Origin of the sequence: Streptomyces sp. Ag109_O5-1, assembly GCF_003814875.1 — a bacterium.
Lineage (GTDB): Bacteria > Actinomycetota > Actinomycetes > Streptomycetales > Streptomycetaceae > Streptomyces > Streptomyces sasae.
The window spans coordinates 8,037,997-8,150,873 of record NZ_RKQF01000001.1; the positions used below are offsets into that span (position 1 = coordinate 8,037,997).

A 112,877-nucleotide genomic window follows, 5' to 3' on the forward strand; every position below is an offset into this window, starting at 1 on the left:
AACTCAATATGTAATGCAAGCTTGAGAAACACAAGGGGGTGCGCATGACCGGACGTCCGGGGAGCACCGGCAGGACCGGCAGGGGCGGCGGCCAGGCGAGCGCCGGGGAACTGCTCGAACTGGTGCGCAGCGGACGGGCCGTGACGCGCGGTGCGCTCCAGCGGACCACCGGGCTCTCCCGCGCGACCGTCGGCCACCGCCTGGACCGCCTGTTCCGCGCGGGCTGGCTGCGCGAGGGCGCCGGCGGCCCGGTCGACTCCCCGCTCGGCGGACGCCCTTCCATCACCCTTGAGTTCGACGACTCCCACGCGGTGGTGCTGGCCGCCGACCTGGAGACCCGCCATGCGCGGGCCGCCGTACTCTCCCTGACCGGCGAGATCCTCGCCGAGCACTCCGGCACGCTGGTCATCCAGGACGGCCCGGACGCCGTACTGGGCGAACTCGGCCGCTGGTTCGCCGAGTTGCTGGAGAAGGCTGGGCACCGGGCGGCGGAGGTGTGCGGGGTGGGCCTCGCGGTACCGGGCCCCGTCGACACCGAGACCGGCCGGGTCTTCCAGCCCCCGATCATGCCGGGCTGGGACGGCTACGACATAAGAGGCCGGATGGCCAGGGCGTTCACGGAACACACGGGCGCACCGCCGGTCCCGGTCCTGGTCGACAACGACGCGAACCTGATGGCGTACGGGGAGCAGCGCGCCGGCCACCCCGACTGCTCGGCGTTCGTCCTGGTCAAGGTCTCGACCGGTATAGGGGCCGGGGTCGTGGTTGACGGCTCGATCTACCGGGGCATCGACGGCGGCGCCGGGGACATCGGCCATATCCGGGTGGGCGCGGAGGCGCAGTGCCGCTGCGGTTCGTACGGCTGCCTCGCCGCCGTCGCGAGCGGTGGCGCCGTGGCCCGGAAGCTGGCGGAGTCCGGGGTTCCGGCGGCGTCCGGGTCGGATGTGCGGGACCTGCTCGCCTCGGGCCACCCGGAGGCGGCGGCGGTGGCGCGGGAGGCCGGCCGCATGGTCGGAGACGTCCTCGCGACGGTCGTGACTCTCCTCAACCCTGGCGTGCTGATGATCGCGGGCGATCTGGCGGGCACCCCGTTCCTCACCGGCGTACGGGAACTGCTCTACCAGCGGGCACTGCCCCGCTCCACCGCTCATCTGGACGTGGTCACCTCGCGGCTGGGGGAGCGGGCGGGGCTGATCGGGGCCGGGGCGCTGGTCGTGGAGCACCTGTACGCGCCGGAGCGGGTGGAGGAACGGCTGCTGGCGCTGGGCGTGTGACCGGCGCGTGGGCGTGTGACCGGCACGTTGCGGTTCCGTTTTCCGGTCCGCGGCCCTGTCCGCATGGTGAACTCGGGCGGTCTGTGGCAGCGTGATTCTCGCCACCCTTGATAAGGGTTGCGCTCAGATGAGCGGATCATGGGCGACTGCACTTCTCCAAGGGGTGGCACTGGGTGCCACCCCTTGATCGTTCATCGATCGAAATCAGACGTGCAGTCATGGCGCTCATCTGAGCGAAATAGTGTGGCGCTGAGCGAACTTGCGTTCAAGAAGTGAAAACACAATCGGGTATCCGCTTGCCAAGCTTTGACTTTCGATCCACTGGCGGACGACTGGTTACGGGCGCATGACACACAAGTAGACGTACCCAGGCGCCTTCGATCTGGGTATGTTCCTCGCCGTCAGGGCAGCCACCGCGTCCTCGAGGGAGTCGAGACCCGTGTCGGAAAACAAAGAACCCCACGTAGCGAAGCTCGTCTACGACTTCACCGAGGGAAACAAGGACCTCAAGGACCTCCTGGGTGGCAAGGGTGCGAACCTCGCCGAGATGACCAACCTGGGGCTCCCCGTTCCCCCGGGCTTCACCATCACGACCGAAGCCTGCAAGGTCTACCTCGACAGCGGCGAGGAGCCGACGGCACTGCGTGACGAGGTGAGTGCGCACCTCGACGCTCTCGAAGCGCGGATGGGCAAGAAGCTCGGCCAGGCCGACAACCCGCTGCTGGTCTCGGTCCGCTCCGGTGCCAAGTTCTCCATGCCCGGCATGATGGACACGGTCCTGAACATCGGCCTGTCCGACAAGTCCGTGCAGGGCCTGGCCAAGCAGGCAGGCGACGACCGCTTCGCGTGGGACTCCTACCGCCGCCTCATCCAGATGTTCGGCAAGACGGTCCTGGGCGTCGACGGCGAGCTCTTCGAGGAGGCCCTGGACGCGGCGAAGGACGCCAAGAAGGTCACCGTCGACACGGACCTGGAGGCGGCCGACCTCAAGAAGCTGGTCACCAAGTTCAAGAAGATCGTCAAGACCGAGGCCGGCCGGGACTTCCCGCAGGACCCGCGCGAGCAGATGGACCTCGCGATCCGCGCGGTCTTCGAGTCCTGGAACACCGACCGCGCCAAGCTCTACCGCCGCCAGGAGCGCATCCCCGGCGACCTCGGTACGGCCGTCAACATCTGTTCGATGGTCTTCGGCAACCTGGGCCCGGACTCCGGCACGGGCGTCGCCTTCACCCGCGACCCCGCCTCCGGCCACCAGGGCGTCTACGGCGACTACCTCCAGAACGCCCAGGGCGAGGACGTGGTCGCGGGCATCCGCAACACGGTCCCGCTCGCCGAGCTGGAGCAGATCGACAAGAAGTCGTACGACCAGCTGATGCAGATCATGGAGACGCTGGAGAACCACTACAAGGACCTCTGCGACATCGAGTTCACGATCGAGCGCGGTCAGCTGTGGATGCTCCAGACGCGCGTCGGCAAGCGCACGGCGGGCGCGGCCTTCCGGATCGCCACCCAGCTCGTGGACCAGGGCCTGATCGACGAGACCGAGGCGCTACAGCGCGTCACGGGCGCCCAGCTCGCCCAGCTGATGTTCCCCCGCTTCGACGAGCAGGCGAAGACCCAGCAGGTCGGCCGCGGCATCGCGGCGTCGCCCGGCGCGGCGGTCGGCAAGGCGGTCTTCGACTCGTACACCGCCGTGAAGTGGTCCCGTTCGGGCGAGAAGGTCATCCTGGTCCGCCGCGAGACCAACCCCGACGACCTGGACGGCATGATCGCCGCCGAAGGCATCCTGACCTCCCGCGGCGGCAAGACCTCCCACGCGGCCGTGGTCGCCCGCGGCATGGGCAAGACGTGCGTGTGCGGCGCGGAGGAGCTGGAGGTCGACACCAAGCGCCGCCGGATGACGGTCCCGGGCGGCCATGTGGTCGAGGAGGGCGACGTCATCTCCATCGACGGCTCCTCGGGCAAGGTCTACCTGGGCGAGGTCCCGGTGGTCCCGTCCCCCGTCGTCGAGTACTTCGAGGGCCGGATGCACGCGGGCGCCCAGGACGCCGACGAACTCGTCGAGGCGGTCCACCGCATCATGGCGTTCGCGGACCGCAAGCGCCGGCTGCGCGTGCGCGCCAACGCCGACAACGCCGAGGACGCGCTGCGGGCCCGCCGCTTCGGCGCCCAGGGCATCGGCCTGTGCCGTACCGAGCACATGTTCCTCGGCGACCGCCGCGAGCTGGTGGAACGCCTGATCCTGGCGGACACGGAGGAGGAGCGCGAGGAGAGCCTGAGCGCCCTGCTCCCGCTCCAGAAGAAGGACTTCGTCGAGCTCTTCTCGGCGATGGACGGCCTCCCGGTGACGGTCCGTCTCCTGGACCCGCCGCTGCACGAGTTCCTCCCCGACATCACGGAACTCTCCGTCCGCGTGGCCCTGGCCGAGTCCCGCCAGGAGTCCCACGAGAACGACCTCCGCCTCCTCCAGGCGGTGCACCGCCTGCACGAGCAGAACCCGATGCTGGGCCTGCGCGGCGTACGCCTCGGCCTGGTCATCCCCGGCCTGTTCACGATGCAGGTCCGTGCGATCGCCGAGGCGGCGGCGGAACGCAAGAACGCCAAGGGCGACCCGCGCGCCGAGATCATGATCCCCCTGGTCGGCACGGTCCAGGAGCTGGAGATCGTCCGCGAGGAAGCCGACCAGGTCATCGCGGAGGTGGAGGCGGCCACGGGTGTGAACCTGAAGCTGTCGATCGGCACGATGATCGAACTCCCGCGGGCCGCCCTGACGGCGGGCCAGATCGCGGAGGCGGCGGAGTTCTTCTCCTTCGGCACGAACGACCTCACTCAGACGGTCTGGGGCTTCAGCCGGGACGACGTGGAGGCCTCCTTCTTCACCGCGTACCTGGAGAAGGGCATCTTCGGCGTGTCGCCCTTCGAGACGATCGACAAGGACGGCGTCGGCTCCCTGGTCGAGCTGGCGGCGAAGGCGGGCCGGGCTACCCGCCCGGACCTGAAGCTCGGCGTCTGCGGCGAGCACGGCGGCGACCCGGAGTCCGTCCACTTCTTCCACGAGGTGGGCCTGGACTACGTCTCCTGCTCCCCGTTCCGCATCCCGGTGGCCCGCCTGGAGGCGGGCCGCGCGGCGACGCAGTCGGCGGGCAGCGACCACCGCTGACGTCTACCGACGGGAGGCCGGCGACGAGCTCGGCCTCCCGCCGCGAACCCCGGGTCCGCCGTCCGTCCCCGACCCTCAAGACCGATGGACGGCGGCCCCGGCACGCAAGAGAGGGGCGGCACCCTGTGCGGGGGTGCCGCCCCTTCGTGCGTCAGCTGGAGGGGCTGGCACGTGGTGTCGTCGGGGGACGGGGGGTGGTCAGCGCCGGGGTTCGGTTTCCGCTCCCCCTCTGCGCCAGGCACCGAGCAGTTCCTCGGGGCCGTACGCCGCCTGGAGTCCGGAGCAGGCGATCCCGCTGCGGGAGACCGCCACGAGCGGTACCGGGTCGTCGGTGATCGCCGCCCGGTGCTTCTGCAGTGCGGCCAGGTCGTGGCTGTCGAAGGTGGAGTTCTCCAGCCACTTGACCGAGCCGAGGAAGAGCAACTTCTTGGCCATCGGCTGCCGGTCGGCGCCCACCAGGTCGATTTCCACGTCGTTGCTGCGGGTCCAGTAGCCGCCGATCGCCGGGACGGCGGGCAGGGCCCCGTCGGGCAGGAGGCGGGCGAGGGATTCCCGGACCAGGGGCTCGATCGCGCGGCCACGCCAGCTCGTCCACCGCTCCTTGATCCGGCTCAGTGTGAGATCTCCCCGCATCCGCTCGATCTCCGCCATGTGCGGATCCAGGAACGCGAGCCAGAAGCGCAGGTAGGGGTCGGCCACCCGGTAGCGGCGCTCCTTCGACGGCCTCAGCGAGAGCGGCAGCTCGGCTGCCACGACCCGTTTCCCGGTCAGGACGTCGGTGGCCCGGGTGAGCGAGGTGTGGGCGATGCCGCCGGCCGCGCGAGCGATGTTGGTGAACGTCCGCTCCCCGGATCCGATGGCTCGCAAGACCTCCCTGCTCATCGCCTGCGGTGGAAACTCCGCGGCCAGTGAGCGCTCGGCGGAGACCAGCAGTGCGGAGATCGGGTTGTCCAGAGAGTCGCGGAGGAACTCCCAGACATCCGCTCCGGCCCGCCACTCGGCGCAGATCAGGGGGAGCCCCCCGGTGATCAGCGCGGCGTCGAACGCGGCCGACGGGGACAGGCCGAGCATCTCACCGATGTCGGCCGGGTTCAGCGGCCCCACGACCATTTCCCGCCCCCGCTGGTGGAAGGGGCGGTCGTAGCTGTTCAGCGCCTCCATCATCGACAGGTCGGACCCGACCAGGAGGAGAAGCACCGGCTTCCGGCTGAGCAGCCGGTCCCATGCCCGCTGCAACATGCCCTCGAAGGCGTCGATGCGGTCCATGAGATACGGGACCTCGTCGATGACGACCACACTCGGGCTGTCGTCCGGCAGGATCTCCGCGAGCAGCCTGAATGCCGCATTCCACTGTTCCGGGGTCTCCTCGGCGAACAGTCCCCGCTCCGGCAGGGTGGATCTGGCAACGGCGTCGAGCAACTCCGTCAGCTCGTCCTGTGCCGTACCGCCCGCCGCGGTGAAGAAGAGGTACGGCGTCTCGGTCCGCCGGAGAAACTCCTCGACGAGGCTGGACTTGCCGACCCGCCGCCTTCCTCGCATGAGGATGCACTGCCCCGGTTCCGCGGACCCGACGGTCTCGGCAACCGCCTGGAAGGCGTTGCCGAGAACGCTCAGCTCGCGGTCCCGCCCGATGAAACGACGCACAGCAAGCCTCCCGGGAGTAATAGTATCGACAGGGATACTATCGCCACCGATACCATCTTTCTCCGGATGCGGAAGGCGGCCGAGGGGGCGCGCCGTGCCCTGAGAGTGCCCTGCGAGGTCAGCTGCCGGTCTGCGGCCCCCAGCGCTCGGGTCCCACTCCGCGCCAGTCGATCCACGGCGCGTCGGCCACCTCCGCCGGATCGATCTCCAGTCCGGCCCGGCGGAGGAACTCGGCGACGTCGGCCACGTTGTGGGCCAGGCCGAGGATCTCGCCGTCCACGCGTACCCGCCGGCCGCCGGTGGGCGACGGCGGATGGATGGTCACGCGTATCGGTCCGGACATGCCTTCAGGATCATCCGGGACATGCGGCCCCGCACTCCAGCCCGTCATCGGAGCAGCCGCCCGCTCGTGTCCCCGCCCGGTCGTCCGAGAGCACGGAGTTCCCACCACACCGCCGGGCTCGGGCGCCGTCGTTGCCAGTAGGGATGGAAGAAGAGCTGAGCCGACAGCCGGTACAGGCGTCGGCGCAGCTCGGTCCGGCCGGGCTGCTCGGCGAGCTGCCGGTAGGTGGCACTCCACTCCTGTTGCGCCTGGGTCAGGTCCGCGGGAAACGGTCGCATGACCGGATTCAAGCATGTGTTCGATTTTTGAGGCCACTGCGGAAGCCGTAGAGAGTCGGTGGCTGTCAGAGCAGGCCGAGGTCGTCGAGTTCCTTGTACAGGTCGGCGCGGGGGGAGCCGGCGGGCGTCCGCGGGGTGGTGCCCGCCGTCGTCCGGGCGGTGCCGGCCGTCGTCGGGACGGTGGCGTCGCCGGTGGCGGTCCGGGTGTGGCGGTCGCGGAAGAGCCAGGCTCCGGCCAGGCCGCCGAGCAGACCGCCGAGGTGGCCGAGCCAGCTCACGCCCGGTGTGCCGGGGACGGCCACCGTGAGGAGGTATGCGAAGGAGGCGCCCATGACGATCCCGACCAGCGTGTCGATCAGATGCCGGTCGAAGAGGCCCCGTACGACGACGTAACCGAAGTACCCGAAGATCAGGCCGCTGGCGCCGACCGTCGCCACATCGTCCCGCTCGAAGAACCACACCACGACACCGCTGCTCAGTGCGATCAGCAGGGTCAGCCCGAGGAACCGCACCACCCCTCGGTAGGCGGCGAGGAAACCGAAGACGAACAGGGGGCCGGAGTTGCTCTCGATGTGCGCCCAGCTCCAGTGCAGCAGCGGGGCGACCAGGATGTCGGGCAGTGTGCCGACGTCGCCGGAGACCACCGCGTAGTCCCGTGAGAGGGCGTAGTGGTCGGCGTAGTTGGCGAGCTGTACGAGCCAGACGACCGCGAGCAGTGCGAACATCACGAAGAACGCCTTCCGCGCCTCCGCGATCAGCTGCTCGGGACCGGCCGTCGTCCCGCCGGTCCGGTCCCTGTTCCGCACCCCGGTCCGGTCCCTGTTCCGCACCCCGGTCCGGTCCCTGTGCTGCGGCCCCATGGCAGGCTCCCCCTCAGACGGATTCCACGTCCCCACCACGGCGCACTTTACGACAGCCCGGCGGATCCGGCCGGGGGCCGTTCGCCGGCTCCGCCCACAGGTCCGCCGGTACGACCCCGACGGACCGGCCGTGGGCGTCCAGGAGGCGGCCGAGGAGTTTGTCCTGGCGCAGGGTGACGACCCGGTCGGCGATGTCCAGAGCCGGGTGGGCCGTGGCCAGTTGGGTCTCCAGCCGGAGGATGTCGCCGAGCGAGTGCAGGGTGGCCTGGACGACGAGGTTCTGCGGGCCGCTGACGGCGGCGCAGTTGCGGGTCTCGGGGAGGTGGATGAGGGACTGGCCGATGTCGGGGAGGTCGGCGGGCGGGACCTTGGCCCAGAAGGTGACGGCGACCGGCCAGCCGCTCAGCGGGCGGGCGAAGTCGCAGCGGAAGCGGAGCAGACCGCGGCGGGTGAGCGCTTCGATGCGGCGTTTGGCGGTGGAGAGGCTGACGCCGAGGTCCCGTGCCAGAGTCTGGTGCGGCGCCCGGCCGTCCCGGGCGAGGCGGGTGACCAGGGCCCGGTCGACGGGGTTGATCTCGCCCAGGGCGCCGCGCGGGGTGTGCGCCGGGGACGGGGCCGTGAGCCGGGCGCGCTGGGCCGGAGTCAGGGCCGCGATACGCCAGTGGCCTCCCTCGGTGAACATGTGGGTGACGATCCGGGACTGGACGTCGGTGATGCCGGGCAGGCGCGGGAGCAGGTCGAGGGTGTAGCGGGACAGGGCCGGCAGGTCGCGGGTGGCGACCGTGGCGAGGATGTCGTGGCCCGTGGCCGTGCGCTCGATCGTGACCATGTGGGGGTGGGTGCTCAGGGCCCGGGCGACCTGGGCCGTGGTGCCCGGGGCGCAGTCGATCACGACGTACGCGACACAGATCTGTTCGAGCAGGCGTGGGCCGGGGGAGAAGCCCACCCAGGCCGTGCCCTGCTCGGAGAGGCGGTGGAAGCGGCGGGCCACGGTGACCGGGTCGACGTCCAGGGCCCGCCCGAGCTCGGTCCAGGAGGCCCGCGGGCGCAGCTGCAGCGCGTTGATCAGCGCCAGCTCGTCCTCGCTGAGCGGGAGCGGGACCGGCGGTACGGCAGCATCCTGCGCCGCCTCGCCAGGTGAGCCAGAATCCTGCGTTTCGAAGCCGTCGCGCGCCACTCTCCCCTTGTGGACTTGCGGGGCCCGCACCCGGCGGGCCGGGGCTGAAGGAGGTCGGGATCATGGCTTTCGCCGACTACCAGAACGAGATCTACCTCGACGGGCTGCGCGGGGTGGTGCCGCGGTTCCCGATGTCGTACGACGATCTGGAGCCGTTGGCCCAGGCCGCGATGCCCGCCTCGGTGCGTTCGTATGTCGCGGGCGGCGCGGGCGACGAGCGGACCCAGCGGGCCAATGTGAGCGCGTTCGAGCGGTGGGGGCTCGTGCCGCGCATGCTGGTGGGCGCCACGGACCGGGATCTGTCCGTCGACCTGTTCGGGATGCGGCTGGCCTCGCCGCTGTTCATGGCGCCGGTCGGGGTGATCGGGCTGTGCGCGCAGGACGGGCACGGCGATCTCGCCGTCGCCCGCGCCGCCGCGCGCACCGGCGTACCGATGGTCGCCTCCACACTGACCGTCGACCCGCTGGAGCAGGTCGCCGCCGAGTTCGGTGACACCCCGGGCTTCTTCCAGCTCTACACCCCCACCGACCGGGAGCTGGCCGAGAGCCTGGTCCACCGTGCCGAGAAGGCCGGGTTCAAGGGGATCGTCGTCACCCTGGACACCTGGATCACCGGCTGGCGGCCCCGGGACCTGAGCACCAGCAACTTCCCGCAGCTGCGCGGGAACTGCCTGGCCAACTACACCAGCGACCCCGTCTTCCGCGCCCTCCTCGGCGGCCGGAGCCCCAAGGACGACCCGCAGGCCGCGGTCGTCCTGTGGGCGCGGATCTTCGGCAACCCGCTCACCTGGGACGACCTGCCCTGGCTGCGCTCGATCACCGATCTGCCGCTGATCCTCAAGGGCATCTGCCACCCCGAGGACGTCCGCCGCGCCAAGGACGCCGGCGTGGACGGCGTCTACTGCTCCAACCACGGCGGCCGCCAGGCCAACGGCGGCCTGCCCGCCCTCGACGCGCTTCCCGGCGTGGTCGAGGCCGCCGACGGGATGCCGGTCCTCTTCGACTCCGGGGTCCGGACCGGCGCCGACATCGTCAAGGCCGTCGCGCTGGGCGCCACCGCCGTCGGCGTCGGCCGTCCCTACGCGTACGGTCTCGCGTACGGCGGTGAGGCCGGCCTCGTCCACATCCTGCGGGCGCTGCTCGCCGAGGCCGACCTGATCATGGCCGTCGACGGCTATCCGCGCCTCGCCGATCTCACGCCGGAGACGCTTCGGCGCGTTGCCTGACCGCGACCGCAGGTCCGACGGGGGCGCCGCGACCGGTGCCACGACGCGCTCCGGACCGTCGGTCGGTGCCGGCCTCGACCGGTGCTACTACCCGTTCCGCGCCGTCAGTCGGTGGCGGCCGTGACCTTCTCCCAGCGGGCGTACTCGTCCATCAGCTCGGCGAAGCGGCCGCGCACCATCTCCAGGCCGGCGGTGGCCACCGCCAGGTGCAGCGGGGGTTCGTCGGTGCCGGTGGCGTCGGCGACGGCCGCCATCGACCTGACGAGGTCGCCGCGCACCGCCCGCTCGATGCCGGCGGTGTCGGTGATGTCGAGGCGCGTGACCAGCACGTTGTCGAGGCCGGCGAAGGCCGGGTTGGCCTTGGCGGTGTGTCACGCATGGTGGCCGCGACGTTCCAGCCGCGCGCGGCGTACTCGAAGGTGAGCGCCTCGCCCATGCCGGTGGAAGCGCCTGTGATCAGAACGGTCTTGCTCATGATGCTCTCTCTCGATGCTCTCTCGCGTGGGGCGGCCCTCGCTCGCACCCTCACTGCCAAACAGAATCTACAAAACATGTATAGCGTGCCCAGTTGGTATGGTGTGTGTATGACCGTGACCCGAGGGGACGCCCAGCGCCGCGAACAGGTGCTCGCGGCGGCGCTGACCGTTTTCGCCACGTTCGGCTATCGCAAGACGTCGATGGACGCGGTGGCCAGGGCAGCGGACATCTCCCGCCCCGGCCTGTACTTCCTCTTCGCGGGCAAGGAGGAGCTGTTCCGCGAGACCATGCGGCAGGAACTGGACCGGGCCCTGGACGACGTCCGTACGGCCCTGGCCGCACCGGACGCGGACCTCGACGCCCGCCTGGTGGCCGCGCTCGACGCGAACCTGGGCCGGTACGTCGGCACGCACCTCAACGAGGGCGTCGACGAACTGCTGGAACACGGGACTGCCCAGCTGCACGACATGTACGACGGCCACCGGGGCGCTTTCCTCGACACGCTCGCGGAGGCGATCACCGATTCCGGCCGCTCGGCCACCGCGGGCGTCACGGCCCGGCAGATCGCGGAGGTCCTGCAGGCGGCCGGCGAGGGCTGGAAGCACCGGGTCGCGGACCGCGAGGAGTTCGTCGGCAAGCTCACGACGGCGGTCGGGGTGGCGCTGCGCCCGTAGCGAGTGCCGCCTTCCGGCACATCCTGACACGGCGTCAAGTGCTGTCCGAGGCACGGAAATTCGCACAGCATTGCAAAGCCCGCGTTGTTAGCATTTCCCGGCTCGGCGCCATGACAGGTTCAAGGGGGCGGCCTGCACACGCAGTACGGCTACCCCAACGGCGGTGGCCTGCCCGTCCCCGGCGGACCGCTGCTCATCACGGTGACGGACGACTGACAGCAAGGCCGAGTGCGGCGAGGGACGGACGTAAGGGGCCGTGGCCATGGAGTTCTTCTGCTATCACCGTGATCGGGCCGGATCCGTCACGTTGCGGAGGGAGCTGGCGGAGGAGCACTGGTCCTACATGGACCGGTACGCGGACGAGCTGATCGCTCGCGGGCCCACCTTCGCCGCCGACGGTGAGACGCCCACCGGGAGTGTGCACGTCGTTGATCTGCCCGATCCGTTCGCCGCCCGCGCGTTCGCCTTCGACGAGCCCAACCACCAGGCCGGTGTGTACCGGGACGTGCTGCTGCGCCGGTGGCGCAACATGCTGGGGCGCACCATGTGGGAGTTCCCCGGGGGACGGGTCGGTCGTGACCGGTATCTCGTGCTCGGCCACGGTCCGGTGAGGGGCGCCGGCGTCGAACTCGGCCTGCCGCCCGGCACCGGCCACGACGAGCTGATCGCTTTCGGGCCGCTGCTGTCCGATGACGCCACCGTCTGGCTGGGTACGGCCGCCCTGGTCCGGGCCGCGGATCCCGAAGCGGCCCGGGCCGTTCTCGCCCCGGTCCGGTACGCGGAGACAGAGGTCCACGACTGGGAGTTCGGCGGAAGACGGTAGTAAGCCGAAGACGTACGCCTATGACGTGATCGGGAACAGGCAGAACTCGTTGCCCTCGGGGTCCGTGAACACCGTGTGGTCGTCGTGGCGGGCGATCACCGACGCCCCGAGTCCCGCCAGCCGTACGGTCTCCGTCTCCAGGTCGGCTGTCCGGATGTCCAGGTGTACGCGGTTCTTCACCCGTTTCTCTTCCGGGACCAGTTGGAACCACAGGCGTGGGCCCCGGCCCGACACCGGTTCGACCAGGACCGTCGGGTCGTCCTCGGGGCCGGTGAAGCCCAGGGAGCGAAGGCGGAGCAGTTCGGCCTCGTCGTACGGGGCCACGGAGTACTCGTCCAGCGTCGCCGCCCAGAAGCGCGCCGCTGACGCCGGGTGGGCGGAGTCGAAGACGATGTCGTGGAGGTGGGCCATGCGCGAATTGTGCCCAGTGCGGCTTCACACGACCAGCAACTCCGCCAGCTCGTCGGCGAATTCCGTGATGCGGTCCAGCTCGGGGCCGCCGCGTGCGACGCGGAAAGCGTGCCGGCGGCCCCAGAACGACGCCCGTGCGACGTGGAACTGGGCCCAGCGCCGGACGCGCTCGCGGTCCAGTTGCGCCGTCTCCGCGAAGATGTCCAGCAGGCGGTGGGTCGTCCGCGCCAGGTCCCCGGCCCCCATGAGCGTCAGGGCGCGGGACTTCAGCAACGTACCGCCGTCGTACGCCGGGTCTCCCACGTACCCCTTCGGGTCGACCGCCAGCCACGGCTCCCGGTCCGCCCGCAGGATGTTCCGTGCGTGCAGGTCGCCGTGGACGAGGGTGTCCGGCTGGGACCGGCCCAGTTCGCGGGCCGTGGCGACGGCGGCGTCCACCGCGCGGGGCGGCAGCGGGTGGGGCAGCTCCACCGCGTCCTTCCGTAACTCCGCGGCCCAGGCATCGGCCTGGTCCCGGAGCCGCGGCAGCCCCGGCGGCGCCGGGACGGCCAGGCGGTGGTTCAGGCGGCCCGCGATCGCCACCACCGTCTCTTCGTCCGGTTCGAGCGACGCCAGCGTCGCCATGTGGGCCCGTTCCAGGAGCAGGGCGTAACGGGCGTCGTCCCGCCGGTGGAGGAGGACCGCCCCCCGGCCCGCCCACGCCTCGAACGCGTCCGGTTCGTGGACGTTGCCGGGGTGCGGGAAGGACACCTTCAGGACACAGGGGCGGCGGGACGACCGCTGCCGCACCGGGACGATCACTCCCACGCCCCCGTGCGTCACCTCGCCGTCGGGTGCGCAGTCCCACTCGTCCAGCAAATCCTGGACGATCGAAGGGAGTTCGGCGATCCAGGCCGCCCCACGGTCCCCCTCGCGGCCGATCGTGCCGCGCGCCAGCTCTTCCGGAATGCCGATCACCCCGGCACCCTACGCGCCGACGGGCCGGTACGGCGTACGGCCGCGTCCGGGGCGCCTCCCGGGCCCGCCCCTCGTAGGCTGGCCGCACACGGAACCCACCTGTGGAGGGCGCCCCCATGAGCAGCGGCTGGAACAGCGACGGCATCCCCGACCTCACCGGGCGCGTCGCCGTCGTCACCGGAGCCAACAGCGGGCTCGGGTACGTCACCGCGCGGGAGCTGGCCCGGAAGGGGGCCCGGGTGGTGCTCGCCTGCCGGAGCGCCGAGCGGGGGCAGACGGCGAGGGACCGGATGGCCGCCGAAGTGCCCGGTGCACGCGTCGAGTTCGGACGGCTCGATCTCGGGGACCTCGCCTCCGTACGGGACTTCGCGGACTCGTACGCGTACGAGCGGCTCGATCTCCTCGTCGACAACGCCGGCGTGATGGCGCCTCCCTACGGCACCACCGTGGACGGGTTCGAGACGCAGTTCGGGGTCAACCACCTCGGGCACTTCGCCCTCACCGGGCTGCTCATGCCCGCCCTGGTGCGTACCGCCGGTGCCCGTGTCATCAGCGTCTCCAGCATGATGCACGCCCTCGCCAACATCGACATGGGCGATCTCAACAGCGCCCGGCGGTACCGTCGTTGGGTTGCCTACGCGCGGTCCAAGACCGCCAACCTGCTCTTCGTCCACGAGCTCGCCCGGCGCGTCGACGCCCACGGGTACGGACTCGTCGTCGCCGCCGCTCATCCGGGGTACGCCGCCACCAACCTGCAGACCGCCGGGCCGCGCGCCGAGGGGCGGCGCGCGGCCGAGCGGATGATGGCGGCCGGGAACCTGGTGTTCGCGCAGTCCGCCGACGCCGGGGCCCTGCCCACCCTCTACGCGGCCACCGCTCCCGGCGTACGGCCCGACTCCTTCACCGGGCCCTCGATCGCCATGTGGCGGGGCTCCCCGGCCCCCTCCTGGCGGGCGCCCTGGACCCGGAACGACGCGATGGCGCGACGGCTCTGGGACGAGTCGGAGCGGCTCAGCGGGGTGTCCTACGACGCCGTACTGAAAGACGCCTGAAGGAGCCTGAAGGAGATCTCCGGGAGGCCTGAAGAGCGCCCGGGCTAGGCCGCCCGCACCTCGTACGCCGCCACCCGTACCGTCTCGTCGTCCAGGCACTCGCCGGTCACCAGGTCGAAGCGCTGCTTCAGCAGTGGCGAGGCGACGAACGGGCGGCCTTGGTGGGTGCCGGTCAGGCCGCGGGAGAGCACCGCCGCGCCGCCGAAGGGGTCGCGGTTGTCGATCGCGTAGAGGCGGTCCGTGCGGTCGCGGAAGAGGGCGACCTGACGGCCGTCCGGCAGGAGCGCGGCCACGCCCCGGCCGGGGGTCAGCCGGCTCAGGTCGCAGACCGTGAACCAGCTCTCCTCCAGCCGCAGTTGGACCTTCAGGTCGGTGGTCTCGGGTGCCAGGGTCATCGCTGGGCGCTTCCTTCCAGAACGTCTGCCGAGTTTTCGGTGGGACGCATGCCGATGGACAGCAGCGGCAGGTCGGGCTTCATCTGGTCGCGCTCGGGCACGAAGCCGACGACCGGGTCGGGGGTGTCGGGGGCGTTGACGAAGGACACGAACCGGGCGAGCTTCTCCGGGTCGTTGACGGTCGACGCCCACTCGTCGGCGTAGTTCGCCACATGCGCCGCCATCAGGGACTCCAGCTCCTCGCAGATGCCGAGGGAGTCCTCGACGACGACGTCACGGACGTGGTCGAGGCCGCCGGGGATCCGCTCCAGCCAGGTCGAGGTGCGCTCCAGGCGGTCCGCGGTGCGGATGTAGAACATCAGGAAGCGGTCGATCAGGCGGATCAGTTCCGCGTCGGTGAGGTCCTGGGCGAGCAGGTCCGCGTGGCGGGGGGTGGCGCCGCCGTTGCCGCCGACGTACAGGTTCCAGCCGTTGGAGGTGGCGATCACGCCGAAGTCCTTCGACTGGGCCTCGGCGCACTCGCGGGCGCAGCCGGAGACCGCCGACTTGAGCTTGTGCGGCGACCTGAGCCCCCGGTAGCGCAGCTCCAGGTCGATCGCCATCCGGACCGAGTCCTGGACGCCGTACCGGCACCAGGTGGAGCCCACACAGGACTTGACGGTCCGCAGGGACTTTCCGTACGCGTGCCCGGACTCGAAGCCCGCGTCCACCAACCGCATCCAGATCAGCGGGAGCTGCTCGACGCGGGCGCCGAACATGTCGATGCGCTGACCGCCGGTGATCTTCGTGTAGAGGCCGAAGTCGCGGGCGATCTCGCCGATCACGATCAGGCCCTCGGGGGTGATCTCACCGCCGGGGATGCGCGGGACGACCGAGTACGAGCCGTTCTTCTGGAGGTTGGCGAGGAAGTGGTCGTTGCTGTCCTGGAGGGCCGCCTGCTCGCCGTCCAGGACGTAACCGCTCACACCGATCGTCGGCGCGAGGGAGGCGATGATCGAGGCCACCGCCGGCTTGCAGACCTCGCAGCCGTCGCCGCCCCTGGCGCCGTCGCGGCCGTACCGGTCGAGCAGGTCCTGGTAGGTGTTGATGCGCAGCGCGAGGACGATCTCGTACAGCTCCTCGCGGGTCTGCGAGAAGCAGCCGCACAGGCCCTTGTCGACCTCTACGCCGGACGCCTCCAGCTCGGCCGTGACCAGCTGCCCGAGGACCTTGACGCAACTACCGCAGCCGGTACCGGCCTTGGTGCACTTCTTGACCTCCGGCACGGTGGTGCAGGAGTGCTCCGTCACCGCGCCGCGGATCGCGCCCTTGCTCACGTTGTGGCAGGAGCAGATGACCGCCTCGTCCGGGAGGGCGGACGGGCCGAGCTGGGCGCCGCCGCTCGCGCCGGCCGGCAGGACCAGCGACTCGGGGGAGATCGGCGGGACCGAGCCGGTCAGGGCGCGCAGCGTGCCGTAGGCGTCCGCGTCGCCGACCAGGATGCCGCCGAGGAGGGTGCCGTCGCGGCCGATGACCAGCTTCTTGTACAGGCCCGAGCGGGAGTCGGAGTAGACGACGTCCAGGCAGTCCTCGGTGGTGCCATGCGCGTCGCCGAAGGACGCCACGTCCACACCGAGCAGCTTCAGCTTGGTGGACAGGTCGGCGCCGGTGAAGGCGGCCTCGTCGGCGGCGATGGTGGCCGCGGCCGTCTCGGCCTGCTCGTAACCGGGGGCCACCAGGCCGTACACCCGGCCGTCCGCCGCCAGCGCGCACTCGCCGATCGCGAACACCTGGGGATCGGTCACCGTACGGCACTGCTCGTCGACGGTGATGCCGCCGCGCTCGCCGACGGACAGGCCGCAGTCGCGGGCGAGTTGGTCGCGGGGCCGGACACCGGCGCTGAACACCACCAGGTCCGTGGCGAGTTCGGAGCCGTCGGACAGCTTCATGCCGGTGACGGCACCCTCGCCGTCGACGACGATCTCCTGGGTGCCGACGCCCGTGTGGACGGTCAGGCCCATCTCCTCGATGGTGCGCAGGAGCGCGGCGCCGCCGCCCTCGTCGACCTGCACCGGCATCAGCCGCGGCGCGAACTCCACGATGTGGGAGGTGAGTCCGAGGCCCTTCAGCGCACCGGCGGCCTCCAGGCCGAGCAGCCCGCCGCCGACCACGGCACCCGTCGTCGCCTTCGACTTCGCGTACTCCTCGATCGCGAGCAGGTCCTCGATGGTGCGGTAGACGAAACAGCCGGTTGCGTCCTTGTTGGGGACCGGCGGCACGAACGGGAACGAGCCGGTGGCCAGCACGAGCGTGTCGTACGCGAACACCGCGCCCGACCTGGCCGTCACCTTCCTCGCCTCGCGGTCGACCGTCACCGCCGGGTCGCCGACGTACAGCTCGATACCGTGGTCGTTGATGAACTCCATGTCGGTCATGGAGAGTTCATCGGCGGTCCTGCCCGAGAAGTACGAGGTGAGGGCGACACGGTCGTACGCGGGACGCGGCTCCTCGCACAGCACGACCACGCGGTGCGTGGCGGTCAGGCCGCGCTCGGCGAGCGCTTCGAGGAAGCGCTGGCCGACCATGCCGTGGCCGACGAGCACGATCGTGGGGGTGGCCCCCGGGGCGGTGGTCATCAGGAGCCTCCATCGTTGGTGAGCAGGTGGAGCAGCGGCCCGCCGTCGGAGGGCAGCGGCTCTGCTCCCTCCCAGGCGCGGGCGAGCGCGCCGACGGTGCCGAGTTCGCCGACCAGGACCCCGCCGACCAGCCGGTCGTCACGGACGACGACCTTGCGGTAGGTGCCCCGGGTGGCGTCGGCGAGCTGCACGACGTCGTCACCGGGGCGGGCTTCGGTCTCGCCGAACGCGGCGAGGTCGAATGCCTCGGAAGAGGAGCCGGATCCGGCGAGGGTGAGCCGGGTGAGGGAACGGGTGCCGGTGTAGCGGGAGTCGCCGTCTCCTGCGAGCAACCCGGCCAGCGCCTCGGCCTGTTCGAGGGCGGGTGCGGCCAGGCCGTACACCGTCCCCTCGTGCTGGACGCAGTCGCCGATCGCGTGGATGTGCGGGTCGGAGGTGCGCAGTTCGTCGTCCACGAGGACGCCCGTGTGGACGGCGAGACCGGCGTCCAGCGCCAGACCGACGCGGGGGCGGACCCCGCAGGCGACGACGACGAGATCGGCGTCGAGGACGTACCCGTCGGCGAGTTCGACCGAGCGGACCGCGCCGCCGACGCAGCGCACGTCCCGTACCCGGCACTCGGTGTGGACCTCGACGCCCAGGTCCTTCAGATGGCGCAGCACGAGCTTGGAGGCGGCCGGGTCGAGCTGGCGCTCCATGAGCCGTTCCGCCTGCTGGGCGAGGACGACCTTCGCGCCGCGCACGGCAAGCGCGCGGGCTGCGGACACGCCGAGCAGCCCGCCGCCGACGACCACCGCCCGCACCCCGGGCCGTACCGCCTTGGACAGGCCCAGGCAGTCGTCCATCGTGCGGAACGCGTGCACGCCCTCGGGGAGGACGTGGTCCGGGGTGAACAGCCCGCGCAGCGGCGGGAGTACCGGGTTGGAGCCGGTGGCCAGGACCAGCGTGTCGTATGCGATGCGCGTGCCGTCCGCGCAGCCGACGGTCCGTGCGGCCCGGTCGATCCCGGTGACCCGGGCGCGGACGATGCCGGCGGGTGCGGGAAGGGCGATCACCTCGGGGGCGTAGCGGCCGGCCAGCACCTCGGCGAGCAGCACCCTGTTGTACGGGCGGTGCTCCTCGTCGCCGACGAGCGTCACGGGCGTGCCGAGCTCACCGAGCCGCCGGGCGAGACGGACGCCCGCGAGGCCGGCGCCGATCACCACCACACGCGTATTCGAGGTCATACCCAGGAGCCTGCGGGGCCGACGTTACCCGACCGCATCACGACTGTTTCCCGCGAGGAACGCTGCCCTCTTCGGGGAAGGGGGTTGGGTGTGAGGGGTCCGGAGGCGGGGTGACAGGGGCTGTGAGGTGGGCGAAACGCGGGGGAGGGGGTGGGCAGGGCTCCGGTCCGCGGTCGGTCAGCGGCTTCCGGTCAGGTGGGCGAAGACGACCACGTTGCCCTGGTAGCCGGTGGTCCGGGAGTAGCCGCCGCCGCAGGTGATGACCCTTAGCTCGGGGCGTTTCGCGGCTCCGTACACCTTCTCGTCGGGGAAGTCGCGGGCCTGGTAGACCTCCACGGCGTCCACGGTGAACACGGCGACGGTCCGGTTCCGCAGGTCCACCTCGATGGCCGCGCCGCGCTTGAGGGCGCCGAGGTCGTAGAAGACGGCGGGGCCCTCGGTGTTGTCGACGTGGCCCGCGACGATCGCGGTGCCGGTCTCGCCGGGGGTGGTGCCCGCCTCGTACCAGCCGGCGAGGTTCTTGTCGCCGGCGGGCGGGACGTCGAGGCTGCCCGAGGGGGTGAGGGCGAGGCCCATCAGAGGGGCGTTCACGTGGATGGCGGGGATCCGGATCCGGGTGGGCGGGGAGGGGGGCAGCGCGGGGGCCGCGAGGCGTTCCTCGCCGGGGTCGGGGCGGCCCTCGGCGGCGGACGGCTGGGGCGGCGCGGTGTGCGGTCCGGAACCGGGACCGAGGAGCCATACGCCTGAGCCGAGGGCCACGACGGTCACGGCGGCTATCGCGGTGTCCCCGATCTTGCGCATGCGAACGCCTCTTTCGGAAGTTAGAGCTTCTGACGATGAGAGCCTCTAACGAGGGGGACAGGTGCTGGAGCGAGTGAGACCCACTAACGAACCTGACCCCCTACCCCCTCCGGGCCGCGAGGGGCGTCGGACCCGGAGAGGGCGGGGTGTGCGGTACCGGCGGACGGACAGCGGAGGGTGTCCGTCAGATCCCGTCGCCTCTCGCCCGGCGATGCAGGAGCCAGGTACCGCCCGCGGCGGCGACGGCCAGAGCCGCTACGCCCGCCGTGGTCTGCACGGAGTCGGTGCCAAGGGCAGCACCGACCCCCGTCTTCACACTGCCGTGGGGCTGCAGCTGCTGCGCCTGCGACCCGGCGGCCGGCGTCATCGCCACCGTCAGGTCACCGGTCACCCGCAGATTCCCCGCGGCGCACGTCGCGACGATCTCGTACGTCCCCGGCTGCGCGCCGGCCGGCACCCGGAACTGCCCGATCGCCTCGCCCTCGTGGGCACTGGGCGCCAGCGTGAACGTGCCGGCGCCGACCGAGCCCGCGTCGCCGACCGCCGACCCCTTCTCGCCGCACGCCGCCGTGTTCACCGAGACCTGTCCGCCCGGCGACGCGGTCGACGGGTAGACATCCAGGCCGCTGGCGCCGCCGCCGTACGCCGGCGCGGCGGCGAGACCGGCCGCGGCCGCGGCGAGCGCGGTCCCGGTCAGCAGACGGACGGTGCGTCGCATGGTGCTCCCTCGTCGAGCTCGTCCCACTTCCTTGCTCTACCGAGGTAAAAGCCAACCGGCCGGGCCCGCTTCCTGAGATTCCGTCAGTTGTGGGATGAACGGGTGTCACGGAGGGGGTTCGCCGGGGGTGTTGCGCGGGCGTTCTGGCAGGTCAAGGGGGCCGAGCAAGGGAAAGTATGAAGAACACACGAATGGGTGCCCCCTCATGGACACGGCGGCCGGTAGGCGATGTCCCCGACGTACTGCCGCCACTCCTTCTGCGCGAGGGTGTGCTTCGTGGCGGCGCAGACACGCCGGTCGGCCCGGTAGGGGGCCGGAGCGCGGTCGGGTCCGCAGGCCGCGCGGCGGAACTGCGGCCGGGACGACCGGTCTGCCGGTGCCCCGGCGGGGGTGGGCACCGGCAGACCTCCACGGGGCGATGCACGCGAAAGGCGGCCGGCAAGATGCGGGCCGTGCCCGGTCGAGTACCTGCCCGACACGGGCGGTCGGGGACTCCACGGGCGGTTCGCCGACCGCGCCTGGCTGACGGACGGCATGCGGGTCCTCTCGGAGAAGCAGCGCAGCGTCGTCGCGTTGCGGCACTGGGCGCAGCCGGCCACCGAGGAGACGGCCGCCGCCCTCGGCATGTCGGCGGGGACGGTCAGGAGCACCCTGCGCCGGGCGCTCGCCCGGCTCCGCGAGGAACTGGAGCGCAGCGGCCTGTGACCCGGTCAACTCCCGTTCGGTGTCGCACGGATCGCCGCGATGTCGAACTGCAGACGGACCGTCTCGCTGACCATCGCGCCGCCCTCCGCCAGCCGGGAGTTGTACGACAGACCCCAGTCCATGCGGTTGATGGTGGTGGTGCCGTCGAAGCCGACCCGTTCGTAGCCGAAGGGGTCCGTGACATTTCCTATGTAGGTGAGTTCCAGGTCGACCGGACGGGTCGTGTTCTTGATGGTGAGGTCGCCTGTCATGACGTAGACGTCGGGGGATTTCAGGCGTACCGCCGAGCTCTGGAAGCGCATCCGCGGGTAGGTCGAGGCGTCCAGGAAGTCGCGGCCGACCAGGTGGGCGTCCCGCTGCTCCACGCCCGTGTCGACGCTGCCCGTGGACAGGACGATCTCCGCCCGGGAGCGGGACGGGTCGCGGCCGTCGAAGTAGAGGCGGCTCTGGTACTCGGCGAAGGCGCCGCGGACCGTCGTCACCATCGCGTGCCGGACCGAGAAACCGATTCTGCTGTGGGCCGGGTCGATGATCCACTCACCGGTGAGGGCGGCGAGGGCGGGGTCCAGGAGAACGGGGGCGGAGGTGGGGGTGGCAGCCGGGGCGACCGTGGGGCGCGGCGGGGCCGTGGGGGTGCGGCGGGACGCGTGGGGGCGGCTGAACAAGTTCATGGATTATCTAGTTAGTGCACACGAGTAAATGCCGCAAGTGGCGGGTGGGGCACGGGAGTTCAGGAATTCCGTGCGCCGTCACGGAAGCTGCACAACTCCGCCATGGTTTCCGCTCAGGAATCCACTCGGATTCCACTCGGACTCATTCCGGTATTCCCGAATTCCGGGTGTTTCCCGAATCGGGCGACGGCCGCCCCGGTCCGTTCGCCCGGGGCGGCCGCCCTCATGTACCCGAGCCGCCGCTCAGTTCACGTTCACCGCGCTCCACGCCGCGGCCACCGCGTTGTACTCGGTGCTCCCCGCGCCGTACAGGTCCTTCGCCGCGTTGAGGGTCGCCGTCCGCGCGCCCGCGTAGTTCGTCGAGGACGTCATGTAGACCGTCAGCGCGCGGTACCAGATCGCGCCGAGCTTGTCGCGGCCGATGCCCGTGACCGTCGAGCCGTTGTACGTCGGCGAGTTGTAGCTCACGCCGTTGATGCTCTTCGCGCCGCTGCCCTCGGCGAGGAGGTACGCGAAGTGGTTCGCCACGCCGGAGGAGTAGTGCACGTCCAGGTTCCCGACCGACGAACTCCAGTAGTCCGCCGAATTCCCGTCCTTCGACGGCTGGTCCATGTAGCGGAGCGCCGTCTTGCCGAAGCCCGAGCGGACGATCTTCTCGCCGATCAGGTAGTCGCCCGGGTCGGAGGGGTTGTTCGCGTACCACTCCACCAGCGTGCCGAGGATGTCGGACGTGGCCTCGTTCAGGCCGCCGGACTCGCCCGTGTAGGTCAGCGCCGCCGTCTTGGAGGTGACCCCGTGCGTCATCTCGTGGCCCGCCACGTCCAGCGCCACCAGCGGGCCGAAGGTCGTCCCGTCACCGTCGCCGTACGTCATGCAGAAGCAACTGTCATCCCAGAAGGCGTTGTTGTAGCTGTTGCCGTAGTGAACGCGGTTGTACGAGCCCTTGCCGTCGCCGGCGATGCCGTTGCGGCCGTGGACGTTCTTGTAGTAGTCCCAGGTCTCGTTGGTGCCGTACTGCGCGTCGACCGCCGCCGAGGAACGGTCCGAAGCGGCCCCGGTGCCCCAGTGGTTGTCGGCGTCCGTGAACACCGTGTTCGGCGCCCGGCTGATGCAGATGCCGAAGATGCACAGGTCGGTCTTGTTGGCCGCGTCCCCGGTGAAGGTGTTGCCGCGCGTCGGGTCGGTGAGGTTGAACGTCGATCCGGACTGCGTCGTCTCCAGCGGAACCGTGCCGCTGTACAGGGACTTGCCGTCGCCGGTCGCCGTCTCGATGCTGTCCCAGGCGTCGATCTGGGCGCCGCTGCGGGCGTCCGTCAGCACCGTGCGGGCGACCGGGTTGCCGAGCGAGTCCTTGCCGACGGCGTTGGTGCGCCAGGCCAGCTTCGGGGTGCCGTGCAGCGCGTCGACGACCAGCTGCGGCTTGGCCTGCACCTGCTTCAGCGCGTCGCCGAGGTTCACCGCGCGCAGCGCGTTCACCGCGAGGTCGGCGGCCTTCGGGGCGGATATCCGCGGCACGATCGAGGCGAGGGATATCGTGCTCCGGGTCGCCCGGTCGGCGCTGCGGTACGCGCCGTCCGCCTTCAGGTGGACCACGAAGTCACCGCCCAGCACCGGGAGCTGACGGTACGTACGGTCGTAGCGGACGTGCTGGGTGCCGCTCTTGTCGACGATCACGTCACGGACCGAGGTGCCCTCGGCGGACGTGAGTCCCAGGCCGGCGGCGTGCTGGAGAAGCGCCTGTGCCGCGTTGGCGATCGCGGTGGCCCGGGTCGGTCTGGCGTCGGCGTGGGCGGCGGGGGAGAGTGCGGCGGTCAGCAGGGTCGCGGTGGTGGCGGCGACACCGGCCGTGGCGAGACGGGAAACGCGGGTGTTCCGGGTCCGGCTCATCAGTCTCCTCGGAGAGATGCCTCGAAGGCGTGGGGGTGGCGCTGATGACTTCCAGAGATTTAAGGGCCCCTGACATGTCATGTCCATAGCGCATCCATGGAGATGTGTGTGGGGGTGGAGTGGGTGGAGAATCCTTTCTGTGACCACCCGGAACCCCCACCACCTCCCGTTCTTCGTCTACGGCACGCTCCGCCCCGGTGAGATCAACCACGACGCCTGTCTGCGGGGCCGGACGGAGGCGGAGGAACCCGGACTGCTCGACGGCGCGGTGCTCTACGACGGACCCGGCTATCCCTACGCCGTCGAGGCGCCCGGGGGAGAGGTGCACGGCGAACTGGTCACCGCACGACCGGAGTCGTACGACCGGCTGCTCCTGGAACTCGACGAGCTGGAGGAGTGCGTGCCGGGCGACCCGGCGAGCCTGTACGTGCGCGTCGAGCGGGACGTCGTACGGCTGCGGGACGGCGCCGCCGTCCGGGCCTGGGTGTACGTCGCCGGGCCCGTGGTCGCCGGGAAACTGCGCGCGGACGGCCGGCGCATCACCGGCGGCGACTGGCTGGCCCGCTGAGCCGGGACAGGCCCTACGGCCGTACCGCCTCCACCCGCACCGCGCACGCCTTGAACTCCGGCATGCGTGAAGTCGGGTCCAGGGCGGGGTTGGTGAGGGTGTTGGCGCGGCCCTCGCCCGGCCAGTGGAACGGCATGAAGACGGTGTCCGGGCGGATCGAGGCGGTGACCCGGGCCGGGGCGACGGCACGGCCGCGGCGGGAGACGACGGCGACCGGGTCGCCGTCGGCCGCACCGAGGCGCGCCGCGAGCCGAGGGTGCAGTTCGACGAACGGGCCGGGCGCGGCCGCGTTCAGTTCGGCGACCCGGCGGGTCTGGGCGCCCGACTGGTACTGGGCGACCACCCGGCCGGTGGTCAGGAGGAGGGGGTACTCGTCGTCCGGTTCCTCGGCGAGCGCGCGGTGCGTGACGGGGGCGAAGCGGGCCCGGCCGTCCTCGGTGGCGAAGCGGTCGAGGAACAGCCGGGGCGTGCCGGGGCGTACGGCGCCGGTCTGCGGCTCGTCCGCCGGGCAGGGCCAGAACACCCCCTGTTCCTCCATCAGGCGCCGGTAGCTGATGCCGGAGTAGTCGGCCGGCCCGCCCGCGCTGGCCCGGCGGAGCTCCTCGAAGACCTCCTCGGGGTCGGTCGGGAAGCCCTTCTCCACGCCGAGGCGGGCGGCGAGGCCGTGCAGCACCTCCAGGTCGCTGCGGATCCCGGCGGGCGGGGCGACCGCCCGGCGGCGCAGCAGGACGCGGCCCTCCAGGCTGGTGGTGGTGCCGGTCTCCTCGGCCCACTGGGTGACCGGGAGGACGACGTCGGCGAGGGCGGCGGTCTCGGACAGTACAACGTCACACACCACCAGGAAGTCGAGCGACCTGACCCGCTCCTCCACATGCCCGGCCCGAGGCGCCGACACCACCGGGTTCGACCCCATCAGCAACAGCGACCTGATGTCCGTCCCCAGCGCGTCCAGCAACTCGTAGGCGCTCCGCCCCGGCCCCGGCAGGCTGTCCGGGTCCACCCCCCACACCCCGGCCACATGCCGGCGCGCCTCGGGGTCGGTGAGCTTGCGGTAGCCGGGCAACTGGTCCGCCTTCTGGCCGTGTTCGCGGCCGCCCTGTCCGTTGCCCTGCCCGGTGAGACAGCCGTAGCCGGACAGCGGACGGCCCGCCCGCCCGGTCGCCAGGCACAGGTTGATCCACGCGCCGACCGTGTCGGTCCCCTTGGACTGCTGCTCGGGCCCGCGCGCGGTGAGCACCATCGCCGCCTCCGGCTCGCAGAACAGCCGTACCGCCTCACGGAGTTCGGGAACGGATACCCCCGTGATCCGTTCCACGTACTCCGGCCAGTGCGCCATCGCCGCCGCCCGCGCCTCCTCCCAGCCGGCCGTGCGCTCGGCGATGTACGCCTCGTCGGTGCGGCCTTCGGCCACCACCAGGTGCAACAGGCCGAGCGCGAGGGCGAGATCGGTGCCCGGACGCGGCGCGAGATGCAGGTCGGCCTGTTCGGCGGTCTTCGTCCGGCGCGGATCGACGACGATCAACGTGCCGCCGTTCTCCCGCAGTTCGGCGAAGTAGCGGAGTGCCGGTGGCATGGTCTCGGCGAGGTTGGAGCCGACCAGGATCACACACCCGGTCCTCGGGATGTCCTCCAGCGGGAAGGGCAGCCCCCGGTCCAGTCCGAAGGCCTTCGTGCCGGCGGCCGCGGCCGACGACATGCAGAAGCGGCCGTTGTAGTCGATCTGCGAGGTGCCCAGCACCACCCGCGCGAACTTGCCGAGCGCGTACGCCTTCTCGTTCGTGAGCCCGCCGCCGCCGAACACGCCGAGCGCGTCGGGGCCGTACGCCGTGCGCACCGACGCCATCCCGGCGGCGACCCGGTCCAGCGCCTCCTCCCAGGAGGCCGGTACCAGCGTGCCGCCCTCGCGTACCAACGGCGAGGTCAGCCGCACCGCCGCCGACAGCACTTCGGGTGCCGTACGCCCCTTGCCGCACAGGGCTCCCCGGTTCACCGGGAAGTCCGCACGCTCGGAGACCTCGACGCCCCACGCTGGCAGGGGCGACAGGGCCATCCCGCACTGCAGGGCGCAGTACGGGCAATGGGTGGGCGTCGAGGCGGTCTCCATGCGGCCAGCGTGCTTCCGGCGTGTTACGGCACGTGACGAACCCGTGTTACACGGCCGGGACGGCGACCTCCCTGCCGTATCCCCGCCATCGTGAGGGCCGATACGGCGGGGTCTGCAGAGGGCTCTGTGACGGAAGACACCACGCGTGGCTCATTCCGTACCGCTGTTGGCCGGTCACGCACCGTTGAGACTTCAACGGGCCGGACTACAGTCGTGCACCTGCTCGCGCCGCACGGGCACGGACCGCACCCTTTCGGGCGGCCCCTGCCCGTGCTGCTCCTGCTCGTGCTGCCCCGCGCAAGACCCCGCACGGCGTTCGACATACCGGCCGGCCCGGGCCCCCGCCGCACCCGAACTCGGCCCCCCCACTCGAAACAGCCAGCCAGGAGGTCTCCGAGCCATGCCTCTGCACCACCTCACCCCCCGCGACCAGCACCTCTTCTGGCAGTACGGCCGCGGCGCCGACCTACCCGTCCATGAACCGCTCGTCCACCGCGCGATCGAACGGCACGCGATCGCCCACCCTCATGCAGTCGCCGCCGAACACCACGGCGCGACCCTCACCTACGGCGAGCTCGACCGCTACGCCACCACCCTCGCCGCCCGCCTGGTCCGCGAGGGCGTCCGCCCCGGCGACCACGTCGGCCTGTTCGTCCGCCGCTCCATCCCGATGCTCATCGGCCTGCTCGCCACCCTCAAGGCGGGCGCCGCCTACGTCCCCCAGGACATCGGCCTCACACCCCCCGCCCAGCTCGCCCATGTCATCCGCACCGCCCGCACCCGCGTGGTCCTCGCCCAGAAGGATCACGCCCCGCGCGTCCCCCTCCCCGGCGGCCACCGCCTGATCGCCCTCGACGACCCGATGCCGTACGAGTCCGCGCCCTCTCTCCTGCCTCCGCACCCCGACGACGGCTGCTACGTCCTGTTCACCTCCGGCACCACCGGCCGCCCCAACGGAGTGAAGGTCACCCACCGCAACGTCGCCAACCTGCTGCTCACCGAACCCGGCGGACTCGGCATCCGCCCCGGCGACCGGGTCGCCCAACTCCTCAACATCGCCTTCGACATGGCCACCTGGGAGATCCTCGGCTGCCTCACCCACGGCGCCACCCTGGTCATCCGCGGCAAGGACATCCCCGCCGCGGCCCGCACCGCGACCGTCCTGATCGCCACCCCGACCGTGCTGTCCGGCATCGACCCCGCGGCCTGCCCGCGGGTCCGCACAGTCGCCGTCGCCGGGGAACCCTGCCCGCGCCCGCTCGCCGACCGCTGGGCGCGCCGCACCGCCTTCTACAACTGCTGCGGCCCGACCGAGGTGACCATCGTCAACACCATGGGCCGCCACGACCCGGCCGCCGGGCGCCTGACCATCGGCCGCCCCACCCCCAACAACACGGTGTACGTCCTCGACGCCGACCGCCGTCCGCTGCCCATCGGCGAGGTCGGCGAGATGTGGGCGGGCGGCGACTGCGTCTCGGCCGGCTACCTCGGCAACGACGCGCTGAACGCCGAGCGTTACGCCCCCGACCCCTTCCTCGGCGAGGGCCGCGCCATGTTCCGCACCCGCGACCTCGGCCGCTGGACCCCCGGCGGCGACCTCGAACACCTCGGCCGCACCGACGACCAGGTCAAGGTGCGCGGCTTCCGCGTCGAACTCGACTCCGTCTCCTCGGTGCTGGAGTCCCTGCCCGGCTGCCGCCGCGCGGTCACCCTCAGACGGGACGCCCGCAGCCTGGTCTCCTTCGTCTCCCCGGCCGACGTGGACCCCCTCGCCGCGCGCCGCGCGGTCGCCGACGCCCTGCCGTACTACTGCGTGCCCGCCGAGGTCGTCCCCCTGGCCGTGCTGCCCGAGACCGACCGCGGCAAGATCGACAAGCACACGCTGCTGCGGCTGGCCGAGGAGCGGACGACGTCGGCCCAAGCCGAAGCCGGAGCCAAGGCCGAAACCAATGCCAAAGCCGAGGCAGGGGCCGAGGCCGTGGTGGTGGCGCGGTGACGACGTCGATCCCGCGTACGCGGCAGCGGGAACTGCCTCCGCCGATCTCCGGACCCCGGCGGCTGCTCAAGCACCCGCGGCTGATGCACTACAACCGGCTGGCGGCGCTGGTGCTGCTGGCCAACGCGGCCGTGGTGTACACGGGTTGGCCACTGACGGCGGCCAAGGCGAGCCATGCCGCCCTCGCCGACCTCGCGCTCGCCGTGCTGGTCCGCCAGCAGTACGTCATCAACTTCTTCTTCCGGCTGGCGACCTGGCCGCCGACCGGTTGGCCGCTGCGGGTCCGCTGGACGCTGGGCAAGGTGTACCACTTCGGCGGACTGCACGTGGGCGGGGCACTGGCGGGGACGGCGTGGTTCGTGACGGCGATGGTGCTGCGGCCCGACGGCCCCGGCGCGCCGGCGGGCTGGGTGCTCATCGCCCTGCTCGGCGTGATCGTCGCCACCGCGCTCCCGCCGTTCCGCTCCCGCCACCACGACCTCTTCGAGAAGATCCACCGCTTCGGCGGCTGGAGCGCGCTCGCCCTCTTCTGGACCCATGCGCTGCTGTCCGGTGCCGGTCCGCTCTCCCTGACCGTCCTCGCCGTCGTCACCTTCAGCGTGGCGCTGCCCTGGCTGCGGCTGCGCAAGGTCGCCGTACACCTCGAACGTCCCTCCTCGCACGTCGTACTGGCCCGCTTCGACCACGGCGAGACCCCCTTCGCGGGCTCCTCGACCGCGATCAGCCGCAGCCCGCTCACCCAGTGGCACTCCTTCGCCAACGTGCCCGCACCCGGCGAGTCCGGCTTCCGCCTCACGATCTCCCGCGCGGGCGACTGGACCGGCTCCTTCATCGACGACCTGCCGGCGAAGGTGTGGGTGAAGGGCATCACCACGGCCGGGGTCGCCAACATCGAGGTCCTGTTCAGGAAGGTGGTGTACGTCGCGACGGGCAGCGGCATCGGGCCGTGCCTGCCGCATCTGCTGGCCGCCGAGGTGCCCTCGCGCCTGGTGTGGGCGACCCGGAACCCGCGCGCGACGTACGGCGACGCGCTCGTCGACGAGATACTCGCGGTGCAGCCGCACGCGGTCGTCTGGGACACCGGCCGTGACGGCAAACCCGACATGGTGCGGCTCGCGTACGAGGTGTACCGGGACTTCGGGGCCGAGGCGGTCATCTGCATCTCCAACAAGAAGCTCACCTGGCAGGTCGTGCACGGCCTGGAACGGCGTGGGATTCCGGCGTACGGCGCGATCTGGGACTCCTGAGGAGAGGTGGATCCGATGAACAGCCTGAAGGTGGAGAAGGACGGGCGCGTGGTGATCGTGCGGCTGCACCGGCCGCGGGTGCTCAACGCGCTGAGCAGCGAACTGCTCGACGAACTGCTGGCGGTATTACGGCCGTTGGACAACGACCCGGAGGCGGGGTGCGTCGTGATCACCGGGTCGGAACGGGCGTTCGCGGCCGGCGCCGACATCCGTGAGATGGCCGGGAAGACGGCCGCCGAGATGGTGGCGGAGGACTACTTCGGCCGGTGGGAGGAGTTCGCGGACCTGCGCGTGCCGAAGGTGGCCGCCGTCAACGGGCCCGCGCTGGGAGGGGGTTGCGAGCTCGCCATGATGTGCGACCTGGTGATCGCCGGGGAGTCGGCCGTGTTCGGGCAGCCGGAGATCAAGCTGGGGGTGATACCCGGGATCGGCGGCACCCAGCGGCTGACCCGGCTGGTCGGGCGCGCCAAGGCGATGGACCTGGTGCTGACCGGCCGGGTCATGGACGCACACGAGGCGGAGAGAGCGGGGCTGGTGTCCCGGGTGGTGGCGGATGAACGGGTTGTGGGAGAGGCGGTGGCGGCGGGGGCGGCCATCGCCGGGTACGGCCGACTTGCGGTCAGAGCGGCGAAGGAGTGCGTCGACCGGGCGCTGGAGGGTGGGCTGCGGGACGGGGTTCGGTACGAACGGCGCGTATTCCATGGGCTGTTCGCGACTGAGGACCAGAGGGAGGGGATGGCGGCGTTCTTGGAGAAGCGGGAGGCGCGGTTCATAGGTCGGTAGTCGTCCGGCTGCGGGTGCGCGGGGGCTGGTCGCGCCCACGCACCCGCAGCCGCAGATCGACACCGCCCCGCGCCCCTAACGGGGCGCTGCAGCCAGGGCGTCGGCAACCCCTGGTTCCTTCTTTCCCAGGAACTGGGGGTTCGGCTCGAAGACCACGTCCAGGGCCGCCTTCCCCGCCGCGAAGACCTCCCGCGTCCCGCCGTAGTACCACGTCACGTCGTGCTTGTCGTCGACCCCGACCCCGTACGACGTCACCCCCGCCGCCTCGCACAACGCCACCGCCCGCCGGATGTGGAACCCCTGGCTGATCAGTACGGCCCTGTCCACGCCGAAGATCTTCTTCGCCCGGACGCAGGAGTCCCAGGTGTCGAAGCCGGCGTAGTCGCTGACGATGCGCCCGGCCGGCACGCCGTGCTTCGTGAGGTACGTGCGCATGGCGTCCGGCTCGTCGTAGTCCTTCGTGCTGTTGTCGCCGGTGACCAGGACGACCTTGATCCGGCCCGCCCGGTACAGCTTCGCCGCCGCGTCCAGGCGGTGCGCGAGGTACGGCGACGGCTCGCCGTCCCACAGGCCCGCGCCGAAGACCACCGCGACGTCGGTGCGTGGCACGTCCGTCACCGTGTGCAGCCGGCCGGCCGTCGACACATACAGCCAGGTGGCCGGCAGCAGCGCCAGTACGCATCCGGCCATCACGCCCTGCACCAGGCGCCGCCGGCCCGTGAGGGTGCGCGGCAGACGCGGTCGGCGGATCTTCATACGGTGGTCCCCCCCTGTGGGCTTCGACCTTGGAGGACGCAGCGCGGGATGTTCCGGTTCGCTCACACCGTGCGGGTTCGTGACGTGAAGCGACGGAAAACAGTCGTGACGGTCAGGCAATGGGCGTGCAATCTCGTCCGGCGAGGATCCTCGCATGACGGTGACCGACCTTTCCCCGCGCCCCGGCCCGCCCGCCCTGGTCCTGGTGGCCCACGGCAGCCGCGACCCGCGCGCGCTCAGCACCGTGCGGGCGCTCATGGACCGGGTGCGCGAGCTGCGCCCCGGTCTGCCCGTGCACCTCGGTCACATCGAGCTGAACGAGCCGCTGCTCCCGGACACCCTCGCCGCCCTCGGGGACGCCGAGGCCGTCCTCGTCCCGCTTCTGCTCAGCCGCGGCTACCACGTCAAGCAGGACATCCCGGAGATGGCGGCGGCCTCCCCGGCCCGGACACGCGTCGCCGCCCCGCTGGGCCCGCACCCCCTCCTGGCCGACACCCTGCACGCCCGCCTGCTGGAGGCGGGCTGGCGCCCCCGGCCCGCCGGTGCGGTGGTCCTGGCGGCGGCGGGCTCCCGCGACCCCGAGTCCAGGCTCGACACCCACCGCACGGCCCAGCTCCTCGCGGAGCGCCTGGGCGTGCCGGTCGTCCCGGCCTACGCGTCGGCGGCGACCCCGACGGTCGAGGAGGCGCTCACCGCCCTGAGGGCACGGGGCCGCCACCGCATCGCCATCGCCTCCTGCTTCACGGCCCCCGGCCGCTTCGCGACGGAGTGCGCGGCCCACGCCCCATGGATAGCGGCGGCCCCCCTGGGAGCCCACCAGGCGATGGCGGCTCTGATCCTCCACCGTTACGAACAGGCACTGAAAACGCCGGCGACCATAGCTGCCTAGGGGCGCTGGGGGTACCCCCGGCCGAAGGCTGGGGGAGGAACTGCGCGATCAACCACGACGCACCCGAAGTCGCAAGCCGGACGAAACCCGGCAGACGAGTAGGCACCCCACAACCCCCGTTTTGTCACTACCAACCCGTACTGTCGAACCATGGCAGTCCCCGCACCCGCACCTTCGGCCTACGACCCGGCGTCAGCCGACCGCTGGGCCCCCGAACCCGACAAACGCCCGGGCCGCACCGCGTTCCAACGCGACCGCGCCCGCATCCTGCACAGCGCGGCGCTCCGCAGACTCGCCGGCAAGACCCAGGTCGTCACCCCCGGCACCGCCACCCAGCTCTGGGACGCCAGCCCCCGCACCCGTCTCACCCACTCCCTCGAATGCGCCCAGGTCGGCCGTGAGCTGGGCGCGGCCCTCGGCTGCGACCCGGACCTGGTGGAGGCCGCCTGCCTCTCGCACGACCTCGGTCACCCGCCCTTCGGCCACAACGGCGAACAGGCGCTCAACGAGTTCGCCGACGACTGCGGCGGTTTCGAGGGCAATGCCCAGTCACTGAGGCTCCTCACCCGAATCGAGCCCAAGCGGTTCACCCCGGAGGGCTCCGTCGGCCTCAACCTCACCCGCGCCGCCCTCGACGCCGCCACCAAGTACCCGTGGCAGCGCGGCGCGCACCCCACCGACCCGGCGTCCCCCAAGTTCGGTGTGTACGAGGACGACCGGCCGGTCTTCGACTGGGTCCGCAAGGAGGCCCCCGGCACCCGCACCTGCTTCGAGGCCCAGGTCATGGACTGGTCCGACGACGTCGCCTACTCCGTGCACGACGTCGAGGACGGCCTGCACGCCGGCCATGTCGACCCCAACTGCCTGTACGCGGAGGCCGAACGGCAGGAGGTGTTCGCCGTGGCCATCGGCCGGTACGTGCCCGCCGGTACCGACCCCGCCGAACTCGCCGCCGCCCTCGACCGGCTCCAGGGCGAGGAGTGGTGGCCGGACTCCTACGACGGCACCGCGGTCGCCCAGGCCCGCCTCAAGGACGCCACCAGCCAGCTCATCGGCCGCTTCTGCCTGGCCGCGGAGGGCGCGACCCGCGAGGCGTACGGCGGCGGCCGGCTCACCCGTTACGGCGCCGAACTCGTCGTACCGCGCGAGGCCCGGATGGAGTGTGCGGTGCTGAAGGCGATCGCCCACCGGTATGTCATGCAGCGCGCCGAGCAGGAGAGACTCCGGGCCGATCAGCGCGTAGTCGTGGCCGAACTCGCGCACGCGCTCACCGCCCGGGCGCCGGACGGGCTCGACCCGCAGTTCCGGGCCCTGTTCGACGCGGCGGGCGACGACCGGGCCCGTAAACGCGTGATCGTCGATCAGATCGCCTCGCTCACCGACGCCTCCGCGCGGTCACTGCATGCGAGGCTGACGGGGCGTATGTGAACAAATGGTGACCCTCCGTGGCCTGATCGGGTCATGATCGTGCCAGTGGAGGCCACTCCCTCTTCCCGCATCACGCTGCGTGCGGGAGGCTCACAGTGCGGCGCATGTGGGCGGCATATGTGGCAGCACCCTTACGAGGAGGCTTCAAGTGGTCGACGCGGACCAGACATTCGTCATCGTCGGTGGCGGACTCGCCGGCGCGAAGGCGGCCGAGACGCTCCGGGCCGAGGGTTTCAGCGGCCGGGTGATACTGATCTGCGACGAACGCGACCACCCCTACGAGCGGCCGCCGCTCTCCAAGGGCTACCTGCTCGGCAAGGAGGAACGCGACACCGTCTTCGTGCACGAGCCCGCCTGGTACGCGCAGAACGACGTCGAACTGCACCTCGGGCAGACCGTCGACCGGATCGACCGGGCCGCGAAGACCGTCCGGTTCGGCGACGACGGCACGCTCGTCCACTACGACAAGCTGCTGCTCGCCACCGGTGCCGAGCCCCGCCGCCTCGACATCCCCGGCACCGACCTGGCCGGCGTCCACCACCTGCGCCGCCTCGCCCACGCCGAGCGCCTCAAGGGGGTCCTCGCCGCCCTCGGCCGGGACAACGGACACCTCGTCATCGCGGGCGCCGGCTGGATCGGCCTGGAGGTCGCGGCCGCGGCGCGGACGTACGGCGCCGAGGTCACCGTCATCGACCACGGGCCGACCCCGCTGCACGGCGTGCTCGGGCCCGAGCTGGGCAACGTCTTCGCCCAGCTGCACCAGGAGCACGGGGTCCGCTTCCACTTCGGGGTGCAGCTCACCGAGATCGTCGGCCAGGACGGCATGGTCCTCGCCGCCCGCACCGACGACGGCGAGGAGCACCCGGCGCACGACGTCCTCGCGGCGATCGGCGCGGCGCCGCGCATCGGCCTCGCGGAGGCGGCCGGGCTGGAGATCGCCGACCGGGCCTACGGCGGGGGCATCGTCGCCGACGAACGGCTGCGGACGTCCGACCCGGACATCTTCGTCGCCGGTGACGTGGCCTCCTTCCCGCACGCCCTGTTCGACACCCGGCTCCGGGTGGAGCACTGGGCCAACGCGCTGAACGGCGGTCCGGCGGCGGCCCGCTCGATGCTCGGCCAGGACGTGACGTACGACCGCATGCCCTACTTCTTCACCGACCAGTACGACCTGGGCATGGAGTACAGCGGCTGGGCGCCGCCCGGGTCGTACGACGAGGTGGTCATCCGGGGCGACGCGGGCAAGCGCGAGTTCATCGCCTTCTGGCTGAAGGAGGGCAGGGTGCTGGCCGGGATGAACGTGAACGTGTGGGATGTCACAGAGGACATCCAGAAGCTCGTCCGCAGCGCGGAACCGGTGAACACCGAGGCCCTCGCAGACCCGAAGACCCCCCTCGACAGCCTGCTGCCCTGATGGCCCAGGGCTCTCTCCGGACGACGGGACTGTCGGTCCGCCCCCGTAGAATTCACCCGTGGCTGGACGGATCAATGACGAGGATGTGAAGGCGGTACGGGACGCGGTCCCGATCGACGCCGTCGTGTCCGAGTACCTCCAGCTGCGCAACGCGGGCGGCGGGAACCTCAAGGGACTGTGCCCTTTCCACGACGAGAAGTCGCCGTCCTTCCAGGTCAGCCCGAGCAAGGGACTCTTCCACTGCTTCGGCTGCCAGGAGGGCGGCGACACCCTCACCTTCGTGATGAAGGTGGACCACCTCTCCTTCTCGGAGGCGGTGGAGCGGCTGGCCGGCCTGGCCGGCATCACCCTGCGCTACGAGGAGGGCGGGTACAACCCGGCCCACCAGCGCGGCGAGCGGATCCGGCTGGTCGAGGCGCACAAGATCGCCGCGGTCTGGTACGCGGAGCAGCTCGCCACCAGCCCCGAGGCCGAGACCGGCCGCCTCTTCCTCGCCGAGCGCGGCTTCGACCAGGCCGCCGCCGTCCACTTCGGTGTCGGCTACAGCCCCCAGGGCTGGGACCACCTCACCCGCTATCTGCGCGGCCAGGGCTTCACCGACAAGGAACTGCTGCTGTCGGGGCTGTCGCAGGAGGGCCGGCGCGGCCCCATCGACCGGTTCCGGGGCCGCCTCATGTGGCCGATCCGGGACATCGGCGGCGAGGTCGTCGGCTTCGGCGCCCGCAAGCTCTACGAGGCCGACAACGGGCCCAAGTACCTCAACACGCCCGAGACCGCGATCTACAAGAAGTCCCAGGTCCTGTACGGCATCGACCTCGCCAAGCAGCACATCGCGAAGTCCAGCCGCGCGGTCGTGGTCGAGGGCTACACCGATGTCATGGCCTGTCACCTGGCCGGCGTCACGACGGCCATCGCCACCTGCGGCACGGCCTTCGGCGGCGACCACATCAAGATCCTCCGCCGGCTCCTCATGGACAACGGCTCGGCTCGCGTGATCTTCACCTTCGACGGCGACGCGGCCGGCCAGAAGGCGGCCCTGCGCGCCTTCGAGGACGATCAGAAGTTCGCCGCCGAGACCTACATCGCCATCGCCCCCGACGGCATGGACCCCTGCGAGCTGCGCCTCGCCAAGGGCGACGAGGCGGTCGCCGACCTGACCGAACCCCGCACCCCGCTCTTCGAGTTCGCGCTCCGCCAGATCGTCGCCCGCTACGACCTGGACACCCCGGCGGGCCGCGCGGCCGCCCTCGACGAGGCCGCGCCGATCGTCGCCCGGATCAAGAACAGCGGCGCCCAGCACGAGGTCGCCGTCCAACTCGCCGGCATGCTCGGCATCCTCGACACCCAATTCGTGGTCAAGCGGGTGGCCCAGCTGGCCCGTTGGGCCCGCGAGAAGGGCGGCGCCGGCGGCGGCAGGAACTCCGCCCCGGGACGCGGCCCGCAGCAGCCGTCGTACGACAACGGCGCCTCGCGCCCGGCCGTCTCCGGCCCCGCCCTGAACCTCCGCAACGCCGTCTTCGCCACCGAGCGCGAGCTGTTGAAACTCGCCCTGCAGCGCCCGGAGCTGGTCTCCCCGGCCTTCGACGCCTACGGCATCGACGAGTTCACCGCCGAGCCCTACGCGGCCGTACGCCTGGCCATCATGGAGGCGGGCGGCGCCGAGTACGGCGTCCAGGACTCGCAGGAGTACCTGGTCCGCGTCCGCGAGACGGCACCCGACGACACCGTCCGCGCCATGGTCACGGAACTCGCCGTCGAGGCGATCATGCGGCGCACCGTCGATGAGAACTACGCGGGCGAGCAACTCGTGACCGTCCGCCGCCGGGCCGTGGAACGCCGTATCCACGAGATCCAGATCACCCTCACCCGCCTGGGCAGCAACGGTGACCCGGCACAACTCGCGGCCGTACAGAACGAGTTGTGGGTGCTCCAGCAGTACGACCAGGCCCTGCGGGCACACGGCGCCGCCGCTCTCTGAGCAGGCGGTCACGAGCCGGACGCAAAAAGTCACCGCACGCCCCTCGTGGCGGCGATGTGTCTTACCCCACACTGGGGTGCGGTGCCTGAGTCCTCGGAGCGCGGCCGGCCCGTCCCGGACGGGTCCCACACCCCCGCCGTTCCACTCATCGCGTACGGGACGGACAGCGGCGAGGCCGTCGTCTCCGCCCCCGAAGTACCGCTGCCGCACCCCCTGGCAGCGATCATCCTGGAGGTCGCCCCCGTGCAGACCCAGACCCTGACCCAGACAGACAGCAGCACGCTCACGGACGAGCCGGAAGCCGAGACCGACGTCTACGCCGGCGTGCCACCGCAGAGCCGGGTGGCGCTGCACCCCGAGACGGAGACGGAGCGGGAGCCTTCGGCCGAGCCGGAGGGCCCGCCGCCGGAGGAGCTCACGGCCGACGCGTCGGAGCCGGAGCCGGAGCCCGCCGAACCGCGCGCCGCCGCCCGCGCCGACACCGGCGGCCCCTCCTCGGACCTGTTCCGGCAGTACCTGCGCGAGATCGGGCGGATCCCGCTGCTCACCGCCGCCGAGGAGGTCGAACTCGCCCGCCGGGTCGAGGCCGGCCTGTTCGCCGAGGAGAAGCTGATCGCCGGCCCCGACCTGGACGGCGAACTCGCCCTCGACCTCGACCGGCTGGTCGTGATGGGCCGCATGGCCAAACGCCGCCTCATCGAGGCGAACCTGCGGCTGGTGGTGTCGGTGGCGAAGCGGTACGTCGGCCGGGGCCTGACCATGCTCGACCTGGTCCAGGAAGGCAACCTGGGCCTGATCCGCGCCGTCGAGAAGTTCGACTACGCCCGCGGCTACAAGTTCTCGACGTACGCGACCTGGTGGATCCGCCAGGCGATGTCGCGTGCGCTGGCCGACCAGGCCCGCACGATCCGCGTCCCGGTGCACGTGGTGGAGCTCATCAACCGGGTGGTGCGGGTGCAGCGCCGGATGCTCCAGGAGCGGGGCTACGAGCCGACACCGGACGAGGTGGCCGCGCACCTGGACCTGGCGCCGGAGAGGGTGGGTGAGGTACTCCGCCTCGCCCAGGAACCGGTGTCCCTGCACGCGCCGGTCGGCGAGGAGGACGATGTCGCCCTCGGTGACCTGATCGAGGACGGGGATGCGGCGAGCCCCGTGGAGTCGGCCGCGTTCCTGCTCCTGCGGGAGCACCTGGAGGCGGTGCTGTCGACGCTGGGGGAGCGGGAGCGGAAGGTCGTACAGCTGCGGTACGGGCTGGCCGACGGTCGTCCGCGGACGCTGGAGGAGATCGGGCGGATCTTCGGCGTCACGCGCGAGCGGATCCGCCAGATCGAGTCGAAGACGCTCAACAAGCTCCGGGACCATGCTTTTGCGGATCAGCTGAGGGGCTATCTGGACTGACGCCGGGTGCGGGTGCGTGGGGGCTGCTCGCGCCCACGCGGCGGAGCCGCACATCGATACAGCCCCGCGCCCCTGAGGGGCGCTTCAGTGCGGGTGGGTGAGAAGCTCACCCACCCGCACCCAAGCCATATCAGTCCACCTCAGCGACCGCCTGCGCGAACTGTGCCTTGTACAGCCGGGCGTACGCCCCGTCCGCGGCCAACAGGTCCGCGTGCGCGCCCTGCTCCACAATGGACCCGTTCTCCATCACCAGGATGGTGTCCGCGTCCCGGATCGTCGACAGGCGGTGGGCGATGACGAACGACGTGCGGCCGTCCGCCAGTTTGGCCATCGCCTTCTGGATCAGGACCTCGGTGCGGGTGTCGACCGAGGACGTCGCCTCGTCGAGGACCAGGATCGTCGGGTCGGACAGGAACGCCCGCGCGATGGTGATGAGCTGCTTCTCACCGGCGCTGACGCCCGTGCCCTCGTCGTCGATCACGGTGTCGTAGCCCTCGGGCAGGGTGCGGACGAACCGGTCCGCGTGGGCCGCCCGCGCCGCCTCCTCGATCTCGCCCCGCGTGACCTCGCGGGAGGCGCCGTACGCGATGTTCTCCGCGATGGTGCCGCCGAACAGCCAGGTGTCCTGGAGCACCATGCCGATCCCGGCGCGGAGTTCGTCCCGGGACATATGGGTGACGTCGACGCCGTCGAGGGTGATCCGGCCGCCGGAGACGTCGTAGAACCGCATCAGCAGGTTCACGAGGGTCGTCTTGCCGGCTCCCGTCGGGCCGACGATCGCGACCGTGTGCCCGGGTTCGACCGTCAGGGACAGGTCCTCGATAAGGGGCTTCTCGGGGTCGTAGCGGAAGGAGACGTGCTCCAGCGCCACCCGGCCGCGCAGCTGCGCGGGGCGCTCGCCCGGCACCGGGTCGGCCTCCTGCTCCTCCGCGTCGAGGAGTTCGAAGATCCGCTCGGCCGACGCGACACCCGACTGCACCAGGTTGGCCATGGAGGCGACCTGGGTCAGCGGCATCGAGAACTGCCGGGAGTACTGGATGAAGGCCTGGACGTCACCGATGGACAGCGCGCCCGACGCGACCCGGAGGCCGCCGACGACCGCCACCAGCACGTAGTTCAGGTTCGACACGAACATCATCAGCGGCTGCATCACACCGCTGTTGAACTGTGCCTTGAACCCGGCCTCGTACAGCGCGTCGTTCTGCTCGGCGAACTGCTGCGCCGACTCCTCCTGGCGGCCGAACACCTTCACCAGGGTGTGCCCGGTGTACATCTCCTCGACGTGGGCGTTGAGCTTGCCGGTGGAGCGCCACTGCTGCACGAAGTGCGGCTGGGAGCGCTTGCCGATGCGGGTGGCGACCAGGAAGGACAGCGGCACCGTCGCCAGGGCGACCAGGGCCAGCAGCCAGGAGACCCAGAACATCACCGCGAGCACACCGATGATGGTCAGCACCGAGTTGATGAGCTGGCCCATCGACTGCTGGAGCGTCTGGCCGATGTTGTCGATGTCGTTGGTGGCGCGGGACAGGACCTCGCCGCGCTGGCGCTTGTCGAAGTAGGACAGGGGGAGCCGGGACAGCTTCGCCTGGACCTCCTCGCGCATCCGGTACATCGTGCGGTTGACGGACCGGTTGACGAGCCGGGTCGCCACCGCCATCAGCAGGCCGGCGACCAGGTACGTACAGAGCGCGATGAGCAGGACGTTGCCGACCTGACCGAAGTCGATGCCCTTGCCGGGCGTGAAGTCGGTGCTCTTGAGCATGTCGGCGACGGTGCCCTGGCCCCGCTCGCGCATGCCCGCCAGCACCTGGTCCTTGGTGGCGCCGGCCGGCATCTGCTTGCCGATGACACCGGCGAAGACCAGGTCGGTGGCCTTGCCGAGGATCTTGGGGCCGATCACGTTGAGGGTGACGCTCGCGACCACGCAGACCAGCAGCACGTAGATCGTGACGCGTTCGGGTTTGAACCGGGCGACCAGCCGTTTGCCCGAGTTCTTGAAGTCCATCGAGCGCTGGTCGGGGCCGCCCCCGGCCATCATGCGTCCCATGGGCCCGGCCATCAGGCAGCCTCCGCTTCCGTCAGCTGGGAGAGCACGATCTCCCGGTAGGTCTCGTTGTCGGCCATGAGTTCACGGTGGCGGCCGGTGCCGACGACCCGTCCCTCGTCGAGGACGACGATCCGGTCGGCGTCCCTGATGGTCGCCACCCGCTGGGCGACGATGACGACGGTCGCCTCGGCCGTCTCCCGGCCGAGCGCGGCGCGCAGGGCCGCGTCGGTCGCGTAGTCGAGGGCGGAGAAGGAGTCGTCGAAGAGGTAGATCTCCGGGCGCTGCACGAGCGTACGGGCGATGGCGAGGCGCTGCCGCTGACCGCCCGAGACGTTCGTACCGCCCTGGGCGATGGGCGCGTTGAGTCCGCCCTCCAGCTTCTCGACGAAGCCCTTGGCCTGCGCCACCTCCAGCGCGTGCCAGAGCTCCCCGTCGGTGGCGTCCGGGTTGCCGTAGCGCAGGTTGGTGGCCACGGTGCCCGCGAACAGGTACGGCTTCTGCGGGACCAGGCCGACCGTCTTCGCGAGCAGCTTCGGGTCGAGCTCCGAGACGCTCTCCCCGTCCACGAGGACCTGACCGTCCGTGGCGTCGAAGAGCCGGGAGACCAGGCCGAGCAGGGTGGACTTGCCGCTGCCGGTCGAGCCGATCACGGCGGTCACCTCGCCGGGCCGGGCGACCAGGTCGACGGCCTTGAGGACCGGCTCCTCGGCACCCGGATAGCAGAAGCCCACGCCGCGGATCTCCAGATGGCCGTGCCGGCGCAGCTCGGTGACCGGGGCGAGCGGCGGGACGACGCTGGACTCGGTGTCCAGGACCTCCTCGATGCGCTCGGCGCAGACCTCCGCGCGCGGCACCATCATGAACATGAAGGTGGCCATCATCACGGACATCACGATCTGCATCAGGTAGGCGAGGAACGCGGTCAGGTCACCGATCGCCATCTGGCCGCTGTCGATGCGATGGGCGCCGAACCAGACCACGGCGATCGACGACACGTTCACCGTCGTCATGACGATCGGGAACATCAGCGCGAGCATGTTGCCGGTGGCCAGCTGCATCTCGGTCAGATCGCCGTTGGCCTTCCCGAACCGGCCCTGCTCGTACTCGTCGCGGACGAAGGCACGGATCACCCGGTTGCCGGTGATCTGCTCGCGCAGCACCCGGTTCACCGTGTCGAGCCGCACCTGCATGGCCCGGAACAGCGGCCGCAGCCGGCGCACGATGAGGGTCACCGAGATACCCAGCACGGGTACGACGGCGACCAGCACCCCGGACAGCGGAACGTCCAGGCCGAGGGCGAGCACGATGCCGCCGACACACATGATGGGCGCCGACGCCATCAGGGTGAACGCCATCAGGACCAGCATCTGGACCTGCTGTACGTCGTTCGTCGTACGGGTGATGAGCGAGGGCGCCCCGAAGTGACCGACCTCACGTGAGGAGAAGGACTGCACCCGGTCGAAGACGGCGGCACGCACATCGCGGCCGAGCGCCGACGCGGTCCTGGCGCCGTAGTACACGGCACCGATGTTGCACACCACCTGAGCGAGCGAGATGCCGATCATCAGGGCGCCGAAGGACAGGATGTAATCCGTGTCACCCTTCACGACGCCGTTGTCGATGATGTGTGCGTTGAGCGTGGGCAGGTAGAGGGTGGCGCAGGTCTGCAGGAACTGCAGCAGCACCAGGATGGAGATGGGTTTCCTGTAGGGCCTGAGATAGGTCCGCAGAAGTCGTATGAGCACGCTACGTCTCTCGGAGTCGGCGGTGGGGGCGGGTTCGCTTGCCCGAACGGGCGGGGTGCTTGCCCTAGGCCCCTATCGTCGAACACTCCACCCGCGTTACCTCAACCGATTTATCCGTCAGCGGATGCATCAAGGCGCCGGGGGCGCACGGTTACGCCCGAAAAGCCCCCGGATGGGTCTGTTCGCGCACCGAGACGTACTGCTGTCGCACCGCCTGCCCTACGGCCAGTTCGTCCCCCGGCTCCAGTACCTGGGCCGCCGGACCCTGCCACATCGGCGGGTTGCGCGGGTCCAGCGTGCCCTGCGACACGCCCAGCGCCCAGGCGGCCTGCCGGGCCGCCCCGATCGCCGCGTAGTCCGCCGGCTGCGGTACGACGACCTGCGCGCCGAACAGCATCGGCGCCGCCGCCTGTACGGCCGGCAGCTCGGCGGCCCCGCCGAGGAGGAAGACCCGCCGTACCTCCACCCCGCGCCCGCGCAGCACGTCCAGCGCGTCGGCGAGCCCGCACAGCATCCCCTCGAAGGAAGCCCGCGCGAGATGCTCGGCCTTCATCGACTCCCGCCGCAGCCCGGCCAGCGTCCCGGCGGTGTGCGGCAGGTTCGGCGTCCGCTCGCCCTCCAGGTAGGGCAGCATGACCAGCCCGTGCGAGCCGGGCGTCGACTTCATCGCCAGGTCGGACAGGCTCTCCAGATCGGGCAGCCCGAGCAGCTCGGAGGTGCCGCGCAGGGTCCGTACGGCGTTGAGCGTGGTGACGACCGGCAGATGCATACCGGTCGCGTCGGCCAGCGAGGTGATCATGCCGGAGCTGTCGGAGAGCGCCTCCGGGTGCACGGCCATGACCGACCCCGAGGCGCCCAGCGACACCACGGCGTCCCCGAACCCGAGCCCCAGCCCGAAGGCGGCGGCCATCGTCTCGCCGGTCCCCGCGGAGATCAGCAGCCCCTCCGGGGTCGTACCGGCCGCGTCGGACGGCCCGATCACCTCGGGCAGCATCACCTGATGCCCCAGGGCGAGTTCGACCAGGTCCGGCCGGTAGCCGCCGGTGGCCGCCGACCAGTACCCGGTCCCGGAGGCACCCCCGCGATCGGTGGTCCTCCTGACCGGCCGCCCCAGCAACTGCCACACCAGCCAGTCATGGGCCTGCAGCAGTACGGCGGTCCGCCGGGCGTTCTCCGGCTCGGTCTTCGCCAGCCAGCGCAGCTTGGTGACCGGATGCCCGGCCTGCGGAACGGTCCCCACCGCCTGCGCCCAGGCCTCGCGCCCCCCGAGCGCGTCGATGAGATCGGCCGCCGCGACCTGGGCACGCTTGTCGCCGCCGACCATCGCCGGGCGGACGGTGTTGCCCTGGGCGTCCAGCGGGACCACCGCGTTCTGCTGCGCGGACACGCCGATGGCCTGCACACCCTCCAGGAGCCCGCCGCCGGCCGCCTCGCCGAGGGAGAGCAGCCAGGCCTGCGGGTCGACGTCACTGGGCCGCGCCGCGCCGTCCGGCGTTTCGACCGGGTGCGGTGCGTATCCCTGGCGGAGCACCGCACCGGTGTCCGCGTCGCAGACCACGATGCGAGTGAAATCGGGTGAGCTGTCCAACCCGGCGACTATCCCCATGCCCGAATTCTGCCGCACACTCCGCTGTGGTTTGGCCGACGGGAGCCGTTCGGGGCAGGGCCGCGTTTCGGGTGCGGGTGCGTCGGGGCTGGTCGCGCCCACACGGCGGAGCCGTAAATCGGTACAGCCCCGCGCCCCTGGGGGGTTGGGGCCGGCCGTGTCGAGAAGTGGACGCTACGTGTTGCTGGTGCCCCAGTCGTCGGCTCCGTCGGCCTGGCTGCGCTCCCGGAGGGAGCGGACCCGGGACGCCACCGAGTCGGGCATACGGTCGCCGACCTTTGCGCTGACCGAGTGGAAGGCCTTGCCGGCGATCTCGCGGCTCTGCTGGGCGGCGGTCTCCGCGGTGTTGCGGACCGCGGGGTTCTGGGCGACCTGGCGGGCGGACTTCTTCAGCTGCTCGTAGCGCTCGCGTCCGGCCCTGGTCCCGAGCACGTAACCCAGAGCGAGCCCGACGACGAACGTGAGCTTGTAGCGCATGACGGCCACCCTTCCCTCGTGGGGAGTCTCGTGGAGGAGTACCGATTGGCGGAGCACCCCCCTGCTTGCGCTAATGTATGTGTCGCAGCGAGCGAGCGCCCCCTGGCGAATACCCAGGTAGGTACGTTCGATGCAACGAGGCATTCCTCCGTAGCTCAATTGGCAGAGCAGCCGGCTGTTAACCGGCAGGTTACTGGTTCGAGTCCAGTCGGGGGAGCTCGGTCCTCCGTAGCTCAATTGGCAGAGCAGCCGGCTGTTAACCGGCAGGTTACTGGTTCGAGTCCAGTCGGGGGAGCATGCTGAACGAGGGCCCCTTGTGGGGTCCTTTTTCATGTCCGCGGGAACCGCTGGGCCTGCGACGATGTCCTCAAGGTCGTGAACGACCGCAGAAGCCGACCATCCGAAGCAGGAGATCGTATGAGCGGCTATGCTGCGGCAGACGGCGCGCACACTTGTACGCGACACGCCGCCATGGGGCGGTAGCTCAGCCGGTTAGAGCAGCGGACTCATAATCCGTCGGCCGTGGGTTCGAGTCCCACCCGCCCCACCTGGACACCCGTTCGAAGAACCGTTGTTACCAGCAGTCGGAGCGCTCCAGCAGGTTTAGACCTGTTGGGGCGCTCCGGCGTTTCGGGGGTCCTGCGTGAGCGATGCGTGAGCGGCCGTGTCGGAAGGCAGTGGACGGCGGGCGCGCGGAACTATGCTCTCGGCGTTCCTGGCCACCTCCTGGTCGACCTGGGGGAGCAGGCTGGTGTACGTGTCGCCCGCCAACTGGATCGACCCGTGCCGCAGCGTCTCCTTGATCGCGTGAAGGTCACCGCCGCCCGCATGGATGAGAGTTGCTGCCACGTGGCGAAGATCACGAAGGTTGATCGGGGGCAGACCGGCCTCCCGGCACAGCCGGCGGAAGACGTCCGACACCTTCTCCGGGTGCAGCCAGCCGCCGTCCTCGTCGACGAACACCTTGCCCGTCTCCTGCCACGGGAGGCCCTTCTCCAGGTACGCCTGACGCTCGGTCTGCTGACGCACGCGGTGATCCGCGAGGACTTGGAGCGTGGCCGGCCCCAGAGCGATCGTCGCCGCGCTGCCCTCCGTCTTCGGATCGCTCTCCACCGGCGTCCACCCGTCCTGAATGATCGTCTTGGCGACCGTCAACTGCGCCTTCGCGAAGTTGATGCCGGACCAGGCCTGGCCTACCGCCTCGCCGCGGCGCAGCCCCCGGAACGCGATCAGGTGGAACAGGGCGTACAAGCGGTCGCCCTCGGCATGGTCGAGGAACTCGCCCACCTGAGGCGGCGTCCACACCATGACTCCTGACGGCTTCTCACCCGTCTCCCGCCACCGCTCGACGTGCTCGGGCGTCCACAGCACCGCCTTCGGCCGCTTGCCCGAGGCGAGCTCGACATGCGCGGCCGGATTGAACGTCAGCAGCTGCTGGGAGATGGCCGAGTTGAGCGCGGACCGCAGGGTCGCCCGGATCCGCTGCTGGGTCGCCGGGCCGGTCACCCGCCGGTACGGGGGGAGCGCGTCCAGCTTCGCCCGCTCCGCCGCCAGCCGGGCCGTCTCCGCGGCCGGCGGCCGTGAGTTCTTCCCCCACTTCGCGCGGGCCTGTTGCTCGCGCCGCCGCTGGTTCTCCGCCTCGATCGTCTCGTTGGCCGTGTCGATGGCGTCGAAGAACTCCACCAGGTGCCCGACGTTCAGGCGGTCGAGGAGGATGTGGCCGATGCCCGGCTTGAGGTACACGCGGATGTGGGAGCTGTAGCCGTTGAGCGTGGACTTCTTCCGCTTCTTCGACTCCCACCACTCATCCAGCCAGTCCCCGACTGTCAGCTTCGACGTGAGCGGCTGGCCGGCGCGGAACCGGCGGCGGGTCTCGGAGAGGTCGGGCAGCGGGGCGTTCTTGTTCTTGCTGACCTGCTCCAGCAGATCGCCGATCTTCGTCTGTGCTTCCTGGTCGTCGCCGGGGGAGAGGTCGAGGAGGGCGCGCACCTTGTCGAGGTCGCCCTGGGCGTCCTTGGCGGTGTCGTAGCCGCTGCGGGAGAACGAGCGTCGGCTCCCGTCCTCGCGCGGCGGCAACTCCTGCCGTACCGCCCACACCCCGTGCCGGCGGCTGGACAGCAGCGGGCACGCTTTGCCCAGCACCTTGCCGCTCTCGTCTCGGCAATAGCAGCGGCGGTACGTCGAACCTTTCACGGAAGCTCCCCTTCTGCACCGCTGGTGTTATTCCACATGCCTGGATCTTCGGCCTTCGTTTCTTCGATCCACCTCTTTAGCTCCTCCGGATTCCGCCAGATCAGATCAAGCCCTCGCCCTGCCTCGCCAACGGCGTCCCACTTATTCTCCATCTCCTGCTGCACTTCCAGGGCCATTTCCGTCAATGCCGCATGCCGGGTGAATTTGATACTGCGGTGCGGGTTCTCCTGCATCATCCGAGCGACGCGGTCATCGAGCTCCTCCGCTGCTCCGTGCCCCCAGAGGCCGTGCGCGAAGACAGCAGCTAGAGCCCAGTTCGTCCCAGTGTCGTCCGGGGGCTCCAGCATGGCCGCGAGCCTGGTGTTGACGTCTAGCTTGTCGGCACGGATGGCCTGGGCGAGTTCGGCCCTTGAAATGCCTGGGTAGAGCCGGTAAAGCACGCGCATCCAGTGGGCCGCATGTGCAGACAGTTGCAATCCGCGTAGGCCTTCCACGGATGAATCGGGAGCGTCCAGACCCGAAGCCTGCATTACTTTGAGCCGAAGGTCGCGGATGAATTCCTGCCCCATCTGAACCCTTGTCAGGTGTTCTCCCTCCAGGGCATTGAGGGAACTCGCGATCTGCTGTCGGGCTTGGCGGATGGCGGGGGTGAGTTCGTCTTCCGGTACTGCGAGCGAGCTGGCAAGTGACTCCAGGCGCTCCATTGCCTCCCTGGTTGTCGAGCGCAGAGCGTCCGCCTCCTTCCCCAGCTGGGCAAACTCCCTGGCAAGCGCCTGGATCTCTTCGTCGGCGGTCGACGTCATCTCGTCCAGAGTCAGCCCGAACATGTCGGCGATGGCTCGTGCCTCGCTCAGCCGAATCACGCGAGGCTTGTCCGCGCTCCGCTGCTCCATCTTGGCGATGGCCGTCGGATGCAGCTTCAGGTCGTGCTCCTCCTGGAGCACGCGGGCGACGTCGACCTGCGTCATACCCCGGTCCTCCCGCTCCTTGCGCAGGCGCCGGCCGAACCGATCCTCAGCGAACATCCACGGACGTTGTTGATTACCCATGGCGGCAAGGTACTACCTCCAGGAGGTTGCGGCCAGAGCGCATTGGGGCGTATACCTTTACGAGCAAGCCCGAACCTCCAGGAGGTAATTATGGGGCGAGAACACGCGTCCCCCCAGGTGAGCGTCACAGAGCCCGCGCACCTCTTTCTGACCACGGAAGAGGTGGCCGCTCGCTACAGGACTTCACCAGCAACCGTTCGGTGGTGGAGGCAGGTCGGGAACTACGGCCCCAAGGGCGTCAAGATCGGCCGTCGAGTCCTCTACTCCCTTGCCAACTGCGAGGAGTTCGAGCGGCAGGCCGCCGAGATCCAGGCGTCGGCGTGACCGCGCCAGCCCTCACGATCGCCGAGATCCTCGACCTGCCCGCCGTCGTCCCCCTGTGGCCGACCGTCGGCCGGGCCCTGGCCCTCTCGGAAAGCACCACGTATCAGCTGGCAGCCGAGAACAGGCTGCCCATCGAGGTCATCCGCCTCGGGCGACGCCGCGTATGCAGGCTCGTCGACCTTCATCGCTTCCTCGGGCTCGTCCCGAAGGAGACCGGCGCCGGTCCCGCGTGCGAGGCGGGATCGACGACCGGAAACGACGAAGGAGCCGCGTGCGAGGCGGCTCCTCCAGTCGAGCAATCCAGTCCCACGGCTAAGTAGGAAACGAGACGCTCATGGCTACAACCGTACAGCCTGCAAGAACGGCCGCAACGTCCGGTGGGGTTCAGGTCCCCACCGTCCGCCCGGCCGAGCAGTCCATCCGCACCAACTTCCTCGTCCTGGTCATGAACGACCTGGACACCGGCCAGCCCACACTGTGCTCGGCCACCGACCCGCACGAGTCCGTCGACGAGGTCGACGCCGCGCGAGTGATGGAGCAGGCCGCCGAGGCACACAAGAAGATCGACGAGGGCGTGCAGCTCGCCCTCGCCTTCGAGGGTCAGCAGCGGCGGGCCCGCTCGATCAAGAACGAGGATGGCGCCCTCAACGAGGTGGGCAGGCAGCTGCTCGCCGAGATCGCCGACCGCCTCACCGATCTGTTCGCGGGCGCCGAGGACCCGCTCGCCGCACTCCGCGAGTGGCACGCGGGCATGCAGAAGTACGCCAACGCTCCGCAGGACGAGCACTACCCCTGGTGCCAGGCGGGGGCGTGTCTCACGCTCTGCGGTGACGACGGCGTCTACATCGAGCACCAGGGGCCTCGGGTTGCCCTGCCCGCGCCCGACGGCGTCGACTCGGTCCGGGGCAACCTCGTCGATGCTCGCCTCGCGGCCAGCACCGAGGACGGCACCCCTGCCACGGTCGTCTCCCTAACGGGGGCGGACGGCAACGGCACGATCGTCCAGGGCAAGGATCTCGACAAGCTCATCTCCGACACCGCGCTCTTCCTCCACCAGCTGCGCCTGATGCGCACGCAGGTCACGGAGGTGCAGTCGTGACCGTTCTGACGCAGGCGACGGCGGCCGGTATCCCCGGCCGCCTGGCCCCCTACCGCTTCACCCACCGCGTCGACACGGTGTCCCTCTACCTGCTGGAGACCGCCGGCTACGCGGCCCGCTTCGACGGGCTCACCGGCGACAGCCTCCGCCAGTTGGAGACTGCCCAGGACCCGGAAGCAGTACAGAACCACGCCGAGTCTCTGTACGGCACGCTGGAGTCCTGGAAGAAGGCAATCGACCGGTTCGACACCACGGTCACCAGCGCCGACTTCGACCGCATCCGCCACCTGCCGGACACCGACCCGCGCCGCGTCGGCTATCTCACGGCGAACACCGCCATCGACCGGTGGCTCGCCTGCCGCGAGCAGCTGCACGCCGCGTTCCTCGACTGGGCCCTCGACCTCACCGGCACCGTCGAGGTGCCCGAGCCGCCCGGACCCGAGCCGGTCATCCCCGACGAGGGGCACCGCGTCCCGGACTGCACCGGCTACTGCGTCGAGGACGACGTCTGCGCGGTCGAGGTGGGCGACCTCGGAACAGACGACGGCGGGCACCTGGTCGTCGAGGTCTACGCCGAACCCGGCGAACCGGTGAAGGCGGTGCTCTTCACCTACGACCTCAGCTCCGACGCGACCCTGCTGCGCACCTCCGACCCGGCCGAGGTCCGCCGGAAGGCCGACGAGCTGTACCGGTTCGCCGGACAGGTGGACCGCGCCGCCCACGTCCTCGACCAGCTGCAGAAGCGGGAGGCGAAGTGATCCTCTCCATCCACACCCCGTTCGCTGAAAGGGTCGTTGCCAAACACGACGCCCTCCTGCTCAACGAGGGGCCTGAAGAACAGACCGCCCGGGTCGTCGCTGCCCTGGAACGCATCGGCGCCGTCACCACGTTCGGGCCGACACGGGCCGGGCGAGTTGTCGACCTCGCGGGATTCGGCGAGGCGCCCATCGTGTACATCACGAAGGACGACGACTACCTGCTTCTCTCCGACGTCGCCGAAGCCTTGGGCTGGCCGCTCCACAAGGCTCACGCCTGGGCGCAGCAGCAGCACAGCTGGGCAATCGAGGACCAGCGCAACCATGACGAGGAGCGCGGCGACGGCCGGCTCGGCTGGGAATGCCTCCTCGGCTACATCGACCTGCGTCTCGACCTCAGCGAGGACGACCCCGAGGCCAAGCCCGACGCGAACGGCCAGAAGTGGTCGCACTCCGGCGACTGGCTGGTCAGCCAGGACCGGCTCCCCGCCCTCCTGTGCAGCTCCCCGTGGGGCAAGGAGTTCCTCGACAACGTCGGCGACCACATGGGCCTGATGTTCCAGAAGGTCTTCGGCGACAAGCTCAAGAACAGCCCCACCGTGCACGCGGACGGCACCCCGACCGGTCACAGCGCCTGGGACATGTTCTCCAGCGACCTCACCGAAGAAGAGGCGCTCCGCAAAGCCCGCCGTGGCCCCGCCCTCGACGAAGCGGACGGCACCGGCTGACAGGCCGCCGGGGGCGGGTCAATCCCCCCGACCCGCCCCCGGCTTCACGGACCACCACCAGATCCAGCACAAGGGATACGTTCGTGAACAACCCTGTCGAGCAGCTGGCCGCGGACTCGGGCATCGTCCGCGCCTGGCTCTCCCCCCGCTTTGACGCCGCCGGCCTCGTGTCCGTCTGCTGCAAGGGCAACTGGACCGGTATCCAGACCGACGACCTGAACCACGCCGTCGCCTGGATCCTCGACCAGGACCGCGCCGGAGTCGAAGGAATCTACTGCCGCGTCACCACGGTCAACAGCCGGTTCCCGCTGGGCACTCGCGGCAGCGCACGGGACTCCGTGGCCATGTTCGGCCTGTGGTCGGACATCGACTTCGGTAACTCCCTGCACAAGGCCGAAAACCTCCCGGCCTCAGCCGACGAGGCCCGGGACATCCCCCGCTTCGGCGGCCTCCCGGAAGCAACCCGAGAGGAACACTCAGGTGGCGGCCTCTACCACTGGCACGAGTTCGACCGACCGGTGGTCATCGGTAAGGACATCACCTTCGACGAGGCGGTCGAGGTCTCGTCGGCCTGGCAGTCCATCTACCTCAGCGGCGCGAAGAGGATGGGCGTCGGCTACGGCACTGGCGTGAAGGACCTCGCCCGCGTACTTCGGGTACCAGGAACGATCAACCGGAAGCCCGGCCGTCCGCAGGCGATGTGCCGTGTCGTCCGCGACGGGGGACCGCGCTACAGCCTTGAGCAGATCCTCGAACTCGCCGCGCGCCTCGCGCCCAAGCCCACGAAGCGCACGCCGCCTCCCGTAACGGCGCGGCCAGAGCGGCCGAAGGGCACCCAGACGTGGGGCGGGCGCGGCCCGATGGAGATCCTCGGCGATCACGCTTGCTGCGGGGAGATCCTGGAATACGTCGGCGCCACCTACGCCGAGCAGTACCCCGGAAGCTGCTCGTACTGCGGGAGCGCTTGCCAGCGCTGGTACCGACCCGGCTGGGCGGACGGCTGCTCACGGGACGGTGTCGCCGTCCACAAGGGCGGGGCCGCGGTCACCATCCGCACCGACAACTTCCCGGGCGTCACACCCTCCGCAGTCGGCCACGTCCTCTCCCCGGGCCAGCTGTTCGCCGCGCTGCACCACGGCGGCAACGAGTCCGAAGCCTCCCGCGACATCATCCGCGCCGCGCACGGCCGCGCCGAGGCCAGCAGTGCCGCGCAGGCCCTCCCGGTCGCCGTACTCGACGACGTCCGGCAAGCCACCGCAGGCGATGCCAGCAAAGGCCAGCAACACCCAGGGCGGGCAGGTCAGACCCGCACCTACGTGCACCCGGCGAGGCGGCTGAGAGCGCTGGTTACGAAAGTTGCCGGGGCGGACGGGGCGGACACTGCCGGGCTCCTCCAATGGGCCGCACGGAACGGGTTCGAGGCCGGCCGAGAGGCCAACGTCGCACCGAAGGCCGTCGCTGACGCCTTCCGTAAGGCGGCCGTCCGCGCCGGGCTCGACAACGAGCTGGCCATGACCATCATCCGCGCCTCGTACCGGGAGGCCGGTAAGTGACCATCAACGACTCGACAGCCGCCGAAGACCTGCCGGACGACGAGGAAAACGAGCCGCCGGACGACTACAGGGACCTCGCCGCCACCATCGCCCTGTTCAGCGGCATGGACAACGAAGAGGACCGGCAGAACCTCATCTACAGCATCGTCCGGTGGGCGATCCCGCACGGCGACATCAAGATCCGCGCCTACAAGAACGCGCTCATCGCCGCGAAAGTCGTGAAGCCGGGCGACTTCAACGACGCGCTCAGAGAGGCTCGCACGGCTCTCTCCGCACAGGCGCGGGCAGCAGCCGACGACCTGCTGGGCGGGCTTCCCGAGGCGCCCCCTGCGCCCTACTACACCGACGACGGCGGCCTGTACGTCAACAGCCACTTCGGCCCTCTCCATCTGGCGAACTTCGTTCCCACGATCACCGAGGAAGTCACTCGGCACACCGGAGCCGAGACCCAGAAGCTGTTCACCTTGAACGTCACCAGCAGCATCAACGGCGCCCAAGGGACCGTGCAGGTCACCAAGGCCGGCTTGAAGAGTGCACGTGACTGGGCTTACGACGCGATCGGGGGCCGGGGCATCATCTACCCCTGCTCCCGGGACGAGGCGCACGTCGTCGCTGCCGCGCAGTTCCTCAGCCTCGGGATGGTGGAGGAACGCACCACCTACGCGTTCACCGGCTGGACCGAGATCGACGGACGGCGCGTGTTCCTCACCCACACCGGGGCCCTCGGCGCGGACGGCATGGATGAGGCCACCGCCGTCGACCTGGGCACCGAGAAGCTCAACCGGTACGCGCTCCCGGCCCCGGACAAGCGCCAGAGCGTCGACGCGGTCAGGGCGTCGCTGGCTCTGCTCGATCTGGGCCCTGACAAGGTGATGGCGCCTCAGCTGTGCGCCACCTACCGGGCTCCGCTGCCGCTCCAGCCCGAAACCACGCTGTGGACGTTCGGCGGAACGGGCGCGTTCAAGAGTCACATCGCCGCCCTGTTCGCTCAGCACTTCGGCCCCGAGCTGACCGTCCGCGGTTTCCCCACCGGCTGGCAGTCGACCGCGAACGCCATGGAGGGCATCGCCTTCCAGCTCGCGAACGTCGTGATGGTCGTCGACGACTACGTCCCGCAGGCTGCCGCGACCAAGACCGATCTGGCCAAGCTGAACGAGAAGGTCGAGAGGCTCGTGCGCGGCGCAGCAAACAGCGCCGGCCGTTCCAGGATGCGCGTCGACGGCACTGTGCGCCCGGAGTTGTACCCGCGCGCCCAAGTGGTGTGCACCGGGGAGGACGTCCCTCCCGGCCAGTCCCTCCAGGCCCGCACGAACCTCGTCGAGATCGTCAAGGACGACGTGACCAGCGACCGCCTCACGCCCGCACAGAGGACCGCCGACGAAGGCGTATACGCGCAGGCCATGTCCGGGTACGTGCAGTGGCTCGCCGAGCAGTACGAGACCGCCGAAGACTGGCCGTCCCAGCTGAAAGCCGAGTTGGCCGAGGGGCGCGACGCGGTCGCCAAGGACGTGACTGGACACTCCCGGGCCCCGGAGGCCGTCGCCGGCCTGCTGCTCGGGTTGCGCTGGTTCCTGCGGTACGCCCGGCAGATCGGCGCCATCACCCAGGAGGAGTGGGCGGCGGTCTACCAGCGGTGCCGTACCGCGCTGCTCGACGGCTCGGCGGTCCAGTCCGCAGAGACGAAGTCGCTGTCTGCAGAGGCGATCTACCTGAAGGCCATCCGCACGGCGCTCACGTCCGGCCGCGCCTACCTCGCCGATCTGAACTCCGACGGCGTCCCTCCGCAGACGGAGGCGACGCACTGGGGCTGGGCGCGGGACGACATGGACCGCCTGTCCGCGCGCGGCGAAAAGATCGGCTGGGTGTCCGGGACGGATCTCTACCTGGACCCGGGCGCGGCATACACCGCGGCCGTCGCCCAGGCCGACCGGATGCGCACTCCGCTGCAGACGAGCCCGACGCGAGTCCACAAGGCGCTCCTGGCCGCCGAGTTGCTGCCCTCGGCAGACCCGGGCCACCTGACGACGAGGGTGAGCGCAGGGGGCGCGCGGCAGCGCGTGCTGCACCTGAAGGTGGAGGCGCTGACCCGATGGATCTGAACACGTGGACCGATTCCGGGTTGGCTGGACCGCTTTTTCCGGTCCACTGGACCGGTTCTGAAAACGGATCGGTCCAGGGCAAAACACGGGCTGAGCTGGGACTTCTTTCTATCTCTCTATCTACTGGACCGATTGGACCGATTTCTCTACCTAGACACACGCGATTGGGGCGACACCCTTGCGCGACAGTCCAGGGAGAGCGCGTGAAGGTCTCTCACCGAGATCTCCGCCCTATGTCTCCGAAAAACCGGGCCAATCGGTCCACCCCGCGCCCTGGCGAACGAAACGCGCAGCTCAGGGCCCATTCGTGCCTGGACCGATCCGCTTTTCAAGGCGGTCCAGTGGCCCGAAAAAGCGGTCCCAAGACCGGTCCAGGCCCCTGCGAACCCCACGACTTTGCGAACCGAGGTGACCGTGATGTCCGAACTGCCTGAGACGTTCAAGCCCCGCCCGTACCAGACCGAGGCGATCAACGCCCTCACCACCGGCTGGGCAACGAGCGCCAACAACCGGCTCGCCGTGGTCCTTCCGACCGGAGCTGGGAAGACCGTCGTCTTCTCCAACCTCATCCTCGATCAGCTTGTTGTCCTCACGGCCCGCGGCGAGCGCGCCCTGGTCATTTCCCATCGCGAGGAACTCCTCACCCAGGCCGCCGACAAGATCAAGGCCGTCGCCCCCGCGCTCCGTGTCGGCATCGTCAAGGCCGAACGCGACGAGCACCAGGACGTCGACGTCGTTGTGGCCAGCATCCAGACCCTCGCGGTCGAACGCCGCCGACGGGCCATCACCGGCATCGGCCTGGTCATCGTCGACGAGTGCCACCATGCCGCCGCCCGCTCGTACATGACGGTGCTGGAGCACTTCGGTGCCTGGCGCGGAATCCCGGTGGCCGGGTTCACCGCGACCATGACCCGACAGGACGGCGGACTCGCCGACGTCTGGGAAGAGGTCGTGTTCACCCTCGACATCCTGGAGATGATCGAGGACGGTTACCTGTGCGACGTCCGCGGCAAGCGCGTCACCGTACCCGGCCTCGACCTGGACTCGGTACGAACCCGGAACGGCGACCTGCAGGAAGGCCAGCTCGGTCACGCCCTGGACGACTCCGGCGCCGCCGAGGTCGTCGCCGAGGCCTACCGGCTGCATGCGACCGACCGGCCCGGCGTCGTCTTCACGCCGACGGTGGAGACCGCGAAGTCCATGGCCGACGCCTTCACCGCCGCCGGCATCACGGCCGCGGCCGTCTGGGGCGACATGTCCCGCGACGACCGCGCCGCCGCGCTACAGAAGTACCGCGCGGGTGACGTACAGGTCCTGACGAACTGCATGGTCCTTACGGAAGGCTTCGACGCGCCGTGGACGTCGTGCGCGGTCATCGCCCGCCCGACCAAGTCCCCGGGCCTGTACTGCCAGATGGTCGGCCGCGCCCTGCGACTGTCCCCGGAGACCGGCAAGAAGGACGCCCTGGTCCTGGACGTCATGGGCGCCTCCACCCAGCACAAGCTCGCGTCGATAGTCGACCTCACCGGCCGCGACGTGGTCATGCAGGACGAGGAACAGACACTTCGCGAGGCCGTGCGGGAGGCGGAGGAGAAGAAGAAGCGGCACCTGGATCTCTCCCGGATTCAGGTGGAGGAGATCGACCTGTTCCACGGGTCCTCGACGCGCTGGCTGAAGACGGCATCCGGAGTGTGGTTCATCCCAGTCGCGGACGCCACCTTCGTCTTCCTGGTCCGTAACCCGGTCGACCGGACCTACTGGCTGCGCCGGTTCGACCTGACCAACGGCATCGTCGGCCCGAAGAACGACGTGCCCTTGCCGCTGGCACCCGCGAAGGCCTGGCTGGAGCAGCAGGCCCGCGCCATGGGCAGCCGGTGGCTTGCCACCCGCGCCGCCACCTGGCGGGACCGGCCGGCCAGCGTGAAGCAGCTCAACTACTGCCGGGTCAAAGGCATCCGCGTACCGCCCGGTAGCAGTGCCGGCGAGGTGTCGGACCTTGCCGCCATCCACGAGTTCACGACGATCCTCGACCGGCTCGGCGCCAAGGCCGCGGCGTGAAGGGAAGCACTATGCAGAACGAATCCGACGACGTCATCACCGAGGTGACCGAGGCCGAGTTCCACGCCGCGGTCCGCACCTCCCTCGCCCGGCTCGGCCTCACCTACGCCGAGCTCGAAGACCAAGCCCGCCGCCGCGACTTCGCCAGCGCCCAAGCCCACAGCCTGTGGGTGTCCATCGGCGGCGCCGTCCGCCCCGAACTGCTCCCTGAGCAGGCGGCAGCCGTTGCTCAGAAAGCAACGGTTCCCAAGGTGATCGGCCTCGACGTCAGCCTCACCTGCACCGGAGTCGCAGGCGAAGGCTGGACGGACACCATCCGCCCCCGCACCGGCGTGCGAGGCCACCCTCGGCTCGCCTGGATCATCGAGCGGGTCACCGAGCACATCACCGGCGCCGACCTGGTGGTGATCGAAGGCCCGTCGTTCGGCGGTGGCGTAGCCCACCGGCACGAAGACCTCGCCGGGCTCCGCGTCATGGTCCGGCACGCCTGCTGGCGGCGCAGCATCCCCTACGCGGTCGTACCGCCGTCCTGCCGAGCCCTGTACGCCACCGGGAAGGGCTCCGGCCCCAAGGGCGCCGTCCGCGACGCGGTACGCACCCGTTACGGCGTCGACTGTGACGGGCCCGGCCGCTACGACCAGGCCGACGCCTACACCCTCCTCGCGATGGGCCTGCACCACCTCGGCTGGCCCCTCGCTGTCATCCCCGACACCAACCGCCGCGGCCTCGACGGCTGCCAGTGGCCCACCACGGAAGGACTCGCCGCATGAGCGACCACGACATCCAACTGCTCGCCATCGGCATCGCCGCGGGCATGGATCTGATGCTGCTCATCCAGATCGGCTTCGGTCTCCTCGACGACCGCCGCGACCGGAGGGCCATCCGTGCCGCCGAGGCTGAGCTCGAAGCCGGACGCGAGAGGGCCGAGGCATGACCGCGTCCTGCGGCCTGTGTGAACGGGAGATCCCGGACGGCTACCTGTGCCCGGCCGATGCCCGCGCCTTGGGTGAACGCCTCGAGCGCCTCCCGGTCGCGTACAAGGCCTTGGGCGCGTTCCTTGCCCCTGCAGGCCACGGCGGCGGAGAACGCGTCTCCAGCGGGCCCGCGGGCTCCGTGCTGCCCGTAAACGAGGCGGTCCTGGACCTGCGGTACGGGGGCATAGCCCTGGTGGTCGAGGGGTGGCTGTCCGCCGTCCAGGAGGCCAGGGGTTGGGGCGAGCCCGCGATCAGGGGCAGCATCGAGGACCGCGTCAAGCGCGCGGCCCGCTCTCTGTACGCCAACTTGGAGTGGGTGGCCGCCTCGTATCCGGCGGCCGGCGACCTCGCGGCCGAGATCCGGGAGATGGAGCGGGCCGCTCTGTCGATCGTCGGCGCGCTCCCGGAGCGCGGCCGGCGCATCGGGCAGTGCGTGTCCATCGACACCTCGGGGGTGGTGTGTGGCGCGGTGATCCGCCAGCTGCCGCACCAGACCCGGCTGGTGTGCGACTGGTGCCGCTGCGTCTACAGCACCCCGCAGGATTGGGCGCTGCTCGCCCACTACCAGCCTGGAGCGACGCCATGTCAGCAACCCCGTTGACAAGCGTAAGCAGCCCCGCTTACAGTTGTCTGGCAGTCACCGCTTCCGGTAAAGGGAGGGACGTGACCACGTGGAAAGAGCGCCATGACGCAGCTGTCCGGGAGCAGGACATCGCCTGGAAGGCGTACCTGGAAGCAACCGCCGCCCGGGCCCAAGCCCTACTCGACGGCACCGCCGTTCTCGGCACCCAAGCCGCCGTAGCGCGAGAGCTCGGCGTCAGCCGAGCCGTCGTCAACCGAGCCATCAAGGCGCTGGAGAAGAGCCAGCAAAGGCCGTAGCGCCGCACCTCACAACTGAAGACGGCCCAAGGCCGGGATTGCCGTCCCAGCCAAGGGCCTGACCGCACCGCCTACCTGCCAACACAGGAGGAGATCCGGCTATGGCCGATCTTGCCATGCCCGCGTCCTCGCGCGGCACCACCCAGCCCCGCCGGCTCATCGCCGCGGGCATCATCCGCCGCAGCCCCGGCCGCACCCTCACCGTGCGCGTCACCGAGGCCGGCGTCACCGGCAGCATCCGCAAGGCGGGTGCCCGATGAGCCTCCGAGACCTGCCCGTGTTCGGGCCGACCGAGGTGCTCGACGACGAGGGCATCACGCCCGAGGTCATCGTCCGCACCGACGTCGCCCTGTCCCGCGAGCAGCTGGCCGCCGCCCTCGGGATCGCCTTCAGCGACATCGCAGCCGACCAGGACCCCGAGCAGCTGACCGTCCTGCAGACGCGCACCGAGATCGAAGGCATGCTCACCGCCGGCGGCATCGTCAGCATCGACAACCTGCTCGCCCGCGACCAGGACACGGAGTTCACCGCCGAGCGGCGGGCCGTCATGGACGCGCTCCGGCGGGCTGTCGACCGCGCCTACCCGGCCGACACGTCCGAGCGTCCCCCCGTCCACAAGCAAGACCCGCGCTACCGCGAGGGCACCGTCACCCTCGACACCGTCGACCACGGCGAGGTCACCGTCGACGAGCCCGCCTGGTGCATCGGCCACGACGACGACACCGTCGGGTACCTCGCAGACGTCACCCACAACGGTGCGCCCGTCACCGCCCCCATCGTGACCGGCCGCTACGGGCCGTCGAAGATCATGACCGCGCGCATCAGCCACGCACCCCACGCCGTCGAGCTGCCCGAACCGTTCCCCCTGCTGTCCGTCGAACTCGACGCGCATGGCGACCTCGACCCCGCCGACGGCCACAACCTCGCCCGCGCCCTGCGCCTCGCCGCCGTCCGCGTCGAGCGCCTGGTCGCCGAGCTCGAAGCCGTGCGGAGGGCCGAGCAGTGAGCATCCGCGACCGCATCCGCGACGCCGTGTACAACGCGGCCACCACCGACGACGGCGAACCGGCAGGCGCCCGCCGCGCCACGACAGCGGCCTCTGTCCTCGCGCAAGCGGCGTCCAACCACGGACACGCCACTACGGCCGCCGCCGTCTCCGTACTCGGCGCCGCCGCCGTGGCCGCCGAGGGCGCCCTCACCGGCTTCGTCTATCCGCCCGGCGAATACGCCACGTTCCGCGAGGAAGACCAGTGACCACCAGAAAACTCACCTGGGGCCAAGGCCTCGTCCTCGGCGTGGCCTCCGTCGCCATCGTCGTCGTCGGCGGGGTCGGCGCCTGGGGCACGTACACCAACGCGGTCTCGGCGTTCCACCGCCAGGCGACCGCGGCCGGTGTCGTCGCCGCCGGCGAAGGCCTCACCCTGATCCTCGCCCTGATCATGCTGGGGCGGACCATGCTGAACATGCCGTCCCCGGCCGTGGTCCGCGGCGGCATGTGGCTCGCCCCGCTCTCCGCCAGCTGCATCGGCCTCGCCATCGCCACCGGCACCCGCGAGGCCGCCGTGTATGCGGTCACCCCGCTGGCCATGTCCGGTGCCGCCGAAGGGCTGGGGCTGATTGCCCGCTCGATCGTCGTCTACCGCACCGGCGTGGACGCCGAGGTGATCCGCCGCAACGCGGACGTCGCCCGGCAGCTCGCCTACCAGCGGGCCGTGGCCGACGGGCATCCCGGCGAGTGGCGGCAGAAGCTCGCCAAGCGCCGGTACTGGCGGCTCGCGAAGTACGTGGGCGTCGGTGACGCCGAGCTCGGCGCCGGCCTCGTCGACGTCCAGCGCGTCCGGGTCCGTGACGGAGCTGATGCGGCCCTCGCGTCCATGTACGGCGTTGCGACTCCGCCCGACGGAGCCGCAACGCCCGCCCCACCCGTACCCAAGTCGGTGTTCGCGACGGACATCCTGCGGGCCCGGTTCGCTGGGATGGACCCGGCCGACGCGATCCGCGTTGCGGCCGACGCGCGCCCCGATGCGGACGCTGTCGAACTCGCCACGATCCTCGGCACCTACGGCGTGAACGTCGACCCCGTCGCGGTCGCCCTGGTCCTCGCCGAGCAGCCTGCCCAGTACACCGTCGACCGACCCGATGCGGGCGTTGCGCACCAGGTCAGAGAGCTGGACGCGCTCAGCCCCCAGGCCGCCGTCGAGGAAGCCGCAACCGTCCTCGGCCCGGACGCAACAGCCCGCGAGATCGCTGAGCACCTGAAGCAGACCAGACGCCTGGTCCTGCCCGAGAACCACATCCGCACAGCCCTCTCGCGGGCCGCGAAGAAGACCGAGCCCGAGACCACTGCAACGCCCCGCAACACCGACATGGAAGGCGGCTACGCCTGATGCGCGCACTCCTCGCGGGCGCCCTCCTCGGGCTCCTCCTGCTCTTCTTCCCGTCCGTCGTCACCCTCATCGGCGCCGTGCTCGTGGCGGCCGCGGTCAAGGCCGTACCGCACGCGCTCCTCCTCGCTCTGCTGGCCCGCACGGTCGCGCCCCGGATGCGGAGGTGGGCGCGATGACCGAGCCGTCCAACGTCCCGGAGCAGTACCGGACCTACGTGGTCCCGGCCCCGGAGCAGGCCCCGGCGCACCACCGGCCGCCGAACGTCCTCTACGACGACCGCGGCCGGCCGGTCCACTTCACCATCGGGCAGCCCCCGCCGCCGATCGTCGTCCAGGCCCCGCTCCAGCAGGGCATGGACCCCGCCGTACAGCGGCTGATCATCATCACGTTCCTGATCCTCGCCGTGGTCGTCGTCTGCACCGCGTGCGTGTGCGCGGTCGTCGTCCTGGTCGGCGGCACCCTCATGGGCATCATCGGGACCGTCTCCGCGAACCTCCCGCTCGTCGGCGTCTCCCTGGCCGGGGTGATCCTCGCCGCCGGATGGGCCGCCTCCAAGGTCCGGCCCGTCGTGAAGCGGAAGGCCGACTGACCTGCCCTTCCGTCCCCCGCCAACTGTTGCCCGCCCAGCAACGGTTGCGGGGGCGCGGTGGGGCCGGACCGACCGGCCCGCAACCAGGAGGAACCCATGGACCTGTTCAGGAAGAACGAGACCGGCCAGCCCTGCCAGGCCTGCGGCCACGCGACGACACCCGAGGATCCCGCCGTCCGCACCAAGGACAGCAACGCCCGCATCCACAAGAGCCACACCACCACCCCCGGCAACGGCTTCTACGGCGAGAAGACCAAGCGCTGACCGAGGGGAACTCCCGTGAAGAAGACCACCGCACAGCAGATCGCCGACTACCAGCGGGGGGCCGCCCGGTCCCGCGCCCTCCAGCTGCGCATGCAGGCCGACGGCCAGACCGTCGCCGCGGAGATCGCCGCCGAATCGGTCGACGCGAACCTCGACGCCATCAACACCCTCACCGCCATTGAGCAGGGAGACCAGCAGTGAACCGCGAACAGCACCTCACCGCCGCCACCGAGGCCCTCGCCAAGGCCGGCCGGATCGCCGACACCGCCGAGCACCTCACCCGCGGCAGCGCCCGGCACGCCGAGGGCTTCCACCTCGCCGCCGTCGGCACCCTCTACAACGACGTAGCCCGCACCCACCTTGAGCTGGCCCGTGAGCTGGCCGAGGACGCCCCGGAGCAGGCCGATGCCTGAGCCGAAACTCACCCTCACCGACCGGCTGGCCATCGCCCGGATCGAGGCCCGCGGGATCCGCCGCGCGGCCGCCGGCATCCTCCACCAGCCGGACATCGACCGCGATATCGAGCGGGTGAAGGAACGCGCCCGCAACCGCAAGCCCAAGTAGCTCTGCCCCGGGGACGGCGTCCTGCCTGCAAGCCGTCGCCGTCCCCGGGCCCCGGACCGCCCATCAGAACGACCGGAGAGAACAGAATGTCCGAGACCACCGTCGATCTCCACAAGGACACTCCCGAGGACGCCCAGGACGCGCCTGCCCCGCAGCCGTCCGGCGACCGTCCCGAGGCGTCCCGGCCACGCCGCCGGATCCGTATCGACTCGCTGCGCCGCGTCTTCGTCGACACCCGCCAGCACGACACCTACCGGTTCACCGTCCGCCACGGCGCCTACCTGTGGGGCGGCACCCGCATCCTCGCCCGCCGCGCCTGGGAAGCCCGCACCACTGCCATCCACCACCGCATGATGCGGATCGCCGAGGCCTCCGGGAACGAGGAGCTGCTCCGCACCTGGGAGCAGCGCGCCTACGCCTACCGGTTCGCCCGGCACAAGCGGCGCATGGACCTGCTGCAGATGGCCGTCAACCTGCCCAAGGCCATCGCATCCGCCCTCGTCGGCGCCGCCGGGCTCCTGCTGGTCATCGGCATCATGATGGCCGCCCACAGCCACGACATCACCGACGTCCTCACCCCGATCAACGCCGCCGTCCAGTTCGTCTCCTGGGTCGCGTTCCTCGCCAGCATCATCTGGCAGCCGCTGCTGTACTCGCTGCCAGCCCTCGCCCTGGCCGGCGCCTGGGCCGTCGGCCGTAGCCAGAAAGCAGCACCCACCTGGGCACTCCCCGCCGACCAGAGCGAGCAGGGCGTCATCCCCGACGAGAACGCCATCATGCGCGCCCTGGGCAAGCTGTCCATCCCGCAGATGAACGCGGCCATCAAGGAGGGCTGGCAGCCCCGTTGGGTGCAGCCGACGACCCGTCTCGGCAACGGCTACCACACGCAGCTCCAGCTGCCGATGGGCGTCACCGTCGAGATGGTCAACGCCAAGAAGAACGTCCTCGCCCACAACCTCATGCGCAAGCCCGTCGAGACATGGCCGACCGAGCCGCCCAACCAGCCTGGCGTCCTCGACCTGTGGGTGGCCGACCAGGGATCCCTGAACGGCGCGGTCCCGGACTGGCCCCTGCTGCACGAAGGCACCACCGACTACTTCAAGGGCGTCCCCGTCGCCGTGTCCCAGCGCGGTGAACCGATCATCGGCAAGCTCATGGCCGCGAACTGGATCGTCGGCGGAATCATGGGCTCGGGCAAAACGTCCATCGTCGTCTCCCTGCTGCTCGGGGCGATCCTGGATCCGCTGGTCATCGCCGAGGTGTACGTGATGGCCGCGAACGTGGACTACGACCCGCTCCGGCCCCGACTGCGGAACCTGGTCAAGGGCGACGACCCCGAGGAACTCCGAGCCGCCCTCGACGCGCTGCGCGGCCTGGCCAACGAGGTGACCGAGCGGGGCAAGCTCCTCGAGGAACTCGGCGGCGACTCGACCAAGCTGACCCGCGAACTCGCCCTGCGTGACCCGCGGATGCGGCCCAAGGTCGTCGTCTTCGACGAGTGCCACGAACTGTTCATGAACAAGGAGTACGGAAAAGAGGCCGCTGAGCTGGCCATTCGCGTGATGAAGAAAGCCCGGAAGGTAGGCATCACCCTCATCTGGGTCACCGTCTCCCCGACCGCCGACAGCATTCCGCGCGACGTCACCCGCAACACCTCCCACCGGGTGGCGTTCGCGGTCGGCGACCAGGTCGCCAACGATGGCCTGCTCGGCTCCGGCAAGTACAAGGCCGGCATCCGCGCCACCGAACTCGTGCCCGGCCAGGACGTCGGCACCGCCGTCACCTACGGCTTCACCTCCAAGCCGTTCGAGATCATCCGGTCCCACTACGTCCAGCGGGACGCCGAGCGTGGCATCGACGAGGTGACGCCGGTCGTCGAGCGCGCCATGGCCCTGTACGAGGGCGGTCCGGCCGACGCCCCCGCATTCACCCCCGTCGACCACCTCGCCGACATCGCCACCGTCCTCGGCCACGAACCGAAGATGCTCACCCAGGACGTCCTGCGCGGCCTCCAGGACCTCAACCCGGTCGAGTACGGCGCCTGGACGTTCCGGAACCTGCGGAGCGTCCTGGACGACGCCGGACACGGCGAGTACAAGACCAACGGCGGCCGCCAGCACGTCAGTCTCGACCGCATCCTGGACGCCATCGCCGCCCGCGACGACGACACCGAACCCGAGGGAGGCACCGAAGACTGAGGGAGATCTCCCTACCCGCCTCCCCACCCTGCCTCCCTGTACACGACCTGCGGAAATGGCCAATCAGGGAGGTAAGGGAGGCAACATCACCAAGGCGCGAGAACCCGGAAACAGGCCCCTCTTGATCCCTGCCCGCGCCTCCCTCCCCACCACCATACGAAGGAGCCACCATGGGTTACGCGCACTACACCATCAGCCGCAACGGCGAAGAGATCGAGGCCGGGTACGCAGTCGAGACGGTCTGCGAGAAGACCGGCTGCAAGGAGCAGATCGACCGCGGCCTCGCCCACCTATGCGGTGCCACCCCCGGCGGAGACGAGTACGGCTGCGGCGGCTACTTCTGTGCCGAGCACCTTCTCGGCGCCCCCGTCCCCGAAGCGTCCGGCCAGTGCGAGCCGTGCAGCAAGCGGTACGACGCCGAGCACCCGGAGGACCTCACGGCAGCCCCATGATGGGGTCATGCACCAGCTCTACGCCCGCCCCGGCCACCTCACCGCCGCACAGACCCGCCAGGCCCTCGGCATCAGCGCCGGCGCCCTCCGCAACCTTGTCCTCCGCAAGCAGCTGCGCCGCACCGGCGGCAGCGAGCGATACCCCGAGTTCGCCGCCGCGGACGTCGCCGCCCTCGCCGCGAAACGCGCTGATCGCGCTACCGCTTGACCGCAGGTCAGACCCTGTGTGACGATCCGCCTGTACAACCATGCCCGCACACAGGCATCACAAGACGCACACGAAGCCCCGGTCTCGGTTCCCCCGGCCGGGGCTTCGTCGTGCCCGGCGACGGCGCGGAGACCGGGTCACGACCGGAGGCGCGGGAGAGGGCAACCCGCCCGCGCCGTCGCCGTCCATCCACGGAGGCGCCATGCCCACCACGATCACGGCGCCCCGCAGCGCCGCCGAGGCCGCACACCAGCTCGCCCGCGAAGGCAAGCACGTCCACCTCGTCTCCGACGGACACAGCACCTGCCTCAAAGGCTGCTGCGGACCCGCGCCCCTCGAACTCCCCGCCGCCACCCGCGAACGGGCTCAGTACACCCGACTCGCCATGGTCTACGGCATCAGCCGCCTCTGACCGCCAGCCGCCCACGAGGAGGTGCCGCATGCCTCTCCCATCCGGCATGGCCACCGTCACCCTGGTCGGCGACTACACCCACCCCGACGGCACCGCGATGGTCGGCCACGTCCGCCTCGAACCCACCGCCGGCCGCTTGGTCGCCGCCGACACCGGCATCACCGTCCAGGGCCCAGCCCGCGCCGACTTCGACACCACCGGCCACGTGACCATCACCGCGGTCGCCAACGACGCAGACGGCATCAACCCATCCGGCGGCACCTACCAGCTCACCCTCACCTTCTACGACGCCGACACCGTCAGCTTCCCGGTCCGGCTCCTGAAAGCCACGCCCACCCAGAAGATCGCCCAACTCACCCCCGTCACCGCCGACGACGGCAACTACCTCATCGTGCAAGGGCCGGCCGGACCCGCAGGACCAGCCGGACCGACCGGCGCAACGGGAGCAACCGGAGCAACGGGCGCCACTGGACCGGCCGGAGCAGGTGGAGCCCAAGGACCCGCCGGCCCCAAGGGCGACACCGGAGCACAAGGACCCGCCGGTACGTCAGCAACCATCCGCACAGCCGACGTGCGGCTCACCCCAGGCGACATCACGCTGGCCGCAGCCGCCTCATGGACCGTCGTGACGTCCGGGGCAACTCCACTGGCAGCATCGGTCACGGCCGCCATCGGAGACCGGCTCCAGATCGCACCGTCCTTCATGCGTACCGGCTCCGGCTCCTTCCTCGACCTGGTGATCCTGACGTCCGCAGGTGCGATCTCCCGCTACCTCGGAACCGACTCAGCCACACCGCTACCCGAAGGCCACCCGTCCTACTACCCGCAGGCCTCCAGCTTCCCCGGAGTACCGGGCACCATGCAGATCGTCGTCGGCGCCGGCGAGATCGACGGCAGCGGAAAGGCCACCATCGCGCTGGCCTACCAAGGCTCGGGCGGCGAGACGATCTACGCAGGGACCACATATCCCTGGTACATGCTCCTCACCAACTTCGGCCCCGAACCGGCCTAGCCTTCAGGAGGTAGCGACCATGGACAAGGTCCAGTTCGCCCGCCGGTTCGTCATCCGCCAGCCCGGGCAGCAGGACATCCACGGGGTGGCCTTCCCCTCCGGCATCGTCCTCTACGACCAGCCCGGCATCGGACTCGAAGCCGCCACCAGCATCGACCACGTGCGCCTCGCCACACTCGACGCCACCGTGGCAGACACAGACGAGGCGATAGTCCACTGGGCCGAGGAAGCCGACGCCCATGCGGTCGGCTGACCCTACACACGCGCAGCCCTTGGCCAGCACGACACGAGCACGCAGTTGGTGGTGAACAGTGGCTCGATCAGGCAACACAACCGCATCTGGTTACGGCTACGAACATCAGCAGCTCCGCAAGGCCCTGCTGGCCGAGGCCTATGGACAGGCCTGCGTGCACTGCAAGCTGGTGATGCTGCCCGGCCAGAAGCTCGACCTCGACCACACTGCCGACCGCACCGGCTATCGCGGCATGGCCCACGCATCGTGCAACCGATCCGACGGCGCGCGACGCGGCAACGCGAAACGTCGCAGGTCAAGCACCCTGAAGACGTCCGAGTCCTGGTGAGCGCGGTGCCGAGGGCGCGGCGGGCCTGGGTAGGGGGGCGGGGTTCTGACGTGATCATGGTCGGACCCTGACCCCGCCCCCAGTCAGGATTTCTCTCCCCGTGAAATGACGTAGCGGCACACGCAAGATCACCCCGCGCGCCACATTCGGCTCGAAGGGTTGCGGGATTCGGTGTCGGCCGCGTGCCTGCGTCCCGGTTTCCCGGTGGGCTCCGCCTGACCTGCAATCCATGTTTCCGCAGGTCAGACCCCACGTCAAGTGTCCGGGGGTCGAGATGAGGAAGAAATGCGAGGCCTGCGGAGAGCCCTTCGAGGCGAAGCGGAGCACGGCGAAGTACTGCTCGAACGGGTGCCGCGTACAGGCACAGCGCGGTGCCGCTAACAGCCCACACAAGGGCACGAGCACGGTCGTGGCGTTCGAGCTCGCCTCCGTCCCGCCGGGTGAGGACCGGCCTCGGAGGCTGGGCCCGCTCGAGCAGCAGGCTCAGGCCGAGCTGGAGTCGTTCGGCCGTGCCGACACGCTGGCCGGCGGCGTGGTCCTCGCGCTGGCCCGCCGCCTCGACCAGGCCGGGCCGATGGACACCGGATCCGGTTTCGCCGCCCTGGCGAAGGAGTTGCGGGCCGCGATGACGGTCGCGCTGGCAGGCGCCGAGCAGGAGGCGGACCCGATCGACCAGGTGAGGAAGCAGCGTGAGCAAAAGCAGCGCGGCCGGGCTCGTTAGGCCCACCTTCTCCTGGGTGCCTCCGCACGTGGACACCTACGGCCCCCAGGTGGCGAAGCTGTGTGAGCTGGCGAAGTTCCCGCCGGATCCCGAGCAGCAGCTGATCCTGGACGCGTTGTTCGCGGTGGGCGAGGACGACAGGGCGGTGGCGCTGGAGAACGCCGTCGTCGTGGGCCGGCAGAACCTGAAGACGGGCGTACTGAAGCAGGCGGCGATCGGCTGGCTGTTCCTGACGGATCAGCGGCTGGTGGTGTGGAGCGCGCACGAGTTCCGGACGGCTCAGGAGGCCTTCCGGGACATGGAAGAACTCATCATGGGCACGCCGTCGTTCGCCCGGCGGGTCAAGGACATTCACCGTGGGAACGGTGACGAGGCGATCGAGCTGTTCGGGGACAGGCGGCTGATTTTCAAAGCGAGGACGAACTCGGGTGGCCGTGGCCTGTCCGGTGACAAGGTCATTCTCGACGAGGGATTCGCGCTTCAGCCCGCCCACATGGGCAGCCTGTTCCCGACTCTGGCAGCCCGCCCGGACCCGCAGGTGGTGTACGCCTCCTCGGCGGGGAAGGTCGAATCATCCGTCCTGCGCGGCATCCGGGACCGCGGGCGGCCCGGCGGCGAGGAACAGCTGGCGTACTTCGAGTGGTGTGCTCCGCCGCCCAAGGAGGCGTGCAAGGACGGCGAGGAGTGCACGCACGCCCTGGACGCCGAGGGCTGCGGCTGCGACAACATGCAGCTGGTGAAGGCGGCCAACCCGGCGATCGGGCGCCGCATCACGGTGACCTACGTGCGCGGCGAGCGGCGTGCGCTGCCGCCGGCCGAGTACGCCCGGGAGCGGATGGGCTGGTGGGACGACCCGCTGGTCCTGGAGAACCCGATCAAACCGGCCGACTGGACGGCATGCCTCGATGAGGAGTCCCGGCGTACCGGGTCGGTGGCTCTGGCCGTGGACATCACGCCGGACCGGTCGCTGGCCAGCATCGCAGTGGGCGGCCGCCGCGAGGACGGCCGGGTCCACGGCGAGGTGATCGAACACCGGGCCGGTACCGGCTGGGTGGTGGCACGGCTGGTGGAGCTGTTCCAGACGATCCAGCCGACTCCGGTCGCGCTGGTCATCGACCCGGCGGGCCCGGCCGGCTCGCTGGAGAAGGTGCTCCTGGAGAAGGGCTTCACGACGGAGAAGGACCCGGTGGCCGGGAAGTGGCGGCTGCACTTCGTGGGCTCGCGCGAGTACGCGCAGGCGTGCGGGGCGCTCGCGGACGACATCGCCAACGGCCAGTTCCGGCACATCGGCCAAGCGCCGCTGGACACGGCCGTGGACGGCGTGCAGACCCGGCCGCTGGCCGAGGCGTGGGCGTGGTCGCGGCCGAAGAGCGGGGCGCCGATCCCGCCGCTGGTGGCGGTCACCCTGGCTCGCCACGGTCACGCAACTTTCGGTGTCACGGAGCCTGTGGCGCCCTTCGCACTGTGGGGATAGGGAGGCGACGCCATGGCTGTCACCTGGGTTCAGCGGGTACCGGTCGACCGGATCAGCAAGCAGGCCAAGGAGGTCCGGTTCTGGCGGACCGTTGCCACCGTGCTCGCCGGGCTGCTGTGGGGGCTGGGCTGGTGCGCGGCGAAGGCCTGCGCGCTGGTGTGGCTGGCGCTGGCGTGGGCGGTGGCCGCAGTGCGTGTCGGATGGGCGGACGCGCGGCGGCCGGGCCGTGAGAGCGGGGCTGGCTGATGGGGCTGTTGGATCGGATCAACGCACAGCTGGCGCCGCCGCGCCCGAAGAATCTGAGCCTGGACGAGTACGCGTCCTGGTTCTCCTTCGGCGGTACGCAGTACCCGCTGATGCAGACCACGTACTCGCAGCTTGACCAGGAGCGCGTCGCGTGGACTGCCGAATGGGCCGCGAAGACTTCCGGGCCGGTGTTCTCGCTGGTGCTGGCCAGGATGCAGGTTTTCTCTCAGGTCCGGTTTCAGTGGACCCGGTTCCAGGGGTCGCAGCCCGGCGACCTATTCGGGACGCCCGATCTCGCGGTGCTCGAGCAGCCGTGGCCGGGCGGGACGACCGCGGACCTGCTGGCGCGCATGGAATGGGACGCCTCGGCGGCCGGCAACGCCTACATCCGGCGCAAGGCCTCCACTCTGCACCGGCTCAACCCGGCCTGGGTCATCATCGTGCTGGGATCGCAGGAGAACGCCGAAGACCCGTGGGCGGCGGCCGATACGACGGTCGCCGGTTACCTCTACGTACCGCCGGGCGGCCGGCCGCAGTTCTTCCTCCCGTCGCAGATCTGCCACTACGCGCCGCTGCCCGATCCGGACCGCCACTTCCTCGGCATGTCGTGGATCACGCCAGTGCTGCGAGATCTGCAGGGTGACCAGGCGGCGACCGAGCACAAGTACCGGTTCTTCGAGAACGCCGCCACCCCCAACATGGCCATCAAGTTCGACCCGCAGGTGTCGCTGGAGAACGTCAAGGCGTTCAAGGCGCTCCTCGAGGAAGAGCACCGCGGCGCCGCCAACGCGTTCAAGACCCTGTACCTGGGCGGCGGGGGCGACCCGGTGTCGATCGGGTCGTCGTTCAAGGACATGGACTACGCCGTGATCCAGGGGCGCGCCGAGTCGCGTCTGGCGAGCGCGGCCGGTGTCCCCCCGTCGTGGGTGGCGTTCTTCGAGGGCATGCAGGGCTCGACCCTGAACGCCGGCAACTACGACAGCGCGCGCCGCCGGTTCTCCGACGGCACGATGGCGCACCTGTGGGGGAACGCCGCCTCATCGCTGCAACCGATCCTGACGCCGCCGAAGGGCGCGAGTCTCTGGTACGACAACCGGATCCCGTTCATGCGGGAGGACGCGAAAGACCTCGCGACCGTCCAGTCGCAGGAAGCGCAGACGATCGCCGCACTGATCCGGGACGGCTTCATCCCCGAGACGGTGGTCGCCGCGGTCCGCAACAACGACTGGGGGCTGCTCAAGCACTCCGGTCTGACCTCTGTTCAGCTCCTGCCGCCTTCCAGCGGCCAGGAACCGGCACCCGGCTTCTCGCCCGGCACAGCACCCGGGCCCGCACCGGCACCCGCCAACGGGAAGGAAGTGACGCGCCGATGAGGCGTGAGCGAGAGCACCGCGACGGTGCCGGCTGGTACCGCATCGCCAACTCGGCGGGCGACGGCGCACCGGCACAGATCCTGATCTACGACGAGATCGGCATGTGGGGCGTCACCGCCTCCGACTTCATCCGGGACCTGGCCGCCTCGGGGACCGGGCCGGTCGAGGTCCACATCAACTCCGGTGGCGGCGACGTCTTCGAGGCCTACGCCATCTACAACGCGCTCATCTCCCGTACAGGGGTGACCACGGTGGTGGACTCGCTGGCCGCGTCCGCCGCCTCGGTTATCGCCATGGCGGGCGAGCAGCGGTTGATGGCCCGTACCTCGCAGATGATGATCCACGACGCGTCCGCGTGGACCGGCGGGAACGCCGAGGACATGCAGCAGATGGTGGAGCGGCTCCAGACCGTCTCCGACCAGATCGCCGGGATCTACGCCGACACCGCCGGCGGCGAACCGGACCACTGGCGCGGCCTGATGCAGGCCGAGACCTGGTTCACCCCGCAAGAGGCCCTGGACGCGGGCCTGATCACGGGGATTCTCAGCACCACCCGCGAGCCGGCACCGGCCGCCGCGGTATCCCCCGGGACCGGAATCCGCGCGGCGGCAACGACCGCGCCGAACGGCTCACACACGGCGGGTGCGCCCGCGACCGAAGGAGAGGAACAGACCATGCTGCCTGAGGACGAGGGCGCGCTCACCATCGAGGCGCGCCGCAGCCGGATCACCGACATCGGCGGCCGGCTCCAGGACATCGCCGCGCAGTACCCGGCGGCGGTGCTGCCGACCGACACGCAGGCCGAGTGGGACCAGCTGGTCGCCGAGCGGCGCGACCACCAGGCGGCACTCGATGCGGTCGAGGCCCGCAACGCGGTCCTCGCGGACGTCCACGCCGGACGCCCGCAGACCCACGAGGGCCCGCAGACCGCCGCCCAGGGCGGAGGCATGCAGCCGCAGCGTCCGGCCGCTCCGGCGGCGCACTTCAGCCGGGACATCTACGACCTGGCCGCGATCCGCCAGCAGGCCCGTTCGGTGGAGGACCTCCCGGCCCTCTACCGGGACAACGCCATGCGGGCGATCGAGGCCGCGCGCTTCCCGGGATCGAACCGGGAGGACGCGCAGACCAGCGTCGAGCGTCTGCTTGCGACGGTGACCGACGACCGGCAGGGGCTGCTCGCGCGACGGATCCTCGCGACCGGCTCGCCGGGCTACTCGCGCGTGTTCGGGCGTGCGCTGGCCGCGGGCAACCCGGGCGTGCTCGGCGGCCGGGACGCGCAGATCCTCGCGCTCGGCGAGTCCTCGGACGCGGGCGGCGGCTACGCGGTCCCGTTCCAGCTCGACCCCACGATCGTGCTGACGTCCGACGGCGCGACCAACCCGATCCGTTCCATCTCCAGGGTGGAGCGGATCGTCGGCAAGGAGTACGACCTGGTCTCCTCGGCTGGAGTCACGGTGTCGCGTGTCGCCGAGGCCACGCCGGCGACCGACAACTCGCCGACGCTGGCGCAGCCGAAGGTCCGCACCGAGCGCGTCCAGGGGTTCATCCCGTTCTCCGTCGAGCTCGAGGGCGACTGGGTCGCGCTCCAGAGCGAGATGATGCGCCTGCTGACCGACGCCAAGGACATCGAAGAGGCGACGTCCTTCACCACCGGCAACGGCACGGCACCGGCGGCCGGCGGCGTCATCGGCACCCTGCCCGCCGGACAGACCATCAGCACGGCGACCACCAACGTGCTGGCCCTCACCGACCTGTACGGCCTGAAGAACGCCCTGGGACCGCGGTTCCGGTCCCGCGCGCAGTGGATGGCCAACTCGGCGGTCTACGACGTCTGCCGCGGCTTCGGCTCCTCGATCGCCAACATCTGGGCCGAGTCGCTCCAGGTCGGCACCCCCTCGAAGTTCATCGGCTACTCGGTGAACGAGAACTCGCTGATGGACTCGGCGATCGCCACCACCAAGAAGATCGCCCTGTTCGGCGACTTCTCCCAGTACCTGATCGTGGACCAGGCCGGGATGAACATGGAGCTCATCCCGCAGCTGTTCCAGCAGGCGACCGCCGGAAGCGGTGTGGGCATGCCCACCGGCCAGCGCGGCTACTACGCCTGGTGGAGGAACAACGCGGTCATCGTCAACGCGAACGCGTTCCGCCTGCTGAAGGTCCTGTGATGACGGAGATTCTGATGGCCTCGGAATCGGCCGCGATCACGATGGACGGAATCCCGCACATGATCGAGGCGGGCCGCACCCTGGCGCACGCGGACCACGACATCGTGGCAGCGTGCCCGTCGCTGTGGCAGCCGCTCAGGGTGCACTACAGCACGGAACCCGAGACGCCCCCCGTCAGCGAAACGCCGGCGTCCCAGCCCGACGCCAAGCAGGTGCGGGCGTGGGCGGCCGACAACGGCATCGAGGTCTCGCCGAAGGGCAAGATCCCGGACGCGGTCGTCGAGCAGTACCAGGCGGCCCAGACGGAGGCGTGATGTCCATCGTCACGCTCGCCGAGGCCAAGAAGCAGCTGAGGATCGACGTCAGCGACACCAGTGATGACGACGAACTGCAGGAATACGTCGACGCCATCACCGGTGTGGTCGAGGACTACAAGAAGGAGATCATCGAGGCGCGCCAGATCAGCCAGGACCTCGACCTGTGTGGTCGCCGACGGTTCCGGCTGTGGAGAGTGCCAGTGATCTCCCTGGTCTCGATCGCCACGTTCGACGGGTCAACGACGTGGGACGTGGCGAACATGCGGACCGACCCGGAAACGGGACTGGTTCGCGTGCTGTCGGGGCCGCCGGTGTCCGGGGCTGTCGAGGTGGTGTACCAAGCCGGGTACACCACAGTCCCGAACCGGTACAAGCGGGGGGCGCTGGTGATCCTCCAGCACAACTGGGAGACCCAGCGAGGCAAAGGCGGCCCGGTCCGCGGCGGCGTCATCGGCCCCGAGGAAGTCCACCCCAGGTTCTTCTACTCCATCCCACGCAAGGCGCTGGAGTGGCTCGGGGCGCCGAGGCCGGTGGTGGGCTGATGACGACCTCGCGCGTACCGGATCTCATCGACGCGCTCGTGGCGGCGCTCCAGGCCTCCGGTGGCCTGACGGGGGTGAAAGTCGTCGACGGCCCGGTTGTCACCGACTCGGCCGCCGAGGAGTGGGTGTTCGTCGGCTACGACGGCGACCCCGAAGGCGACTTCACAGCGGCCACCGCACAGCAGGAATGGGCGGGCCTCGGCGCCAAGAAGAAGAACGAGGACATCACGGTGACGTGCGCCGTCCTCGTCCAGCGAGGATCCACCGACGTGCGCGCCTGCCGGGTCCGCACCTACGAGGTCCTGGCCGCTGTGGAAAGCGTGCTGCGTGCCGACCCGTCCCTGGGGTTCCCGACGCCGACCGTCTGCGCGGTCACCGAGCACGCCTTCCACCCCGAGCAGACCCCGGACGGCATCCAGGGCCGCCTTCCGTTCACCGTCACCTGCACCACACGAATCTAGGAGAGACCGATGGGCGCTGTACGCCTGCGCAACCTCGGGGAGGCCGTGCACCTGTACGCGCCCCCGGACAGCCCGAACAGCCTGCCCGTGGACAGCGGCCAGGTCATCACCGTCGCCGGTCCCGTGGAGGAGAACGAGGCCGGCGACGCCTACCTGTGCGGTGAGGGCGACGCTCAGCGCGCCTTCCCGAAGTCCCGCTGGGCGGTCGAAGCAACGCCGGCGGCGAAGAAGACCCCGGCGAAGGCCGCCGACGACGAGAAGGGTGACGGCTGATGGCTACCGGCAGCGGTCTCGACGCACAGCTGATGGTGGGCTCGGAAACCACGTGGGGGACCGCGGTCACGCCGGACCACACCTACGAGTTCAATGACGAGTCCTTCAAGTTCGACCCGACGTTCCTCGAGCCGACGGGGCTGCGGGCGGGCACGAAGTACAAGCGGGCGTCCCGGGTGTCGATCTCCCGCAAGAGCGTGTCCGGAGACTTCACCCTGGAACACGCCACGCTCGGCATGGGCCTGCTGTGGAAGCACGCCCTCGCCTCTGCAGTGACGACGCCGACGGCGCTGACGGCGCCGGCCTACGAGCAGGTCCACACGCCGGGGGATTTCCGCGGCAAGGGCCTGACCATCCAGGTGGGCCGGCCCGAGCCGTCCACGGGCACCGTGCGCCCGTTCATGTTCGCGGGCTGCAAGATCGGCCAGTGGGAGTTCACGGTCTCCGACAACGCGATCCCCACGCTGAAGCTGACGGTGGACGGCCGCAGCCAGGACACGACGACCGCGCTGGCTGCCGCCTCGTACCTGTCCGGAGCGAAGGTCTTCAGCTTCGCCAATGCGACCCTGAAGTTGGGCGGCACCGCCACCACGACCAGTGGTAAGACCACGGTGGCCGGGAACACAGCGGCTGCCACGGTCATCACCGAGATGAGCGTGCAGGGGTCCGCCCCGATGGCCGGCGAGAGGTTCGGCATCGGCAACAGCGGGCTGAAGGCCGAGCAGCTGGAGAACGACACCCCGACCATCACCGGCAGCCTCAGCGCCGAGTTCAACAAGACCGAGCTGTACGACCTGTTCACGAACAACACCACAACCGCGATGGTGCTGACCCTGACAGGGAACGCGATCGGCGCCTCGGGCAGCAACGACACCCTGGAGATCATCCTTCCGGCGGTGAAGCTCAAGGGTGCCGCGCCGAACGTCGGCGGTCCGGACATCGTCAGCATGTCCACGGACTTCGAGGTCTACAGCGACGAGACCAACCCGCCCATCCAGGTCCGCATCGTCTCCGCCGACGCGACCCTGTAGCAGGAGGAAACGGCACTGTGTTCAAGCTGACCGTGGAAAACGTCGTCTACGAGTTCGACGGCGATCACCTCCTGCTCGCCGAGGCCCGCGAGATCAAGACGTACACCGGGATGACCCTCCCGAAGTGGTCCCGGGGCATCGACGAGATGGACCCGGACGCCATCCAGTCCCTGATCTACCTGGCGAAGAAGCGCGCCGGGGAGACCCTCAGGTACAGCGACCTGGATTCCCTCGACTTCGCGGACATCGACCTCGAGCCGATGAAAGACGAGGAGGAAGCGGAGGGAGAGCCCAAGGCGTCTCAGGAGGCGGTGGACCCTACGCCGCCTGGCGAGACTGGGACGACCCCGACGCCCGGTACTACCGATACCTCGGACCCTTCGCCTACCACTTCAAGTACACCCCCGGCGACATCGGCCGTCTGACCCTCATCGAGTTCGACATCCTCGCCGACACGTCCGACCAGCTCGCCAAGGAGGGCGGCTCGGACGACTAGGCGGCCGATTCGGGCGGCATCGGGTGGTCGCACTCGGGACAGCGGGCATTGCGTTTCGCCCGCTCGTCCAGCTTCATCAACGTCTGGCCGACGACGAGAAACTCGACGAAGGCCACCAGGACGGCGAACAGGTGTGGGTGCACGAAGCCGGTCTCGGCAGCGGCGACGGGCCACAGCACGATGATTGCAGCACCGTGCACGGTGTCGTCGGCGAACACGTGGGCGGCTGCGACGACCGACATCCCGAGCGTCACCAGGGCGACCACAAAGGCCCACGCGGCCAGCGTGACGAGCCCGGTCTTCTCGACCGGCTTTACCGTCTCGTGGCAGGCGGGGCACTCGCGGCCGGCGTTCTTCGCCAGTCGTCGCTCCGCCTTCTGCTGCTGCTTCAGCTCTCGGATGGCCCACAGCCGGTCCCGGCCGGTCAGCTCCGGATGCTCCCGAGCGACCCTCTCGTACACGTCCTCGTCGTCCATGCGCCGCCCCCTATGTGCCGTGTGTGGTGGGCCGGATGCTCCCACCGCACACAAACCGGGTCAACAGGATCAAGGAGGCGCCCGTGGTAGCGAGCGTGCAACTACGTACCGGCCGTGACCTGAAGCGGATCTCCACCGAGCTCCGGCGGATGGGGGAGAAGCAGCTGGGTGCCGAGTTCCGCAAGGAACTCAGGGCGGCCGCAAAGCCGATGGTGCCTGCCGTGAAGCAGGCCATCCGCAACATCCCGTCCAAGCAGCCGTATCGGCCGGACGGGCTGCGCGGCGAAATGGTCAAGGCCGTGAAGCTGGAAGTGAAGACGACCGGGCGGCAGACCGGCGTCCGTATCCGGGTGGACGGCCGGAAGATGCCGGCGAAGAAGAAGGCCCTCCAGGCGTACATGGAGGGCACGAAAAGGCCGTGGCGGCACCCGGTGTTCGGCCATGACGTCTGGGTGCAGCAGCAGCCGAAGCCCTACTTCTACAAGACGGTGCGGCCGCTCAGCGCTCGCGCGAACCGGAACATCCGCACTGCGGCGAACCGCGTAGCCAACAAGGTCACCTGACCGGCGTGTGACACGCCCCGGCCCCTTCCAAGGAGGTGGGTTGTGGCGTCACGTACCGCTGTCGTCTGGGACCTCATCGCCCGCGACCACGCCAGCCGTACTTTCATCCGGGTCGGGGAGGCTGCGACCGGTCTGGAGCGCCGTAGCACGTCGGTCGGCGCGGCGATCGGCCGCGGCCTGAAGGTCGGCACCCTGGCCGTCGGCGCGCTCGGCGTCGCCTCCTTCGACCTGGCCAAGGGCTTCCAGGCCAGCATGACAAAGATCAGCACTCAGGCCGGCGGGTCGGCGAAGGACGTCCAGGTCCTCTCCAAGCAGGTTCTGCAGCTGGGTGGGAAGGTGCAGCAGGCGCCCGAGCAACTCGCCGACAGCCTGTATCACCTCAAGAGCGTCGGCATGGACAACGTCGACGCGATGAAGGCGCTCCGGACGGCGTCGGATCTCGCTGCGGTGGGTGGCAGCAACCTCGAGGACACCACCAACGCATTGGCCGGCGCCTGGCGCACGGGCATCAAGGGCGCCACGAACTTCGGGCAGGCCGCGTCGACGGTCAACGCGATCATCGGCGCGGGCAACATGACCATGCAGGACTTCACCGACGCCCTGGCGTCCGGGATCCTGCCGACGGCCAAGACGTTCGGTCTGTCGCTTCAGCAGGTCGGTTCGGCACTCGCCCTGTTCACGGACGAAGGCGTGCCCGCCTCGGACGCGGCGACCCGGCTGCGCATGTCGATCTCGCTGCTTGGCGCTCCGTCGGGCGCTGCGGAGAAGCAGCTGAAGAAGATCGGGCTCACGGGCCTGGATCTGGCGAACGCGATGCGGTCCAAGGACGGCATCATCGGCGCGATTCAGCTGCTGAAGGACCACCTGGACAAGTCGGGGCTGTCGGCGGCGCAGCAGTCGCAGATCCTGTCCCGGGCGTTCGGCGGCGGCAAGTCGTCCTCGGGCATCCTGTCGATGGTCTCCAACCTGGATGTCCTGAAGAAGAAGCAGGACCAGGTCAACAAGTCCACGGGCAAGTATGCGGACGCGGTCAAGGCTCAGCGCGCGACTGCCGAGGCGCAGTGGAAGCGGCTGACCACCGGCCTGGAGTCCACGGCGACGCGCCTCGGCGTTGTGCTGCTGCCGCCGGTTACGAACTTCATCGGGTTCCTCAACGACAAGGGCATCCCCACTGTCGAGCACTTCGGCGCGAAGCTGCTGGGCGCTGTCCCGACGGACAAGATCAAGCGGGAATTCAGGAACGTCGAGAAGATCGTCACCGACTTCTTCCAGGGCGCCTCTGGTAAGGCCGCGAAGAACGTGGCCACGCCGAGCGTTGACAAGGGCCCGGTCATGACGGTGCCGAAGTCGTCGGCGTCGCAGTTGGGCCAGCAGATCCATGACGCGGTCGCGACTGGCTTCCGTGACGTCGACTGGGGTGATCTCGGTAGCGTCCTCGGCGACGGCATCGGTACGGCATTCCAGTGGGTGGCTTCCCACGGCACGGACCTGTCGAAGAAGCTCGGCGTAGCCATCGGCGGCATCGACTGGGTGAACGTCGGCAAGCAACTCGGCGTTGTGGCGGTGCCCCTGTCGATCGGCATCATCGACAACCTCTTCGATCCGTTGTTCCACGCGGACTTCTGGTCGAAGCACTGGTTTGACGCCATCATCGCCGCCGTCTCGATCATCCCCGTAGGCAAGGCGGCCGGGATCGGCCTGAAGCTCGGAGCGAAGTTCGGGGAGAAGTTCGCGGGCCCGTTCATGAACATGCTGTCGGAGCAGCTGGGACGGATCCCCTGGTCGAGGATCATCCCGTTTGCCGAGAAGCTGGGCGAGTCCGTGGGCCCGACGCTGCGGGGCGTCCGCGGCTGGGTCGGGCGCGTCGCCGGAGGGTTCAAGGACGCCTTCGCGAAACGTTTCCCCCGGATCGCACAGTGGTTCGAGGATCAGCTGGTACTCCTTCCGGTACGCCTCGGTGACCTGGGACGGCTCCTGAAGCGCAAGGGCGGCGAGCTGGTCGACAGCATGAGCCAAGGCCTGCTCGACCACCTGCCCGGCTCCAGCAACAAGTTCATCCGCGCTGCCTACAAGTGGTTCGGCCGGTTCACGTTCTGGCAGGTCGGCGTCAACTTGGCTCAGTCGCTGATGAGCGGCATCTGGTCCAAGACGAAGGAAGCCGGCGCGTGGCTGAAGGGCCACCTCGTCGACCCGGTGATCAACTGGGTGAAAGACGGGTTCGGCATCCACAGCCCGTCCACCGTGTTCATCGGCATCGGCGGCAACCTTGTCGCCGGCCTGCTGCTCGGCATCCTCAGTGCCGCGAAGGGCATCGGCGGATGGATCGGCGCCCACGTCATCGGCCCGGTGCTGGCGCCCTTCGCGGGCGCGGGCTCCTGGCTGTCCGGGAAGGGCGCTGCCACGGTGTCCGGCTTCAAGTCGGGCGCATGGTCCGTCGCCAAGGGCATCGGCGGCTGGTTCACCTCGCACGTCCAGAACCCCACCGTCGGCGCCTTCCGCGGCGCGGGCTCATGGCTGTACAGCAAGGGCCAGTCCGTGACCAGCGGCCTGTTCTCCGGGCTGAAGCAGCCCTGGGGAGCCGTCCAGCACTGGGTGTCGGGCGTCGCCGGGTGGATCAAGGCCCACAAGGGCCCGATCTCCCTCGACCGGCAGCTGCTGCACCCGGCCGGTGTCGCCCTGATGAAGGGCCTGCTGTCCGGGCTGAAGGTCGGGTTCAAGGACGTCGGCGACTTCGTCTACCACATCGGTGACTCCGTCGCCGGGACCGTGAAGGGCATCGCGTCCAGCATCGGCCTCGGCAACTCGTCGGCGAGCGGCGGTGCGCAGCAGTTCGCCCAGGTCGCGATGCAGGCCTACGGCTGGGGGCCTGCAGAGTGGCCCGCGCTGAAGGCTCTGTGGAACCGGGAGTCCGGCTGGAACCCACAGGCCACCAACCCCTCCAGCGGCGCCTACGGGATTCCTCAAGCTCTGCCGGCCAGCAAGATGTCGTCGGCAGGCTCCGACTGGCGGACGAACGCGGACACACAGATCCGGTGGGGCCTGGGCTACATCAAGTCCCGGTACGGGTCGCCAACATCGGCCTGGGCGCACGAGACGAAGGTCGGCTGGTACGCCAAGGGCACCGACGGTGCCGCGCCCGGCTGGGCGTGGGTCGGCGAGCGCGGTCCCGAGCTGGTGAGGTTCGGCGGCGGGGAGACCGTCCTGAACCACCAGCAGTCCATGGCGGCGGCCTCCTCGGCCGGCATCCGTCTGCCTGGCTACGTATCCGGCACCATCAGCAACGCTGCAGACCGGGTACGCCGCGACCGCCAGAAGGTCGCGGACGCCAAGGACGACCTGGCGCGCGCCGAGCGGCGCCGCAAGGGCGTGAAGGCGGCCGAGACAAGGCTGAAGGCGGCGAAGAAGGAACTGCAGGCTGCCGAGGTCTCGCTGAAGAACGCCCAGCGCAGCGCCAAGACGTCGATCGCGAACACGATCGCGACCGGCCTGCAGAAGACCCTGGCGACCGGCACCGCCTCGGCGATCACCTCAGCCATCAAGAGCCTGGCGACGAAACTGCTGAACGCCGGCTACTCCGGCACCGCCTCGGCCATCCAGAGGAAGGGGAGCAAGCTCGAATCCCTCGCCGCGAAGAAGGCGGGGATCGCCAGTCAGATCACGGCGGCCAACCAGTACGCCAGCGACCAGGCGTCGAGCATCAACGACTTCCTGTCCATCAGCGGGACCTCGGCGACGAGCGTCGGCGGCCTCATCTCGCAGATGACCGGCCAGCAGAAGACGGCGTCGTCGTTCGTGACGCTGGAGAAGTCCCTGAAGGCGCGCGGCGCCAGCAAGCAGTTGCTCGAGCAGCTCGCCGAGGCCGGTCCGGGCAGCCAGCTCGCGACGATCCTCGGCGACAAGATGGTCACCACCCAGGACATCTCCAAGCTGAACAAGCTCGAGGCGTCCGGGAGCAAGCTGGCCACGTCCTTCGGCCAGAACATGGCCGACCTCATGTACGACAGCGGCAAGAACGCCGGAAAGGGGTTCCTGACCGGCCTGAAGTCGCAGGAGGCGGAACTCACCAAGGAGATGTCCAAGCTGGCATCCGTCCTGGTGAAGCAGGTCGAGCACGACCTGAAGATCAAGAGCCCGAGCCAGGTCTTCCGGGACAGGGTCGGCAAACAGGTCGCCCTCGGCGTGGTCGTCGGCATGGACAAGCACCTCCCGCACGTCGCTGCGGCTGCTCACCGGGTGGCCATGACCGCCCGGAAGGCCGCCGTCCTCCCGTCGGCCCCGGGCCGCCAGGCGGCAGCGTTCGACCGGCTGGCGACCCTGCTCACGAGCGGGCAGGCCGCGGGCACTGAGGTACACATCCACTTCGACGACCCGACGTTGAAGGCCCTGATCCGGGCTGAAGCCAAGCCAATGATCAAGGCGTCGCAGGATGACAAGGCCTACCGGGCGAAGGTGGGGAGGAGGAACGGGTGACGATCTCCTACGTCGGGATCGGTTCCGTCGCGCAGCACACCGACACGATCACGGTGGCCTATCCGGCGGGAGCCAGCGCGGGGCAGCTCGCGATTCTGCAGGTTGCCTCCGGGCATCCGTCCCTCCCCCAGCCGGTCACCCCGTCCGGATGGACGCTTGCCGGAAGTTTCACCGGTGGCGGCGGCACCTGGGGGTCGGGCACCGGCCCGCGCAGGGTCACGATGTTCGTCCGGGTGCTGGCTGGGGCGGACGCGCAGCCGACGACGTCGATTCCCTCCGGCACGTCGGGATCGGTCATCGCCGGGGCGATCACCCTGCTCTCCCGGTCGGCTGGCACCGACTGGCGCTGGGTGTGGGAGGCCGGCGAGGACACCACGTCCGGCACAGCCTTCTCGGCGCCCTGCTCGACCTCTGCGACATGGGCTCCCGGTGACTTCGTGTGGCTCGGCTATAGCCTGCCGAGCTCCACCACCGGTATCCCCACGCAGGGCATCACCGCGGCCGGCATCACCTTCGGCACGACGACCGGCCGCCTGTCGTCCGCTGTGGCGACCGGCAACGGCGTGAGAATCGGGTCGGCCAGCACGTCGGTGTCGTCCGGGACGGCCACCGTCGTACCCACCATCACAGCCACGCTCGGAGCATCAACGACCGGAGTGGCAGGCGCGATCCGCATCCGGGAAGCCAGCTCGGACGTCAACGCGACCGCCCAGTCCGTGTTCCCGCCGCGCAACCTGGTCAGTGCGACCGGGTTGACGGGCGACGACATCGTCACCGTCACCCTGTACCGGCAGGTCGGCACCACCCTGACCGCAGTCCGGGCCGCCAGCGGCATCGACGTGACCGGGCAGAGCGCCCTGCTGCGGGTCGACGCCGAGCAGCCGTTCGGGATCTCCCTGAACTATGCGGCCCTGCTCACCGACATGTACGGCACCCAGTGGACGGTCTACTCGGGGCCCATCACGTCGACGGTGAACAGCGATGTCATCTCCGACGCCGTCCGGGGCGTCGGCGCGCAGGTGTTCATCGAGGACTGGCCCGACAAGAAACGCACCCGGGACGCCACCACCTTCAACATCAACGGGCGCCTGGTCGTACAGGGCAAGAAGCGCAGCTCGGCGCAGGCCACCGTCACGGTGTCCACCGACACCGACGATGATGGCGAAGACCTCCAGGACGTCCTCGACAACGCGACTGAGGGCACGATCCTCATCCGCAAGGAGGTGACCCTTCCCGGTGTCGACGGCTGGCTGGCGCTCCTCGACGACGACGAGCGCCGGAACTGGCAGACCCCGTACAGGCTGTGGGACTTGGACACGGTCGAGACGCAGCCGTGGCCGGATGTCCTCGAGGCGGCCGGCTTCACGCTCCAGGACATCGCCAACAACTTCAGCACCCTCCAGGACATCGCCAATGCCTTCCCCGGCACGCTCCTGGACATCGCCCAGTTTGATTTCGGACCCTGACATGCTCGATATGTCCGCCACGGCGCTCGCCGTCGTCCAGCGCTCCCACACGATGGCCATGAGGGCCGAGTCATGGCTCGGCGGCCAGCTTCTCACCGACGACATCCCCATCGCCGACGGCAGCGAGTCCCGAGACCGCTCCCTGGCCGTCCCCGAACAGATCACCCTCACCGTGCCGCGCCGGGACAAGGGATATGACTGGGACCCCGGCACCGACCCCACCCACCCGCTCGCCGCCTACGGGCAGATCCTCCGCATCGACTACGGCGTCGACATCGGCAGCAGCGGCACCGAGTGGATCAACCGCGGCTGGTTCCTCATCACCGACTCGTCGACCGATGGCGACACGGTCACGGTGAGCTGCGCAGGCCTGCTCACCCTCATCGACGAGGCGACACTGGTCAGCCCGTTCCAGCCGGGAGCCTCCGACACGCTCGCCTCGGTCGTCCGAGCGCTCATCGAACCGGCCCTGACCGTCTCCTTCGACGGCACGCTCGTCGACCGCGCGGTCCCGCTCGGCATGCAGTGGGACAGCGACCGGCTCGGCGCCGTGACCGAAGTCCTCGGCGCCTGGGGCGCGGCCGAACGGGTCACCGAGGACGGCTACCTCATGATCGAGCCGGTCAGCGACGCCGGAGCCGCGGTCCTGGCCATCAGCGACGACCCGGACACCGGCACGGTGGTGCGCTGGCAGGGATCCACCACCCGCGACGGCGCCTACAACTGCGTGGTCGCCCAGGGCGAGGACGCCAACGGCAACCAGCTCCAGGGCGTCGCCTACGACAGCAGCGCCACCTCGCCGTTCCAGTACGGCGGGAACTTCAACCCGCTGCCAGTCCCTTACTCCTACCAGTCGAGCCTGCTCACCACGGTTGCCCAGTGCCGCACGGCCGCCGCGGCGCAGCTCGCGCTCCTGCGGCGGCAGGCCTACCGGAAGCTCGCCGTCACGATGGTGCCGCACCCGGGCCTGGTCACCGGCGACATCCTCACCGTCACCGGCGCCGGCCTCACGAACGCCCGCTGCGCGATCGAGATCCTGTCGCTGCCGTACTCGCCCGGCGAGATGAACCTGACCGTCCGAGTGCTGTAGGGGGAGCGGTGCCAGATTTCGCCGACACCAGGGTCAGCACGGCCGGTACCGGCATGGTGCGGGGCATCGCCCAGACAGCCGTCTCGGGGAACGCCTGCTTGGTGAAGGTGGGCGGCATCACGGTCACCGCACGCGCGGCAACCGGCCTCACCATCGCGGCCGGGAACGTCCTGCTGCTGGCGCGCCTCGCCAGCACCTACTACGTGATCAACGTCGTACCCGCGGCGCCCACCACAACCCCGGCGACCCCGGCCCCGGCCGACAGCACGCCGGTGGACACCGGAGACACACCGCCCGCCCCCAAGCCCGTCGTCCGGACCGGCACGCTCACCTGCGTGCCGACGGCCACCGCCTGCTACCGGGACGGCTCCTGGCGCTCCGACGGCGACCCCACCAACTCGTTCGACCTCTACCAGGGCCGCTACGGAGGCAGCAGCTACGGCCGCAACACCGGCGTCGCCTTCTACGGCAGCAAGCCACACACCCTGTCAGGGGCGACCTGCACCAGAGCCACGGTGCAGATCAAGCGACTGTCGGCCGGCGACTACGCGGCCCGGTCAGCGACCCTGCGGCTCGTCTCCCAGACCAGCCGCCCCGGAGGCGCACCGACGCTCAACGAGACGACCAGCGGTCCCTCTCTGACAATCGGCGCCACATCCACGTTCACGCTGCCGACCAGCTGGGGGCAGGCCCTCATCGACGGCACCCGCGGCGGCATCGGCATCAGCGTGAGCAGCGACGACCCATACATCCACCTCGCCGGGCGCGGCTCCTGGAGCGCAGCCTTCACCGTCACGATCTCCTGGAGGCGAAGCTCATGAGCAGCACCACCACCAAGGGCATCCAGTACCCCCAGAACACCGACAACACCCGCATCTGGGAACTGATGCAGGCCCTGGCCACCACCGCCGACGGCATCATCATCGGGAACGTCGATCGGCAGATCTTCACCGCCTCCGGTACCTGGACCAGGCCCGCGGGCGCCATCCTCGTCCACGTCCAGGTACAGGGGGGCGGCGGCGGATCCGGCGGGGTTGCCGCCACCAGCTCCGGCCAGGCCGCGTGCGCGCCAGGCGGCGGCGGGGGCGAATACGCCGCCGGATGGTTCACCCCGGCGGCTGCCGGCTCCAGCGTGGCGGTCACCGTCGGCGCGGGCGGCACCGGAGGCACGGCAGGGGCCAACACCGCTAACAACGGCGGGACCTCCAGCTTCGGCGCCCTCATCACCGCAGTGGGCGGCACCGGCAGTGGCGGCGCCACCGTCACCACCGGCAGCGCCAGTCTCGGCGGCGCCAACGGCGGATCCGGCGGCACTGGCGGAGACTGGCGCATCGCAGGCGGCGACGGCGGAAACGGGCAGGTCATCACCCTGATTCCACTGAAGTACAACAACGGCGGCGCCTCTTTCCTGGGCAACATGCGCAGGGCCACCGGTATCGCTGCGTCCCAGACCGGCGGATTCGACGGCTACGCCTACGGCGGCGGCGCGTCGGGCGGCTCCAACCCGGCCAGCCAGACCGCGCTCGCCGGCAACAACGGTGCCCCGGGCATCGTCATCGTCACCACCTACACCGCATAGGAGCACGCATGCCGCTCGACGTGCCGCAGACCAGCCAGAACCCCGCAGTATGGGTTGTGAACGGCCGCTACAGCAACGCCTCCATCACCGCATTCCAAGTGACCATCTCCGTCGAGAGCCAGTCCACCGAGCCGGAGGGCGACGACCTGCTCCAGCAGTTGGTCGACCTGCTGTCGCCCCGCTTCCCGGGGGTCGTCGGGATGAAGTCGTACACCTCGAACACCGTGCGGGACATGCTCCCGTCCTGACCACTCCCCGCCCAGCCCACGCCCCAGCCGACCGGCCCGGGGCGTTTTTCATGCCCTCAGGAGCACACGTGACCATCCGTCTCATCGAGCAGCACCACCGCCCGGGCCAGCACCTCGGCCGGCACGTCGAGCACGACCCGCGCAGCCTCCGGTACGCGCACGGCGTCCTGCCCAAGTCCGCCATCAAGACCGTCGAGTGGACGCGCCGCATCCCGATCCTCGACCAGGGGAGCCTGGGTTCGTGCACCGGTAACGCAGGCACGGGCATCCTCGGCACCGACTCGGCCGGGCGTACCGCCTCGACGAAGGTCACCATCACCCCGGCCGGGGCCGCAGCCTCGCACGGCGTGTTCGTGGCCGGGACGTATGACCTGGACGAGTCGTTCGCGGTCTGGCTGTACAAGCTGGCAACGATCCTCGACGGGATCTCCGGCACCTACCCGCCGGACGACACCGGTTCGACCGGGATCGGTGTGGCGAAGGCGCTGAAGGCGCTCGGCCTCGCCGGGACGTACACGCACGCGTTCTCGATCGCAGCCCTCAACTCGGCGCTGCAGTCCGGGGCCGTGATGATCGGCATCGAGTGGCCGCAGAGCGCGTTCGACACGGCCAACGACGGCCGGATCATCGTCGACAAGACGTCCCCCATCGCGGGCGGCCACGAGCTGGAGCTGTCCAAGTACGACGCGTCGACGGGCGAGTACTGGGTGCCGAACTCCTGGAACACCACGTGGGGCGACGCCGGTTGGGGCTACTTCACCGCCGCGGACCTCGCCTGGCTGCTCTCCCAGCAGGGCGACGTCACCGTACCTGCGCTCACCGGCTCCCCGACGCCGACTCCGGGACCGGCCGCGCCGTCCGGCGCCCAGGTCGGCGCCGCCGTCCGTAGCGCCCTCGAAGGACTGGGGGTCTGACCATGACCAGCTTCCGTGACGAGTTCGTCAACCTCCTGAAGAGCCAGGCCGGCTACCACGAGGGCCGTGACGCGAACGGCAACTGGAACAACATCCAGAAGTTCTCCGAGCAGACCCCAGGCCTGCAGTGGTCGGACGGCCAGCCGTGGTGCGCCACCTTCGAGTGCTGGGGCGCCCACAAGACCGGCATGGACGCGCTGTGGCCGATGACCGCATCGTGCGCGCTCGCGGTCGCCTGGTGGAAGAAGCAGAACCGATTCACCGAGTACCCCGTCCTCGGCGGCCCGTTCTACATGGGGCCCGGCGGCGGCGACCACACCGGCATCGTGTGGAAGTACGACGCAGACACCATCTGGACCATCGAAGGCAACAGCAACGACAGCGGCTCCTACCAGGGCGACGGGGTCTACCTGCACCAGCGCCCCCGCCGCGGCACCGGCAGCCCCTACGGCTACGGCGTTCCCGCCTACCCGGAAGGCACGATCTGCGCCGATCCGGCTCTCGGCGGTACAGCCTCCGCAGCCATCACGGCGCCCGCCACGAAGCCCACAGTGTCCCTGGCCCACGTGGTCTACGCCGCCCAGCACGACCCGGCGGCAGCCCAGGGCCACACCACGCACCAGGCTGAAGTCCTCGTGGTCGAACGCGCCCTGAAGGCCGAAGGCCTCCTCGAGGCCCAGTACGTCGACGGCAGCTTCGGCACCAAGACCGTCACCGCATACGCCCGCTGGCAGCGCTCGGCAGTCGGCGGAGGCTTCACCGGCACCGCTGCGGACGGCATCCCCGGCAAGACCTCCCTGCAGCTGCTCGCCGCCCGGCACAGCTTCACCGTCACCACCTGACCGGAAGGAACCCCATGTCTGACATCAACCTGCCCAACCTCGGCCAGCTGGAGCGCACCGGCCTCCAGTACGCCAAGGACCTCGGCGAGCGCACCGCTGCCACGTTCGTCGTCGCGGCCTGCGGCGTCGGCGTTGCCGCGGGCCCGGCCGACATGTTCCACGCCTCGTTCTGGGAGACGATGGCCGCGGCCGGCCTCGCCGCGGCCGGGTCGCTCGTCAAGGGGATCCTGGCCAGACCGTTCGGCGACAAGAACAGCGCTTCCTTCGTCAAGGGCGCCTGACCCTGCCCCATGAGCGCGTCTTGGAGGTGGCATGGACGGTGCCCTCGTCGCGGCCCTCGGCGTGATCGGGAGCGCCGCCGTGACGGGAGGGGCCGCCATGTACGGCTCCAAGGTCGCGGGGCGGCCCCAACGGGAGGGCAGCGCGGTGACAGGCTTCAACAGCCTTACGGATCAGCTCCAGGAGGAACGCCAGGAGCTGAAGACCGAGGTGGCCACCCTCAAGATGGAGCTCGCCGCCGAGCGGGCCGAGTCGGCACGGCTGCGACTCCTGGTGCAGACGCTGGGAGGCACACCATGACGCGCGCCGAACGCGTGCTCGCTCGACGGTGGAAGCCCATCGCCCTCCTCGCGTTCCTCCTCGCCCTCACCGGGGCCGTCCTGCTCGTGTACGTGCGCGTCCAGGCCGAGGCATCGCGTGCCGACCAGCTCTCCGCAGAGGCTGATCTGCGCGGGCAGGCCGTCACCACCCTCGCGTCCGACGTGCGGGTGCTACGTGCTCAGATCAAGGCGAAGGGCGGCACGCCGGCCGCACCTGACCCGACCAAGGCCGTCAAGAACCTGCCCGACCGGGCCGCGGTCCCCGTACCGATTCCCGGGCCGCCAGGCCCGAAGGGCGACAAGGGCGATCCGGGTAAGGCAGCGCCGACCGTCACCCCGTCGCCCGGCGCATCAGGAGCGGTCGGCGCCACCGGCCCCCAGGGGCCTCAGGGCGAGCCCGGCGCCGACTCCACCGTCCCCGGCCCCCAGGGCGAGCAGGGGCCGCAGGGGGAGCGCGGGGAGACTGGGCCGCCGCCGTCCGGCTGGACCTTCACCGACGGCGATGGCAACACCCAGGAATGCGCGCCGGACAGTGCCGGGTCCACGCACTACACCTGCCACATCACCGGCGCGAGCAGCAGCACGCCGGAGCCGCAGAGCCGCAGCCTGCTCGGCCTCGCGGTGCTCACCATGACCGCCTCGTACCGGCGGCTGTAACACGAGCGGCCCCGCTCTCCTTCGGGAGGGCGGGGCCGCTTTCGTGCGTCCGGGATCAACTCAGCGCGTTGATGGACTTGAGGACCAGGGCGCGCGCCTCGGCGCCGTATACGGCCATGGAACGGAGCCGCTCGAAGGTTTCCAGGTACTGGGCGATCTCGCCGGGCTGTGTCACGCTCACCTCGGCCGACACCAACTCGACGGACACGAGCCGGTCGTCATAGATGTGGAAGGTCTCCTCGGGCCAGTGCGTGCGTCGGGCCGCCGTCGGGACGATGCCGAGGGATACCGCGGGCAGTGCGCCGGCGGTGAGGAGATAGCCGAGCTGCGCGGCCATCGCGTCAGGGTCGGCGATCCGGTAGTACAGGACCGGCTCCTCGATGACCACGACGAAGAGGCGCCCCTGCTCGTGGACGATGCGCGAACGCTCGATGCGGGCGCGAGCGGCCTCGGCGCTGTCGTCGACCGGCAGGCCGTGAACGTCCGCGGCGATCCCGAGGACGGCGAGCGCGTAGCCCTCGGTCTGCAGCAGGCCGGGTACGAGGCCGGCGGAGTACAGGCGGTGGCACTCGGTCTCCCGGAATGCCTTCACCCGGCTTTCCTGGATGTGCCGGAGCCCGGCACGGACCTGGTCGCGCCACTGCCGGTACATGGACTCGGCGTTGATGGACTGGACGACGAGATCCTGTGCCTGGTCCTCGGCGCCGGTGGCGGCGCACCAGTTGCGGATGTCGTTGGCCGACGGCCCGGTGAGCGCGTTCTCGATGCGGGAGGTCTTGGAGTAGTGCCAGTTGCACGCAGCAGCCAGCTGCACGACCGTCAGGCCGGCTTCCTTGCGGAGGTCGCGCAGCCGGTGGGCCACGGCTTCACGGGCGGCCTGGGCTGAGGAGGACGGTGAGGCGGGCATGGGCTGGCTGCTGGTGCTTCCTGGTCAGTTGATTTTGTACTGGGCGTGGGGGATGGCTCGGGACCAGACGGCTTCGAAGGCCTCCGAGCACAGCTTCGCGGCAGCGGGCTCATCGGAGATCTCGTGGCCGACCATGGCGCCGTTGCCGGAGAAGTAGCCCCATCGGATCACGCGGTCGTCGAACAGCCAGAAGTCGTTGCCGGGCAGGGCGATATCGGATGCTCGGCGGCGGGGCAGCCACCGAACGTCCTCGCCGGCCTGCACGTTGACGATGGTGGAGGCGTGTTCGTAGCGGATGTAGTCGGAGACGGGTTCGGACACGATGCGGGCCCGGCGCACGGTGACGCCGCGGGCGAGGGCCTGCGAGACGAGGTCGACCCAGGGGGCCCAGTCCGGCGACGCTGGGTCGGTGTCGAGTCGGCCGGTCTCCAGCCACGCCCTGAAGTCCTCGGCCTCGTGGGCGACTCCGTAGTGGTCCCGCATCTCGAGGTGCACGGCCGAGCGCGTGCACTGGGCCATGAGTTCAGCGATCGTCGGTTCGCTCGACGACATCGCACGCCTCCCTGATCATCTGCGCCATCCTCGCGGGGATCCGGATCACTGCCTCGTCGGCCGGGATGCCGACGGCGTGCCCCGGGACCTCGAACGCTGCGCACTCTGCTTCCAGTTCGAGGTCCGGCTTCCAGCCCTGGAAGACGAGTTCCTTCTTCTCCTGGTCGACCCACACGGTGGGAGAGTCTGCCGTTTTCGTGTCGGGGTCGATTCCGATGAACCGTAGTGTCACGTCCTTCTCCGTCCACGCGATGTGCAGTTCTTTGCGCCACCGTCGCCCGGTCGGGCCTGCTGGTCAAGGGCGCGAATACGACAGCTGTGCGGCTGGTTCGCGGTGCCTGCAAAGATCTGCACATTGCTGGCTTTGCTGCACATCGCGCTCCTAGCTTCGGCAGATACGCGAATGCCCCGGCGAGGCGGTCACCTCCCGGGGCGTGGCCGACTGCGAAGGAGTCGACGTGGCAGAGACTACGCAGACCGTGACCACCCCGGCCAGCCTCACCGGGGTCGGATGGTGCCACTGGCACAAGGGCATTGGTGAGGACGTCCGAGTGATCCAGGTGGTGGAGGTCCCGTCCGGCCCCGGAGGCAGGCACTCCGCCTGCGCGCGCTGCCGCGAGCGGCGCAACCTGATCCCGTTCGCCGACCAGCCGTGAAGCCTTACGACCTGCCCGACGCAACCTGGCTGACCAGAGCCCAGCACTCCGGGTGGGCGTGCGTCTTCTGCCGCGCCCCGCTCTCCAAGGGCGCCGTCAAGGCCGGCCGTGCCGAAGGGATGATCGGCGCCCACGACATGAGCATCGACGTCTACGCCTGCCCGAGCTGCGCGCTCCAGCTCGGTCTCATCGAACGACTGCCGGAAGGTGCCCCGCGATGAAGCAGATCAGTGCGGCCACGAAGGAACTCATGGCCAGCGCCAGGGGCGACGGGTACCGCGCGGCCGGCCTCTGCGCGTCCCGGCACTCCAGCGGCGCGCTCTGCACCCGCAGCGCCAAGGACCGCCACGGCTCCGGCAAACACAGCAACCCGTACCAGCGCCGCTGGCCCGGGGACGCTGTCGGCCTGCGCTGGTAGAGCCCCCGGTCCCGGCGCAGACGGTGTGCCGGGGCCGGTCCGAGCCCCGGCCGGACGCCGATCCGGCCGGGGCTTCTCCATGTCATTGTGGTGCGCGGGGGAGTGCGGGATAATGGAATCGGCCCAGTTCAGGGCGCCTCCCGGATAGCCAGCCTGCGTGAGCGGTGCGTGAGCGGAGGTCCCGCCGGGGCCCGGAATCGGTGGAGTGAGCCGGAGTAGCAGACCCTCACGACCAGGGATTTCCGGAGTAGCCGGAGCCACCCAGAGTGAGCCGGAGCAATACCTTCGGACTCATAATCCGTCGGCCGTGGGTTCGAGTCCCACCCGCCCCACCAGTACAGGTCTCTGACCTGCGGAAACGTTCATTTTGTCCTGTCGGATCGTCAACTTTGCCTGAACGGACTGAATCCGCTGCTCGTGGGTTTGGAGCCCGGCAGCGTGCCGGGGAGATCCAACCCCTCTGACCTGCGGCGGAGTAGGTGTTCAAGGCTGCCGCTCTCGGTCCGGGGCGGCTGCTCTGGGGGTCGTCCCCAATACCCAGGGGCCGTACAGGGGCCGGGAGGACGCGGCCGGGGTCAGGCCGAAGGTGTTTCCGGGCCGGTTCCGTTGTCCCGTTTGCTGGTTCCGCGGCATGGGCTGCCGTTCACCGGGCCAGGGAAACGGCCCGAAGAGGAACCGGTTCGATGGACGGCGCACCGCGTTCCTCAGGGCTGAGCCACGTGCGGAAAGCGCACGATCTGGATCGCGTATGGCGTGCATGCCGGTGGCGAGGGTGCCGAGCAGGAGCCGGAGTGGGGTGTCGGCCAGGTGGGGTTGGAGGCGGGCGCCGAGGTAGCCGCCGACCAGGCCTCCGGCACCGCGGCAGAAGCCCAGGAGCCAGTCGGGGGCGACGGCGCCTGTTGCGGCCGGGGAGAGCAGCGGCACCAGGCTGTGGAAAAGGTCCAAGCCCGCACAGAAGGCGCCGGTGGGGAAGACCGCGGCCGAGCTGGAGCGCAGCCCCTTGACGCCGTCGCCGCCGAACTCAACGGCCGACCACGCAAAACGCTCGGCTGGGAAACCCCGGCCGAGCGCCTGCATACACTCCTCACGACCCCCTCACACCGACCACGTGTTGCAACGACCGCTGGAATCCGCCCCCGGGCGGGGGCGTCGCGCGGTCGGACCACATGACGGTCCGCGATAATTGACGGTCACCGCGTTGCGGTGGCCAGTGCCGCGCGGATGGCGTCCTCGCCGACCGGCTGGCCCTTCTCGTTCGAGTACGGCCCGTACGGTGTTCCCCACACTGGTGTGCCCGTCGCCTGCCGCCAGCTGTCGGCCAGCGTTCCCGCGTCTACCACGCTGTAGCCGATGGAGGCGATGAATTCGGTCACCGCCGCCTTCGCCGGTGCTGAGTCCCCGGCGATCGGCAGGTAGGAGCGGTCGGCCGCCCCTGCCGGGCGGGCGAGTGACAGCAGGTGCTTGAAGAAGATGTTGTTGAACGCCTTTACGAGCAGGGCGTCCGGGACGTACTGGAGAAGCAGCTCGCTTGAGGTGAGGGACTTGTTGTCGAGCTCGGGGATGTGCCCGTCACGCTCGGGGCCGTAGTTGCAGGTGTCGATGACCGTCTTCCCGGCCAGTGGCGTGGCGGGCACGTGGGGGAAGGCGCTGACCGGCACCGTGATCACGACAATGTCACCGGCCCCTGCGGCCTCTTCGCTCGTCGCCGTGGACGCCCGCGGCCCCAGTTCCGCGGCCGTGTCCGCGAGCGTTTCGGGACCGCGCGCGTTGCTGAGCACCACCTGGTGCCCGGCCCCGACAGCGAGTCGTGCGAGGGTCCTGCCGATGCTTCCGCTTCCGATGAAACCCACAGTCGTCATAATCTCAACGTCTCTCAGAAGAGCCGAACTTGCCGGCTGCCGGGCTCGTTACGATCCGGGTTCCTGCCGTCAGCCGGCGGGGAAGTAATGGCCGTTGTCCAGATCGGCGAGCAGGCCGGGCTGGGCGGGTTCCCAGCCGAGGGTCCGGCGGGTGATGAGGTTGGATGCCGGGTAGCTCTGCGTGACGATATTCGTGAGGAACCCGAAGTACCCCGGCGTCATCAGGGAATCGTTGGGAACGCTCACGGCGGGCAGGCCCAGGCGGCTGGCGATGGCCTCGGCGATGTCGCGGAACGGGATGCCCCCGTCCTCGACCGCGTGCCAGTATCTGCCGGCCGGCCCCTTCTCCAGCGCCAGGCGGAACAAGGTGGCGGCATCGCGGATGTGCACGGCGTTCCACAGGTTCGCGCCGTCGCCGTCGTAGCCGATGAAGCCCTTTTCCTTCGCGAGCGCGATCAGCGTGGGGAGGAAGCCGGCACGATCGGTCGTGCTGTGCGCGATGTTGGCGATCCGCACGACCGAAGACCGCACCCCCTGCTCGGCGAGGTCGACTACGGCCCTTTCCACGACGTTGCGGATCCGCAGGGTGCTTTTGTGCTCCTCGCCGGCGGGGAGGGCCGGGTCCTCCTCGGTGGCCGGCCGGCCCAGGTGCTGCCCGGGTGAGCCAATGCTCCCCGCCGTGACCAGCGGCTTTCCGGTTCCCGCGAGTGCCTCGCCGTACGCGAGCATGATCGGGAGCTCCGCAGCGGCCACGGCGTCCATCCCGCCGGCGGGCAGCAGATCCTGCCTGTGGGCGACGTGGATGACGCCATCGGAGCTCGAGGCTGCCTCCTTGAGCCCGTCGAGATCCTGGAGGTCGCCGCGACGCACCTTCGCGCCGAGCGCGGACAAGGCCGCCGCGGAAGCGTCCGACCGGGCCAGGCCGGTGACCTCGTGCCCGGCGGCGATGAGTTCGGGGATGATGTATGAACCGGAATGGCCGGTCCCCCCAGCGACGAATACGCGCATCTGACTGTCCTTGTGAGGGTAGGTGCAGGGTCTTCCCGTGCCGTAAGCGAACCGGCGTAATGCGGCACGAGAGATAGTGGTAAGGGTGCACTCAGCCGAGAAGGGCGATGCCGAGGGAGAAATTGGGGTGCTTGACGGAGTGGTTCATGAGGCCCAACTCCAGCAGGCCGACGTTCTCCAGTGCCCGCGCCATGAACAGATCCCCGGTGTCCCAGGGGCGCAGCCCCAGGCTCTCGACGAACGCCGACACGCGTGCCTTTGCCTGCGCGTCGTCGCCGGCGATGAACACGTCCAACTGACGACCCTCGGCCGGGCCGACCGCCAGAACATGGGAGAACAGGGTGTTGAACGCCTTCACGACATGCGCGCCGGCGGGCGCGGCCTTGGCGATCTCCTGCGCGCCGGAACTGCCATCGGGGATGACAAAGCCCTTGAAATCGGGGGTGACGGGATTGGTGACGTCGATGATGACCTTGTCCTGCAGCGCGTCCCCGTACTCGCTCACCACCGCCGCCGCACCGGCGTACGGCAAGGCGAGGACAACGATGTCCCCGGCCGGGGCGGCGCCGACCGCCCCGACAGCGGCGCCGCCGAGCGCGGCGGCCAATTCCTTGGCCTTGGCCGGGTTACGGCCGATGATCTCGACGGCGTTGCCGCCGGCGAGCGCCCGGGCGGCCAGGGCACGGGCCACGTTCCCCAGGCCGATGATGCTGATGCTGCTCATTGGTGTGCCTGCTTTCTGAAGCTGGACAGAACGCCATGCCCACCCCGTCGTCGTTGACGGTCGGGTCGTCGACGCCGTCGAATGACGCGATGGGAGGCGCTCAATTCCCGATGTGCTCATTTCTGGGCCTGGACCCTGCCATCACATTCGGATACCGAATTCCTGCACCGGATTCATCCCGGCCCCATTAGGTGCCTATTTCAGGCTGCCATTGGCCCGAGTGGGTGTCCAAGACCTCTTTCAACCGTGGTGATACCCTGAAGACATCACCGGATCGGGAGGTGCCATGGATCTGGACATGCGCAAACTGCGTTACTTCGTCGCCGTGGCCGACCGGCTGCATTTCGGCCGCGCCGCCGATGAACTTCACATCGCACAGCCGGTGCTCAGCCGGCAGATCCGTGCGCTCGAGCAGGATCTCGGCGTCTCGCTGTTCACCAGGGATCGCCACGGCGTAGAGCTGACAGATGCGGGCCGGCAACTGCTGGCCGACGCCGGTCCGCTGCTCGCCTCAACCCACGCGGTCCGCCGCCGGGTGTCCGCGGCCGCCGGCGGCAAGCGTCGGCTGATGGTCGGTTTCCGGGCCGGCGTTGCAGTCATCCCGGCGGCCCGTGCGTTCGAGGGCCGGCACCCGGACGTGGTCGTGGACGTGCAGCGGATCGAAGGGGACGACCAGGCTGCGATGCTGCTCGACGGCCGCGTCGACGTCGGCTATGTGCGGCTGCCCATCGACGAGGCAGGCCTGCGCGTCACCCCGCTGTACACCGAGCCGCGGGTGGCGGTGCTGCCCGCCGGACACCGGTTGGCCGGCAAGGACGAGGTCACCGAGGCCGACCTGGCCGGCGAAACGCTGGTCTGGCACGGTGACCCGAGCACGCAGCCCACCAAGCGCCCGCTCCCCAATGCCGGGTACCCGGTGCGCGGGGTGGACGAGACGCTCGAGCACGTCGCGGCCGGCCGGGGTATCTCCTTCCTGGCCCGTTCGGCGTCCGTGTTCTACTCGCATCCGGACGTCGTCTATGTGCCCATCCCGGATCTGGTGCCCGACCAGGTGTGCCTCGCGGTGGCGGCATCGCACACCTCGCCGGTGGTCGATGACTTCGTCACTGCGGCTCAGTCGACGGCCGAGATCACGGCGGAATGTGGGAACTATGAGATGTGGCAGCTTGGAGGCGATGTCGTCTCAAGGCACGCTTGAGTAGTTCGGCTGCCCCCGTCCATCATCCGCTGGAGAGTGAAATGGCCTGACGGAGTGGTGCTGTTGCGGCTGACCTCTGAGCCGGTTCCGTTCTTCGGCCGGCAGTTGTCTGAGGGGGCCCCGAGGCACCTGAGACCGCCTGCAAGTATGAGCTGCGGATACGGCTCAAGTCGGCTGATTGCCGGCGGTCTGCCGTTCGTGGTGTCGGGAGTCGGTCCGTGGGATCCAGAACCCGACGGCGGGTTTCAGTTGGACGTGTTTGCTGCCCGCCTGTTGGCCTTCGTTTCGGGCTGGCGTGGCCGAGATGGGCCGCTCACTGATGATCAGCGTGAATGGTTCAGGTGGCTCTGTCCAGAAGCCAACGCCGTGCTGCCCCGCGAGGAGAGCGCCGCGGTGGAGTGGATGAGGGGGATGGCAAGTCTCCGGCTCTTAGAGGTTCTGAAGATGCGGGTGGCCCGCCAGCGACGCTGGCGGGCCACCCGCATCTTCAGAACCTCCCAGCTGCGTACGAGTTCATGCGCCATCGCGTACGGACTGATGTGATCAGCCGTCTGTTCGAACCGGCGGCGCGTCAGCGCCCTGGGCCGGGATGACGGCCTCGGACTCCTGAAGCCTTCGGGGGTCGCCGCTCTCCCTGGCGGCTTCTGCTGCGGCCTTCAGTGGGCTGGCGGCCAGTTCCGTAAAAGCCGACAGGTCCGGGCCAGGTGCCAGGCGGCTGGTGTCGCGTGCCAGCGGGTGCAGCCGCGCGAGGGGCAGCGCGTCCAGTCCGGCCGCGGAGTGTCAAGTCAGCTTGGCCCTTCCTCCCGTCGCCGGTCATCGCCGGCTGTGGCAGGGATGGCGTTGTCGATGAGGACGGCGGCGACGGCGGCGGCGGTGGGGAAGGCGTCGGCGTTGAGGACCCGGGTGCGGGCCGCGGCGCCGTCGAGGAGCAGCGCGAGTTGCTCGCCGAGTTGTTCAGGGTCGGCGGCGCCGGCTTCGCGGGCGGTGTCGGCGAGCCGCGCGGCGACGGCTTTCTTGTAGTCGCGTGCGTACTGGGACGCGGGGTGCTGGGGGTCGTGGAGTTCGACGGCGGCGGCGATGTAGGGGCACAGGGGTGTGGTGGGGGGGATGTCGAAGGCGGCGAGGAGCCGTTCGCGGGGCGTGAGGTCGGTGCGGTCGAACACGCCGGACAGAACGGAGGGGTCGAACTGGCGCAGGTACTCGGCGACGAGTTCGTCCTTGCCGGTGAAGTGCTGGTAGGCCGTGCGCTTGGACACCTCGGCCGCCGCGCAGAGCTGGTCCATGCCGGTGCGGTTGATGCCCTGCTCGCGGAACAGCTGCTGGGACGCGCCGAGGATGCGCTCGCGGGCGCCCCGGCCGCGGCGGCGGCCCGTGGGGCCCTTCTCCAACTCCGTCATGGGCCCATCGTACCCGAGCCGGGTAACGACCGGTGTACATAGTTGTGCCCCGGCCGCCCGCCCCGTACGGTACGTACACAGTGCGGTGTACATAACACCGTCGTCCCAGGTGCGCACGGCACCACCGACCCAAGGGAATGACTATGGGAAAGCTCGACGGCAAGGTTGCTGTCATCACCGGCGGCACCAGCGGCATGGCGCTGGCCGGCGCGAAGCTGTTCGTCGACGAGGGAGCACACGTCTTCATCACCGGCCGCCGCCAGGACGCCCTGGACGAGGCCGTGCAGCAGATCGGCCGCAACGTCACCGGCGTTCAGGGCGACGCCGCCGACCTGGACGACCTGGACCGCCTGTACGACACCGTCAAGCGGGAGAAGGGAAGCCTCGACGTGCTGTGGGCCAGCGCCGGCGGCGGCGAGCCCGCCCCGCTCGGCGAGATCACCGAGGCCCAGTTCGACACCTGGTTCGGGCTCAACGCCCGCGGCACCCTGTTCACCGTCCAGAAGGCCCTCCCGCTCTTCAACGACGGCGGCTCCATCCTCATGACCGGCTCCAACGCCTCCCTCGGCGCCTTCCCCGGCTGGAGCGTCTACGCCGGCAGCAAGGCCGTCCAGCAGGCGTGGGCCCGCATCTGGCTCAACGAACTCAAGGACCGCCGCATCCGCGTCAACGTCCTGACCCCGGGCCAGGTCGCCACCGCCAAGCAGGAAGAACTCTTCGACGAGGCCACCAAGCGCCAGTTCGAGTCCCTCATCCCCCGCGGCCAGATGGGCCGCCCCGACGAAATCGCCACCGCCGCCCTCTTCCTCGCCTCCGACGACTCCAGCTACGTCAACGGCATGGAACTCGTCGCCGACGGCGGCACCACCGCCATCTGAACCGGACAGCACACCACCAGGGCAGGACATCCCATGAGCAACATCAGCATCATCGGCACCGGAAACATGGCCCGCACCATCGGCGCGCGGGCAATAGCGGGCGGCAACACCGTCGAGGTCATGGGCCGCGATCAGTCCAAGGCCGCTGACCTGGCCAAGGCTCTCGGCGACGGCGCCACGACCGGAGAATGGGGCACCGCCCCGGCCGGGGACATCGTCATCGTGGCCCTGTTGTACAACGGTGTCGTGCCGGCCGTCGCCCAGTACGGAGACGCTCTCGCGGGCAAGGTCATCGTCGACATCAGCAATCCCTTCAACTCCACGTTCGACGGGCTGGCCCACCGCGAGGAGACCTCGATCGCGCAGGAAGTCGCCAAAACGGCCCCGGCCGGCGCCAGCGTGGTGAAGGCGTTCAACACCGTCTTCCGCCATGTCCTGGAGACAGGCCGGCCCGATGTCTTCATCGCCGGCGACAATGCGCAGGCCAAGGCAAGTGTGGAGGCGTTCATCGAGAGCCTCGGACTGCGCCCGCTGGACGTCGGCGGCCTGAAAATGGCGCACTGGCTGGAAGGAGCGGGCGTGGTCACGGTGGGCCTCGCCAACCACGGGGTGGGGAACTTGGACTTCGCCCTCAGCATCACCGAACTTCATGTCTGAGCAAACGGTTTGACGGGTCACCGAAAGGTCTCGCCAAGTGAACCCGTGGCGAGTCGGTGGGGTAGCGGTCCTGCACGTCCTTCTCGAAGGCGAAGATCACTTCCCTCAGGTCGATGACCGCTTCCTCCAGCCGTGCTTGGGCCGCGTCCAGCCCCCGGGCCGCCAGACAGTCGTCGGTGAACTCGGCAAGCAGCCTGATCACGCGCGTATAGCTCTGGCTGTTCGTCAAGGCCGTAGCCCGGTGGCGGGCGATCCAGGCGTGCGCCAACTGGGCGACCAACCGCGAGCACCGATCGTCCCCGGGCAGATCACGCGCCGCATGGCCGTGCCCTTGGGATTGGTGTGGATCAGCTCACGCGTCTCGATCCGGGACACCTGCCCGCCCCGCTCAAGCGGCATCGCCGCCTGCCGGGACCTGCGTTCTCCTCGTCTGGGCATCAGCCGGCCTGCCGTTCTGCCAGACGGCTAGGAGCAATGCTCGGAACCTGTGGATCGGTGCCGGGAGGAACGCGGAGGGCGTACCTTCCCGATGATCCCTTGAAGGTCTCCGAGTAGGCCCGCGTTCGCGGCGCGGGTCGGGAAGGCACGCCCGTGCTGAGCGTAGTGAATGCCGACGGCTGTATCGCGTCCGGCTCCCTGATCGACGAGATCGTCCGCGAGGGCGCCCGCCGGATGCTGGCCGCCGCGCTGGAGGCGGAAGTCAACCAGTACATAGCCGAGTTGGCTGCCGAGACCGACGAGCGCGGACGGCGCCTGGTCGTACGCAACGGCCACCACCGGCCCAGGACAGTCGTCACCGCCGCCGGGCCGGTCGAGGTCACCGCGCCGCGCGTCAACGACCGCCGCGTCGACGAGGCCACCGGCGAGCGCAAGCGGTTCTCCTCCAAGATCCTGGCGCCATGGTGCCGCAAGTCACCAAAGATTTCGGAGGTGCTGCCGCTGCTCTACCTACACGGACTGTCGTCCAGAGACTTCGTGCCCGCGCTGGAGCAGTTCCTCGGCGGCACGGCTGGACTGTCGGCCGCGACGGTGACCCGGCTGACGAAGCAGTGGAGCGACGACCACGCCGCTTTCCAGGACCGGGACCTGTCCGACCGCGACTTCGTCTACGTATGGGCCGACGGGGTCCACCCGAAGGTGCGGCTCGGCCAGGCGCACTCGTGCGTGCTGGTCCTCCTCGGCGTCCGCCTGGACGGCACCAAGGAGCTGATCGCGCTGGCCGAGGGACTGCGGGAGTCCACCGAGTCGTGGGCCGACCTGCTGCGCGACTGCCGCCGCCGCGGCATGCGTGACCCCGAAATCGTCATCGGTGACGGCGCGATGGGCCTGTGGAAAGCCCTGATCGAGGTGTTCCCGACCGCTCGGCACCAGCGCTGCTGGGTCCATAAAGCCCGTAATGTGACGAACTGTCTTCCGAAGTCCGCACAGCCGGGCGCGACGAAGGCAATGCAGGAGATCTACAACGCAGAGAACAGGGCCCACGCAGAGAAGGCGATCGAGGCGTTCTCCCGCACTTACGGCACGAAATGGCCCAAGGCCGTCGCGAAGATCACCGACAACCGGGACGAGCTGCTCGCGTTCTACGATTTCCCGGCCGAGCACTGGGTCCACCTGCGGACTACGAATCCCATCGAGTCGACCTTCTCCACCGTCAAGCTCCGGACCAAGGTCACCCGAGGCGCCGGCAGCCCGGCCGCGGCCCTGGCCATGGTGTTCAAGCTCGTCGAATCCGCCCAGGCCCGCTGGCGGGCGATCACCGGAGCCCACCTGGTCCCACTCGTCCGGGCCGGGGCCCGGTTCGAGAACGGCCTGCTGGTCGAACGCACCGAAAGCCACGCGGCCTGAGGAGAATGCCCAGATGACCATCTCCGACACCTACGGCACGAACTCCTACACGGCCAAGGAGTTGGCCAGCCTGCTCGCCGACCGACTCGACGTGACCTTCACCGAACGCGAGAGCGACTACCTCGGCGTCTACTTCCTGGCCACCCTCGCCGACACGACCCGCCTCCAGATCCAGCCGAACGCCATTCCCGGAGACGACGGGGAAGACGATCTCTACGACGACGAGCACCCCGACGTGTCGGTACTCCTGCTCATCACCTCGCCGGCCGCCGCCGAGCCTCTCGACGACGAGCTCTCGGCGGTCGGAGGACTCACCAGGCTCCGATCAACTCGAAGCTGAGCAACTGCCGATCCACAAGTCTTGATGCGATGAAGGGGCGGGGCCTCCGCCCCCGTGGGCTGCCGGGGTAGGTCCCGGGTACTCACGTTCGTCACGGCGAAGGAGGCCCTTGGTGAGCGAGTATGACGGACACCAATACGTCGGCATCGACCTGCACCGCAGGCGATCCGTCATCGTGCGGCAGACCGATCACGGCGAGCAGCTGAGCGCGGTACGAATCGTCAACGACCCGGTGGCGCTGGGCCTGCAGATCGAGCAGGCCGGGACCCGCCCGGACGTGGTCCTGGAGGCCACTTACGGCTGGTATTGGGCGGCCGACGTGCTCCAGGCGGCCGGAGCACAGGTTCACCTGGCGCACCCACTGGGCGTGAAGGGCTTCGCCTATCGGCGCGTCAAGAACGATGTCCGCGATGCCGCGGACCTGGCCGACCTACTGCGCATGGGGCGGCTGCCGGAGTCATGGATCGCCCCGGCCGAGACCCGGGAACTGCGCGAACTCGTGCGTTACCGGGCCAAGCTGGTCGCGCTCCGCTCCGGGCTGAAGGCTCAGGTACATGCCGTGCTTGCGAAGGTCGGCGTGCTCATCGCGGTGTCCGACCTGTTCGGGGTCGATGGCCGTGCCCAGCTCGAGCAGACCGCTCTGTCCGGCGCCTATGCCCAGCGCGTGGCGTCCCTGCTGAAGCTGATCGACATCCTCGACGCGGAGGAAGACCTCTTCAACCGCCGCATCGCCGAACGACTTCGCGGTCACGCCGGCTGCGGGGCCATCCAGTGGCTGCCCGGCATCGGGCCTGTACTGGCGGCCGTGCTGGTCGCCGAGATCGGCGACGTGCACCGCTTCCCCTCCGCCGACCGATTGTGTTCCTGGTCCGGACTGACCCCGCGCCACTACGAGTCCGACACCGTCGCACGCCGCGGACACGTCACCAAACAGGGCAGCAAGCTGGTCCGCTGGGCGGTCGTGGAGGCTATCCAGCGCAAGACCACCCCCAAGATCAAGGAGGATCGGGCCCGGATCGAGGCCCGCCGCGGCAAGAACATCGCGAAGATCGCCGCGGCCCGCAAACTGCTCACCCTGGTCTACTACGGGCTGCGCGACGGGCACATCCGCGCCCTGGCCCGCCAGGCCGCGTGAGCAGCTCGGTGGCGGCAGGCGCGCGGTCGGGCAATTGTCTGACCCCCACCCGGCGCGGTCGCGGTTTTGATTGACCCCGCCTGCCGCACGTCGCACCGCTCCATGCGGCCTCACGCCGCGAAGGAATGACCGGCAGCCGAGCCATGGCCCTGCCCTCCTGCATCACACAGCGGAGACGAGCGACACCCACAACCCCACAGAACACACGCACCCTCGCCGACCTCACCCGTTGCCCGCGAGCCGGTCAACGCTGCCCAGAACCATCAACAACCAGCAGATATACCGCCCTTGACCAAACCCACCCCTTCAGGAATGACTATTGCTCGACGGCTAGCGTAAGCCGAGAGTGCAGCGTAGGGCTGCCCCTCGATCCGGAGCAGTCGGCAGGGGCGCCGCGATTGCCAGTGCCGAGACGGAAACCGTGGGAACCTCGTTGTGTCTGAACTCGACTAAGCTGCGCGTAGACGTCTGGCCTGCGGAAACGGCGATCGAGGCTCCGCCCCGAGCAGAGGGGCGGAGCCCTTGCGCGTTGGAAAGAAAATCCGCTGTGCGAGGGTTCTGTCCCCTTGGTTGAACTGCGCGGACGCGGCTGCCTCTGTGGTGAGCGCCCAACTCATCGCCTCCCAGGGGCCATTGAGGGGCCACAAGGGCAGGAACACATGTCGGCAGCGGTGAACCGGACGGCGCGGTCCACCCGGCGACCGTCCTCTCCGATGTCCCGAGGGACGCGGACCTGTACCACGCGGAGGCGTTCGGCCCGGTCTGCGTCATCGAGACCTTCACCGACGACGACACCGCGGTGGCCCTCGCCAACGACACCGACAACGGCCTGACCTGCGGCATCATCACGGAGAACGCCACCCACGGACTGACGGTGGCGCGCCGGATCCGTACGGGCATCGTGCACATCAACGACCAGTCGGTGGCCGACGAGCCGCAAGCCCCGTTCGGTGGAGCGAAGGCCTCCGGGTATGGGCGCTTCGGCGGCCGTTGGGGGGTCGAAGCGTTCTCCAACACCCGCTGGGTGACCATCGCCACGCAGCAAGCGCACTACCCCTTCTGAACCGACCTGTCGGACACTTCGCGACAGGCCTGGGAACACGCCGCCCTCGCGCCCTGGGAGTCATCGCCGATCCAGGGACAAGCCGGGGACTTTCACGAACGACCTGTCCGGCGGTGAATTCCTGCGTAGAGGGGTGCTGGAGCGTCGTGCTTGAGCCCGTGGTGGGCGGATCACCTCCGCTCGCGCGGAGAGGACGACGGTGAGGATGCCGGATTTGCGGACGGCGGCGGTTCACCTCCGCTCGCGCGGAGGTGAACCGAGATGGCGTCCCGTGAAGTGGTGTAGCCGGGCAGGGTCCCGGAACGCGCGGGTGTCTGCTCGGGGCGTGCATCCGCCGGCGGTGCATGCTCCCTGAACAAGGGCAGGCCATCGCGCAAGTCTCTCTGGTGAACGGGCAGTTCGACCGGAGGAGCACGCGATGGCCTTGTCCCAGTCTGAGCTGATGCGGCTGCTTGAGTCACTACGTCGGGCCGATGGAGTTGAAGCAATCAGGGTGGTGTGCGAGCGCATCCTGCAGGAGCTGATCGAGGCCGAGGCCACCGAGGTGATCGGTGCCGCGCCGCGCGAGCACTCCCAGACGCGCACGACCTGGCGCAACGGGCACCGGGACAGGGTGCTGACCACGCAGGCCGGCGATCTGGACCTGAAGATCCCGAAGGTGCGGAGCGGGTCATTCTTCCCGTCGCTGCTGGAACGCCGGCGGCGGATCGACCGGGCGTTGTTCGCCGTGGTGATGGAGGCATACGTGCATGGTGTCTCGACCCGCTCGGTCGACGACCTGGTCAAAGCACTCGGTGCGGACAGCGGGATCTCCAAGTCCGAGGTCTCCCGCATCTGCGGTGAGCTGGACGAAGAACTGACCGCGTTCAAGGAGCGGCCGCTGGAGCACACCGTCTTCCCCTACGTCTTCCTGGACGCCACCTACTGCAAGGCCCGGGTCAACCACCGGATCGTCTCCCAGGCCGTGGTCATCGCCACCGGGATCTCCGCCACCGGACACCGCGAGATCCTCGGGCTGATGGTCGGCGACAGTGAGTCGAAGCCGTTCTGGACGAAGTTCCTGCGCTCGCTGCGGGCCCGCGGCCTGGAGAACGTCCAGCTGGTCATCTCCGACAGCCACAGCGGTCTGGTGGCCGCGATCCGCACCGTTTTCCTCGGTGCGGCCTGGCAAAGGTGCCGGGTTCACTTCGTCCGGGACGTGTTCTCGGTGATCGAAAGGGGCTCCGGGGAGATGGTCGCCGCGACCATCCGCACCATCTTCGCGCAGACCACCGGTGAGCAGGTGCGCACCCAACTGAACGTGGTCGCCGACATGCTCGGACGGCAGTTCCCGCAGGTCAAGACGATGCTGCTGGATGCGGCAACGGACATCACCGCGTTCGCCGACTTCCCGCCGGCGCACTGGAAGAAGATCTGGTCGACCAACCCGCTGGAGCGGCTGAACCGGGAGATCAAACGGCGGGCCGACGTCGTCCAGGTCTTTCCCAACCCCGCCGCCCTTGACCGGCTCGCCGCCGCGGTCCTGGCCGAACTCCACGACGAATGGCAGGTCTTCGACCGCCGCTACTTCTCCGAAGCCTCCATGGCCGAGCTCTTCACCACCAAGCCGGCCGAACCCGAAATCACCCCACAACCGGAACCGAAACAGCTGCCGTGACTACACCACCTCGCGGGACATGACCTGAACCGACCATCGGGCACGGGCCGGTGCAGGCGTACGCCTGCTCTCCGCGCGAGCGGAGGCAAACCGTATGGTGGCAGCCCTTTCGCCGGGCGGAATGAGTGCTCACCGTCGAGAGCGCCTTTCTAACGGCCCGGTATGCCCGCGAAGGACGGTCAGCCTGAAGGCTGGCTCTGCACCGGTAGACGTCCTGGCCGTTGACAGCCAGCGACACCGGTCATAGAGGCTCCGCCCCGACGGCCGGGGTGGAGCCTTCGCGCCTGGAAGGGGAATCCGCTGCTGAGCTGGCCCGAACGGAGAGCGCCCCCAGCGAGTGATCCGTACTCCTGTAGTCGGGAGCCGGGCCATCGACTGGTCGGCGAGTGTGCCATCGACGCCTCGGCGGTTGAGTGGACGCGAGGCAGTCTCGCTTGGTTCATCTCTCAGGCCGGCCGTGAAGCGCGGTGCACCTTCGCTGTGTCAGCTGCCATACAGGGGGCGTCCGGCGGTCCATGATCGGCGCGGATGCCGCGTTCACGTGATGCTGCGCGGGGCGGGCCATCGACTCGATGGCCTCCTTCCCGGCCGGCACCGGGTCGGCGTGGGTGAAGTGGCGGTCGGCACCCTCGAAGACTCGGTGGGCGACCGGGACTCTCGTGGCCTGCAGAGCCTTGGCGTAGGCGTAGGCGTAGGCGTAGGCGTAGGCGTCGCTGCGTCGCGCGGCCGGTCGTGTTCCGTGGGGCGCTCCCCATGCCGGTCGGAAGCGACTCGGTGAGGCGGTCCTGCCGCCGGGGCTTGTTGTGGAGGGCCCGCAGTCCGTCATGATGTGCCGAGAGGGCCGCCGTGAAGTGCGGTGGCCCTCTGGGTGGTGGTTCGTCAGGACATCGTCCACTGCTGGCTGGTGGCACCGGTGCCGGTCAGCTGGACGACGCCGGCGCCCGCGGTGGTGGAGGAGGAGTCCACCCCGATGTTCAGCCCGCTGTTGATGTTGACGAGCATGAACTTGGTGCCGGTGAGGCTGCCCACGAGGTCGGCGGCGAACTGCTGGTTGGCGCCGCCGTTGCAGGTCCACTGCTCCAGCTGGACGTTCTCCGCGGTGGACTTGTCCGGGACGTCCAGGCACAGGCCGCTCTTGACGCTGACGAGCGTGTAGACGTTGTCGGCGACCCGGTTCAGCGTCCACTTCTGGTTGTCGCCGCCGGTGGACTGCCACTGGATGATCTTGCCGCCGCTGGTCGTCGAGCCGCCCGAGACGTCCATCAGCATCGAGCTGCCGGCGTCGGTCAGCGTGTGCACCGCGTTGGCGGGCACTCCGGAGACGGGCGTCCAGGTGCCGGCGGTGGTGTCGAGCGACCAGCTCGGGTACTGGCCGAGGTTGACCACGGTGCCGCGGATGGTCAGCGGCAGCCAGATCAACTGGGAGTTGCCGAGGTCGCCGGTGTTCCACCGGTCGCCTGCGTAGATGTACGTGGTGCCGGAACTGCCCTGCACGGTGATGATGTTCGCCGTCTGGCTGTTGTACGTGTGGGTGCCCGGCGCCGCGAAGTTCCGCATCGTCGCCCATGGCCCGCTCAGCGAGGTGGCGGTGGTGTAGACGTTGTCGTTGGTGCTCCAGCCGGTCAGGTGGGAGGCGAGCAGGTAGTAGGTACCGTTGCTCTTCACCATGGCGGGCGCCTCGAAGCTCGCGGAGCCGCTGCTGCCCAGCAGGGCCACGCTGCTGTCCACGGAGAGGTAGTCGGCGGAGAGTTTGTAGATGTGCAGGCCGTTGTTGCGGTCCTCGCTCAGCAGGTAGCCGGTGCCGTCGGTGTCCTGGAAGAGGTTCATGTCACGGCTCAGGTTGCCCATCGGGCGGAAGCTGCCCCGGTAGCTGTAGGGCCCGCAGGGGGTGCTGCTGGTCGCCACCCCGACCCGCGCGTCGCCGTAGCTGGTGCTGTCGATGTGCATGTACATCACATACGTACCGGTCGACGCGTTGTAGATGACCTTCGGTCGCTCCACGATCCGGCTCGGGCCCAGGTCGCCGCCGGCCTGCTTGGCCAGTGCCACGCCTTGGTACGTCCAGCTGGAGAGGTCGGTGGAGGTGTAGCAGGGGATGTCCTGGAAGGACGTGTCGGACGAGGTCTCCCCGGTCTTGTCCTCGCCGAAGCCGTACCAGGTGCCGCCGACCTTGATGATGCCCAGGCCGTGCAGCTGGAGCGTGTTGCCGTTCTGGTCGGTCCTGGTGGCGCCCAGGGTGAAGGAGACGGTGGCGGCACTGGCGGGCGCGGCGGGCAGCAGCACTGCCGCGAGGCCTGCGAGCAGGGTGAGGAGCGCGGCGGCGGTTGCCCGCAACCGACTGTGCGAGGGCCCGTGGTGGGGTGCTCGGTTCGGCATGCTCTGCCTCTCCTTCGAGGTCCTGACATGACGTCGTCCGCGCGGCGCGGGTGCCTGACGGCGTGCTGGAAGGGGGAGTCGAGGCCGCGAAGGGTGGCAGACGCGGCGAACGCGCGGCAGCGGATGCGGCGTTCAGTGGGAAATGAGAGCTTCCTGTTCGTCGGGGTGTCAAGAGACGCGATCGATTTTGTTTGCTCTTGACGGAACGAAAGAAGTGAGGGGTGGTCAGTGGCGCTTTTTTCGGTAGGAACTGTTGACCATTCAGAAGATGCAGGCGTACAACTGCCCGGTGTCGATCGAAAGCGTTCGTTCCTGTTCGTTTGTGTTGGGGTAGCTCGGGCCGGTAGCCGACTCGGGTCCAATCAATGGAGAGGTGCACCGCCATGGAGGTCCCAGCACGCCCGGTGTCCCGGCGGGGACTGCTCAAGGGCGCGGCTGTCGCCGCCGGCGCCGCCGCGGTCGGGATCGGTACGACGGGCACGGCTGCGGCGGCGGATGCCTCGGTCACCGCTACGGCCCCCGACGGCAGCACCGCGATCACGATGTCGCTGACCGGCGGCGTTCTGACCTGGTCGGCCAAGCGCAGGGGTGCGACCGTCATCGACACCTCGGCCCTGGGCCTGGAGCTGGACGACGGGACGACGCTCGGCCGTAGCGGCACGGTCATCACCAACTACCAGCACTGGACCGTCGACAACACCTGGACCCCGGTCTACGGCCGCAACGCGACCGTCCACGACTGGTACCAGGAGATGCGCTGGAACCTCCGGGACACCGCCACCCTGATCAACTTCGGCGTCCAGATCCGCGCCTACCCCAGCGGTGTCGCCTTCCGGTACGTGCTGCTCGACAAGGGCACCGCCACCGTCGCCGACGAGCTGACGACCTTCGTCTTCCCCGACGGCACACTCGTCTACAGCGCCCGGGACGAGGACGCGTACAACCCCGTCGCTCCGGACTCGATCCCGTCCGCCGGGACCGCCGGCACCGACACCGGCCCGCTGACCGACCTTCCGCTGACCGCCACGTACGCGAGCGGCGGGCTGATCGCCTGCGTCTGCGAGTCGTCCCGGGTCAACTTCCCGCGGTTGATGCTGTCTTCGGTGTCGGGGCAGCCCGACGCCCTCGCCGCCCACCTGATGGAGCACACCGCCCGCGGGAGCGGGACCGTCCAGACGGCCTCCACGGTGACCACCCCGTTCGCCACCCCCTGGCGCGCGGTGGTGACCGGCTCCACCCACGCCGAACTGGTCGACAACGCCGAGCTGGTGCTCAACCTCGCGCCCGCGGGCGCGCCGGCCGACACCTCGTGGATCAAGCCCGGCAAGGTCTTCCGCTGCAACCTGACCACCGCCGACGGCACGGCGGGCGTCGACTTCGCCGCCGCTCGCGGGCTGCAGTACATCGAGTACGACGCCGGCTGGTACGGGCCGGAGGGCAGCACCACCGACGCGACCGGGCCGATCGACGCCATCGACCTGCCTTCGGTGATCTCCTACGCCACGGGCAAGGGCATCGGGGTCATCCTCTACGTCAACCGCATCGCGCTCACCAGCCCCGACAGCCTCTTCGCCCGCTACCGCAGCTGGGGCGTCGCGGGCGTGAAACTGGGCTTCATCAACGACGGCACCCAGGCCATGACCAACCAGATCACCGGCTGGGCGAAGACCGCGGCCGCGCACAGCCTGCTGATCGACATGCACGACGACGTGCGGCCCTTCGGCTACGAGCGGACCTACCCCAACTGGATCAGCCTGGAGGGTGTGCGGGGCAACGAGCACTTCCCGACCGCCTCGCACAACATCACCCTGCTGTTCGCCCGGAACATCGGCGGGCCGATGGACTACACGATCTGCTACGGGCAGTCGCGCGACCGGACCACCAACGCCCACCAGATGGCCATGGCCGCGGTCTACTACCAGCCGCTGAACTTCCTCTACTGGTACGACTCGCCGTCCAAGTACGCCAACACCGCCAACTGGCCCGGCCTGCCATGGTTCGACGCCATCCCCACCACCTGGGACGAGAGCCGGACCCTCGACGGATCGATCGGCCAGTACGTCGCGGTCGCACGCCGCAACGGCACCACCTGGTACCTGGGGGCGATGACCGACGAATCGGCCCGGACGCTGTCGCTCCCGCTGTCCTTCCTCGCCGACGGCACCTGGACGGCGACGGTCTACGCCGACGGCACGCCCGGCACCTACGCTTATCAGACTCCCGTTGTGAAGAGCACCCGGACCGTCACCTCGGCCACCGTGCTCAGCGTGGCCATGGCCCCCGCCGGCGGTCAGGCGGTGGTGTTGAAACCGAACTGACACCGGTCCCGGCCGCCGGTCGACCGGCCCGGTGGACAGTGGGGAGGGACATGGAACTCCCCAAGGTGTGTCTGATAGCGGCCCTGTGCGTGCGTGACGCAATCAGCCGATGGCACCGCCGGGGCGATGGGTTCCCCGGAGGGGGCCGGCCGGGGGACGATGAAGGGGAATCCTCAGGCGGTCGGTGTGTTCAGCGCGTACTCGCGGGAGGGGCGGACCTCGCGGCGCAGGGCGGCCAGGTCGACGTCGAGGACGTGGCCGTTGAATCGGAAGTGGTGCCTGGTGACCTTGCCGGGTGCCAGGGAACTCCGGTCCGCGGTGATCCGTCGCTTGAGGAGCAGGGAACGGCTCGGTTCGAGCAACCCGCGGGGCCGGGGCAGGGCCAAGGCCGAGCCGTCTGCCTGCGGGCCGCTCGTTCCGCCACCCGCCGGGCCGTCGGGAGGCAGGTGGGCCCGAGGCGGGAGTCGTTGGGATCTTGGTGGTCAGCGGAGTGAGGGGCGAGGGTTCGCCCGGTGGCTCTGCAGTTGCTTGACCTCTGCGGAGTGGCCCGTGACGATATCGCCCGTCATCATCTGGGCGAATGCTCGCGTCGCGTCGTCTTCGCCGGGCTGTGCTGTCCGGTCTGCGACAAGCTGGTGGTTCCGGCCGTCGGGGTCGGTGGCGCCTCTCGTACGGGGCGCCGGCGCAGCCCTTCCTGGCGGTCGCCTCGTCGGCGTTCCTCGCGCGCACGTACGGCGCCTGTGCACGGCCGGCGCCTGCCCGGTGCCGAGAGGAAGCCGCTGCGCGTCGACTGGGTGACCTGGAGGGGGACGTCCTCACGGACACCCGGGACCCGGCGGACGCTCTGTCCGGTTTCGTGGATCAGGTGAGTGCGGAGGAAGTGGACGCGCTACGCTCGGCGCTCCGAGCGGTGAAGAGGCGGAGCAGCGCATGATCACAGCCGCGGGGCTGGCCGCGTACGCGGTCCTGGTGGGTGCCGTGGTGCCGCCCCTGCTGGCCAGGACCCCGTGGGCGCACCGGGCTCCGGCCGTCGCTGTCCTGGCGTGGCAGGGCCTCATGGTCACGTTCGTGGTCGCCACCGCCCTCTCGGTGTACCACGCGGTGACGGCCGAACAGCATGTGCACGACGGAATGTTCGGGCTGCTCACCGCATGCGGACTGCCCGCGGACGCCACGTCGGCGGGCGGCGCGCCCCCCGCCCTCGACGACGTGCTGGCGATCGGGGCACCCGTCGCGGTCGTCCTGCTGCCGGTCGGATCGCTGGTCCGGTGCGCCTGGCGGGCGCGACGTGCCGGCAACCGCCAGCTGGACATGCTCACCCTCGTCGGCGAACCCGCGCCCGAGTACGGCGCCACGATCGTCGACCACGGCATTCCCGCCGTGTACTGCCTGGCCGGACGCCGCGCCCGCGTGGTCATCACCAGCGGCGCGCTGGACATCCTCACCGAGGAGCAGCTGCGCGCCGTACTGGACCACGAGCGCGCCCACATCGCGGGCAGGCATCACCTGTGGAAGATCCTGGTGGACGCGTTCTCGCGCGCGTTCCGCGGTCTGCCGCTCGCCCGGCACGCCAAAGAGCAGACGAACCTGCTGCTGGAGATGATCGCGGACGACCGCGCCCTGCGGTATCACTCCAGGGACGCGTTGGCGACGGCGATGTGCGAGGTCGCGTCGGGACGGGCGCCGGCGGCGGCTCTGGGTGCGGGCGGCTCGGGAGTCCTCATCCGACTCCGGCGCATCCTCGCACCGCAGCCCCGGCCGCACCGCGTGGCATGGCTGGGCATCGTTGTGGCCACGGTCCTGGCTCCGGTGCTGCCCCTGACGGTGGCGTGCGTTCCCTGACACCCGCAGGACCCGCACCATCCCCGACAGGCCGGCCAAGGCGCCTTCCGCAACCCGCGCTTCGCCGGGAGAGCGGCCCGACGCCGACCGTCGGCGTGCACGGTTTCCGACCGTTTCCGGGGCTGCCGGTGTCAGCCGGTGATGTCGGACATCAGCGGCTCCCCGGACGGTCGCGAGGCGGTGCGGCCGGCGAAGGACGGCCCGGGTCGGCCTGGTCCTGATGGTCATCCGCAGGCCGTCCTCGACCGCCTGTCTCGTCATGTGCGTCTCGTGTGCCTGAACGGTCCGCTGTCCACGAACGTACTAAGGGCATCAGTAGATAACTCGTGTGACAACAAGGGAGAACTCCGTGTCCCGGCACCGCATTGCCCTCGTCATGGCCTCGGGCGTCGCCTCGGCGCTGCTGCTCACCGCGTGTGGATCGTCCGACGGCAACTCCACGAACACCGGCGCGGCCGCACCGGCGGCCTCCGCACCCGCCGGGACCACGGCACCCGCCGACGGCGGCACGTCCACCCCGAGCGGCGGCGCCGGCCATATGGTCAGTACGAACATGCTGATGTCCAAGACGATGTCCGGCATGGGGGCGGTGGTCACCGACGCCAAGGGCTTCACGCTCTACCGCTACGACAAGGACCAGGTGAACATGTCGATGTGCACCGGCGACTGTGCGCAGACCTGGATGCCGGTCATGGCCGACGGCACCCCTCAGGGGATGGGCGTCCAGGCCAAGATCGGCGTCCTCACCCGCGACGACGGCATGAAGCAGGTCACCCTCGCCGGCTGGCCGCTGTACCGCTACATGGGCGACACCAAGGCCGGCGAGATGAACGGCCAGGGCAAGAACGGCACGTGGTTCGCCGTGACACCGGCAGGCAAGAAGACGGCCGCCTCGGGGTGACGGGCGCTGCGTGCCCTGCGGAGGCCGGTCATCGGCCGATGTCGTGTACGCAGCTCGCTTAGTAGATCCATATACCCCTGGTGGGTATAGTGGGTGGGTCGTGTCAGACAGAACAGGGCGCGGAAAGCGATGACGACAGCCACAGACCGGCAGGCCGGACCCCGAGGCGGCGCAGCGCGCTGCGCGCGGGCCGTGGTCGTCGCACTGCTCGCCGCGCTCGCTGTACTCGTCCACCACGACACGGCGTACGCTGCCACGCCCGCCCACTCCATGAACGCGATGGCCGGCACGGATCACACCTACGCCGCCGTGGCCCCGACGGCCGCCTCCGCCGCGCACGGCACGGTCCTGAAGGCCGTGTACACGGCGATGGACGATGAGAGCGGCGCCTGCTCGGGTCCCGGCATGCAGCACTGTTCGGCTGCGGGCGTAAGCACGGCGAAACTCCTGCCGCCGCCTGCCGCTGTCACCGTTGTCCGGCCGGATGCCTTCCGTTCCGTGTCCGCCCAGCGCGATCCGACCGGGACGTCGTACCGTGCGCCCCCCGATCTCTTTGTCCTCTCCCGGCTGTTGATCTAGGCCGGATCCCGCGAGCCGCCGCCGCGTCCCCCTGGTACGCGAGCGGTGCTGCCCGCGCGCAGTCCGGCCGACGGCACATCGAGTAGAGGACTCCCCACGTGAACGACATGAACAGCATCAACCGCCGCTCCGTCCTGCTGGCGGGGCTCGGCGCCGCGGGTGCGGGCGCGCTCGCCGCGTGCAGCAGCGGCTCCGGCAGCTCCACCCCTTCCCTGGTCAGCCCCGATGACGCGGCGGTCGCCGCCGTCGAGAAGAAGCGCAGGACCACCGGCAGGACGCAGCAGGTGACCCTGACCGCCGCGCGCGCCATGCTCGACCTCGGCGGCGGGGTCACGGCGGCCAGCTGGGCCTTCGGCGGCCGGACCCCCGGCAA

At 69.9% G+C, this 112,877-nt stretch carries 117 protein-coding genes, 3 tRNA genes and 3 pseudogenes (1 of these 123 running past the window's edge); 87 read left to right on the forward strand and 36 right to left on the reverse strand.

Annotated features, from left to right (window positions below; all coding sequences use genetic code 11):
• Positions 1-44: 44 nt before the first annotated feature.
• Entirely contained in the window at positions 45-1,274 is a 1,230-nt protein-coding gene (locus tag EDD90_RS36500) for an ROK family protein (protein ID WP_185149356.1), read from the forward strand.
• A gap of 439 nt (positions 1,275-1,713) precedes the next feature.
• Positions 1,714-4,434, forward strand: coding sequence for a pyruvate, phosphate dikinase (ppdK, locus tag EDD90_RS36505; RefSeq protein ID WP_123977122.1), 2,721 nt, complete (start codon positions 1,714-1,716; stop codon positions 4,432-4,434).
• Positions 4,435-4,632: 198 nt separating this feature from the next.
• Here ppdK and EDD90_RS36510 read toward each other — a convergent pair whose 3' ends face one another.
• From EDD90_RS36510 to EDD90_RS36530, 5 genes are all read right to left on the reverse strand, one after another.
• The gene (locus EDD90_RS36510; protein WP_123977123.1) at positions 4,633-6,078 is read right to left on the reverse strand and encodes an ATP-binding protein; all 1,446 of its coding nucleotides are present in this window, start codon (positions 6,076-6,078) and stop codon (positions 4,633-4,635) included.
• 118 nt (positions 6,079-6,196) lie between these two features.
• Complete coding sequence (locus EDD90_RS36515) at positions 6,197-6,421, reverse strand: hypothetical protein (protein WP_185149357.1); 225 nt, start codon at positions 6,419-6,421, stop codon at positions 6,197-6,199.
• Between the two features lie 44 nt (positions 6,422-6,465).
• Positions 6,466-6,699: a hypothetical protein gene (locus EDD90_RS36520; protein WP_123977124.1), complete on the reverse strand. Its 234-nt coding sequence runs from the start codon at positions 6,697-6,699 to the stop codon at positions 6,466-6,468.
• A gap of 65 nt (positions 6,700-6,764) precedes the next feature.
• Complete coding sequence (locus tag EDD90_RS36525) at positions 6,765-7,559, reverse strand: rhomboid family intramembrane serine protease (protein ID WP_123977125.1); 795 nt, start codon at positions 7,557-7,559, stop codon at positions 6,765-6,767.
• A gap of 13 nt (positions 7,560-7,572) precedes the next feature.
• Positions 7,573-8,736, reverse strand: a complete 1,164-nt coding sequence (locus EDD90_RS36530; RefSeq protein WP_123977126.1) for an Lrp/AsnC family transcriptional regulator — start codon at positions 8,734-8,736, stop codon at positions 7,573-7,575.
• Between the two features lie 62 nt (positions 8,737-8,798).
• On the opposite strand from EDD90_RS36530, the gene EDD90_RS36535 reads away from it, so the two are divergent.
• Positions 8,799-9,962, forward strand: coding sequence for a lactate 2-monooxygenase (locus EDD90_RS36535; protein WP_123977127.1), 1,164 nt, complete (start codon positions 8,799-8,801; stop codon positions 9,960-9,962).
• A 104-nt stretch (positions 9,963-10,066) separates the two neighbouring features.
• Here the strand turns inward: EDD90_RS36535 and EDD90_RS55825 are convergent, their stop codons facing one another.
• Positions 10,067-10,291, reverse strand: coding sequence for a hypothetical protein (locus EDD90_RS55825; RefSeq protein WP_185149358.1), 225 nt, complete (start codon positions 10,289-10,291; stop codon positions 10,067-10,069).
• Between the two features lie 255 nt (positions 10,292-10,546).
• Here EDD90_RS55825 and EDD90_RS55830 point away from each other — a divergent pair, with 255 nt between their 5' ends.
• Positions 10,547-11,113 carry a TetR/AcrR family transcriptional regulator gene (locus EDD90_RS55830; RefSeq protein ID WP_185149359.1) on the forward strand — a complete coding sequence of 189 codons (567 nt, stop codon included), beginning with the start codon at positions 10,547-10,549 and terminating at the stop codon, positions 11,111-11,113.
• A 262-nt stretch (positions 11,114-11,375) separates the two neighbouring features.
• Positions 11,376-11,936, forward strand: coding sequence for a YciI family protein (locus EDD90_RS36545; RefSeq protein WP_123982028.1), 561 nt, complete (start codon positions 11,376-11,378; stop codon positions 11,934-11,936).
• A gap of 18 nt (positions 11,937-11,954) precedes the next feature.
• Here EDD90_RS36545 and EDD90_RS36550 read toward each other — a convergent pair whose 3' ends face one another.
• Entirely contained in the window at positions 11,955-12,347 is a 393-nt protein-coding gene (locus tag EDD90_RS36550; RefSeq protein ID WP_123977128.1) for a VOC family protein, read from the reverse strand.
• 24 nt (positions 12,348-12,371) lie between these two features.
• Positions 12,372-13,304, reverse strand: coding sequence for an aminoglycoside phosphotransferase family protein (locus EDD90_RS36555; protein ID WP_123977129.1), 933 nt, complete (start codon positions 13,302-13,304; stop codon positions 12,372-12,374).
• Positions 13,305-13,420: 116 nt separating this feature from the next.
• Between EDD90_RS36555 and EDD90_RS36560 the strand changes: the two genes are divergently transcribed.
• Positions 13,421-14,356 (forward strand): oxidoreductase, encoded by a 936-nt coding sequence (locus EDD90_RS36560; RefSeq protein ID WP_123977130.1) that lies wholly within the window; start codon positions 13,421-13,423, stop codon positions 14,354-14,356.
• Between the two features lie 44 nt (positions 14,357-14,400).
• Here the strand turns inward: EDD90_RS36560 and nirD are convergent, their stop codons facing one another.
• The 6 genes from nirD to EDD90_RS36590 all read right to left on the reverse strand — a co-directional run bounded on the left by nirD (position 14,401) and on the right by EDD90_RS36590 (position 20,509).
• Complete coding sequence (gene nirD / locus EDD90_RS36565; protein WP_123977131.1) at positions 14,401-14,751, reverse strand: nitrite reductase small subunit NirD; 351 nt, start codon at positions 14,749-14,751, stop codon at positions 14,401-14,403.
• Positions 14,748-17,366: a nitrite reductase large subunit NirB gene (gene nirB / locus EDD90_RS36570; protein ID WP_123977132.1), complete on the reverse strand. Its 2,619-nt coding sequence runs from the start codon at positions 17,364-17,366 to the stop codon at positions 14,748-14,750. The genes nirD and nirB overlap by 4 nt, the downstream gene beginning before the upstream one ends.
• Positions 17,366-18,592, reverse strand: a complete 1,227-nt coding sequence (locus tag EDD90_RS36575; protein ID WP_123977133.1) for an NAD(P)/FAD-dependent oxidoreductase — start codon at positions 18,590-18,592, stop codon at positions 17,366-17,368. The genes nirB and EDD90_RS36575 overlap by 1 nt, the downstream gene beginning before the upstream one ends.
• A gap of 177 nt (positions 18,593-18,769) precedes the next feature.
• Positions 18,770-19,393, reverse strand: a complete 624-nt coding sequence (locus EDD90_RS36580; RefSeq protein ID WP_123977134.1) for a class F sortase — start codon at positions 19,391-19,393, stop codon at positions 18,770-18,772.
• Positions 19,394-19,577: 184 nt separating this feature from the next.
• Positions 19,578-20,111, reverse strand: coding sequence for a hypothetical protein (locus tag EDD90_RS36585; protein ID WP_123977135.1), 534 nt, complete (start codon positions 20,109-20,111; stop codon positions 19,578-19,580).
• Between the two features lie 203 nt (positions 20,112-20,314).
• Positions 20,315-20,509: a hypothetical protein gene (locus EDD90_RS36590; protein WP_123977136.1), complete on the reverse strand. Its 195-nt coding sequence runs from the start codon at positions 20,507-20,509 to the stop codon at positions 20,315-20,317.
• 58 nt (positions 20,510-20,567) lie between these two features.
• Between EDD90_RS36590 and EDD90_RS36595 the strand changes: the two are divergent.
• A pseudogene (locus EDD90_RS36595) lies at positions 20,568-20,816 on the forward strand (sigma factor-like helix-turn-helix DNA-binding protein); the annotation flags it as partial.
• Positions 20,817-20,821: 5 nt separating this feature from the next.
• Here the strand turns inward: EDD90_RS36595 and EDD90_RS36600 are convergent.
• Positions 20,822-21,487, reverse strand: coding sequence for a YceI family protein (locus EDD90_RS36600; protein WP_123977138.1), 666 nt, complete (start codon positions 21,485-21,487; stop codon positions 20,822-20,824).
• A gap of 243 nt (positions 21,488-21,730) precedes the next feature.
• Complete coding sequence (locus EDD90_RS36605) at positions 21,731-23,374, reverse strand: M4 family metallopeptidase (protein WP_123977139.1); 1,644 nt, start codon at positions 23,372-23,374, stop codon at positions 21,731-21,733.
• 139 nt (positions 23,375-23,513) lie between these two features.
• Here EDD90_RS36605 and EDD90_RS36610 point away from each other — a divergent pair, with 139 nt between their 5' ends.
• Entirely contained in the window at positions 23,514-23,942 is a 429-nt protein-coding gene (locus EDD90_RS36610) for a gamma-glutamylcyclotransferase family protein (protein ID WP_260328355.1), read from the forward strand.
• Positions 23,943-23,955: 13 nt separating this feature from the next.
• Here the strand turns inward: EDD90_RS36610 and EDD90_RS36615 are convergent, their stop codons facing one another.
• A complete protein-coding gene (locus EDD90_RS36615; protein WP_123977141.1) occupies positions 23,956-26,046 on the reverse strand; it encodes a molybdopterin oxidoreductase family protein in 2,091 nt (696 codons plus the stop codon).
• A gap of 400 nt (positions 26,047-26,446) precedes the next feature.
• Here EDD90_RS36615 and EDD90_RS36620 point away from each other — a divergent pair, with 400 nt between their 5' ends.
• From EDD90_RS36620 to EDD90_RS36630, 3 genes are read left to right on the forward strand one after another with little or no spacing between them, the layout of a single operon-like run.
• Positions 26,447-28,042: an amino acid adenylation domain-containing protein gene (locus EDD90_RS36620; RefSeq protein WP_123977142.1), complete on the forward strand. Its 1,596-nt coding sequence runs from the start codon at positions 26,447-26,449 to the stop codon at positions 28,040-28,042.
• Positions 28,039-29,289, forward strand: coding sequence for a hypothetical protein (locus tag EDD90_RS36625; protein WP_123977143.1), 1,251 nt, complete (start codon positions 28,039-28,041; stop codon positions 29,287-29,289). Before EDD90_RS36620 ends, EDD90_RS36625 begins: the two co-directional genes overlap by 4 nt.
• A 15-nt stretch (positions 29,290-29,304) precedes the next feature.
• The gene (locus EDD90_RS36630; protein WP_123977144.1) at positions 29,305-30,072 is read left to right on the forward strand and encodes an enoyl-CoA hydratase-related protein; all 768 of its coding nucleotides are present in this window, start codon (positions 29,305-29,307) and stop codon (positions 30,070-30,072) included.
• 75 nt (positions 30,073-30,147) lie between these two features.
• Here the strand turns inward: EDD90_RS36630 and EDD90_RS36635 are convergent, their stop codons facing one another.
• The gene (locus tag EDD90_RS36635) at positions 30,148-30,828 is read right to left on the reverse strand and encodes a vancomycin high temperature exclusion protein (protein WP_123977145.1); all 681 of its coding nucleotides are present in this window, start codon (positions 30,826-30,828) and stop codon (positions 30,148-30,150) included.
• Positions 30,829-30,982: 154 nt separating this feature from the next.
• Here EDD90_RS36635 and EDD90_RS36640 point away from each other — a divergent pair, with 154 nt between their 5' ends.
• From EDD90_RS36640 to EDD90_RS36660, 5 genes are all read left to right on the forward strand, one after another.
• Positions 30,983-31,717 carry a sirohydrochlorin chelatase gene (locus tag EDD90_RS36640; RefSeq protein ID WP_123977146.1) on the forward strand — a complete coding sequence of 245 codons (735 nt, stop codon included), beginning with the start codon at positions 30,983-30,985 and terminating at the stop codon, positions 31,715-31,717.
• A gap of 150 nt (positions 31,718-31,867) precedes the next feature.
• Positions 31,868-33,145 (forward strand): deoxyguanosinetriphosphate triphosphohydrolase, encoded by a 1,278-nt coding sequence (locus tag EDD90_RS36645; RefSeq protein ID WP_123977147.1) that lies wholly within the window; start codon positions 31,868-31,870, stop codon positions 33,143-33,145.
• A 148-nt stretch (positions 33,146-33,293) separates the two neighbouring features.
• Positions 33,294-34,559 (forward strand): NAD(P)/FAD-dependent oxidoreductase, encoded by a 1,266-nt coding sequence (locus tag EDD90_RS36650; RefSeq protein ID WP_123977148.1) that lies wholly within the window; start codon positions 33,294-33,296, stop codon positions 34,557-34,559.
• Positions 34,560-34,617: 58 nt separating this feature from the next.
• Positions 34,618-36,537, forward strand: coding sequence for a DNA primase (gene dnaG, locus EDD90_RS36655; protein WP_123977149.1), 1,920 nt, complete (start codon positions 34,618-34,620; stop codon positions 36,535-36,537).
• A gap of 81 nt (positions 36,538-36,618) precedes the next feature.
• Positions 36,619-37,935: an RNA polymerase sigma factor gene (locus tag EDD90_RS36660; RefSeq protein WP_123977151.1), complete on the forward strand. Its 1,317-nt coding sequence runs from the start codon at positions 36,619-36,621 to the stop codon at positions 37,933-37,935.
• Between the two features lie 130 nt (positions 37,936-38,065).
• Here the strand turns inward: EDD90_RS36660 and EDD90_RS36665 are convergent, their stop codons facing one another.
• The 4 genes from EDD90_RS36665 to EDD90_RS36680 all read right to left on the reverse strand — a co-directional run bounded on the left by EDD90_RS36665 (position 38,066) and on the right by EDD90_RS36680 (position 43,810).
• Positions 38,066-39,994 (reverse strand): ABC transporter ATP-binding protein, encoded by a 1,929-nt coding sequence (locus EDD90_RS36665; RefSeq protein WP_123977152.1) that lies wholly within the window; start codon positions 39,992-39,994, stop codon positions 38,066-38,068.
• Positions 39,994-41,727, reverse strand: coding sequence for an ABC transporter ATP-binding protein (locus EDD90_RS36670; RefSeq protein ID WP_123977154.1), 1,734 nt, complete (start codon positions 41,725-41,727; stop codon positions 39,994-39,996). Before EDD90_RS36670 ends, EDD90_RS36665 begins: the two co-directional genes overlap by 1 nt.
• 151 nt (positions 41,728-41,878) lie before the next feature.
• Positions 41,879-43,333, reverse strand: a complete 1,455-nt coding sequence (locus EDD90_RS36675; protein ID WP_123977156.1) for an FGGY-family carbohydrate kinase — start codon at positions 43,331-43,333, stop codon at positions 41,879-41,881.
• A gap of 174 nt (positions 43,334-43,507) precedes the next feature.
• Positions 43,508-43,810: a YtxH domain-containing protein gene (locus EDD90_RS36680; protein WP_123977158.1), complete on the reverse strand. Its 303-nt coding sequence runs from the start codon at positions 43,808-43,810 to the stop codon at positions 43,508-43,510.
• A 144-nt stretch (positions 43,811-43,954) separates the two neighbouring features.
• Between EDD90_RS36680 and EDD90_RS36685 the strand changes: the two genes are divergently transcribed.
• From EDD90_RS36685 to EDD90_RS36695, 3 genes are all read left to right on the forward strand, one after another.
• Positions 43,955-44,027: transfer RNA gene (locus EDD90_RS36685), tRNA-Asn, on the forward strand.
• 5 nt (positions 44,028-44,032) lie between these two features.
• Positions 44,033-44,105, forward strand: a tRNA-Asn gene (locus EDD90_RS36690).
• A gap of 178 nt (positions 44,106-44,283) precedes the next feature.
• Positions 44,284-44,357: transfer RNA gene (locus tag EDD90_RS36695), tRNA-Ile, on the forward strand.
• Between the two features lie 56 nt (positions 44,358-44,413).
• Here the strand turns inward: EDD90_RS36695 and xerC are convergent.
• Both xerC and EDD90_RS36705 read right to left on the reverse strand, forming a co-directional pair.
• A complete protein-coding gene (gene xerC, locus EDD90_RS36700; protein WP_123977160.1) occupies positions 44,414-46,003 on the reverse strand; it encodes a tyrosine recombinase XerC in 1,590 nt (529 codons plus the stop codon).
• Positions 46,000-47,052 carry a helix-turn-helix domain-containing protein gene (locus EDD90_RS36705; protein ID WP_123977162.1) on the reverse strand — a complete coding sequence of 351 codons (1,053 nt, stop codon included), beginning with the start codon at positions 47,050-47,052 and terminating at the stop codon, positions 46,000-46,002. Before EDD90_RS36705 ends, xerC begins: the two co-directional genes overlap by 4 nt.
• Positions 47,053-47,142: 90 nt before the next feature.
• Here EDD90_RS36705 and EDD90_RS36710 point away from each other — a divergent pair, with 90 nt between their 5' ends.
• From EDD90_RS36710 to EDD90_RS36885, 40 genes are all read left to right on the forward strand, one after another.
• Positions 47,143-47,376: an AlpA family transcriptional regulator gene (locus tag EDD90_RS36710; protein ID WP_123977164.1), complete on the forward strand. Its 234-nt coding sequence runs from the start codon at positions 47,143-47,145 to the stop codon at positions 47,374-47,376.
• Positions 47,373-47,696, forward strand: coding sequence for a helix-turn-helix domain-containing protein (locus tag EDD90_RS57790; protein ID WP_260328358.1), 324 nt, complete (start codon positions 47,373-47,375; stop codon positions 47,694-47,696). Before EDD90_RS36710 ends, EDD90_RS57790 begins: the two co-directional genes overlap by 4 nt.
• Positions 47,697-47,710: 14 nt before the next feature.
• Positions 47,711-48,475 (forward strand): hypothetical protein, encoded by a 765-nt coding sequence (locus EDD90_RS36720; RefSeq protein ID WP_123977166.1) that lies wholly within the window; start codon positions 47,711-47,713, stop codon positions 48,473-48,475.
• A complete protein-coding gene (locus EDD90_RS36725; protein WP_123977168.1) occupies positions 48,472-49,233 on the forward strand; it encodes a hypothetical protein in 762 nt (253 codons plus the stop codon). Before EDD90_RS36720 ends, EDD90_RS36725 begins: the two co-directional genes overlap by 4 nt.
• Positions 49,230-49,958: a hypothetical protein gene (locus EDD90_RS36730; protein ID WP_123977170.1), complete on the forward strand. Its 729-nt coding sequence runs from the start codon at positions 49,230-49,232 to the stop codon at positions 49,956-49,958. The genes EDD90_RS36725 and EDD90_RS36730 overlap by 4 nt, the downstream gene beginning before the upstream one ends.
• Positions 49,959-50,041: 83 nt before the next feature.
• A complete protein-coding gene (locus tag EDD90_RS36735; RefSeq protein WP_123977172.1) occupies positions 50,042-51,511 on the forward strand; it encodes a hypothetical protein in 1,470 nt (489 codons plus the stop codon).
• Positions 51,508-53,610 carry a hypothetical protein gene (locus EDD90_RS36740; protein WP_123977174.1) on the forward strand — a complete coding sequence of 701 codons (2,103 nt, stop codon included), beginning with the start codon at positions 51,508-51,510 and terminating at the stop codon, positions 53,608-53,610. The genes EDD90_RS36735 and EDD90_RS36740 overlap by 4 nt, the downstream gene beginning before the upstream one ends.
• A 417-nt stretch (positions 53,611-54,027) precedes the next feature.
• A complete protein-coding gene (locus EDD90_RS36745) occupies positions 54,028-55,668 on the forward strand; it encodes a DEAD/DEAH box helicase (protein ID WP_260328359.1) in 1,641 nt (546 codons plus the stop codon).
• An 11-nt stretch (positions 55,669-55,679) separates the two neighbouring features.
• Positions 55,680-56,438 carry a hypothetical protein gene (locus EDD90_RS36755; RefSeq protein WP_260328360.1) on the forward strand — a complete coding sequence of 253 codons (759 nt, stop codon included), beginning with the start codon at positions 55,680-55,682 and terminating at the stop codon, positions 56,436-56,438.
• Positions 56,435-56,602, forward strand: a complete 168-nt coding sequence (locus EDD90_RS55835; protein WP_185149360.1) for a hypothetical protein — start codon at positions 56,435-56,437, stop codon at positions 56,600-56,602. Before EDD90_RS36755 ends, EDD90_RS55835 begins: the two co-directional genes overlap by 4 nt.
• Entirely contained in the window at positions 56,599-57,243 is a 645-nt protein-coding gene (locus EDD90_RS36760; RefSeq protein ID WP_123977178.1) for a hypothetical protein, read from the forward strand. The genes EDD90_RS55835 and EDD90_RS36760 overlap by 4 nt, the downstream gene beginning before the upstream one ends.
• A gap of 62 nt (positions 57,244-57,305) precedes the next feature.
• Entirely contained in the window at positions 57,306-57,521 is a 216-nt protein-coding gene (locus EDD90_RS36765) for a winged helix-turn-helix domain-containing protein (RefSeq protein WP_123977180.1), read from the forward strand.
• 101 nt (positions 57,522-57,622) lie between these two features.
• Complete coding sequence (locus EDD90_RS55840) at positions 57,623-57,781, forward strand: hypothetical protein (protein ID WP_185149709.1); 159 nt, start codon at positions 57,623-57,625, stop codon at positions 57,779-57,781.
• On the forward strand, positions 57,778-58,527 hold the full coding sequence (locus tag EDD90_RS36770; RefSeq protein ID WP_123977182.1) for a DUF6907 domain-containing protein: 750 nt from the start codon (positions 57,778-57,780) through the stop codon (positions 58,525-58,527). The genes EDD90_RS55840 and EDD90_RS36770 overlap by 4 nt, the downstream gene beginning before the upstream one ends.
• Positions 58,524-58,775 carry a hypothetical protein gene (locus EDD90_RS36775; protein WP_123977184.1) on the forward strand — a complete coding sequence of 84 codons (252 nt, stop codon included), beginning with the start codon at positions 58,524-58,526 and terminating at the stop codon, positions 58,773-58,775. Before EDD90_RS36770 ends, EDD90_RS36775 begins: the two co-directional genes overlap by 4 nt.
• Positions 58,772-59,908 carry a hypothetical protein gene (locus EDD90_RS36780; RefSeq protein WP_123977186.1) on the forward strand — a complete coding sequence of 379 codons (1,137 nt, stop codon included), beginning with the start codon at positions 58,772-58,774 and terminating at the stop codon, positions 59,906-59,908. Before EDD90_RS36775 ends, EDD90_RS36780 begins: the two co-directional genes overlap by 4 nt.
• Positions 59,908-60,084 (forward strand): hypothetical protein, encoded by a 177-nt coding sequence (locus EDD90_RS55845; protein WP_185149361.1) that lies wholly within the window; start codon positions 59,908-59,910, stop codon positions 60,082-60,084. Before EDD90_RS36780 ends, EDD90_RS55845 begins: the two co-directional genes overlap by 1 nt.
• Positions 60,081-60,497, forward strand: a complete 417-nt coding sequence (locus tag EDD90_RS36785) for a hypothetical protein (RefSeq protein WP_260328361.1) — start codon at positions 60,081-60,083, stop codon at positions 60,495-60,497. Before EDD90_RS55845 ends, EDD90_RS36785 begins: the two co-directional genes overlap by 4 nt.
• Positions 60,498-60,593: 96 nt before the next feature.
• Positions 60,594-60,761, forward strand: a complete 168-nt coding sequence (locus EDD90_RS55850; protein ID WP_185149362.1) for a hypothetical protein — start codon at positions 60,594-60,596, stop codon at positions 60,759-60,761.
• Positions 60,762-60,776: 15 nt separating this feature from the next.
• Positions 60,777-60,962 carry a hypothetical protein gene (locus EDD90_RS36790; RefSeq protein WP_123977190.1) on the forward strand — a complete coding sequence of 62 codons (186 nt, stop codon included), beginning with the start codon at positions 60,777-60,779 and terminating at the stop codon, positions 60,960-60,962.
• Complete coding sequence (locus tag EDD90_RS36795; RefSeq protein WP_123977192.1) at positions 60,959-61,174, forward strand: hypothetical protein; 216 nt, start codon at positions 60,959-60,961, stop codon at positions 61,172-61,174. Before EDD90_RS36790 ends, EDD90_RS36795 begins: the two co-directional genes overlap by 4 nt.
• A complete protein-coding gene (locus EDD90_RS55855) occupies positions 61,167-61,325 on the forward strand; it encodes a hypothetical protein (RefSeq protein ID WP_185149363.1) in 159 nt (52 codons plus the stop codon). The genes EDD90_RS36795 and EDD90_RS55855 overlap by 8 nt, the downstream gene beginning before the upstream one ends.
• An 86-nt stretch (positions 61,326-61,411) precedes the next feature.
• A complete protein-coding gene (locus EDD90_RS36800) occupies positions 61,412-63,523 on the forward strand; it encodes a zonular occludens toxin domain-containing protein (RefSeq protein WP_123977194.1) in 2,112 nt (703 codons plus the stop codon).
• 170 nt (positions 63,524-63,693) lie between these two features.
• Positions 63,694-63,975 carry a hypothetical protein gene (locus tag EDD90_RS36805; RefSeq protein WP_123977196.1) on the forward strand — a complete coding sequence of 94 codons (282 nt, stop codon included), beginning with the start codon at positions 63,694-63,696 and terminating at the stop codon, positions 63,973-63,975.
• Between the two features lie 7 nt (positions 63,976-63,982).
• Positions 63,983-64,183, forward strand: coding sequence for a hypothetical protein (locus EDD90_RS36810; RefSeq protein WP_123977198.1), 201 nt, complete (start codon positions 63,983-63,985; stop codon positions 64,181-64,183).
• A 202-nt stretch (positions 64,184-64,385) separates the two neighbouring features.
• Complete coding sequence (locus EDD90_RS36815; RefSeq protein WP_123977200.1) at positions 64,386-64,595, forward strand: hypothetical protein; 210 nt, start codon at positions 64,386-64,388, stop codon at positions 64,593-64,595.
• A gap of 28 nt (positions 64,596-64,623) precedes the next feature.
• Positions 64,624-65,607 carry a hypothetical protein gene (locus EDD90_RS55860; protein WP_185149364.1) on the forward strand — a complete coding sequence of 328 codons (984 nt, stop codon included), beginning with the start codon at positions 64,624-64,626 and terminating at the stop codon, positions 65,605-65,607.
• 19 nt (positions 65,608-65,626) lie between these two features.
• Positions 65,627-65,860: a hypothetical protein gene (locus EDD90_RS36825; RefSeq protein WP_123977202.1), complete on the forward strand. Its 234-nt coding sequence runs from the start codon at positions 65,627-65,629 to the stop codon at positions 65,858-65,860.
• Positions 65,861-65,918: 58 nt separating this feature from the next.
• Positions 65,919-66,188 carry an endonuclease domain-containing protein gene (locus EDD90_RS36830; protein WP_123977204.1) on the forward strand — a complete coding sequence of 90 codons (270 nt, stop codon included), beginning with the start codon at positions 65,919-65,921 and terminating at the stop codon, positions 66,186-66,188.
• Between the two features lie 409 nt (positions 66,189-66,597).
• A complete protein-coding gene (locus EDD90_RS36835) occupies positions 66,598-66,909 on the forward strand; it encodes a hypothetical protein (RefSeq protein ID WP_123977206.1) in 312 nt (103 codons plus the stop codon).
• Positions 66,878-68,383 carry a hypothetical protein gene (locus tag EDD90_RS36840; RefSeq protein WP_123977208.1) on the forward strand — a complete coding sequence of 502 codons (1,506 nt, stop codon included), beginning with the start codon at positions 66,878-66,880 and terminating at the stop codon, positions 68,381-68,383. Before EDD90_RS36835 ends, EDD90_RS36840 begins: the two co-directional genes overlap by 32 nt.
• Positions 68,384-68,395: 12 nt before the next feature.
• A complete protein-coding gene (locus EDD90_RS36845) occupies positions 68,396-68,629 on the forward strand; it encodes a hypothetical protein (RefSeq protein ID WP_123977210.1) in 234 nt (77 codons plus the stop codon).
• Positions 68,629-70,002, forward strand: a complete 1,374-nt coding sequence (locus EDD90_RS36850; protein ID WP_123977212.1) for a phage portal protein — start codon at positions 68,629-68,631, stop codon at positions 70,000-70,002. The genes EDD90_RS36845 and EDD90_RS36850 overlap by 1 nt, the downstream gene beginning before the upstream one ends.
• The gene (locus EDD90_RS36855) at positions 69,999-72,170 is read left to right on the forward strand and encodes a head maturation protease, ClpP-related (RefSeq protein ID WP_123977214.1); all 2,172 of its coding nucleotides are present in this window, start codon (positions 69,999-70,001) and stop codon (positions 72,168-72,170) included. The genes EDD90_RS36850 and EDD90_RS36855 overlap by 4 nt, the downstream gene beginning before the upstream one ends.
• Complete coding sequence (locus EDD90_RS36860; RefSeq protein ID WP_123977216.1) at positions 72,170-72,484, forward strand: histone-like nucleoid-structuring protein Lsr2; 315 nt, start codon at positions 72,170-72,172, stop codon at positions 72,482-72,484. Before EDD90_RS36855 ends, EDD90_RS36860 begins: the two co-directional genes overlap by 1 nt.
• Positions 72,484-73,029, forward strand: a complete 546-nt coding sequence (locus EDD90_RS36865; RefSeq protein WP_123977218.1) for a head-tail connector protein — start codon at positions 72,484-72,486, stop codon at positions 73,027-73,029. The genes EDD90_RS36860 and EDD90_RS36865 overlap by 1 nt, the downstream gene beginning before the upstream one ends.
• Entirely contained in the window at positions 73,029-73,490 is a 462-nt protein-coding gene (locus EDD90_RS36870; protein ID WP_123977220.1) for a hypothetical protein, read from the forward strand. The genes EDD90_RS36865 and EDD90_RS36870 overlap by 1 nt, the downstream gene beginning before the upstream one ends.
• A 9-nt stretch (positions 73,491-73,499) precedes the next feature.
• Positions 73,500-73,763, forward strand: coding sequence for a hypothetical protein (locus EDD90_RS36875; protein ID WP_123977222.1), 264 nt, complete (start codon positions 73,500-73,502; stop codon positions 73,761-73,763).
• Positions 73,763-74,794: a phage tail tube protein gene (locus EDD90_RS36880; RefSeq protein ID WP_123977224.1), complete on the forward strand. Its 1,032-nt coding sequence runs from the start codon at positions 73,763-73,765 to the stop codon at positions 74,792-74,794. Before EDD90_RS36875 ends, EDD90_RS36880 begins: the two co-directional genes overlap by 1 nt.
• Positions 74,795-74,811: 17 nt before the next feature.
• Positions 74,812-75,219 (forward strand): hypothetical protein, encoded by a 408-nt coding sequence (locus EDD90_RS36885; RefSeq protein WP_123977225.1) that lies wholly within the window; start codon positions 74,812-74,814, stop codon positions 75,217-75,219.
• Between the two features lie 67 nt (positions 75,220-75,286).
• Here EDD90_RS36885 and EDD90_RS36890 read toward each other — a convergent pair whose 3' ends face one another.
• On the reverse strand, positions 75,287-75,766 hold the full coding sequence (locus EDD90_RS36890; protein WP_123977227.1) for a hypothetical protein: 480 nt from the start codon (positions 75,764-75,766) through the stop codon (positions 75,287-75,289).
• Positions 75,767-75,849: 83 nt separating this feature from the next.
• Between EDD90_RS36890 and EDD90_RS36895 the strand changes: the two genes are divergently transcribed.
• The 12 genes from EDD90_RS36895 (at position 75,850) to EDD90_RS36940 (ending at position 88,194) form a co-directional block, all read left to right on the forward strand.
• Positions 75,850-76,329 (forward strand): hypothetical protein, encoded by a 480-nt coding sequence (locus tag EDD90_RS36895; RefSeq protein WP_123977229.1) that lies wholly within the window; start codon positions 75,850-75,852, stop codon positions 76,327-76,329.
• A gap of 42 nt (positions 76,330-76,371) precedes the next feature.
• Entirely contained in the window at positions 76,372-80,799 is a 4,428-nt protein-coding gene (locus tag EDD90_RS36900; RefSeq protein ID WP_123977231.1) for a phage tail tape measure protein, read from the forward strand.
• Positions 80,796-82,265, forward strand: a complete 1,470-nt coding sequence (locus tag EDD90_RS55865) for a hypothetical protein (protein ID WP_185149365.1) — start codon at positions 80,796-80,798, stop codon at positions 82,263-82,265. Before EDD90_RS36900 ends, EDD90_RS55865 begins: the two co-directional genes overlap by 4 nt.
• Before the next feature lie 10 nt (positions 82,266-82,275).
• Positions 82,276-83,355, forward strand: coding sequence for a DUF5047 domain-containing protein (locus tag EDD90_RS36905; RefSeq protein ID WP_221305145.1), 1,080 nt, complete (start codon positions 82,276-82,278; stop codon positions 83,353-83,355).
• A gap of 8 nt (positions 83,356-83,363) precedes the next feature.
• Positions 83,364-84,176: a hypothetical protein gene (locus EDD90_RS36910; RefSeq protein ID WP_123977235.1), complete on the forward strand. Its 813-nt coding sequence runs from the start codon at positions 83,364-83,366 to the stop codon at positions 84,174-84,176.
• Positions 84,173-84,934: a hypothetical protein gene (locus tag EDD90_RS36915; RefSeq protein ID WP_123977236.1), complete on the forward strand. Its 762-nt coding sequence runs from the start codon at positions 84,173-84,175 to the stop codon at positions 84,932-84,934. Before EDD90_RS36910 ends, EDD90_RS36915 begins: the two co-directional genes overlap by 4 nt.
• Before the next feature lie 8 nt (positions 84,935-84,942).
• On the forward strand, positions 84,943-85,182 hold the full coding sequence (locus EDD90_RS55870; protein WP_185149367.1) for a hypothetical protein: 240 nt from the start codon (positions 84,943-84,945) through the stop codon (positions 85,180-85,182).
• A 68-nt stretch (positions 85,183-85,250) separates the two neighbouring features.
• Entirely contained in the window at positions 85,251-86,096 is an 846-nt protein-coding gene (locus EDD90_RS36920; protein WP_185149368.1) for a C1 family peptidase, read from the forward strand.
• Between the two features lie 2 nt (positions 86,097-86,098).
• On the forward strand, positions 86,099-86,938 hold the full coding sequence (locus tag EDD90_RS36925) for a hypothetical protein (RefSeq protein ID WP_123977240.1): 840 nt from the start codon (positions 86,099-86,101) through the stop codon (positions 86,936-86,938).
• A 14-nt stretch (positions 86,939-86,952) separates the two neighbouring features.
• A complete protein-coding gene (locus tag EDD90_RS36930; RefSeq protein ID WP_123977242.1) occupies positions 86,953-87,219 on the forward strand; it encodes a hypothetical protein in 267 nt (88 codons plus the stop codon).
• A 31-nt stretch (positions 87,220-87,250) separates the two neighbouring features.
• Entirely contained in the window at positions 87,251-87,517 is a 267-nt protein-coding gene (locus EDD90_RS36935) for a hypothetical protein (protein ID WP_123977244.1), read from the forward strand.
• Entirely contained in the window at positions 87,514-88,194 is a 681-nt protein-coding gene (locus EDD90_RS36940; RefSeq protein WP_123977246.1) for a collagen-like protein, read from the forward strand. The genes EDD90_RS36935 and EDD90_RS36940 overlap by 4 nt, the downstream gene beginning before the upstream one ends.
• A gap of 55 nt (positions 88,195-88,249) precedes the next feature.
• Here EDD90_RS36940 and EDD90_RS36945 read toward each other — a convergent pair whose 3' ends face one another.
• From EDD90_RS36945 to EDD90_RS36955, 3 genes are read right to left on the reverse strand one after another with little or no spacing between them, the layout of a single operon-like run.
• On the reverse strand, positions 88,250-89,101 hold the full coding sequence (locus tag EDD90_RS36945; protein ID WP_123977247.1) for a helix-turn-helix transcriptional regulator: 852 nt from the start codon (positions 89,099-89,101) through the stop codon (positions 88,250-88,252).
• Positions 89,102-89,125: 24 nt separating this feature from the next.
• Positions 89,126-89,653 carry a DUF6879 family protein gene (locus tag EDD90_RS36950; RefSeq protein WP_123977249.1) on the reverse strand — a complete coding sequence of 176 codons (528 nt, stop codon included), beginning with the start codon at positions 89,651-89,653 and terminating at the stop codon, positions 89,126-89,128.
• Entirely contained in the window at positions 89,625-89,885 is a 261-nt protein-coding gene (locus EDD90_RS36955) for a hypothetical protein (RefSeq protein WP_123977251.1), read from the reverse strand. The genes EDD90_RS36950 and EDD90_RS36955 overlap by 29 nt, the downstream gene beginning before the upstream one ends.
• A 226-nt stretch (positions 89,886-90,111) precedes the next feature.
• Here EDD90_RS36955 and EDD90_RS36960 point away from each other — a divergent pair, with 226 nt between their 5' ends.
• Genes EDD90_RS36960 through EDD90_RS36970 form a run of 3 tightly spaced genes read left to right on the forward strand, consistent with a single transcriptional unit; the run spans position 90,112 to position 90,727 of the window.
• Positions 90,112-90,309, forward strand: a complete 198-nt coding sequence (locus EDD90_RS36960) for a hypothetical protein (RefSeq protein ID WP_123977252.1) — start codon at positions 90,112-90,114, stop codon at positions 90,307-90,309.
• A complete protein-coding gene (locus EDD90_RS36965) occupies positions 90,306-90,530 on the forward strand; it encodes a hypothetical protein (RefSeq protein WP_260328366.1) in 225 nt (74 codons plus the stop codon). Before EDD90_RS36960 ends, EDD90_RS36965 begins: the two co-directional genes overlap by 4 nt.
• The gene (locus tag EDD90_RS36970) at positions 90,527-90,727 is read left to right on the forward strand and encodes a hypothetical protein (RefSeq protein WP_123977254.1); all 201 of its coding nucleotides are present in this window, start codon (positions 90,527-90,529) and stop codon (positions 90,725-90,727) included. Before EDD90_RS36965 ends, EDD90_RS36970 begins: the two co-directional genes overlap by 4 nt.
• 483 nt (positions 90,728-91,210) lie before the next feature.
• Here EDD90_RS36970 and EDD90_RS59135 read toward each other — a convergent pair whose 3' ends face one another.
• The 4 genes from EDD90_RS59135 to EDD90_RS37000 form a co-directional block, all read right to left on the reverse strand.
• On the reverse strand, positions 91,211-91,804 hold the full coding sequence (locus tag EDD90_RS59135; RefSeq protein ID WP_185149710.1) for a hypothetical protein: 594 nt from the start codon (positions 91,802-91,804) through the stop codon (positions 91,211-91,213).
• Positions 91,805-91,917: 113 nt separating this feature from the next.
• A complete protein-coding gene (locus tag EDD90_RS36990; RefSeq protein ID WP_123982034.1) occupies positions 91,918-92,577 on the reverse strand; it encodes an NADPH-dependent F420 reductase in 660 nt (219 codons plus the stop codon).
• A 78-nt stretch (positions 92,578-92,655) separates the two neighbouring features.
• A complete protein-coding gene (locus EDD90_RS36995; RefSeq protein WP_123977258.1) occupies positions 92,656-93,594 on the reverse strand; it encodes an SDR family oxidoreductase in 939 nt (312 codons plus the stop codon).
• 91 nt (positions 93,595-93,685) lie between these two features.
• Complete coding sequence (locus EDD90_RS37000; RefSeq protein WP_123977260.1) at positions 93,686-94,318, reverse strand: NADPH-dependent F420 reductase; 633 nt, start codon at positions 94,316-94,318, stop codon at positions 93,686-93,688.
• 286 nt (positions 94,319-94,604) lie between these two features.
• On the opposite strand from EDD90_RS37000, the gene EDD90_RS37005 reads away from it, so the two are divergent.
• Positions 94,605-95,516 carry a LysR family transcriptional regulator gene (locus tag EDD90_RS37005; protein ID WP_123977262.1) on the forward strand — a complete coding sequence of 304 codons (912 nt, stop codon included), beginning with the start codon at positions 94,605-94,607 and terminating at the stop codon, positions 95,514-95,516.
• Between the two features lie 785 nt (positions 95,517-96,301).
• On the opposite strand, the gene EDD90_RS37010 is transcribed toward EDD90_RS37005, so the two are convergent.
• Entirely contained in the window at positions 96,302-96,913 is a 612-nt protein-coding gene (locus tag EDD90_RS37010; RefSeq protein WP_123977264.1) for a TetR/AcrR family transcriptional regulator, read from the reverse strand.
• Positions 96,914-97,056: 143 nt separating this feature from the next.
• Between EDD90_RS37010 and EDD90_RS37015 the strand changes: the two genes are divergently transcribed.
• Positions 97,057-97,791, forward strand: coding sequence for an SDR family NAD(P)-dependent oxidoreductase (locus EDD90_RS37015; RefSeq protein WP_123977266.1), 735 nt, complete (start codon positions 97,057-97,059; stop codon positions 97,789-97,791).
• Positions 97,792-97,824: 33 nt separating this feature from the next.
• Positions 97,825-98,448: an NADPH-dependent F420 reductase gene (locus tag EDD90_RS37020; RefSeq protein ID WP_123977268.1), complete on the forward strand. Its 624-nt coding sequence runs from the start codon at positions 97,825-97,827 to the stop codon at positions 98,446-98,448.
• Here the strand turns inward: EDD90_RS37020 and EDD90_RS37025 are convergent.
• On the reverse strand, positions 98,429-98,677 hold the full coding sequence (locus EDD90_RS37025; protein ID WP_123977270.1) for a hypothetical protein: 249 nt from the start codon (positions 98,675-98,677) through the stop codon (positions 98,429-98,431). The two genes, EDD90_RS37020 and EDD90_RS37025, sit on opposite strands and share 20 nt — an antisense overlap.
• 362 nt (positions 98,678-99,039) lie before the next feature.
• On the opposite strand from EDD90_RS37025, the pseudogene EDD90_RS37030 reads away from it, so the two are divergent.
• The 5 genes and pseudogenes from EDD90_RS37030 to EDD90_RS37050 form a co-directional block, all read left to right on the forward strand.
• A pseudogene (locus EDD90_RS37030) lies at positions 99,040-100,272 on the forward strand (IS256 family transposase); the annotation flags it as partial.
• Between the two features lie 34 nt (positions 100,273-100,306).
• Positions 100,307-100,633, forward strand: a complete 327-nt coding sequence (locus EDD90_RS37035; RefSeq protein ID WP_123977274.1) for a hypothetical protein — start codon at positions 100,307-100,309, stop codon at positions 100,631-100,633.
• Positions 100,634-100,745: 112 nt separating this feature from the next.
• The gene (locus EDD90_RS37040) at positions 100,746-101,768 is read left to right on the forward strand and encodes an IS110 family transposase (RefSeq protein ID WP_123972389.1); all 1,023 of its coding nucleotides are present in this window, start codon (positions 100,746-100,748) and stop codon (positions 101,766-101,768) included.
• Between the two features lie 664 nt (positions 101,769-102,432).
• Positions 102,433-102,831 (forward strand): annotated as a pseudogene (locus EDD90_RS37045) (aldehyde dehydrogenase family protein); the annotation flags it as partial.
• A gap of 418 nt (positions 102,832-103,249) precedes the next feature.
• Positions 103,250-104,488, forward strand: coding sequence for an IS256 family transposase (locus EDD90_RS37050; RefSeq protein WP_123972384.1), 1,239 nt, complete (start codon positions 103,250-103,252; stop codon positions 104,486-104,488).
• 879 nt (positions 104,489-105,367) lie between these two features.
• Here the strand turns inward: EDD90_RS37050 and EDD90_RS37060 are convergent.
• Positions 105,368-106,864: an RICIN domain-containing protein gene (locus EDD90_RS37060; RefSeq protein ID WP_123977276.1), complete on the reverse strand. Its 1,497-nt coding sequence runs from the start codon at positions 106,862-106,864 to the stop codon at positions 105,368-105,370.
• 383 nt (positions 106,865-107,247) lie between these two features.
• Here EDD90_RS37060 and EDD90_RS37065 point away from each other — a divergent pair, with 383 nt between their 5' ends.
• The gene (locus EDD90_RS37065) at positions 107,248-109,182 is read left to right on the forward strand and encodes a glycoside hydrolase family 97 protein (RefSeq protein WP_260328370.1); all 1,935 of its coding nucleotides are present in this window, start codon (positions 107,248-107,250) and stop codon (positions 109,180-109,182) included.
• A 173-nt stretch (positions 109,183-109,355) separates the two neighbouring features.
• On the opposite strand, the gene EDD90_RS37070 is transcribed toward EDD90_RS37065, so the two are convergent.
• Positions 109,356-109,568, reverse strand: a complete 213-nt coding sequence (locus EDD90_RS37070) for a hypothetical protein (protein ID WP_123977280.1) — start codon at positions 109,566-109,568, stop codon at positions 109,356-109,358.
• A gap of 544 nt (positions 109,569-110,112) precedes the next feature.
• Here EDD90_RS37070 and EDD90_RS37080 point away from each other — a divergent pair.
• The 4 genes from EDD90_RS37080 to EDD90_RS37095 all read left to right on the forward strand — a co-directional run.
• The gene (locus EDD90_RS37080; protein ID WP_123977282.1) at positions 110,113-111,024 is read left to right on the forward strand and encodes a M56 family metallopeptidase; all 912 of its coding nucleotides are present in this window, start codon (positions 110,113-110,115) and stop codon (positions 111,022-111,024) included.
• A gap of 349 nt (positions 111,025-111,373) precedes the next feature.
• Positions 111,374-111,925 carry a hypothetical protein gene (locus EDD90_RS37085; protein WP_221305146.1) on the forward strand — a complete coding sequence of 184 codons (552 nt, stop codon included), beginning with the start codon at positions 111,374-111,376 and terminating at the stop codon, positions 111,923-111,925.
• A gap of 129 nt (positions 111,926-112,054) precedes the next feature.
• On the forward strand, positions 112,055-112,504 hold the full coding sequence (locus EDD90_RS37090) for a hypothetical protein (RefSeq protein ID WP_123977284.1): 450 nt from the start codon (positions 112,055-112,057) through the stop codon (positions 112,502-112,504).
• Between the two features lie 107 nt (positions 112,505-112,611).
• Positions 112,612-112,877, forward strand: the 5' portion of a protein-coding gene (locus EDD90_RS37095) for a multicopper oxidase family protein (RefSeq protein WP_123982038.1). It continues 1,384 nt past the right edge of the window; 266 of the gene's 1,650 nt are visible here — the first part of the coding sequence; it begins with the start codon at positions 112,612-112,614; the stop codon falls past the right edge of the window.

Coding starts and splice junctions, on each gene's coding strand:
- EDD90_RS36520 (WP_123977124.1), bottom strand. CDS start 6,699: ATGCGACCGTTTCCCGCGGACCTGACCCAGGCGCAACAGGAGTGGAGT.
- EDD90_RS55845 (WP_185149361.1), top strand. CDS start 59,908: ATGCGCGCACTCCTCGCGGGCGCCCTCCTCGGGCTCCTCCTGCTCTTC.
- EDD90_RS37015 (WP_123977266.1), top strand. CDS start 97,057: ATGGGAAAGCTCGACGGCAAGGTTGCTGTCATCACCGGCGGCACCAGC.
- EDD90_RS36535 (WP_123977127.1), top strand. CDS start 8,799: ATGGCTTTCGCCGACTACCAGAACGAGATCTACCTCGACGGGCTGCGC.
- EDD90_RS36585 (WP_123977135.1), bottom strand. CDS start 20,111: ATGCGACGCACCGTCCGTCTGCTGACCGGGACCGCGCTCGCCGCGGCC.
- EDD90_RS36785 (WP_260328361.1), top strand. CDS start 60,081: ATGACCGAGCCGTCCAACGTCCCGGAGCAGTACCGGACCTACGTGGTC.
- EDD90_RS36580 (WP_123977134.1), bottom strand. CDS start 19,393: ATGCGCAAGATCGGGGACACCGCGATAGCCGCCGTGACCGTCGTGGCC.
- EDD90_RS36755 (WP_260328360.1), top strand. CDS start 55,680: ATGCAGAACGAATCCGACGACGTCATCACCGAGGTGACCGAGGCCGAG.
- EDD90_RS36850 (WP_123977212.1), top strand. CDS start 68,629: ATGGGGCTGTTGGATCGGATCAACGCACAGCTGGCGCCGCCGCGCCCG.
- EDD90_RS36805 (WP_123977196.1), top strand. CDS start 63,694: ATGGGTTACGCGCACTACACCATCAGCCGCAACGGCGAAGAGATCGAG.
- EDD90_RS37050 (WP_123972384.1), top strand. CDS start 103,250: ATGGCCTTGTCCCAGTCTGAGCTGATGCGGCTGCTTGAGTCACTACGT.
- EDD90_RS36880 (WP_123977224.1), top strand. CDS start 73,763: ATGGCTACCGGCAGCGGTCTCGACGCACAGCTGATGGTGGGCTCGGAA.
- EDD90_RS55870 (WP_185149367.1), top strand. CDS start 84,943: ATGCCGCTCGACGTGCCGCAGACCAGCCAGAACCCCGCAGTATGGGTT.
- EDD90_RS36770 (WP_123977182.1), top strand. CDS start 57,778: ATGAGCCTCCGAGACCTGCCCGTGTTCGGGCCGACCGAGGTGCTCGAC.
- EDD90_RS36620 (WP_123977142.1), top strand. CDS start 26,447: ATGCCTCTGCACCACCTCACCCCCCGCGACCAGCACCTCTTCTGGCAG.
- EDD90_RS36915 (WP_123977236.1), top strand. CDS start 84,173: ATGAGCAGCACCACCACCAAGGGCATCCAGTACCCCCAGAACACCGAC.
- EDD90_RS36575 (WP_123977133.1), bottom strand. CDS start 18,592: ATGACCTCGAATACGCGTGTGGTGGTGATCGGCGCCGGCCTCGCGGGC.
- EDD90_RS36635 (WP_123977145.1), bottom strand. CDS start 30,828: ATGAAGATCCGCCGACCGCGTCTGCCGCGCACCCTCACGGGCCGGCGG.
- EDD90_RS36525 (WP_123977125.1), bottom strand. CDS start 7,559: ATGGGGCCGCAGCACAGGGACCGGACCGGGGTGCGGAACAGGGACCGG.
- EDD90_RS36825 (WP_123977202.1), top strand. CDS start 65,627: ATGGACAAGGTCCAGTTCGCCCGCCGGTTCGTCATCCGCCAGCCCGGG.
- EDD90_RS36545 (WP_123982028.1), top strand. CDS start 11,376: ATGGAGTTCTTCTGCTATCACCGTGATCGGGCCGGATCCGTCACGTTG.
- EDD90_RS59135 (WP_185149710.1), bottom strand. CDS start 91,804: ATGCAGGCGCTCGGCCGGGGTTTCCCAGCCGAGCGTTTTGCGTGGTCG.
- EDD90_RS37000 (WP_123977260.1), bottom strand. CDS start 94,318: ATGAGCAGCATCAGCATCATCGGCCTGGGGAACGTGGCCCGTGCCCTG.
- EDD90_RS55830 (WP_185149359.1), top strand. CDS start 10,547: ATGACCGTGACCCGAGGGGACGCCCAGCGCCGCGAACAGGTGCTCGCG.
- EDD90_RS36890 (WP_123977227.1), bottom strand. CDS start 75,766: ATGGACGACGAGGACGTGTACGAGAGGGTCGCTCGGGAGCATCCGGAG.
- EDD90_RS37080 (WP_123977282.1), top strand. CDS start 110,113: ATGATCACAGCCGCGGGGCTGGCCGCGTACGCGGTCCTGGTGGGTGCC.
- EDD90_RS37060 (WP_123977276.1), bottom strand. CDS start 106,864: ATGCCGAACCGAGCACCCCACCACGGGCCCTCGCACAGTCGGTTGCGG.
- nirD (WP_123977131.1), bottom strand. CDS start 14,751: ATGACCCTGGCACCCGAGACCACCGACCTGAAGGTCCAACTGCGGCTG.
- EDD90_RS36710 (WP_123977164.1), top strand. CDS start 47,143: ATGGGGCGAGAACACGCGTCCCCCCAGGTGAGCGTCACAGAGCCCGCG.
- EDD90_RS37065 (WP_260328370.1), top strand. CDS start 107,248: ATGGAGGTCCCAGCACGCCCGGTGTCCCGGCGGGGACTGCTCAAGGGC.
- EDD90_RS36640 (WP_123977146.1), top strand. CDS start 30,983: ATGACGGTGACCGACCTTTCCCCGCGCCCCGGCCCGCCCGCCCTGGTC.
- EDD90_RS36855 (WP_123977214.1), top strand. CDS start 69,999: ATGAGGCGTGAGCGAGAGCACCGCGACGGTGCCGGCTGGTACCGCATC.
- EDD90_RS36930 (WP_123977242.1), top strand. CDS start 86,953: ATGTCTGACATCAACCTGCCCAACCTCGGCCAGCTGGAGCGCACCGGC.
- EDD90_RS36970 (WP_123977254.1), top strand. CDS start 90,527: ATGAAGCAGATCAGTGCGGCCACGAAGGAACTCATGGCCAGCGCCAGG.
- EDD90_RS36745 (WP_260328359.1), top strand. CDS start 54,028: ATGTCCGAACTGCCTGAGACGTTCAAGCCCCGCCCGTACCAGACCGAG.
- EDD90_RS36720 (WP_123977166.1), top strand. CDS start 47,711: ATGGCTACAACCGTACAGCCTGCAAGAACGGCCGCAACGTCCGGTGGG.
- EDD90_RS36905 (WP_221305145.1), top strand. CDS start 82,276: ATGTCCGCCACGGCGCTCGCCGTCGTCCAGCGCTCCCACACGATGGCC.
- EDD90_RS36925 (WP_123977240.1), top strand. CDS start 86,099: ATGACCAGCTTCCGTGACGAGTTCGTCAACCTCCTGAAGAGCCAGGCC.
- EDD90_RS36815 (WP_123977200.1), top strand. CDS start 64,386: ATGCCCACCACGATCACGGCGCCCCGCAGCGCCGCCGAGGCCGCACAC.
- EDD90_RS36615 (WP_123977141.1), bottom strand. CDS start 26,046: ATGGAGACCGCCTCGACGCCCACCCATTGCCCGTACTGCGCCCTGCAG.
- EDD90_RS55840 (WP_185149709.1), top strand. CDS start 57,623: ATGGCCGATCTTGCCATGCCCGCGTCCTCGCGCGGCACCACCCAGCCC.
- EDD90_RS36995 (WP_123977258.1), bottom strand. CDS start 93,594: ATGCGCGTATTCGTCGCTGGGGGGACCGGCCATTCCGGTTCATACATC.
- EDD90_RS36940 (WP_123977246.1), top strand. CDS start 87,514: ATGACGCGCGCCGAACGCGTGCTCGCTCGACGGTGGAAGCCCATCGCC.
- EDD90_RS36800 (WP_123977194.1), top strand. CDS start 61,412: ATGTCCGAGACCACCGTCGATCTCCACAAGGACACTCCCGAGGACGCC.
- EDD90_RS37005 (WP_123977262.1), top strand. CDS start 94,605: ATGGATCTGGACATGCGCAAACTGCGTTACTTCGTCGCCGTGGCCGAC.
- EDD90_RS36950 (WP_123977249.1), bottom strand. CDS start 89,653: ATGTCGTCGAGCGAACCGACGATCGCTGAACTCATGGCCCAGTGCACG.
- nirB (WP_123977132.1), bottom strand. CDS start 17,366: ATGACCACCGCCCCGGGGGCCACCCCCACGATCGTGCTCGTCGGCCAC.
- EDD90_RS36550 (WP_123977128.1), bottom strand. CDS start 12,347: ATGGCCCACCTCCACGACATCGTCTTCGACTCCGCCCACCCGGCGTCA.
- EDD90_RS36665 (WP_123977152.1), bottom strand. CDS start 39,994: ATGGCCGGGCCCATGGGACGCATGATGGCCGGGGGCGGCCCCGACCAG.
- EDD90_RS37010 (WP_123977264.1), bottom strand. CDS start 96,913: ATGACGGAGTTGGAGAAGGGCCCCACGGGCCGCCGCCGCGGCCGGGGC.
- EDD90_RS37020 (WP_123977268.1), top strand. CDS start 97,825: ATGAGCAACATCAGCATCATCGGCACCGGAAACATGGCCCGCACCATC.
- EDD90_RS36630 (WP_123977144.1), top strand. CDS start 29,305: ATGAACAGCCTGAAGGTGGAGAAGGACGGGCGCGTGGTGATCGTGCGG.
- EDD90_RS36945 (WP_123977247.1), bottom strand. CDS start 89,101: ATGCCCGCCTCACCGTCCTCCTCAGCCCAGGCCGCCCGTGAAGCCGTG.
- EDD90_RS36675 (WP_123977156.1), bottom strand. CDS start 43,333: ATGGGGATAGTCGCCGGGTTGGACAGCTCACCCGATTTCACTCGCATC.
- EDD90_RS36605 (WP_123977139.1), bottom strand. CDS start 23,374: ATGAGCCGGACCCGGAACACCCGCGTTTCCCGTCTCGCCACGGCCGGT.
- EDD90_RS36515 (WP_185149357.1), bottom strand. CDS start 6,421: ATGTCCGGACCGATACGCGTGACCATCCATCCGCCGTCGCCCACCGGC.
- EDD90_RS37035 (WP_123977274.1), top strand. CDS start 100,307: ATGACCATCTCCGACACCTACGGCACGAACTCCTACACGGCCAAGGAG.
- EDD90_RS36875 (WP_123977222.1), top strand. CDS start 73,500: ATGGGCGCTGTACGCCTGCGCAACCTCGGGGAGGCCGTGCACCTGTAC.
- EDD90_RS36645 (WP_123977147.1), top strand. CDS start 31,868: ATGGCAGTCCCCGCACCCGCACCTTCGGCCTACGACCCGGCGTCAGCC.
- EDD90_RS37090 (WP_123977284.1), top strand. CDS start 112,055: ATGACGACAGCCACAGACCGGCAGGCCGGACCCCGAGGCGGCGCAGCG.
- EDD90_RS36760 (WP_123977178.1), top strand. CDS start 56,599: ATGACCGCGTCCTGCGGCCTGTGTGAACGGGAGATCCCGGACGGCTAC.
- EDD90_RS36810 (WP_123977198.1), top strand. CDS start 63,983: ATGCACCAGCTCTACGCCCGCCCCGGCCACCTCACCGCCGCACAGACC.
- EDD90_RS36845 (WP_123977210.1), top strand. CDS start 68,396: ATGGCTGTCACCTGGGTTCAGCGGGTACCGGTCGACCGGATCAGCAAG.
- EDD90_RS55850 (WP_185149362.1), top strand. CDS start 60,594: ATGGACCTGTTCAGGAAGAACGAGACCGGCCAGCCCTGCCAGGCCTGC.
- EDD90_RS36865 (WP_123977218.1), top strand. CDS start 72,484: ATGTCCATCGTCACGCTCGCCGAGGCCAAGAAGCAGCTGAGGATCGAC.
- EDD90_RS36680 (WP_123977158.1), bottom strand. CDS start 43,810: ATGCGCTACAAGCTCACGTTCGTCGTCGGGCTCGCTCTGGGTTACGTG.
- EDD90_RS36860 (WP_123977216.1), top strand. CDS start 72,170: ATGACGGAGATTCTGATGGCCTCGGAATCGGCCGCGATCACGATGGAC.
- EDD90_RS36500 (WP_185149356.1), top strand. CDS start 45: ATGACCGGACGTCCGGGGAGCACCGGCAGGACCGGCAGGGGCGGCGGC.
- EDD90_RS36600 (WP_123977138.1), bottom strand. CDS start 21,487: ATGAACTTGTTCAGCCGCCCCCACGCGTCCCGCCGCACCCCCACGGCC.
- EDD90_RS36935 (WP_123977244.1), top strand. CDS start 87,251: ATGGACGGTGCCCTCGTCGCGGCCCTCGGCGTGATCGGGAGCGCCGCC.
- EDD90_RS36870 (WP_123977220.1), top strand. CDS start 73,029: ATGACGACCTCGCGCGTACCGGATCTCATCGACGCGCTCGTGGCGGCG.
- EDD90_RS36560 (WP_123977130.1), top strand. CDS start 13,421: ATGAGCAGCGGCTGGAACAGCGACGGCATCCCCGACCTCACCGGGCGC.
- EDD90_RS55855 (WP_185149363.1), top strand. CDS start 61,167: ATGCCTGAGCCGAAACTCACCCTCACCGACCGGCTGGCCATCGCCCGG.
- EDD90_RS55835 (WP_185149360.1), top strand. CDS start 56,435: ATGAGCGACCACGACATCCAACTGCTCGCCATCGGCATCGCCGCGGGC.
- EDD90_RS36705 (WP_123977162.1), bottom strand. CDS start 47,052: ATGGGTAATCAACAACGTCCGTGGATGTTCGCTGAGGATCGGTTCGGC.
- EDD90_RS55860 (WP_185149364.1), top strand. CDS start 64,624: ATGCCTCTCCCATCCGGCATGGCCACCGTCACCCTGGTCGGCGACTAC.